108 protein-coding genes and 1 pseudogene (2 of these 109 only partly in view) are annotated in these 110692 nt (G+C 69.2%); 47 read left to right on the top strand and 62 right to left on the bottom strand.

Annotated elements, in window-relative coordinates:
- The 3 genes from AB0E69_RS02220 to AB0E69_RS02210 all read left to right on the top strand — a co-directional run.
- A protein-coding gene (locus AB0E69_RS02220) for a hypothetical protein (protein ID WP_360138150.1) crosses the window boundary here: on the top strand, positions 1–487 show its 3' portion. 203 nt of this gene lie to the left of the window's left edge; 487 of the gene's 690 nt are visible here — the last part of the coding sequence; the start codon falls outside the window, past its left edge; it ends in the stop codon at positions 485–487.
- A 154-nt stretch (positions 488–641) separates the two neighbouring features.
- A complete protein-coding gene (trpS, locus tag AB0E69_RS02215; protein ID WP_360138147.1) occupies positions 642–1610 on the top strand; it encodes a tryptophan--tRNA ligase in 969 nt (322 codons plus the stop codon).
- Positions 1607–2353 carry an endonuclease/exonuclease/phosphatase family protein gene (locus AB0E69_RS02210; protein WP_360138144.1) on the top strand — a complete coding sequence of 249 codons (747 nt, stop codon included), beginning with the start codon at positions 1607–1609 and terminating at the stop codon, positions 2351–2353. Before trpS ends, AB0E69_RS02210 begins: the two co-directional genes overlap by 4 nt.
- Positions 2354–2378: 25 nt before the next feature.
- On the opposite strand, the gene AB0E69_RS02205 is transcribed toward AB0E69_RS02210, so the two are convergent.
- The gene (locus AB0E69_RS02205) at positions 2379–2735 is read right to left on the bottom strand and encodes a helix-turn-helix domain-containing protein (RefSeq protein ID WP_360138142.1); all 357 of its coding nucleotides are present in this window, start codon (positions 2733–2735) and stop codon (positions 2379–2381) included.
- 50 nt (positions 2736–2785) lie between these two features.
- Here AB0E69_RS02205 and AB0E69_RS02200 point away from each other — a divergent pair, with 50 nt between their 5' ends.
- Positions 2786–3208, top strand: a complete 423-nt coding sequence (locus AB0E69_RS02200) for a PPOX class F420-dependent oxidoreductase (protein WP_360138139.1) — start codon at positions 2786–2788, stop codon at positions 3206–3208.
- On the opposite strand, the gene AB0E69_RS02195 is transcribed toward AB0E69_RS02200, so the two are convergent.
- From AB0E69_RS02195 to AB0E69_RS02185, 3 genes are all read right to left on the bottom strand, one after another.
- A complete protein-coding gene (locus AB0E69_RS02195; protein ID WP_360138136.1) occupies positions 3205–3771 on the bottom strand; it encodes a hypothetical protein in 567 nt (188 codons plus the stop codon). The two genes, AB0E69_RS02200 and AB0E69_RS02195, sit on opposite strands and share 4 nt — an antisense overlap.
- A gap of 234 nt (positions 3772–4005) precedes the next feature.
- The gene (gene proC / locus AB0E69_RS02190; RefSeq protein WP_360138133.1) at positions 4006–4809 is read right to left on the bottom strand and encodes a pyrroline-5-carboxylate reductase; all 804 of its coding nucleotides are present in this window, start codon (positions 4807–4809) and stop codon (positions 4006–4008) included.
- A gap of 29 nt (positions 4810–4838) precedes the next feature.
- Positions 4839–5768: a proline dehydrogenase family protein gene (locus AB0E69_RS02185; protein WP_360138130.1), complete on the bottom strand. Its 930-nt coding sequence runs from the start codon at positions 5766–5768 to the stop codon at positions 4839–4841.
- Positions 5769–5934: 166 nt separating this feature from the next.
- On the opposite strand from AB0E69_RS02185, the gene AB0E69_RS02180 reads away from it, so the two are divergent.
- The 3 genes from AB0E69_RS02180 (at position 5935) to AB0E69_RS02170 (ending at position 9376) form a co-directional block, all read left to right on the top strand.
- Positions 5935–6969 carry a DUF695 domain-containing protein gene (locus AB0E69_RS02180; RefSeq protein ID WP_360138127.1) on the top strand — a complete coding sequence of 345 codons (1035 nt, stop codon included), beginning with the start codon at positions 5935–5937 and terminating at the stop codon, positions 6967–6969.
- Between the two features lie 851 nt (positions 6970–7820).
- Entirely contained in the window at positions 7821–8321 is a 501-nt protein-coding gene (locus AB0E69_RS02175; protein ID WP_360138124.1) for a SigE family RNA polymerase sigma factor, read from the top strand.
- A gap of 11 nt (positions 8322–8332) precedes the next feature.
- Complete coding sequence (locus tag AB0E69_RS02170) at positions 8333–9376, top strand: hypothetical protein (RefSeq protein WP_360138121.1); 1044 nt, start codon at positions 8333–8335, stop codon at positions 9374–9376.
- Here the strand turns inward: AB0E69_RS02170 and AB0E69_RS02165 are convergent.
- Genes AB0E69_RS02165 through AB0E69_RS02140 form a run of 6 tightly spaced genes read right to left on the bottom strand, consistent with a single transcriptional unit; the run spans position 9373 to position 13817 of the window.
- Positions 9373–10110: an ABC transporter permease gene (locus tag AB0E69_RS02165; protein ID WP_360138118.1), complete on the bottom strand. Its 738-nt coding sequence runs from the start codon at positions 10108–10110 to the stop codon at positions 9373–9375. The two genes, AB0E69_RS02170 and AB0E69_RS02165, sit on opposite strands and share 4 nt — an antisense overlap.
- On the bottom strand, positions 10107–10829 hold the full coding sequence (locus AB0E69_RS02160; protein ID WP_360138115.1) for an ABC transporter ATP-binding protein: 723 nt from the start codon (positions 10827–10829) through the stop codon (positions 10107–10109). Before AB0E69_RS02160 ends, AB0E69_RS02165 begins: the two co-directional genes overlap by 4 nt.
- 40 nt (positions 10830–10869) lie before the next feature.
- Positions 10870–11439: an HDIG domain-containing metalloprotein gene (locus AB0E69_RS02155; protein ID WP_360138112.1), complete on the bottom strand. Its 570-nt coding sequence runs from the start codon at positions 11437–11439 to the stop codon at positions 10870–10872.
- Positions 11439–12029: a TetR family transcriptional regulator gene (locus AB0E69_RS02150; protein WP_360138109.1), complete on the bottom strand. Its 591-nt coding sequence runs from the start codon at positions 12027–12029 to the stop codon at positions 11439–11441. Before AB0E69_RS02150 ends, AB0E69_RS02155 begins: the two co-directional genes overlap by 1 nt.
- Positions 12026–12880 carry a sugar phosphate isomerase/epimerase gene (locus AB0E69_RS02145; RefSeq protein WP_360138106.1) on the bottom strand — a complete coding sequence of 285 codons (855 nt, stop codon included), beginning with the start codon at positions 12878–12880 and terminating at the stop codon, positions 12026–12028. The genes AB0E69_RS02150 and AB0E69_RS02145 overlap by 4 nt, the downstream gene beginning before the upstream one ends.
- Before the next feature lie 4 nt (positions 12881–12884).
- The gene (locus tag AB0E69_RS02140; protein ID WP_360138103.1) at positions 12885–13817 is read right to left on the bottom strand and encodes a Ppx/GppA phosphatase family protein; all 933 of its coding nucleotides are present in this window, start codon (positions 13815–13817) and stop codon (positions 12885–12887) included.
- An 86-nt stretch (positions 13818–13903) separates the two neighbouring features.
- Here AB0E69_RS02140 and AB0E69_RS02135 point away from each other — a divergent pair, with 86 nt between their 5' ends.
- Positions 13904–14644, top strand: a complete 741-nt coding sequence (locus AB0E69_RS02135; protein WP_360138100.1) for a hypothetical protein — start codon at positions 13904–13906, stop codon at positions 14642–14644.
- Here AB0E69_RS02135 and AB0E69_RS02130 read toward each other — a convergent pair.
- Positions 14637–15569 (bottom strand): NAD-dependent epimerase/dehydratase family protein, encoded by a 933-nt coding sequence (locus tag AB0E69_RS02130; protein WP_360138097.1) that lies wholly within the window; start codon positions 15567–15569, stop codon positions 14637–14639. The two genes, AB0E69_RS02135 and AB0E69_RS02130, sit on opposite strands and share 8 nt — an antisense overlap.
- A gap of 67 nt (positions 15570–15636) precedes the next feature.
- Between AB0E69_RS02130 and AB0E69_RS02125 the strand changes: the two genes are divergently transcribed.
- Positions 15637–16269: a VOC family protein gene (locus AB0E69_RS02125; RefSeq protein ID WP_360138094.1), complete on the top strand. Its 633-nt coding sequence runs from the start codon at positions 15637–15639 to the stop codon at positions 16267–16269.
- 859 nt (positions 16270–17128) lie between these two features.
- Here the strand turns inward: AB0E69_RS02125 and AB0E69_RS02120 are convergent.
- Positions 17129–18532 (bottom strand): wax ester/triacylglycerol synthase family O-acyltransferase, encoded by a 1404-nt coding sequence (locus AB0E69_RS02120; protein WP_360138091.1) that lies wholly within the window; start codon positions 18530–18532, stop codon positions 17129–17131.
- A gap of 131 nt (positions 18533–18663) precedes the next feature.
- Entirely contained in the window at positions 18664–20088 is a 1425-nt protein-coding gene (locus AB0E69_RS02115) for a family 20 glycosylhydrolase (protein ID WP_360138088.1), read from the bottom strand.
- A 140-nt stretch (positions 20089–20228) separates the two neighbouring features.
- On the opposite strand from AB0E69_RS02115, the gene AB0E69_RS02110 reads away from it, so the two are divergent.
- From AB0E69_RS02110 to AB0E69_RS02060, 11 genes are all read left to right on the top strand, one after another.
- Complete coding sequence (locus tag AB0E69_RS02110; RefSeq protein WP_360138085.1) at positions 20229–21428, top strand: MFS transporter; 1200 nt, start codon at positions 20229–20231, stop codon at positions 21426–21428.
- 29 nt (positions 21429–21457) lie between these two features.
- Complete coding sequence (locus AB0E69_RS02105) at positions 21458–22153, top strand: class I SAM-dependent methyltransferase (RefSeq protein WP_360138082.1); 696 nt, start codon at positions 21458–21460, stop codon at positions 22151–22153.
- A 113-nt stretch (positions 22154–22266) separates the two neighbouring features.
- Positions 22267–22833, top strand: a complete 567-nt coding sequence (locus AB0E69_RS02100; RefSeq protein ID WP_360138079.1) for a hypothetical protein — start codon at positions 22267–22269, stop codon at positions 22831–22833.
- Entirely contained in the window at positions 22823–24070 is a 1248-nt protein-coding gene (locus AB0E69_RS02095) for an ABC transporter substrate-binding protein (protein ID WP_360138076.1), read from the top strand. Before AB0E69_RS02100 ends, AB0E69_RS02095 begins: the two co-directional genes overlap by 11 nt.
- The gene (locus tag AB0E69_RS02090; RefSeq protein ID WP_360138073.1) at positions 24070–25836 is read left to right on the top strand and encodes a sugar ABC transporter permease; all 1767 of its coding nucleotides are present in this window, start codon (positions 24070–24072) and stop codon (positions 25834–25836) included. The genes AB0E69_RS02095 and AB0E69_RS02090 overlap by 1 nt, the downstream gene beginning before the upstream one ends.
- Positions 25833–27146, top strand: a complete 1314-nt coding sequence (locus tag AB0E69_RS02085) for a hypothetical protein (protein WP_360138070.1) — start codon at positions 25833–25835, stop codon at positions 27144–27146. The genes AB0E69_RS02090 and AB0E69_RS02085 overlap by 4 nt, the downstream gene beginning before the upstream one ends.
- Positions 27147–27180: 34 nt before the next feature.
- Positions 27181–28581, top strand: a complete 1401-nt coding sequence (radA, locus tag AB0E69_RS02080) for a DNA repair protein RadA (protein WP_360138067.1) — start codon at positions 27181–27183, stop codon at positions 28579–28581.
- A 193-nt stretch (positions 28582–28774) separates the two neighbouring features.
- Positions 28775–29713, top strand: a complete 939-nt coding sequence (locus tag AB0E69_RS02075; protein WP_360138065.1) for a beta-ketoacyl-ACP synthase III — start codon at positions 28775–28777, stop codon at positions 29711–29713.
- Positions 29714–29893: 180 nt separating this feature from the next.
- Entirely contained in the window at positions 29894–30988 is a 1095-nt protein-coding gene (disA, locus tag AB0E69_RS02070) for a DNA integrity scanning diadenylate cyclase DisA (protein WP_360138062.1), read from the top strand.
- A gap of 116 nt (positions 30989–31104) precedes the next feature.
- The gene (locus tag AB0E69_RS02065; protein ID WP_360138059.1) at positions 31105–31677 is read left to right on the top strand and encodes a PadR family transcriptional regulator; all 573 of its coding nucleotides are present in this window, start codon (positions 31105–31107) and stop codon (positions 31675–31677) included.
- Positions 31678–31688: 11 nt separating this feature from the next.
- Complete coding sequence (locus AB0E69_RS02060) at positions 31689–33170, top strand: DHA2 family efflux MFS transporter permease subunit (RefSeq protein WP_360138056.1); 1482 nt, start codon at positions 31689–31691, stop codon at positions 33168–33170.
- Between the two features lie 44 nt (positions 33171–33214).
- Here AB0E69_RS02060 and AB0E69_RS02055 read toward each other — a convergent pair whose 3' ends face one another.
- A complete protein-coding gene (locus AB0E69_RS02055) occupies positions 33215–33874 on the bottom strand; it encodes a hypothetical protein (protein WP_360138053.1) in 660 nt (219 codons plus the stop codon).
- A 27-nt stretch (positions 33875–33901) separates the two neighbouring features.
- Here AB0E69_RS02055 and AB0E69_RS02050 point away from each other — a divergent pair, with 27 nt between their 5' ends.
- The gene (locus AB0E69_RS02050) at positions 33902–34792 is read left to right on the top strand and encodes an A/G-specific adenine glycosylase (protein WP_360140363.1); all 891 of its coding nucleotides are present in this window, start codon (positions 33902–33904) and stop codon (positions 34790–34792) included.
- 68 nt (positions 34793–34860) lie between these two features.
- On the opposite strand, the gene AB0E69_RS02045 is transcribed toward AB0E69_RS02050, so the two are convergent.
- From AB0E69_RS02045 to AB0E69_RS02020, 6 genes are all read right to left on the bottom strand, one after another.
- Complete coding sequence (locus tag AB0E69_RS02045; protein ID WP_360138050.1) at positions 34861–35808, bottom strand: hypothetical protein; 948 nt, start codon at positions 35806–35808, stop codon at positions 34861–34863.
- Positions 35809–35880: 72 nt separating this feature from the next.
- Positions 35881–37863: a kinetoplast-associated-like protein gene (locus AB0E69_RS02040; protein WP_360138047.1), complete on the bottom strand. Its 1983-nt coding sequence runs from the start codon at positions 37861–37863 to the stop codon at positions 35881–35883.
- Positions 37864–38204: 341 nt separating this feature from the next.
- A complete protein-coding gene (locus AB0E69_RS02035) occupies positions 38205–40742 on the bottom strand; it encodes an ATP-dependent Clp protease ATP-binding subunit (RefSeq protein ID WP_360138044.1) in 2538 nt (845 codons plus the stop codon).
- Between the two features lie 349 nt (positions 40743–41091).
- Entirely contained in the window at positions 41092–41421 is a 330-nt protein-coding gene (locus AB0E69_RS02030; RefSeq protein WP_360138042.1) for an Lsr2 family protein, read from the bottom strand.
- Between the two features lie 283 nt (positions 41422–41704).
- Positions 41705–43225, bottom strand: a complete 1521-nt coding sequence (lysS, locus tag AB0E69_RS02025; protein WP_360138039.1) for a lysine--tRNA ligase — start codon at positions 43223–43225, stop codon at positions 41705–41707.
- 9 nt (positions 43226–43234) lie between these two features.
- Complete coding sequence (locus AB0E69_RS02020) at positions 43235–44446, bottom strand: MFS transporter (RefSeq protein WP_360138036.1); 1212 nt, start codon at positions 44444–44446, stop codon at positions 43235–43237.
- Positions 44447–44504: 58 nt separating this feature from the next.
- Between AB0E69_RS02020 and AB0E69_RS02015 the strand changes: the two genes are divergently transcribed.
- The 4 genes from AB0E69_RS02015 (at position 44505) to AB0E69_RS02000 (ending at position 47140) form a co-directional block, all read left to right on the top strand.
- Positions 44505–45071, top strand: a complete 567-nt coding sequence (locus AB0E69_RS02015; protein ID WP_360138033.1) for a helix-turn-helix domain-containing protein — start codon at positions 44505–44507, stop codon at positions 45069–45071.
- 74 nt (positions 45072–45145) lie between these two features.
- A complete protein-coding gene (locus AB0E69_RS02010; RefSeq protein ID WP_360138030.1) occupies positions 45146–45592 on the top strand; it encodes an NfeD family protein in 447 nt (148 codons plus the stop codon).
- Positions 45580–46434: an SPFH domain-containing protein gene (locus tag AB0E69_RS02005; RefSeq protein ID WP_360138027.1), complete on the top strand. Its 855-nt coding sequence runs from the start codon at positions 45580–45582 to the stop codon at positions 46432–46434. The genes AB0E69_RS02010 and AB0E69_RS02005 overlap by 13 nt, the downstream gene beginning before the upstream one ends.
- A gap of 46 nt (positions 46435–46480) precedes the next feature.
- Positions 46481–47140: a DedA family protein gene (locus AB0E69_RS02000; RefSeq protein WP_360138024.1), complete on the top strand. Its 660-nt coding sequence runs from the start codon at positions 46481–46483 to the stop codon at positions 47138–47140.
- Here AB0E69_RS02000 and AB0E69_RS01995 read toward each other — a convergent pair.
- Positions 47126–48436 carry a hypothetical protein gene (locus AB0E69_RS01995; RefSeq protein WP_360138021.1) on the bottom strand — a complete coding sequence of 437 codons (1311 nt, stop codon included), beginning with the start codon at positions 48434–48436 and terminating at the stop codon, positions 47126–47128. The genes AB0E69_RS02000 and AB0E69_RS01995 overlap by 15 nt on opposite strands.
- A 138-nt stretch (positions 48437–48574) precedes the next feature.
- Between AB0E69_RS01995 and AB0E69_RS01990 the strand changes: the two genes are divergently transcribed.
- On the top strand, positions 48575–49138 hold the full coding sequence (locus AB0E69_RS01990; protein WP_360138018.1) for a carboxymuconolactone decarboxylase family protein: 564 nt from the start codon (positions 48575–48577) through the stop codon (positions 49136–49138).
- On the opposite strand, the gene AB0E69_RS01985 is transcribed toward AB0E69_RS01990, so the two are convergent.
- The 7 genes from AB0E69_RS01985 to AB0E69_RS01955 form a co-directional block, all read right to left on the bottom strand.
- The gene (locus AB0E69_RS01985; RefSeq protein WP_360138015.1) at positions 49126–50565 is read right to left on the bottom strand and encodes a multicopper oxidase family protein; all 1440 of its coding nucleotides are present in this window, start codon (positions 50563–50565) and stop codon (positions 49126–49128) included. The two genes, AB0E69_RS01990 and AB0E69_RS01985, sit on opposite strands and share 13 nt — an antisense overlap.
- A 6-nt stretch (positions 50566–50571) precedes the next feature.
- Positions 50572–51003 (bottom strand): hypothetical protein, encoded by a 432-nt coding sequence (locus tag AB0E69_RS01980; protein WP_360138012.1) that lies wholly within the window; start codon positions 51001–51003, stop codon positions 50572–50574.
- A gap of 78 nt (positions 51004–51081) precedes the next feature.
- A complete protein-coding gene (locus tag AB0E69_RS01975) occupies positions 51082–51846 on the bottom strand; it encodes a type III pantothenate kinase (protein WP_360138009.1) in 765 nt (254 codons plus the stop codon).
- On the bottom strand, positions 51846–52700 hold the full coding sequence (nadC, locus tag AB0E69_RS01970; RefSeq protein WP_360138006.1) for a carboxylating nicotinate-nucleotide diphosphorylase: 855 nt from the start codon (positions 52698–52700) through the stop codon (positions 51846–51848). The genes AB0E69_RS01975 and nadC overlap by 1 nt, the downstream gene beginning before the upstream one ends.
- Positions 52693–54360, bottom strand: coding sequence for an L-aspartate oxidase (locus AB0E69_RS01965; RefSeq protein WP_360138003.1), 1668 nt, complete (start codon positions 54358–54360; stop codon positions 52693–52695). Before AB0E69_RS01965 ends, nadC begins: the two co-directional genes overlap by 8 nt.
- A gap of 22 nt (positions 54361–54382) precedes the next feature.
- The gene (gene panC / locus AB0E69_RS01960) at positions 54383–55210 is read right to left on the bottom strand and encodes a pantoate--beta-alanine ligase (protein WP_360138000.1); all 828 of its coding nucleotides are present in this window, start codon (positions 55208–55210) and stop codon (positions 54383–54385) included.
- Positions 55207–56073, bottom strand: coding sequence for a Rossmann-like and DUF2520 domain-containing protein (locus AB0E69_RS01955; protein ID WP_360137997.1), 867 nt, complete (start codon positions 56071–56073; stop codon positions 55207–55209). Before AB0E69_RS01955 ends, panC begins: the two co-directional genes overlap by 4 nt.
- 83 nt (positions 56074–56156) lie before the next feature.
- Between AB0E69_RS01955 and AB0E69_RS01950 the strand changes: the two genes are divergently transcribed.
- Entirely contained in the window at positions 56157–56717 is a 561-nt protein-coding gene (locus tag AB0E69_RS01950; protein ID WP_360137994.1) for a 2'-5' RNA ligase family protein, read from the top strand.
- Here AB0E69_RS01950 and AB0E69_RS01945 read toward each other — a convergent pair.
- Positions 56708–59548 carry an AAA family ATPase gene (locus AB0E69_RS01945; protein WP_360137991.1) on the bottom strand — a complete coding sequence of 947 codons (2841 nt, stop codon included), beginning with the start codon at positions 59546–59548 and terminating at the stop codon, positions 56708–56710. The two genes, AB0E69_RS01950 and AB0E69_RS01945, sit on opposite strands and share 10 nt — an antisense overlap.
- Positions 59549–59604: 56 nt before the next feature.
- Here AB0E69_RS01945 and AB0E69_RS01940 point away from each other — a divergent pair.
- Positions 59605–60246 (top strand): annotated as a pseudogene (locus tag AB0E69_RS01940) (SAM-dependent methyltransferase); the annotation flags it as partial.
- Positions 60247–60353: 107 nt separating this feature from the next.
- On the opposite strand, the gene AB0E69_RS01935 reads toward AB0E69_RS01940, so the two are convergent.
- Positions 60354–61778 carry a PH domain-containing protein gene (locus tag AB0E69_RS01935; RefSeq protein ID WP_360137988.1) on the bottom strand — a complete coding sequence of 475 codons (1425 nt, stop codon included), beginning with the start codon at positions 61776–61778 and terminating at the stop codon, positions 60354–60356.
- Entirely contained in the window at positions 61775–62263 is a 489-nt protein-coding gene (locus AB0E69_RS01930) for a PH domain-containing protein (RefSeq protein ID WP_360137985.1), read from the bottom strand. Before AB0E69_RS01930 ends, AB0E69_RS01935 begins: the two co-directional genes overlap by 4 nt.
- A 26-nt stretch (positions 62264–62289) precedes the next feature.
- On the opposite strand from AB0E69_RS01930, the gene AB0E69_RS01925 reads away from it, so the two are divergent.
- Positions 62290–63489 carry an NADH-quinone oxidoreductase subunit D gene (locus tag AB0E69_RS01925; protein WP_360137982.1) on the top strand — a complete coding sequence of 400 codons (1200 nt, stop codon included), beginning with the start codon at positions 62290–62292 and terminating at the stop codon, positions 63487–63489.
- 3 nt (positions 63490–63492) lie between these two features.
- On the opposite strand, the gene AB0E69_RS01920 is transcribed toward AB0E69_RS01925, so the two are convergent.
- The 17 genes from AB0E69_RS01920 to dacB all read right to left on the bottom strand — a co-directional run bounded on the left by AB0E69_RS01920 (position 63493) and on the right by dacB (position 77282).
- Positions 63493–64209 carry an NAD(P)-binding domain-containing protein gene (locus AB0E69_RS01920; RefSeq protein WP_360137979.1) on the bottom strand — a complete coding sequence of 239 codons (717 nt, stop codon included), beginning with the start codon at positions 64207–64209 and terminating at the stop codon, positions 63493–63495.
- A gap of 29 nt (positions 64210–64238) precedes the next feature.
- Entirely contained in the window at positions 64239–65021 is a 783-nt protein-coding gene (locus AB0E69_RS01915) for an inositol monophosphatase family protein (protein WP_360137976.1), read from the bottom strand.
- Positions 65022–65033: 12 nt separating this feature from the next.
- Positions 65034–65396: a hypothetical protein gene (locus AB0E69_RS01910; RefSeq protein WP_360137973.1), complete on the bottom strand. Its 363-nt coding sequence runs from the start codon at positions 65394–65396 to the stop codon at positions 65034–65036.
- A gap of 89 nt (positions 65397–65485) precedes the next feature.
- On the bottom strand, positions 65486–66019 hold the full coding sequence (locus tag AB0E69_RS01905) for a DUF3180 domain-containing protein (protein ID WP_360137970.1): 534 nt from the start codon (positions 66017–66019) through the stop codon (positions 65486–65488).
- Entirely contained in the window at positions 66019–66576 is a 558-nt protein-coding gene (gene folK / locus AB0E69_RS01900; protein WP_360137967.1) for a 2-amino-4-hydroxy-6-hydroxymethyldihydropteridine diphosphokinase, read from the bottom strand. Before folK ends, AB0E69_RS01905 begins: the two co-directional genes overlap by 1 nt.
- Positions 66573–66962, bottom strand: a complete 390-nt coding sequence (folB, locus tag AB0E69_RS01895) for a dihydroneopterin aldolase (RefSeq protein WP_360137964.1) — start codon at positions 66960–66962, stop codon at positions 66573–66575. The genes folK and folB overlap by 4 nt, the downstream gene beginning before the upstream one ends.
- On the bottom strand, positions 66959–67444 hold the full coding sequence (locus tag AB0E69_RS01890) for a nuclear transport factor 2 family protein (RefSeq protein WP_360137961.1): 486 nt from the start codon (positions 67442–67444) through the stop codon (positions 66959–66961). Before AB0E69_RS01890 ends, folB begins: the two co-directional genes overlap by 4 nt.
- On the bottom strand, positions 67441–68238 hold the full coding sequence (gene folP / locus AB0E69_RS01885) for a dihydropteroate synthase (protein ID WP_360140360.1): 798 nt from the start codon (positions 68236–68238) through the stop codon (positions 67441–67443). The genes AB0E69_RS01890 and folP overlap by 4 nt, the downstream gene beginning before the upstream one ends.
- Positions 68239–68441: 203 nt before the next feature.
- The gene (locus AB0E69_RS01880) at positions 68442–69593 is read right to left on the bottom strand and encodes a S1 family peptidase (RefSeq protein ID WP_360137958.1); all 1152 of its coding nucleotides are present in this window, start codon (positions 69591–69593) and stop codon (positions 68442–68444) included.
- Between the two features lie 169 nt (positions 69594–69762).
- Positions 69763–70023, bottom strand: a complete 261-nt coding sequence (locus AB0E69_RS01875) for a Txe/YoeB family addiction module toxin (RefSeq protein WP_360137955.1) — start codon at positions 70021–70023, stop codon at positions 69763–69765.
- The gene (locus tag AB0E69_RS01870; protein WP_360137952.1) at positions 70020–70262 is read right to left on the bottom strand and encodes a type II toxin-antitoxin system prevent-host-death family antitoxin; all 243 of its coding nucleotides are present in this window, start codon (positions 70260–70262) and stop codon (positions 70020–70022) included. The genes AB0E69_RS01875 and AB0E69_RS01870 overlap by 4 nt, the downstream gene beginning before the upstream one ends.
- A gap of 44 nt (positions 70263–70306) precedes the next feature.
- Entirely contained in the window at positions 70307–70870 is a 564-nt protein-coding gene (gene folE / locus AB0E69_RS01865) for a GTP cyclohydrolase I FolE (protein ID WP_360137949.1), read from the bottom strand.
- A gap of 70 nt (positions 70871–70940) precedes the next feature.
- Positions 70941–72989 carry an ATP-dependent zinc metalloprotease FtsH gene (gene ftsH, locus AB0E69_RS01860; RefSeq protein WP_360137946.1) on the bottom strand — a complete coding sequence of 683 codons (2049 nt, stop codon included), beginning with the start codon at positions 72987–72989 and terminating at the stop codon, positions 70941–70943.
- Between the two features lie 174 nt (positions 72990–73163).
- Positions 73164–73715, bottom strand: coding sequence for a hypoxanthine phosphoribosyltransferase (gene hpt, locus AB0E69_RS01855; protein ID WP_360137943.1), 552 nt, complete (start codon positions 73713–73715; stop codon positions 73164–73166).
- Positions 73716–73719: 4 nt separating this feature from the next.
- Complete coding sequence (tilS, locus tag AB0E69_RS01850; protein ID WP_360137940.1) at positions 73720–74787, bottom strand: tRNA lysidine(34) synthetase TilS; 1068 nt, start codon at positions 74785–74787, stop codon at positions 73720–73722.
- Entirely contained in the window at positions 74759–75856 is a 1098-nt protein-coding gene (locus AB0E69_RS01845) for a zinc-dependent metalloprotease (RefSeq protein ID WP_360137937.1), read from the bottom strand. The genes tilS and AB0E69_RS01845 overlap by 29 nt, the downstream gene beginning before the upstream one ends.
- An 82-nt stretch (positions 75857–75938) precedes the next feature.
- Positions 75939–77282, bottom strand: a complete 1344-nt coding sequence (gene dacB / locus AB0E69_RS01840) for a D-alanyl-D-alanine carboxypeptidase/D-alanyl-D-alanine-endopeptidase (RefSeq protein WP_360137934.1) — start codon at positions 77280–77282, stop codon at positions 75939–75941.
- Positions 77283–77332: 50 nt separating this feature from the next.
- Between dacB and AB0E69_RS01835 the strand changes: the two genes are divergently transcribed.
- A complete protein-coding gene (locus AB0E69_RS01835) occupies positions 77333–77821 on the top strand; it encodes an inorganic diphosphatase (RefSeq protein WP_360137931.1) in 489 nt (162 codons plus the stop codon).
- Between the two features lie 165 nt (positions 77822–77986).
- On the opposite strand, the gene AB0E69_RS01830 is transcribed toward AB0E69_RS01835, so the two are convergent.
- Positions 77987–78418, bottom strand: a complete 432-nt coding sequence (locus tag AB0E69_RS01830; protein ID WP_360137928.1) for a MarR family winged helix-turn-helix transcriptional regulator — start codon at positions 78416–78418, stop codon at positions 77987–77989.
- 85 nt (positions 78419–78503) lie between these two features.
- Here AB0E69_RS01830 and AB0E69_RS01825 point away from each other — a divergent pair, with 85 nt between their 5' ends.
- The 3 genes from AB0E69_RS01825 to AB0E69_RS01815 are packed head-to-tail and all read left to right on the top strand — an operon-like array spanning position 78504 to position 81117.
- Positions 78504–79469, top strand: a complete 966-nt coding sequence (locus AB0E69_RS01825) for a zinc-binding dehydrogenase (RefSeq protein WP_360137925.1) — start codon at positions 78504–78506, stop codon at positions 79467–79469.
- Positions 79470–79478: 9 nt separating this feature from the next.
- On the top strand, positions 79479–80369 hold the full coding sequence (locus AB0E69_RS01820; protein ID WP_360137922.1) for a LysR substrate-binding domain-containing protein: 891 nt from the start codon (positions 79479–79481) through the stop codon (positions 80367–80369).
- Between the two features lie 46 nt (positions 80370–80415).
- Entirely contained in the window at positions 80416–81117 is a 702-nt protein-coding gene (locus AB0E69_RS01815) for an SDR family oxidoreductase (RefSeq protein ID WP_360137919.1), read from the top strand.
- Positions 81118–81149: 32 nt separating this feature from the next.
- On the opposite strand, the gene AB0E69_RS01810 is transcribed toward AB0E69_RS01815, so the two are convergent.
- The 5 genes from AB0E69_RS01810 to AB0E69_RS01790 form a co-directional block, all read right to left on the bottom strand.
- Complete coding sequence (locus AB0E69_RS01810) at positions 81150–82562, bottom strand: NlpC/P60 family protein (RefSeq protein WP_360137916.1); 1413 nt, start codon at positions 82560–82562, stop codon at positions 81150–81152.
- A 244-nt stretch (positions 82563–82806) separates the two neighbouring features.
- Positions 82807–83619, bottom strand: coding sequence for an endonuclease/exonuclease/phosphatase family protein (locus tag AB0E69_RS01805; protein WP_360137913.1), 813 nt, complete (start codon positions 83617–83619; stop codon positions 82807–82809).
- A 64-nt stretch (positions 83620–83683) separates the two neighbouring features.
- A complete protein-coding gene (locus AB0E69_RS01800; protein WP_360137910.1) occupies positions 83684–84751 on the bottom strand; it encodes an oxidoreductase in 1068 nt (355 codons plus the stop codon).
- Between the two features lie 21 nt (positions 84752–84772).
- Positions 84773–86044 carry a ThuA domain-containing protein gene (locus tag AB0E69_RS01795; protein ID WP_360137907.1) on the bottom strand — a complete coding sequence of 424 codons (1272 nt, stop codon included), beginning with the start codon at positions 86042–86044 and terminating at the stop codon, positions 84773–84775.
- Between the two features lie 42 nt (positions 86045–86086).
- Complete coding sequence (locus AB0E69_RS01790; protein WP_360137904.1) at positions 86087–86953, bottom strand: helix-turn-helix transcriptional regulator; 867 nt, start codon at positions 86951–86953, stop codon at positions 86087–86089.
- Positions 86954–87053: 100 nt separating this feature from the next.
- On the opposite strand from AB0E69_RS01790, the gene AB0E69_RS01785 reads away from it, so the two are divergent.
- Positions 87054–87788 carry an SDR family oxidoreductase gene (locus AB0E69_RS01785; protein WP_360137901.1) on the top strand — a complete coding sequence of 245 codons (735 nt, stop codon included), beginning with the start codon at positions 87054–87056 and terminating at the stop codon, positions 87786–87788.
- On the opposite strand, the gene AB0E69_RS01780 is transcribed toward AB0E69_RS01785, so the two are convergent.
- Positions 87777–88076 carry a thiamine-binding protein gene (locus AB0E69_RS01780; RefSeq protein WP_360137898.1) on the bottom strand — a complete coding sequence of 100 codons (300 nt, stop codon included), beginning with the start codon at positions 88074–88076 and terminating at the stop codon, positions 87777–87779. The genes AB0E69_RS01785 and AB0E69_RS01780 overlap by 12 nt on opposite strands.
- 12 nt (positions 88077–88088) lie before the next feature.
- The gene (locus AB0E69_RS01775; protein WP_360137895.1) at positions 88089–88559 is read right to left on the bottom strand and encodes an isoprenylcysteine carboxylmethyltransferase family protein; all 471 of its coding nucleotides are present in this window, start codon (positions 88557–88559) and stop codon (positions 88089–88091) included.
- A gap of 61 nt (positions 88560–88620) precedes the next feature.
- On the opposite strand from AB0E69_RS01775, the gene AB0E69_RS01770 reads away from it, so the two are divergent.
- The 3 genes from AB0E69_RS01770 to AB0E69_RS01760 all read left to right on the top strand — a co-directional run bounded on the left by AB0E69_RS01770 (position 88621) and on the right by AB0E69_RS01760 (position 92768).
- Entirely contained in the window at positions 88621–89157 is a 537-nt protein-coding gene (locus AB0E69_RS01770) for a hypothetical protein (RefSeq protein ID WP_360137892.1), read from the top strand.
- Between the two features lie 84 nt (positions 89158–89241).
- Positions 89242–91461: a glycoside hydrolase domain-containing protein gene (locus tag AB0E69_RS01765; protein WP_360137889.1), complete on the top strand. Its 2220-nt coding sequence runs from the start codon at positions 89242–89244 to the stop codon at positions 91459–91461.
- Entirely contained in the window at positions 91458–92768 is a 1311-nt protein-coding gene (locus AB0E69_RS01760) for a glycosyltransferase family 4 protein (RefSeq protein WP_360137886.1), read from the top strand. The genes AB0E69_RS01765 and AB0E69_RS01760 overlap by 4 nt, the downstream gene beginning before the upstream one ends.
- A 49-nt stretch (positions 92769–92817) precedes the next feature.
- On the opposite strand, the gene AB0E69_RS01755 is transcribed toward AB0E69_RS01760, so the two are convergent.
- Positions 92818–93789: an alpha/beta hydrolase gene (locus tag AB0E69_RS01755; protein ID WP_360137883.1), complete on the bottom strand. Its 972-nt coding sequence runs from the start codon at positions 93787–93789 to the stop codon at positions 92818–92820.
- Between the two features lie 123 nt (positions 93790–93912).
- On the opposite strand from AB0E69_RS01755, the gene AB0E69_RS01750 reads away from it, so the two are divergent.
- From AB0E69_RS01750 to AB0E69_RS01730, 5 genes are all read left to right on the top strand, one after another.
- Positions 93913–94362: a MarR family transcriptional regulator gene (locus tag AB0E69_RS01750; protein WP_360137880.1), complete on the top strand. Its 450-nt coding sequence runs from the start codon at positions 93913–93915 to the stop codon at positions 94360–94362.
- Positions 94359–95576 carry an MFS transporter gene (locus AB0E69_RS01745; protein WP_360137877.1) on the top strand — a complete coding sequence of 406 codons (1218 nt, stop codon included), beginning with the start codon at positions 94359–94361 and terminating at the stop codon, positions 95574–95576. The genes AB0E69_RS01750 and AB0E69_RS01745 overlap by 4 nt, the downstream gene beginning before the upstream one ends.
- A gap of 61 nt (positions 95577–95637) precedes the next feature.
- Positions 95638–98046, top strand: a complete 2409-nt coding sequence (locus tag AB0E69_RS01740; RefSeq protein ID WP_360137874.1) for a GH116 family glycosyl-hydrolase — start codon at positions 95638–95640, stop codon at positions 98044–98046.
- Between the two features lie 30 nt (positions 98047–98076).
- Entirely contained in the window at positions 98077–98622 is a 546-nt protein-coding gene (locus AB0E69_RS01735; RefSeq protein WP_360137871.1) for a TetR/AcrR family transcriptional regulator, read from the top strand.
- A gap of 7 nt (positions 98623–98629) precedes the next feature.
- A complete protein-coding gene (locus AB0E69_RS01730) occupies positions 98630–99127 on the top strand; it encodes a DUF2867 domain-containing protein (RefSeq protein WP_360137868.1) in 498 nt (165 codons plus the stop codon).
- Here the strand turns inward: AB0E69_RS01730 and AB0E69_RS01725 are convergent.
- Entirely contained in the window at positions 99084–100895 is a 1812-nt protein-coding gene (locus AB0E69_RS01725) for an ABC transporter permease (RefSeq protein WP_360137865.1), read from the bottom strand. The genes AB0E69_RS01730 and AB0E69_RS01725 overlap by 44 nt on opposite strands.
- Before the next feature lie 84 nt (positions 100896–100979).
- A complete protein-coding gene (locus AB0E69_RS01720) occupies positions 100980–101534 on the bottom strand; it encodes a TetR family transcriptional regulator (protein ID WP_360137862.1) in 555 nt (184 codons plus the stop codon).
- A gap of 100 nt (positions 101535–101634) precedes the next feature.
- On the opposite strand from AB0E69_RS01720, the gene AB0E69_RS01715 reads away from it, so the two are divergent.
- On the top strand, positions 101635–104130 hold the full coding sequence (locus AB0E69_RS01715) for a bifunctional FO biosynthesis protein CofGH (RefSeq protein ID WP_360140357.1): 2496 nt from the start codon (positions 101635–101637) through the stop codon (positions 104128–104130).
- Here the strand turns inward: AB0E69_RS01715 and AB0E69_RS01710 are convergent.
- A complete protein-coding gene (locus AB0E69_RS01710) occupies positions 104127–104438 on the bottom strand; it encodes a hypothetical protein (RefSeq protein WP_360137859.1) in 312 nt (103 codons plus the stop codon). The genes AB0E69_RS01715 and AB0E69_RS01710 overlap by 4 nt on opposite strands.
- Positions 104439–104585: 147 nt before the next feature.
- Here AB0E69_RS01710 and AB0E69_RS01705 point away from each other — a divergent pair, with 147 nt between their 5' ends.
- The 3 genes from AB0E69_RS01705 (at position 104586) to AB0E69_RS01695 (ending at position 107933) form a co-directional block, all read left to right on the top strand.
- The gene (locus AB0E69_RS01705; protein ID WP_360137856.1) at positions 104586–106562 is read left to right on the top strand and encodes a histidine kinase; all 1977 of its coding nucleotides are present in this window, start codon (positions 104586–104588) and stop codon (positions 106560–106562) included.
- Positions 106550–107188: a response regulator transcription factor gene (locus AB0E69_RS01700; RefSeq protein ID WP_360137853.1), complete on the top strand. Its 639-nt coding sequence runs from the start codon at positions 106550–106552 to the stop codon at positions 107186–107188. The genes AB0E69_RS01705 and AB0E69_RS01700 overlap by 13 nt, the downstream gene beginning before the upstream one ends.
- A gap of 529 nt (positions 107189–107717) precedes the next feature.
- Positions 107718–107933 (top strand): hypothetical protein, encoded by a 216-nt coding sequence (locus AB0E69_RS01695; RefSeq protein WP_360137850.1) that lies wholly within the window; start codon positions 107718–107720, stop codon positions 107931–107933.
- Between the two features lie 73 nt (positions 107934–108006).
- On the opposite strand, the gene AB0E69_RS01690 is transcribed toward AB0E69_RS01695, so the two are convergent.
- Together AB0E69_RS01690 and AB0E69_RS01685 are read right to left on the bottom strand one after the other, a co-directional pair.
- Positions 108007–108645, bottom strand: coding sequence for a hypothetical protein (locus AB0E69_RS01690; protein WP_360137847.1), 639 nt, complete (start codon positions 108643–108645; stop codon positions 108007–108009).
- The gene (locus tag AB0E69_RS01685) at positions 108638–110560 is read right to left on the bottom strand and encodes an acyl-CoA dehydrogenase (RefSeq protein WP_360137844.1); all 1923 of its coding nucleotides are present in this window, start codon (positions 110558–110560) and stop codon (positions 108638–108640) included. Before AB0E69_RS01685 ends, AB0E69_RS01690 begins: the two co-directional genes overlap by 8 nt.
- Positions 110561–110647: 87 nt before the next feature.
- Here AB0E69_RS01685 and AB0E69_RS01680 point away from each other — a divergent pair, with 87 nt between their 5' ends.
- Positions 110648–110692, top strand: partial view of a TOBE domain-containing protein gene (locus tag AB0E69_RS01680; protein ID WP_360137841.1) — the 5' end (the start) only. Its footprint extends 363 nt past the window's final position; 45 of the gene's 408 nt are visible here — the first part of the coding sequence; its start codon is at positions 110648–110650; its stop codon lies off the right edge, out of view.

Raw genomic sequence — 110692 nt, 5'->3', positions numbered from 1 at the left:
GATCCGGCTGGCCGGACGGGACGGCAGCCAGCTGGCCGTCCACAACTGGTCCGGGCGGCCGACGGTCGGTGCGGTCGACGCGCTGGCCGCGTGGGCCGGCCGCTTCGGTCTGCCGCGCCGGATCCTGATGGCGACCGGGACCAACGACATCTTCGACCCGCCGAAGTTCGCCGCGCAGGTCGAGCGCGCGCTGAGCATCGTCGGCCCGAACCGGACGGTGTACTGGATCAATATCCAGGTCGCCCGGAAGGCCGTCACCGCGACGATGCAGCTCGCCGACCAGCGGAACAGCGCGTGGGTCAACCTGCAGCTGTCGGACGCGCAGAAGGGCCACGGCAACCTGCGGATCGTCCGCTGGGCCGAGTACCTGGCGGTCAAACCGAACCGGCTGGCCAGCTACCTGCGCGACGGCCTGCACACCTCGATCCCACTCGGCCAGGACGCCCGCAACGAGCTTGCCGTCCAGGCTCTGACCGGCCCCCGGTGAGCTACAGTGGACGCGTGAACACGAACTTGCAGCTGTGGTGGGCCGTCTGAGGGCGGTCCACCCCAGCGTGTTCGCACGCAGCCACCAAGGCCGCCTCGCCGAGGCGGCCTTTTTCTGTCCTCGGTGGGGCTCCACGCACCGAAAGGGCACGATCATGACCTCGCTTTCCGGCATCACCCCGTCCGGCCGGCTGACGCTCGGCAACCACCTCGGCGCGCTCCGCCGGTTCACCGACCCGGACGGCTTCTACTTCGTCGCGAACCTGCACGCGATGACGACCCGGCACGACCCTCGAAGACTCGCGGGCCTCACCCGCGAGTTCGCCACGCTGATGCTCGCGGCCGGTGTCCCCGAGGGCACGGTGTTCGTCCAGTCCGACGTCCCCGCGCACGCACAGCTCGCGTACCTCCTCGAGTGCACGTCGTACGTCGGTGAGTTGTTCCGGATGGTCCAGTACAAGGAGAAGGGCAAGGGTCGGCCGATGACGCGGGCCTCGCTGCTCACGTACCCGTGCCTGATGGCCGCGGACATCCTGCTGTACGGCGCGGAGCGGGTCCCGGTCGGCGGTGACCAGGACCAGCATGTCGAGCTGGCCCGGGACATCGCGATCCGGTTCAACCGCGAGTACGGCGAGACGTTCGTCGTACCGGAGCTGGCGAAGGCGGCGCTCGCGATGCGGGTCAAGGACCTGGCCGAGCCGACCGCGAAGATGAGCAAGTCCGCCGCCGACAACGCGGTCGGGACGATCCGGCTGCTCGACCCGCCGGACGTGATCCGCCGCCAGATCATGCGCGCGGTGACCGACTCGGAGAACGAGGTCCGCCACGACGAGGTGAACAAGCCCGGTGTCACCAACCTGCTGGAGATCCTGGCCGCCTGCACGGACGCCGACCCGTTCGAGCTGGCCGCTTCGTACACGTCGTACGGCGACCTGAAGCGGGACGTCGCGGATGCCGTGCTGGCCGTGATCGAGCCGCTGCAGAAGGAGTTCGCGCGGCTGGCCACGGACCCGGGGGCGATCGACGCGATGCTCGCCCAGGGGCGGGACCGCGCGATCGAAGCCAGCACGCCGCGACTCCAGGCGGCGACCCGGGCGATGGGTTTGGCAGGATCTGCCCCATGAAGCTCCGCGCCGCCACGTTCAACATCCGCAACTCCTCGGCACCGGACGGCGACAACGCCTGGCCGGTCCGGCGGGGCGCGACGGTGGCGGCGATCGAGCACCTCGACGCCGACGTGGTCGGGCTGCAGGAAGTGCTGCCCGACCAGTTGGAGTACCTGCGCTGGCGGTTCCCGAAGTACGAGATCGTCGGAGCGGGCCGGGAGGACGGGATGAGCGCGGGTGAGCACTCGGTCGTGCTGGTCCGGCCGGGCGACTGGCGGGTCGAGCGGCACGAGACGCGCTGGCTGTCCGACGACCCGGGGACGCCGGGATCGGTCGGCTGGGACGCGGACCTGACCCGGATCGCGACGCTGGTCTGGCTGCGGCACCGCAACGGTACGACGATCGGCGTCGCGAACACGCACTACGACCATGCGGGCGAGGTCGCGCAGCTGCAGTCGTCGCGGCTGATCGCGCGCTGGGTGGCGGGTTCGCTGCCGTGGATCGTGATGGGCGATCTGAACGCGACGCCGGACTCGCCGCCGGTGAAGACGCTGGTGGATGCCGGGCTGCGGCTCGCCGTACCGCTCGCGGTCGGTGGCAGCTGGCACGATTTCACCGGGTCGGAGGACGACGACCGCATCGACCACATCCTGGTGACATCCACCTGGACGGTGACCGACGCGGCCGTCGCGCACTACCGCCCGAACGGGCGGCTCCCGAGCGACCACTGGCCCGTGGTCGCGTCGCTAGAGCTTCAGTAGGAGGCCACAAAGAGAAGTCCGTGCCTCATCCTCCCTCCTGCGCAGTCAGCACCGCCTCGCCGTTCTCCTCCGCCCACTCGGTGAGCAGCCGGATCGGAACCATCAGGGTGCGGCCGAGGTCGGTCAGCGCGTACTCGACCCGGGGCGGCACGCCGCCGTAGTCGTGACGCTCCACCAGACCGTTCAGCTGCAGCCGGCGGAGGGTCTGGGTCAGCACCTTCTTCGAGATGCCGCCGATGAGCTCGATCAGCTCCGAGTGCCGGCGGGCGCGGTCGTTGAGGCCCCACAGGACGACCACGGCCCACTTGTCGGCGATCACCTCGACGGCGAGGCGCGCCGGGCAGTCCGCCAGGAACACGTCACCAGCTTCTACTCCGTCCACGGCGATCAGGGTACCCAGGGGTTCCCACGGCGCTGGCTAGCGTCGTGTGCATGATTCCGGAAAGCAGCTACCGGCTCTTCGAGGAGCCCAGGGACATCACGATGATCACGATCAACCCGGACGGGTCGCCGCACGCCGCGCTGGTGTGGGTGGAGCGGGACGGGGACGAGCTGTTGCTCGGCCTGGAGGAGAAGCACCGGAAGACGCGCAACCTGCGGCGCGATCCGCGGATCACGCTGCTCCTGCAGGACGATCGGACCAGCACACGGGGGCTCACGCAGTACCTGATCGCACGGGGTCGGGTCACGCTGACGGAGCCGGGCACAGCGGAGTACAAGCCGTTGATGGATCGGTTGACGAAGAAGTATCTCGGGCAGGACGAGTTCCCGTTCACCACCGAGGCTGTGCTCGCCAACGCTGTCGTCGCGCGGGTGACCGTCGACCGCGTGAGCGGTGAAGGGCCGTGGGCCTAGAGGACGATGTGCCAGCGGAGCAGGAAGGCGCCGATGGACAGGACGATGTAGAGCAGGACCAGGGCCGCACCGACGCCGGGGCGCGGGCGGTGGCGGCGGGTCGGCAGGGAGAACGCCTGCTGACGCAGGGCTTCCATCACCGCGCCGACCTCCTCGGTGCGGTCCGTGGGGATGCCGTTGATCTCGTTCTCGTCCGGGCCGCGGGTGAGCACGACGTTGTCGTCGCCGACCTCGATCTTGCCGATGTCCTGCCAGGCCAGGCTGCGGATCAGCATGCTGGTCCGCGCCTTCACGCCGGTCTCGAACAGCTCGACGCGGTACAGCACGACGCCGCCGGCGACCCGGACGACCGACGCGCCGATGATCGTCAGCAGCGCGACCGCGAGCATGTCGCGGGCGCCCATCCAGAGCCACGAGTTCAGCGCAGGCACGGCGATGAACGGCGTGACGAACAACGCCCACGCCCACCACGGCGCCGGGTCGAGCGGCACACGCCAGGGCAACTGCGGCACGTCCTGCAGCTCGGCAGGCGCGGTGGCCTTGTCGACCGAACCATTACCCATGGGCGGACTCATCCCTCGAACATGGCGGAAACCTCGGCGCATTACCTTAACGCCAGCTGAGGAAGTGTCCAGCGAGGGGTGGGGCTTGAGCGATAGCGGTGTCCAGGTGCGTGCATCGCGGTGCTTGGTCAGTGGCCTCGATGCGGAGCATCGTGGGCGCTGGCCAAGTGCCGTGAGGTGCGTGCCTGGGCGCCGGTAGCGCCAAGCCCCACCCCTCGCTGGACACTTAAGGTGTTATTCGGCCGCTAGGGCGCGGGATCTGTTGCGGGCGGCTTCGATCGCGGAGAGGAATGCTGCGCGGACCTTGTGGTCTTCGAGTTCGCGGATGGCGGCGGCCGTCGTACCGCCTGGGGACGTGACGCGTTCCCGCAGTACCGTCGGGTGTTCGCCGGTCTCGCGGAGCAGCTTCGCCGAGCCGACCACGGTCTGTACGACGAGGTCCGTCGCCGTGCTGCGCGGCAGGCCCATGTGGACGCCGGCCTCGATCATCGCCTCGACGACGAAGAACAGGTACGCCGGTCCCGAGCCGGAGATCGCGGTCACCGCATCCTGCTGCTTCTCCGGCACGCGGATGACCCGCCCGGTCGCGGCCAGCAGACCCTCGGCGAGCTCGAGGTGGCTCTCGTCGCAGTGCGCGCCGCGGGAGATCGCCGCCATCCCCTCGTCCACCAGGGCCGGCGTGTTCGGCATGACGCGGACGACGGCGACGCCCTCGGGCAGCCGGGACTCGACGAAGCTGGTCGTGATGCCCGCGGCCAGCGAGACCACGGTCTGCGTCGGCTGGATCACCGGGGCGATCTCGGCGAGCAGGTCCGGCATGTCCTGCGGCTTCACCACCAGGACGAGCGTGTCCGCCTTCGCCGCCGCGTCCACGTTGGAGACGACATCGACGCCGTACCGCTCGCGCAGCTCGGCGGCCCGCTCCTCACGCCGCTCGGTGATGAGGAGGTCCTCCGGTCGCCGCCCAGCCCGAATCAGGCCGGACAGCAACGTCTCCCCCATCACCCCGGCCCCGAGAATGGCCACCTGTGCACTCATGGTGCTCAGGTTACTGCTCGTGGGCCTGTCTACTTCTTGCTGATCAAGGAGCGGGCGAAGAACTGCAGGTTGGCGGGGCGCTCGGCGAGGCGGCGGACCAGGTAGCCGTACCAGTCCTCGCCGTACGGGATGTAGACCCGCACGGTGTGGCCGAGGCCGGCCAGGCGGAGCTGCTCCTCCGGGCGGATGCCGAAGAGCATCTGGTACTCGTAGCTGCCCGGCTGGCGGTTGGCGCGGTCCGCCAGCGCACCGGCGATCGAGATCAGCCGCGGGTCGTGCGAGGCGACCATGGGGTAGCCGGTGCCGTTCATGAGGATCTTGAGCGCGCGGACGTACGCCTTGTCGACCTGCCGCTTCTCCTGGAACGCGACCGACTCGGGCTCCTTGTACGCGCCCTTGCACAGGCGGACCCGGGAACCGGCGTGCGCTAGGTCGCGGCAGTCGCCTTCGGTACGCCGAAGGTACGCCTGCAGGACCGCGCCCGTCTCGGGGAAGTCCTGGCGCAGCTCGCGCAGGATGCCCAGCGTGGAGTCGGTGGTGGTGTGGTCCTCCATGTCGAGGGTCACCGTCGTACCCGCGTTGCGGGCGGCGTGGCAGATCGTCTGCGCGTTCTCGAGCGCGATCTTCTCCCCGTCGCCGGGGAGCGCCTGGCCGACCGCGGACAGCTTGACCGAGACCTCGGCGTTCGTGGTCAGGCCGGCCTCGGAGAGCTTCTTCAGCAGGTCGAGGTACGCATCGGCCGTGGCCTGCGCCGCGGCCAGGTCGGTGACATCCTCACCGAGGTGGTCGAGGGTGACGTTCAGGCCGTTGCTGACCAGCTTCTCGGTGGCCAGGACGACCTCCGGAGCGGTCTCACCGGCCACGAACCGCGCGACGATGCCACTGGACACCGGGAGCGACGACACGGCCTTCTTGATCTGGGGGCTGCGGGACAGGCCCAGCAGGACTCGCCGAAGCACTTACTTTTCCTCCCTCTGCCAGTGGTGTTTGCAGGCTACGCGCCTGAACCTGGCGCTCCCTAATCGTGTGGCCGGGACCACACCACCGGGCTCGGTGGTTCGGTGGTTCTGTGGGTGGTTTCGGTGACTTTCGGTGCACGCACCCTCCGTGGGGGAGGATTCGATCATGCCCATCTTCAAGCGTCGCAAGCGGAACGTCGTGGAGGCCGACCCGATCGGCGCGTTCTGGTCGTGGTGGTCCGCGGCGGGCGCTGACGAGGTGGCCGAGGCGATCGCGCGCCGGGAGCCGACGGGTGCCAACGCGGCGCTGACCGAGTGGATCGGACGGATCCACGCGGACCTTGAGTGGGAGCTCGGGCCGGGACTGCACGCGTCGCACGTGCTGATCGTGACGGCGGCCGGCAATCCGGAGCTGCGCGCGGTCGCGCGGCGCTGGTTGCGGGCCGCGCCGACGTCGGACCAGGTCTGGGAGTACGCCGACCTGCGGCGGCCGGGGCCCGCGATGACGATCACGTTCGAGGGGTTGCCGCCGGTCGCGATCGAGGAAGCGCTGGTGACGATCGAGCCGGACTCGGCATCGATCCACGTCGGCGTACACCACCCTGCTTTTGCGTCGCTGCCGGAAGACGTACAGCAGCGGGTGACGTTCCTGATCCTCGACCTGGTGCTCGGCGAGGAGATGGTGGAGACGTGGATCGGCGCGATCGAGACGCTGGCGTCCGCGCCGGTCGACGCCGTACCGATCACGTCCTTGCTCCCGGCGGTGGCTGGATTTGCCGCTGAGCACACGCTGGACGACGGCAGTCCGGCGTGGAAAATGCTCGAGGGTACGCGCGACGGTCAGCGGGTGATCGCGACCGCGGAGTACCCGTTGCGATCGATCCGGCGACCACACCTGGACACGCACGTCGCGGTCTCGATCGGGTACCCCGTCGTCCGCGACGACGGCCTCCCCGAGTCCGAGATGCTCGACGAGCTCCGCGCCTTCGAAGACCACCTCACCGACCGCCTCGGCGGCTCCGGCAACCTCCTCGCCCACGAAACCAGCGCCGGCACCCGCATCCTCCACTACTACACCGACAGCACCACCCCCGCCGAAGCCCAACTCCAAGCCGCCACCACCGGCTGGCCCCACGGCAAAGTAACCATCACCACCCACCAAGACCCCGCCTGGCAAAACGTCTCCCACCTCGCCGGCTGACAGCCCCACGCAGCGCTACGCGCGGCTCCTCCGTCGCCGTGCTACGCCCCGCTCCCACCCACCCTGTGCGCGCGGCTACCGCCGCTCAAGCGCGCGGCTGCCGCCGCTCATGTGACTACACCGTGGTCACGCCGGACTGCGTTCTCGAGGCGGCGACTGATCAGCCGTGGCTGGCGACCAGTCTGGCCTTGACTGCAGCGAGGGCCGCAGGAAGTGAACCCGGGAGCCAGCCGGACGACTGGTCGCCGGGTTTCGCGCTTCCTAGGACGCGTGCAGGTTGTCTTGAGGCTGAGTCGGCGGTGGATGCCTAGGGCAATTGCATCGGGGAGCGGCGGCCGTGGCTCTGTCGGCGTCTTCGACCTTCGGAGGTACCCGGGAGCGGCGAGTACCGCAGCAGCACCGCACTGGGACTATCACCGGCACCACTCACCAGCAGTACGACGAGGTAGCACGCCAGCCCGGGTAGTCGCCGCGAGCGCAGCGAGCGAACCCCCCGGCGGCAGCCGGGAACACCGGGGCGCCCGCCCCGAACATCAGGGTGGGTGGGGCGGCGCATAGCTCGGCGACGAAGGAGCCGTGCGTAGCACCGCGCTGGGATTACCACCAGCACCACGTACCAGCAGTACGACGAGTAGTGCGCCGGCCAGGGGTGGTCGCAGGCGGGCGGCAGCCCGCAACCCGCCAGCGGCAGCTGGCAGACAGCCGGCGCTAAGCCGGAGGGTGGGTGGGAGCGGGGCGTAGCACGGCGACGAAGGAGCCGCGCGTAGCACCGCGTGGGATGGACCTCGGTGGCGTGCAACCTGGGGTGGGTGGGGTTCCGTCTTGAGGGGGAGATGGAGAGTGAGGGGCGGATGGCTGAGCGGGACGAGGCTTTTGTTGCGTTCGTGCAGGCGGCTGAGGCTTCGCTGCGGCGGACCGCGTTCTTGGTGTGCGGGGACCGGCACAAGGCCGACGACGTCGTACAGGACGCGCTTTACAAGCTGTACCTGTCCTGGCCGAAGGTGCAACGCGTCGGGAACCCGTTCGCCTACGCCCGCCGGATCGTGGTCAATGCGGCGCATGACGGTGGCCGGCGGCCGTGGCGGCGGGAGGTGGCGATCTCCGACGTACCGGATCGGACCGATCTGCACGATTTCGCGGCGGGGTATGCCGAGCGCGACGAAGTACTGCTCGCGCTCCGGTCGCTCGGGCCGCGGCAGCGGGCGTGCGTGGTGCTCAGGTACTACGAGGATCTCAGCGTCGAGCAGACCGCGGAGATCCTCGGGTGCTCGACCGGCACCGTGAAGAGCCAGGCGTCCCGCGGCCTCGACACTCTCCGCCAAGCCATCAACCGGCGGACGAGCACGCTGTGAAGGAGAACGAGATGGAAGACGAGCAGCAGGTCAGCGCCGAGCTCCGCCGCCTGGCCGACAACGAGCACTTCGACCCCCTGGACACCAACGAACTACTGCACCGCGGCCACCGCGGCCGCCGGCGCCGGATGATCTTCACCGCGAGCGGTGCGGCCGTCGCGGTGGCTGCCGTGGCGGTCGCCGTCAGCGTGGTCCCCAACCTGGCCTCCGCGGACAAGACCCCCGAGGTCGCGACCACGACCACCACCCGCCCCCAGAACCCCGACTTCGAACCGGTTCCCGGCGTGGCACACGGTGAGGATTCAGCGGACCAGCGGATCTCGCAGAACGAGGCCGAGCGCCGCTGCGCCCTGCGGAATCCGAAGGAGAAGCGCCCGCTCCGCAAGCAGGGCAACTACCGCGTCGGCGACGGCGCCCAGTACGACGTCAAGATCGGCCAGAGGTACGGCGAGTGCAACGTGCCGGGTGGAGACAAGCCGAAGCCTGCCCTGGTCGCGGCCGCCGCCGCGGAACCGATGCCGACCAGCGTCAAGGGGCAACTGCGGAACTGCTCGGTGCTGTCTTGGATCGACCTGACCGACTGGCACGTGGTCGCGAGCGATCGTTCGAACATTCTGCATCGTTCGATCCTGCTGGCGATCTCTCCGTCGGGCCGCAAGCTGGTCGACTGCGGGTTGAGTACCCAGAAGGGCATGACAGGCGAGTTCACGAGCGGTACGCAGTTTTACTCGCTGGACAAGCTGGGCCCAAACGACCCGGTCTTCTTCCCGATTCCCAAGGGCAGCTATGCCGAGATGTTTGTCGGTGGCGGCGGAAGTCTCGGGCGCTGCAACAGCCACGTCTGCACGGGCTACAACTACGTCGGCTGGGGACGGGCGGCGGCCGGCGCCACCGAGGTCCGGCTGTCGATCGGCTCCAGCAAGGTGACCAAGCTGCCGGTTCACGACGGCTGGTTCGCCTTCACCTGGGCGGTCTACGCGAAGTATGACGTCAAGACCCAGCCCAAGGTGGTCGCCTACGACGCGCACGGCAAGGTGGTGCGCGACTTCTCCTAAGGGGTACGCCGTTTGAGGGTGGCGGCGCCGAGGCCGAGGGCGGCGAGGATGAAGGCGAGGACGATCAGGGCGTCGGTGCCGGCGCCGGAGAGGAAGCCGTTGCCTTGTGCAACGGAGATGACGGCGTCGACGGCGTACGACAACGGGAGTACGTCGCTGACGCCGTGCAGGACTCCGGGCAGGTGGTCGCGCGGGATCAGCAGGCCGCAGAGCAGGATCTGCGGGATCATCACCGCCGGCATCATCTGCACCGCCTGGAACTCGGTGCTCGCGAAGGCGCTGGCGAACAGGCCCAGCGCCGTACCGAGAACTCCGTCCAGGACCGCGACCACTCCGAGCTGCCACGCATCGCCCTGGATGTCGAGACCCAGCAGGTACAGGGCGATCGAGACGACGACCGCTGCCTGCACCACGGCGATCAGTGCGAACGCCAGCGCATAGCCGAGCAGGAAGTCCAGCTTGCCCATCGGCATCGTGAACAGCCGGGCCAGCGTCCCGGTCGAACGTTCACGCAACGTCGCAACGGACGTGACAACGAACATGATGATCGAAGGAAAGACGGCGAGCAGCGGTCCGCCGATCCGGTCGAATGTGGTCGGCGAGTCGTAGAACATCCACCACATCAGCGTGACCAGCAACGTCGGCAGCCCGATCAGCATCGCGACCGTCCGGTGGTCACGCCGCAGCTGGGCGAGCACCCGGGCCGCGATCGCAAACGTCACCCGCGGTGTCATCGCACACCAGCCTTTCGATCGATCAAGGTCAGGAACGCTTGTTCGATGTCGTCGGTACCCGCGGACTCGAGCAGAGCCTGCGGAGTGTCGTCGGCGAGCAGCTCGCCGTCCCGCATCAGCAGTAGCCGGTCGCACCGCGACGCTTCGTCCATCACGTGACTGGAGACGAGCAACGTCGCCCCGGCGTCGGCCAACTCGTGGAATAAGTTCCACAGATCGCGGCGCAGTACCGGATCCAGCCCGACCGTCGGCTCGTCCAGCACCAGCAGCTCGGGGCTCCCGAGCAGCGCCGCGGCGAGCGACGCGCGCGACCGTTGCCCTCCAGACAGCTGATCCACCCGAGCCTGAGCGTGCGACGTCAGGTCGACCGCCTCGATCACTCGATCAATATCGGTCGCGGGCACGCCGAGCACCCCGGCGAAGAAGCGCAGGTTCTCGGTCACGGTCAGGTCGCCGTACACGCTCGGCTCCTGCGTCACGTACCCGATCCGGCCCCGCAGCTTCGGCGCACCCGCCGGCAGGCCGAGCACCGACACGTCGCCGGTCACCCGCGCCTGCAGCCCGACGATCGCGCGGATCAGCGTGGTCTTGCCGCAGCCGGACGGCCCGAGCAACCCGGTCACCGTCCCGGCCCGGAGGTCGAACCCGACCCCGTGCAGGACTTCCCGGTCGCCACGCACCACCACGACGTCCCGGCAGCTCACCGCGTTTTTCATCATATGATGAATTTAGAACGCGCAGGACCGGTTTGGCAACCACTTAGATGACGTCGTACCCCTTCGCGGCGCTCAGCCCGTCCAGCCGCGGTTCGCCGTACCTCGTCCGCAGCGCACTGAACGCCGCCACCTTGTCCGGGCCGAATCGCCGCACCTCGGTCGTGAACGTGTCCGCGGTGACGAACACCGGCGGCGTGCGCTTGCTGTGGAACTTGTCCGCGTAGAGCACCAGCTCCTCCTCCGGCGACCGTGGCAGGTAGTCGTCGACGGGGATCGGCAGGTCCTGCCGGACGACGTCCTCACGGGTGATCCCGACCCCGGTATGGCAGGACGCGAACCGGCAGATCTCCTCCGGAAAGCCGAGCTCGGCCAGTAATTCGTGCCCGAGTACGCCGTGCCGGATGTAGGCGTCGCCGTCCAATCGGTAGACGCCGATGTCGTGCAGCAATGCACCGGCGCGGACCAGATCGGTGTCAACGTCCAGACCTATGAACAACTGCTCAACGAGCGAACAAACGATCCGGCAGTGATCAAACACCACCGCGAACGCCTCCCGCGTCGGCGCGGCGTCCCGGTGCAACGCCTCGATCTCGGCGTCGGTCGGAAGCTCCATCAGCCGGTCAGGTGCAGTTGGAGGACCGGAGCGAGCCGATCGATCAACGTCTGCAGGTCAACGGACGCCACCGGCTCCAGCCCGACCAGGTAACGCGCCATCGCGACGCCGATCAGCTGCGTCGCGACCATGCCCACCCGCAGCGTCGCATCGGGTACGTCGAGCGCTCGCGCGACTGGTTGGATGATCATCTCGCTGATCCCCTCGCGCATCAGTCGCGCCACCTCGTCGCTGCTGACCACGCTGCGGAAGATCGCCTTCATCCGCTGCTGCCCGTCGGCCGACTCCCACACGCCGAGGAACACCGACGCGATCCGCCGGCCGAGCTGGTCGCGCGGCCCGTCCAGGATCCGGAACGCGACCTGCCGCGGGTCGATCGGCAGCGCCATCGCCTCGACGAACAGGTCGTCCTTGCTGTCGAAGTAGTGGTGCACCAGCGCCGCGTCCACGCCGGCGTGCCGCGCGACGGCGCGGATCGAGGTGGCCGAGAAACCCTTCTCCGCAAAGGATTCCCGGGCCGCGGTGAGGATCTCGCCCCGCGTGTCCGGTCCGCCCGGGCGGCGTCCCGGCGTACGGCGGGGCGCCGTCACGGAGTCAGCTCCGAGATCTCCCCCTCCGGCGTCACCGCGAACGAGGTCCGGCGGGAGACCGTACGAACAAAGTGCTTTCGGGTGAACTCGAGCGACTCGATCAGATCGACCTCGCGCTCTGATCGGCTGGTGGCGCGCCTGGTGTTGATCTCGATGATGATGTGACCGCGGAAGTCCTGGGCGGCCAGGTTGTTCAGCAGGTCGGCTGCGCGCTGCGTACCCCGGCCGGGCACGAGGTGCTCGTCCTTGGCCGAGCCGGTGCCGTCGGTGAGGTGCACGTGCTTGAGGGTCCCGCCCATGGCGGCCGCGAGCGCGACGCAGTCCTGCTCGGCGGTCGACGCGTGCGACAGGTCGAGCGTGGTGTGTGCGTACTGCTGCTCGGTGGGGTCCCAGCTCGGCGCGTATGCCTGGAGGTCCCGGCCGGGCGCGCGCCACGGGTACATGTTCTCGACTGCGAGCACCACCCCGGTCCGCGCCTCCAGCTCGGCGATCCCCTCGACGAACCCGCGCGCGTAGTCCCGCTGCCAGCGGAACGGCGGGTGGACGACGACCACGTCGGCGCCGAGTTCCTTAGCGGCCTCGGCGCTGCGCTCGAGCTTGCTCCACGGGTCGGTCCCCCACACCCGCTGCATGATCAGCAGGGTCGGCGCGTGGATCGCGAGGACCGGGAGCTGGTGGTAGTCGATCAGCCGCTGGATCGCATCCATCTGCGTGCTCAGCGGGTCGATGCCGACCATCACCTCGACGCCGTCGTACCCGAGCCGGGCCGCCAGCTCGAACGCGCTGGCGGTGGACTCGGGGTAGACGGAGGCTGTGGACAGGCCGATCTTCGCGGTCGTACGGGAGTTCATCGATTCACCGGGGTTGGAGCTGGTCGAGCTGGGACAGGATCATGCCTTCGCGTAGGGCCCATGGGCAGACCTCGAGCGCGGGGAGGTCGAAGAGGTCCATCACCGCGTCCGCGACGAGCGCGCCGGAGACCAGCTGCGCTGCGCGACCGGCCGACACCCCGGGGAGGTCGGTGCGCTCGGCGGCGGTCATCTTCGTGAGCTTCGGCACCCACTCGGCCAGGTCGTCCCGGTTCAGGGCGCGCGGTACGTACGGGCCGTCGTCGGAGGGGGCTGCGCCCGCGATCCGGGCCAGCGAGCGGAAGGTCTTGCTCGTCGCCACGGAGCGCTGCGGCTTGCCAGCACGCAGTACCGGACCGGCGACGGCGGCCAGCTCCATGCGGATCCGTCGGCGCAGAGCGCGTACTTCGTCGCGGTCCGGCGGGTCGGTGGTGAGCATCTCGCGAGTCAGCCGGCCGGCACCGAGCGGTACCGATACCGCGACGGTCGGTTGCTCGTCGGACCCCGCAGCGATCTCCAGGGACCCACCGCCGATGTCGAAGACGGCCAGACGACCAGAGGACCAGCCGAACCAACGCCGTACGGCGAGGAACGTCAGCCGGGCCTCGTCGTCGCCGCTGAGCACCTGCAGGTCGACACCCGTTTCGGTCTGGACGCGCTCCAGCACCCGCTCGCCGTTCGGCGCCTCGCGCAGCGCGGAGGTCGCGAACGCGAGCACCGACTCACAGCCCTTGTCCTCGGCCAGCTCGACCGCTTCCTTGATGAACGAGACCAGCCCGTCCGCCCCGGACTGGGCGATCTTGCCGTCCTTGTCGAGGTGCTCGGCCAGCCGGAGTTCGGTCTTGTGCGAGTACGCCGGGAGCGGTGCGGCACCGCGGTGCGCGTCCACCACGAGCAGGTGGACGGTGTTTGATCCCACGTCGAGTACGCCGAGCCGCATACCCCTCACGCTACTCGACCCGGGGAGTACCGGCGGGTCGGCGGACGTTTTCACGCTTCTCCGTCGAGGGCGCGTAGGCTTTTCCGGTGCCCGAGGTTTCTCTTGACTTTCCGCGTGCGTGGGTCGAGTTCACCGACCCCGACGATCCGGACCAGGTGTTCCGCTGCGACCTGACCTGGCTGACATCCAACTGGACCTGCATCTTCGGCGGTGGTTGCCAGGGGATCTACAAGGGCCGTCCGAATGACGGCTGCTGCACGCTGGGGGCGCACTTCTCCGACGCGGACGACGAGAAGCGGGTGAAGAGGTACGCCAAGGAGCTCGGCAGCGACGAGTGGCAGTTCCGCAAGGAGGGCCGCAAGAACGGCTGGGTCGAGACCGACGACGACGGCGACCGGAAGACGCGGGTCTGGGAGGGCGCGTGCATCTTCCTCAACCGGCCCGGATTCCCGGGCGGCGCCGGGTGCGCCTTGCACGGGCTGGCGCTGAAGCGCGGGATCCACTTCGTCGAGACGAAGCCGGACGTGTGCTGGCAGCTGCCGATCCGGCGCACGTTCCGCGAGGTCGAGCGGCCGGACGGTACGTCGTACACCGAGGTCGGGATCGGGGAGTACGACCGGCGCGGGTGGGGGCCGGGCGGCCATGACCTCGACTGGTACTGCACCGGGAACACCGAGGCGCACATCGCGGTCGAGCCGGTGTTCGAGTCGAGCAAGGTCGAGCTGCAGACGCTGATGGGGTCGAAGGCGTACGACGTACTCGCGGATCTCTGCCGTCAGCGGTTGGAGGCGGCGCGGCCGTTGCTGCCGCACCCGGCGTCTAAGTGAGCGCCTTGATCCCGGCCAGGACCGACTCGAACGCGGAGTAGCGCGGACGGAAACCGAGCAGTCTTTCCGCCTTCTCCATCGAGCAGTTGGGGCTGTGCTGGATGTGGTCGTGGGTCGCAGCAGCGTCGCTCTCGGGACTTTTGGCGGCCCACTCGTCCCACGGCTGGTAGGTCAGGTTGGCTTCGTGGCCGAACCACTTCGAGATCTGCTCGGCGTACCCGCGGAGCGTGATCGCGTCGCCGGCGACGGCGTGGAAGCTCTCGCCGATCGCTGTCGCGCGGCTGGCGATGGCTTGGACGAAGATGCCGGCTACGTCGTCGGCGTGCACCGGGTTGAGGGTCTCGAGGCCGAAGTTGGGGAGCAGCAGTTCTTGGCCTTGGGCAAGCTTCTCGTAGACCTCGCGGTTGAAGTTGCCCTGTGGGTTCACCGGGATCCAGCCGGGGCCGCAGATGTGGCCGGGGTGGATGATCGTCACCGGGAGGCCGTCGCGGCGTGCCTTGCTGAGCAGGTAGGTCTCGATCGCTGCCTTCTGGACGCCGTAGTCGCCGAACGGACGGCGCGGCGCGTCTTCCTTGGTCGGGACCGTGACACTCGGGCCGTGCACCCAGATCGTGCCGCAGTGTAGGAGGTGCTGGATCTTGCCTTCGACGGCTTCTACGAGCTGCCTCGCGCTGTCCTCGGTGAAGCAGATCAGGTCGATGACGATGTCCGGGCGTAGGTCGGCAACCCGCTGGCCGAAGGTGCCCGCGGCATCTTCCTCGGCGCGGTCGATCTGGATGAGGCTGACCTGGTCCCACGCCGCGTCCGGCTGGTACGCCGTACGCTCGCCACGACTCAGCACGGTGACGTCGTGCCCTCTCTGGACGAGCTGCGGAACGAGGTAGGTGCCGATGTGCCCGGTACCGCCGATGACGACTGTGCGCATGAGTTGAGCCTAGTCCGACACACCCTCGGTACGGCGAGTGTCGGTGGGGGGCGTAAGAATGACAGGCATGCGTCTGGATCATCTGTCGTACGCGTGCGGACCTGATGGCTGTCAGGCCACGATCGAACGGCTGTCCGAGCTGCTCGGAGCGGAGTTCGTCGACGGCGGGGTGCACCCGCGGTTCGGCACGGTGAACCACATCCTGCCGCTGGAGAACGACCGGTACATCGAGGTGGTCGACGTACTCGACCACCCGGCGTCGGACAAGGCTCCGTTCGGCCAGGCTGTACGGGCTCGTAAGGAGCTCGGCGGCGGATGGCTCGGGTGGGTCGTGGCCGTCCGCGACATGGAGCGGATGGAGAAGCGGCTCGGGCGGTCCGCCGTACCGGGGAACCGGCACCGGCCGGACGGGGTGAACCTGACCTGGCGGCAGATCGGGGTGAAGGGGTTGATGGCCGACCCGCAGCTTCCGTTCTTCGTCCACTGGGACGACCTCACGCAGCACCCGTCCATCGGCGGCAAGGGCATCAAACTCACCGCGCTGGAAATCGCCGGCGACCCCCGCCGCGTCACCGAGTGGATCGGCCACCCTGCTGACCACCTCCTGGATGATTTGGACGTCGCCTGGGTGGGGCCGAACGGCCAACCCGGACTGGTGGCCGCCCAATTCACCACGCCCAACGGGATCGTCCGGCTGTAGCCGACCCACGCGCGCTCCCACCTCCCCCGGCTTAGGCGCCGGCTTTCTGCCAGCTGGCGCTGGCGGGTTGCTCGCAGCCGCTCGCGGGTGAGTACACCGGGCTGGCGTACTACTCGTCGTACTGCTGGTGAGGGGTGCAGGTGGTTAACCCAGCGCGGTGCTACGCACGGCTCCTTCGTCGCCGAGCTACGCGCCGCCCCACCCGCCCTGTTGTTCGGGGCTGGCGCCCCGGTGCATCCGGCTACCGCTGGGGGTTCGCTCGCTACGCGCGCGGAATTGCTCGCTGCGCTCGGGGCTGCGAGCTGGCGCTCGCTGGTTGCGAGCTGCCGCTCGCGGATTCGCGACTTGCCGCCGCGGAGCTGCTCGCTGCGCTCGCGGGTGAGTACCCCGGGCCGGCGCCCCTCGTCGAGGTCCTGTTGGTGAGTGGCGCTGGTGTAGTCCCAGTGCGGTGCTACGCACGGCTCCTCCGTCGCCGCACTACGCGCCGCCCACCCACCCCGTTGTTCGGGGCTGGCGCCCCGGTGCACCCGGCGACCGCCGGAGTTCGCTCGCTGCGCTCGCGGTGGGGCGAGCTGGCGCTCGCGGTTTCCGGCCGGCGCCGGGTTCGCTCGCTGCGCTCGCGTGTGCGAGCTGGCGCTCGTTGGTTCACGGCTGGCGCCGCGGGGTTGCTCGCTGCGCTCGCGGTGACAACTGCGGGCGGCCGTACTACTCGCCGTACTGCTGGTATCGGGTGCAAGTGGTGAGCCCAGCAGGTGTCCTGGCCGGCGTCCGTGAGGAATCGGAGCGGGGTTTGCATTCGATCTCCGGAAGAAAAGTGTCGCCACGTGGCACTTTTGTTCCGCATATATCCTCTGAGCGACTAGTGGATATTCTCCAACGCAGCCAGCGACGTCTCCAGATGCCCCAACAACCGCTGCAAATGCGGCACCGTACGCCGGCACCCCGTGAGACCGAAGTGCAGCGCATGGTCGTAGCTCGTGACGCTGATGTTCAAAGCCTGCCCGTTCAGCACAATGCTCGCCGGATACATCCCAAGCAGCCGCGAGCGATTCCAATACAGCGGGCTCTCGGTCGGACCCGGCACGTTGGAGATGACCAAGTTGTACGGCGGCGTCGTACGCCCGGCGACTCCTGGCAGGACCGCAGCCGGGCCAGCGGCGCCGAACCCAAGAGCGCCGATCATCAAGTTCTGTAGCGGGCTCAGGGAGGACAGGACGGCCTTGCCGTAAGCCGTTGATGTCATGATGCGGTGGAGGCGTGCCTCTGGGTCGGCGATGTCGGTGGCCAGGTCGGCGATGAGGGTTGTCAGGGAGTTGCCGCCGCCGGGGGCATCCGGCCGGCCGCGCAACGACACGGGGACCATTGCCGTCAGGGCCTTCTCCGGTAGGGCGTTCAGCTCCAGGAGATAGTCGCGTAGGGCGCCGGAGCACATGGCCAGCATTACGTCGTTCAGCGTCGCGCCGGTGATTGCGCGGACCTTTTCCAGGCGTTCGATCGGCCAGGACTGGGCGGCGAAGCGGCGGGCGCCGGTGATGGGTTGGTTGAAGATCGTGCGCGGCGCCTGGAACGCCGCGGACGAATGTTCCAGCGCCAGCGTTCGCACCAGGTTTCGCATTCCGACCGGCGTCAGGCCGGCCGCATCGGCGAGGAATCGCAGCGCCTGTCCGGGCACTCGAGCAACTGTGGGAAGCAGGCCGGGCGAGGCCGCAGCAGACTCAGCAGTCGGTAGGACAAATGTCGCGGGCATGCCGGACAGACCCGGGTCGGCGGTCAGCGTGTCCTGCATCCACCGGAGAGCTGAGACGCCGTCGACGAGCGAGTGGTGGATCTTGCTGTAGAGCGCGAACCGGCGCCCCTCCACGCCCTCGATCAGGTGCATCTCCCACAGTGGCCGGTGCCGGTCGAGGAGCGTGCCGTGCAGACGGCTGGTGAGCTCGAACAGCTCCCGGAACCGCCCCGGTCGCGGCAGCGCCGACATCCGGACGTGGTACTCCAGATCGACATCGTCCTCCTGCTGCCACGACCAGTAGCCGAGATCGAGCGCCCGGTGCCGCACCCGCCGCGCGAACAGCGGATTCACCGACGGTGACGCGACCATCTCGTGGTACAGCCGGGACACGAAGTCCCGCGAGCTCTCCGGGAACACGTTGTCGCGCCCGGCACCCTCCGGGAGCTCGAACAGCATCAACCCACCCACGTGCATGGGCTGCTCCCGGGTCTCCCCACCGAGGAACATCGCGTCCAGCGGCCCCACCACGGTCATGGTCCCTCCGCTCCCGACCTGGTTCCGGCACCCATCGTTGCCGCCGCGAGCCAGCGCGTCTACACCCCCACAACCCCCTTCACGCAGATTTGGTTACCCCCTCAGCTACTGCGGCAACAACTATCGGACGCTCAGTCGAGCGGCCGGTAGTTCACCCCGATGCGCTCGATCCGCTGCAGGTGCGGACGGAGGCGGCCCAGGAACTCGTCGTACGAGACCTTCGGCGATCCCCAGGCCCGCTCGGCGAACGCGGACAGGCGCGGTAGCAGCATGTAACCGACCTGCTCCGGACCCTCCATGTACTCGGTCCAGATCTGGCATTGGGTCCCGACGATCAGCGCCTGCTCCTCCGCCGTCAACGACGAAGGAACGACGTCGAAGTCGTACACCTTCTCCAGCGGAAGGAAGTTGCCGATGGCAAGCGGTTCGGTTGCGGGGTCGCCCTGGTAGTAGTCGAAGTACACCGACTCGCACGGTGCCATCACGACCTCGTGGCCGGCCTTCGCCGCGACCACGCCGCGCTCGGCGCTGCGCCACGCCATGATGACCGCATCCTTCGGGCAGTCCGTCTCGACCATCTCGTCCCAGCCGACCAGCCGGCGACCCTCCTCGGCCAGCACCTCCGCCACCTGCGCGGTGAACCAGCCCTGCAGCTGCCCCGGCTCGTCCAGCCCGAGCTCGGCCTGCCGCTTCTGCGCCGCCTCCGACTCGCCCCACTGCACCGACGGGCACTCGTCGCCACCGAGGTGGATGTACGGCGAGGGGAAGATGTCGAGCACCTCGCGCAGCACGGTCTTCACGAACTCGACCGTCGCGTCGTTGACGTTCAGCACGTCCTCACTGATCCCCCAGTACTGGCGGACGGTCAGCTGCCGGTCCGAGTTGTTGCCGAGCTCCGGGTACGCCGCGATCGCGGCCTGCATGTGCCCCGGCAGGTCGATCTCGGGTACGACGGTGATCCCGCGCTCGGCGGCGTACGCGACGATCTCGCGCAGCTCGTCCTTCGTGTAGAACCCGCCGTGCCGCGTCCCGTCGTACTCGAACTCCGTCTGGCCGCGGGACATCTTCCCGACCATGGTCTCGGCACGCCATGCCCCGACCTCGGTCAACCGCGGGTACGCCGCGATCTCGACCCGCCAGCCCTGGTCGTCGGAGAGGTGGAAGTGCAGCACGTTCAGCCGGTGCAGCGCGAGCACGTCGATGACCTTGAGCACGAAATCCTTGGGCATGAAGTGCCGGGCGACGTCGAGCATCATCCCGCGCCACCCGAACCGCGGCGCGTCCGCGATCCGGACGAGCGGCACGGCGACCTTGCCGTCCTCGACGGGTACGGCGGCCTCGACCAGCTGGGCGTACGTCGTCTCCGCGTTCCGGAGCGCGTCCTCGGAGCCGCCCACGAGCCGGGCCCCGTCCGCGCTCACGTCGATCCGGTACTCGGTCTCGCCGAGGTTCTCGACCACGTCCCGGACGGCCTCGCCGAGCGGGTCCGCGGTGACCCACCGGCCTTCGTCGAGGGTGAGTTCGCGCGGGGCAGGGACGATCGCGATGTCGGACATTCCGGACTCCCAGGGAGCAGCGTCGATTTATGTCAGGACGATCCTATAAGCGCGCGGTTGTGTCCGGAAGTGCGCACTAACGGACCGGACACTCATCAACACGCTACCTGCGATGTCAGGTTTCATGAGAGGGTTTGCCCGTGACCAGCGAGCGGCAGCGCACAACTCTCCGGGTCCTGGTCGCGAGCAACGCCCTGGGCGGCGTCGCCACCGCGAGCGGCTTCGCAGTGGCTGCCCTGCTGGCCGAGAACGTCTCCGGTTCGACCTCCCTGGCCGGCCTGGTTGCGACCTCTTCCACGATCGGCGCCGCGGTGCTGGCCGTACCGCTAGCAGGTCTGGCCCGTTCACAGGGTCGTCGGGTCTCGCTGACTCTGGGCTACCTGATCGCATTCGTAGGTGCAGCGGGCGTGATCGTCGCCGCGCAGGTGGGTTCGCTCGCTCTCCTGCTGCTAGCCGGCTGTATGTTCGGCAGCGGCTCCGCCTCCAACCTGCAGTCGAGGTACGCCGCCACCGACGCCGCTGAGCCCAGCCGCATCGCCCGCTCCCTCGGTCTGGTCGTCTGGGCCACCACCATCGGCGTCATCGTCGGCCCGAACCTCACTGGTGTCGGCGGCTCGATCGGTACGTCGCTGGGCCTCCTGGCGCTGGCCGGTCCGTACGTGTTCTCCGTGGTCGCCTTCGGCCTGAGCGCCGCCACGGTGTGGGTTGGCATGCGCAGCCAGGTGCGTCCAGAACGCGTGGAGCGCCAGCCGCTCGGTGCGACCTTCCGACTGATCCTCGGTATCCCGCACGCCCGTCTCGGCCTGCTCGCCATCGCCACTGCGCACGCGGTGATGGTCGGGGTGATGTCGATGACGTCAGTGCACCTCCGGCACCACGGTGCCTCGCTGACCATCGTCGGCTTCGTCATCAGCGGTCACGTCGCCGGCATGTATGCCCTGTCGCCGCTGACCGGCTGGCTGGCCGACCGTCTCGGCCGCATACCCACCATCGGCATCGGCCTCGCCATCCTGGCCATGTCGATGACGCTGGCGGCCGTGGCGCCCGATGACGCGCACCTGCTGACCGGGATCTCCCTCTTCGGCCTTGGCCTCGGCTGGTCGGCCTGCCTGGTCGCCGGTTCGACCCTGCTGTCCCGCTCGGTCCCAGCCGGCGTCCGCACCTCCGCCCAGGGCCTGTCCGACCTCACCATGGGCGCTCTCGCCTCGGTGTCCGGCACAGCCGCCGGTCCAGTCCTCGCCGCCCTCGGCTTCCACTGGCTGGCCATCTTCTGCGGCCTGTTGCTGATCCCAGTCGCCCTCACCGCCGCACTAACCAAGCAACAACTGCAGAGCGCGTGACCCCAGCGCTCGCAGTAGGCTCGACCGTTGTGAGTATTGCGGACGGTGGGATTCCTAGTCCCAACATCTGGCACCACCCGAAGGTGTACGAGACCGAGAACCGGGCGGTCGATCCGAACGGCGTGATCGAGCCGGCGATGCGGGCGATCCGGGACTGGGCCGGCGCGACCGTGCTCGACATCGGCTGCGGGACCGGGTTCCACCTGCCGAGGTTCGCGGCGACCGCCGCCCAGGTGATCGGGGTCGAACCCCACGGCGCGCTGGCCGAGGCCGCGCGACGCCGGACGCGCAACCTCCCGAACGTCGAGATCCGGCAGGGTACGGCGCAGCGGTTGCCGGTGCCGGACTCGTCGATCGACGTGATGCACGCGCGCTGGGCCTACTTCTTCGGACCGGGCTGCGAGCCGGGGCTGGCCGAGCTGGACCGGGTGATGCGGCGCGGCGGGACCGCGTTCGTGATCGACAACGACGGCAGCCGGTCGACGTTCGGCCGCTGGTTCAGTACGGCGTACCCGATGATCAAGGCGCCTGAGGTCGAGCGGTTCTGGACCGACCGCGGCTGGCACCGCACCGCGTTGGACATGGGCTGGCGGTTTGAGACCCGCGCCGACTTCGAGGCGGTGGTCCGGATCGAGTTCACCCCGAAGGACGCGCAACGCATCATCGACGAGCACCGCGGCGTCGAGGTCGACTACGCGATCAACCTGTGGAGCCGGACCTTCTGAACCTCCGCTGAATCTCTTCTGGAACGACACCCTGGCCGTCGTGCGGAGAGACCGGTCGTCCTCATAGGGTTGACGGACCACTCACGGGCCTGCTGGGGAGGCGCCACCCGCAGATGGACGGACTGCTGCTCGAACGGCTACCCGGCCTGCCCGCGCGGGTCCGGATCGACGTCGGCGAGCAGCGAGCGTTGGTGCTGCCTACGGCCGCCTCCGCACGCCGGCTGGTCGACCTGCTGACCGGTGTGGAGGACCCACCGGCCAGTGCCGAGGTGAAGATCGGCAATCCGGTCCGGCTGGTCCCTGCGGAAGGCGGGCTGCTGCCACACCTGACGGTCCTCGGCAACATCGTGCACGGCCACACCGCGACCCAGCGCGTCACCCGCAAGGCCGCGGAGCAGCAGAGCGTCGTCACCGCGGCCGACTGCGGCCTGGACGACGTACTCGATCGGTACCCGTACGAGATCACCCCAGGCCGTCGCCGACTGGCCGGTGTGGCCCGCGCACTCGGCGCCCACCCCCGGCTGATCGTGCTGGAGGACGCGGCCGGCCTACCGACCTGGGGATCGCTACTGCGTCTCCACCACAAGCCCGAGGAGCCACCGCCCGAGCTGTCCGGCGCCGCAGTACTGCTGGTCACCACTGACCCAGCACGCACGACAGGCTTCCGAGATGCCCAGTAGCCGCCGAGCGTTCCTGGGCGCCGCAGCGACCCTGCTGGTCGCGGGGTGTTCGAGCGACGTGCTCGGCCTGCGGCGCAGCGTGCGGGTCGCAGTCAGCTGGAGCGGACAGGAGCTGCACGCGTTCCACGACGTACTGAACGGCCTGGGCTCGCTGGACTACCCCGTCGAGGTCGTCCCGCTCGGCGACGACATCTCCACAGCCTTTGGCGCACAGTCCGCGCGGCGACCGGACATCGTCATGCTGCCGCAGCCTGGGCTGGTCCCCCGGGCACGCAACGACCTACAGCCCATCCCGGACGAGCTGGCGGCCCCTGGTCGCGCACGCCTCTGGAAAGACCTGCTGGTGTACGACGGCAGCACGTACGGCGTCCCGTTCAAGACCGCCCACAAGTCAGCCGTCTGGTACCGGCCCTCAATCTTCCGCGCCGCCGGAGTCGAGCCGCCAAGGCTCTGGTCCGATTGGCTCAAGCTGAACAAGACACTGGCGGACGCAGGCACCCGCCCGCTCTCACTGGCCGCAGGTGACGGCTGGGTCCTCACCGACTTCCTGGAGAACATCCTGCTGGGCATAGCGCCCGCTGTGTACGCCAGCCTGGCCACGGCTACCCAGCCGCGTCCGTCCCGGCGGCCCGAGTTCGCCGCCGCCCTACGTCTCCTCGGGTCCATGTGGTCCGCCGAACAGGCTCTGGCCGGCGGTGTGCAGCGCTCGCTCGTACAGCAGTTCCCCGACGCGATCATCGAGGTCTTCGGCCACCGTCGCGCCGCGATGGTGCTCGCGTCCGACTTCGCCGAGCCGGTCGTGCGGTCGTTCGCCGCCGATCCGAACGACATCGGGGTCTTCACCTTTCCAGCCATGACGAGCGGCGCCGCAGCGCCAGTGGTGGTGGGTGGTGACGTCATGGTGCTACCGAAGCCGGCTAGCGACCACGCGGTCGACCTGGTCCGCCGGCTGTCCGCGCCGGCCGCCGTAGACCCGTGGATCAAGCAGGGCGGCTTCCTCGTCGACGGCAGGGTGTCCGGCTACTCCCCCGAGCTGACCAGGCTGGCCGAACAGCTCGCAGCACCGGACGGTCTGCTGCAGTTCGACCTGTCCGACCGCATGGGTCCGGTCGGTGGCATCAACGGGCTGTGGCGGGTCCTGACCGACTTTCTGATCAAGGTCGGCGGTCGCGGCAGTTCCGTCGTACCTGAGGCTGTTGATGCGGCGCTGGGCGAGCTCCGGGAAGTGGAGGGCTGATGCAGACGAACGGCCTGTCGCTGGAGATCGTCGGCCGCGAGGTGAGCGGCAGGCCGGTCGCCGGTAAGCCGCGACGCCCGGCCGGACCGTACCTGCTCGGGCTCCCGGCGCTGCTGCTGAGCTGCCTGCTGCTGATCCCGATCGGCGTGACCGTCGTGGCGGCGTTCCGGACCGGCCACCGCCTCGGCTTCGGGAACTTCGCGGTGATGGGTGATCCTGGCGCATTGCGTGCCGTGGGCAACAGTCTGCTCTGGGTGCTGGTCGCGTTCGCCCTGGTCGTGGTCGGCTTCTTCCTTGCTCTGCTGAGCTATCGGCTGCCCGCGCTGACGTCGTTCCTCCAGCCCGCGCTGGTGATTCCGTTCGCGGTGTCGGTGCTGGTGTCCGGTGCGACGTTCCGCCTGATCTTCGATCCAGCGCCGGAACGCGGCACTGTGACGGCGGTGTGGACCAAGTTGTTCGGTAGCAGTCCGGTCTGGCTGGGACCGGGTCTGTTCTGGCTGGTGCTGGTGTCCGCGTTCGGCTGGACCTGGCTCGGGTACGTCGTCTCGCTGTTCCGCGCCGGCCTGGACGCGATCCCCGACGACGTGACCCGCACGATCACCGCCGAAGGCGTCACCGGCTGGCGACGCCTGCTCGCGCTGGAGATCCCGCTGCTCCGCCCGATCACCGGTGTGGTCACGCTGACGCTGATCATCGCGGCAGTCCGCGTCTTCGACCTGATCCTGATCGCCGTACCTGGTTCCATGCAGAGCTCCGCGGACGTGCTCGGCCTCAACTGGTGGCGAGCGAACGCCAACGGCGAAGACCCGGGACGTACAGCGGCACTGGGCGTGGTCTTGTTCGCGATCGTGGCCGTGGTCGGCGTCATCGGCTTCCGTGGCCTACGGCGACGCCGCTGGGCGCTGCCGGTCGCTGTGGTCGCACCAGACCCGTCGCTGGACCGTCCGCGGCCTAGCAAGCGAGTACGGCGTACCGGATGGATCGTCGGCTTCGCGGTGAGCCTGGTGTGGATCTTCCCAGCCGTGGTGCTGGTCGCCACTGCGTTCCACTCGCCACGCGAGGCCGGTCTGCACGGTTGGTGGTCCCTGTCGGGCTTGGGGTTCTCGTCGTTCCGCGCGGCCGCCAACATCGGGCTGCTGCGGGCCTTGCTGTCCACGGTCCTCATCGCCGGCGCCGCTACCGCAGTACTGCTCGTCATCGCCGTACCGACGGCGTACTTGGTCGCCTGGGGTGGACTGCCGCAGTGGCTGGGTCGTGTGGTGATGTCGGTGTTCGTGGTGCTCGCCGTGACTCCGGTGCAGATGTACGCGCCGCCCCTGCGGGACGCGGTCGGAGCTGCGGGGTTGGCGGGCTCGCGGATCGCGTTGGCTCTGGTGCATGCGGCCGCCGGTCTGCCGTTCGCCGTACTGCTCCTGCGGTCCGCGTTCGCTTCTGCACCACCTGCGCTGGTGTCCGAGGCGTTGCTGGGTCCGGCGCGGCAGAGCGACGTACTGGCGACCGTGCAGCGGACCTACCGGCCCGCGCTGGTGGCTGTGGCGGTGCTGGAGTTTGCCCTGGTGTGGAACGACTTCATCGTCGGCTTCCTGATCAGCGGTCCAGGGACGACGCCGTTGTCGCTGGTGCTGTGGGGCGAGGCTCGGCAGTTCTCCGCATCGAGCGGAACCGTGGCCGCTGCCGCCGTGGTCGCGTCCATAGTGCCCGCGGTGCTCATGCTGACGTTCTGGCAAAAGGTTGTCCGTGGGCTGACGGCGGGGAGTCGACCGTGACCGAGGAGGAGCCGAAGCCAGAGACCAAGCCACGCCCCACCCGCCGCAGAGGCGACTTCTTCGGTATCAGCGCGCTCGCCTCCGCCCTGCTGTCCGGGCTGGCCGGCGAGCGCCTCTCGGAAAGCCTCAACAGCGGCGGCTGGGTTCGCGTGGTCGGTCTGTGTCTCACCTTCGTGTTCCTCCTCATTTGGGCGATGTACTACGCACCCGCTGTCGTCGCGGCGTACCGGCGACGCCGGCAGACGGCTGCAGTAGTCGTCGCAGCCCCCGCACTACGGGCAGCTGCGGAAGAGGCCGAGCAGTGGATGATCGCGCTCGGCAGTGACGCGGGCGGGATGGCCGCGGCCGAGTGGTACTCGCTGAACGAGTCAGGACTGCGTGAGCTGCTGCAGTCCGAGAAGCCGCGCGAGGGCATCGCGGACGACTTCGCTCGGATCTGCGACGCCCTGGAGGTCTGGTACCTGCGCCGGTCCGCTCCGCTCGCGCTGCTGGAGCTGAGCGAACTCCTGCAGGCGGTTGCCGATGCCTCCGGACGTCGTGACCTGGTTGAGCTCGCTGCGGCGCGTGCAGCAACGGCGTACCGGTTGATGGGCGACCTGGAGAGTGCGACCAACCGGCTAGGTGTCTCCGACAACGTGGCGACGCACAGCAGGACCGCAGCCGCGCTGACAACGCGCCGACACGTCGAGCGCGCCCTGCTCCATCTCGCACGCGCAGAGCAGTCGCCGTCGGGCAACGACCGCGACGAAGCGGTGCTGAACGCCCGCGACCGGTTGGACGACGCACGGTTGCACCGACCGGGCCCCGACCTGGCTGCTGAGGTGGCGATCTTCATCAATCGCGCGATCGTGCAGCTGTACCAGCAAGAGCCGGAGGAGGCGCTCGACCAGCTCCGCTCGGCCGTCGCACGAGCCAGGGCGGCCGGCGACGTCAGCGGGCAGGCACACGCCTTCGAGCTGATGGGAGTGGCGGCCTGGATGCAGGGCAGTCCGCACGAGGCCAAACGCTGGTGGCGGCACGCGGAACACCTCTACTCGGAGATCGACGAGAACGAAGGACGCGCTCGCTGCCTGCAACACCTCGGATCCGCGGAGGTCGTGGCCAACCGGCGCGAGGCGGCCCGCGCCCTGCTCGAGCAGAGCGCGCGACTGCGGACGTCGGAGAGCGAGCTGCTGACCAAGTACCTCGCGGCTGCGCAGGACGACGGCGAACCGCCGGTGGTAGCCGACGATCACCGCACGCGCGTCGCGGTCAGCTGGATCCGGCGGCTGCTCGGCGACTGGAAAGCTCACTTCACGGGCCGCCGCTGAGGTTTTGTCGGCGGGTTCGCCTAGGTTGGTCTGCATGGCGAAGGCGACCGGGACGACGAAGGCGAAGCCGCAGTTCGCCTGCACCGAGTGTGGCTGGACGTCGGCCCGCTGGATCGGGCGCTGCGGTGAGTGCCAGGCCTGGGGCACGGTCGCCGAGGTCGGTGCGCCGAAGGCCGCCCGGATCACTGCTGGTCCGGTGTCGTCGCCGGCGATGCCGATCGCCAAGGTGTCCGCGATCGAGGCCGAGTCGCGCCCGACGGGGATCGGCGAGCTCGACCGCGTGCTCGGCGGTGGCGTGGTGCCAGGCGCGGTGATCCTGCTCGCCGGCGAGCCCGGCGTGGGCAAGTCGACGCTCCTCCTGGAGGTCGCCGCCCAGTCTGCGCGCCGCGGGCAGCGCACCCTGTACGTCTCGGGTGAGGAGTCGGCTGCGCAGGTCCGGCTGCGAGCCGGGCGGACGGACGCGCTCGTCGACGAGCTGTACCTCGCCGCCGAGACCGACCTGTCCGCGGTGGTCGGCCAGGTCGACGCGGTCGAGCCGGTGTTCCTGGTGATCGACTCCGTGCAGACGATGGCGCACCCGGAGGTTGACGGCGCCCCCGGCGGCGTGACCCAGGTGCGCGAGGTGACGGGTGCACTGGTCCGGCTGGCCAAGGAGCGGCATATCGCGGTCGTCCTGGTCGGGCATGTGACCAAGGAAGGTGCGATCGCCGGTCCGCGGATGCTCGAGCACCTCGTGGACGTCGTGCTCGCGTTCGACGGCGACCGACACTCCGGGTTCCGGATGGTGCGGGCGACCAAGAACCGGTTCGGCCCGTCGGACGAGGTCGGGTGCTTCGACATGGTCGACACCGGCATCGTCGAGGTGACCGACCCGACAGGGCTGTTCGTCTCCGAGCACGCCGAGCCGGTCGCGGGCACGTGCGTCACCGTGATGATGGAGGGCCGGAGGCCGCTGCTCGCCGAAGTACAGGCACTGGTCGGCCCGTCGGCCGCGCCACAACCACGGCGTACGACGTCCGGGCTGGAGTCGTCGCGGGTCGCGATGGTGCTCGCCGTCCTCGGCAACCGGGTCGGGCTCAAGCTGACCGACCAGGAGGTGTACGTCGCGACCGTCGGCGGCGTGAAGATCACCGAACCGGTCGCTGACCTGTCCGTCGCGATCGCGGTCGCGTCCTCGGTGATGGACAAACCGATCCACCCGGGCCTGATCGCGATCGGCGAGGTCGGCCTCGCCGGCGAGGTCCGGCGGGTCGGTGGCCTGGAGAAGCGGCTCGCCGAGGCCGCGCGGCTCGGGTTCACCAAGGCGATCGTCCCGGCCGACATCCCGAACCGGGGCAAGGACCTGAAGCCGATGGACATCCAGAAGAAGTACGGGCTGCGCACCTTCGCCGCGCCGGACCTGCCGTCCGCGCTGATGGCCGCCGGCCTGGCCTGACCCGAAACCTGCCACGGAGCCTGACACTGGGCCTGACCCGAAGCCGAAGCCGTGTGTCTCTGACCACATGGTCAGACGGCGATCGCCCGGCCGCAGGCTCCGGAACGTACGCTGGGTGCGCCCCCTCGCCGGGTTCGACGCCGAACCCGGAATCCCCGCCCGGCCTGCCGCCGGTTCACCCCAGGAGCTCCGGATGACCGGATCAAGAGTTGTCGCGCTCGGCCACTACCAGCCGGAACGGGTGCTCACCAACGACGAACTGGCCACCATGGTCGAGACCAACGACGAGTGGATCCAGAGCCGGGTCGGCATCCGCGAGCGCCGGATCGCCGCGCCCGACGAGCAGGTCGACGAGATGGCCTGGCGGGCCGCCGACAAGGCGATCGCGAACGCCGGCCTGGACAAGACCGAGATCGACTACGTGATCGTCGCCACCTGCACCGCGCAGGACCGCTCGCCGAACATGGCCGCCCGGGTCGCCGCCCGGCTCGGCCTCGGCAACCCGGCCGCGATCGACCTCAACACCGCCTGCTCCGGCTTCGCACACGCGCTCGCGACCGCCGACCACGCAATCCGCGCCGGTGCCGCCTCGAAGGCGCTCGTCATCGGCGTCGAGAAGCTCAGCGATTTCACCGACTGGACGGACCGCACGACCTGCGTGCTGATCGGCGACGGCGCCGGCGCCGCCGTGGTGGTTGCGTCCGAGGAGCCGGAGATCGGCCCGGTGGTCTGGGGTTCGGTGCCGGAGATGTCCGACGCGGTCCGGATCGAGGCCCCGACGAACACCTTCGCCCAGGCCGGGCAGAGCGTCTTCCGCTGGACCACGACCCAGCTCCCGGTGATCGCCCGGGAGGTGTGTGAGAAGAGCGGGGTCGCGCCCGAGGACCTCGGCGGCGTGGTGCTGCACCAGGCCAACCTGCGGATCATCGAGCCGCTGGCGAAGAAGCTCGGCGCGGTCAACGCGGTGGTCGCCAAGGACGTCGTCGAGTCCGGCAACACCTCCGCGGCGAGCATCCCGATCGCGCTCTCGAAACTGATCGAGAAGCGCGAGATCCCGTCCGGCGCGCCGGTGCTGCTGTTCGGATTCGGCGGCGGCCTGTCGTACGCCGGTCAGGTCATCCGCTGCCCCTGACGCAACAGACGCCAGGCCCCGGAACGTCCGTTTTACGCGGGAAACCGGTACTGCACGGTCCAGATGCACGGGCGCTTGCACGCGCACGTGCAAGGACCGGCGGTACGGCGCCCCGCGACCAGTGGCCGCAGCGGGACAAGGCGTCCACGCTGTCGGCTGGACCGCATAGACTCCTGTTCCGTGGCACCGAACACCGACAAGAACAGCACCGGCGCCCGGCTGCGCGCGACGCTCGCCGCGGTGGCGCCCGGCACCGAGCTCCGTGAAGGCCTGGAGCGGATCCTGCGCGGGCGCACCGGCGCCCTGATCGTGCTCGGCCACGACAAGGCCGTCGACGCGATCTCCACCGGCGGCTTCGAGATCGACGTCGACTTCACCGCGACCGGACTGCGCGAGCTCAGCAAGATGGACGGCGCAATCATCCTCGACCGCGACGCCACCCGGCTGATCCGCGCCGCCGTGCACCTGATGCCGGACCCGACCATCGTCACCCAGGAGACCGGCACCCGGCACCGGACCGCCGACCGGGTGCACCGGCAGACCGGGTTCCCGGTCATCTCGGTCTCGCAGTCGATGCACATCATCGCGTTGTACGTCGACGACCAGCGCTACGTGCTGGAGGACTCCGGCGCGATCCTGTCTCGCGCCAACCAGGCCCTGGCCACCCTCGAGCGGTACAAGCTGCGCCTGGACGAGGTGTCGGGCACGCTGTCCGCGCTCGAGATCGAGGACCTGGTCACCGTTCGCGACGTGGCCGCGGTCGCTCAGCGGCTGGAGATGGTCCGCCGGATCGCCACCGAGATCGACGGGTACGTCGTCGAGCTCGGCACCGACGGCCGGCTGCTCACGCTGCAGCTCAACGAACTGGTCGCCGGCGTAGCGGGTGAGCGCGAGCTCGTCGTCCGCGACTACCTGCCGCCGGCGACGGGCAAGAAGTCGAAGACCGCCGACGACGTGCTCGACGAGCTCGACGCGGTCAGCCCCACCGACCTGCTCGACATCGGCCAGGTCGCGCGGGCCCTGCAGCTCGGTGGCGCTGAGCAGCTGGACGCCGCGGTCACCCCGCGCGGGTACCGGCTGCTCGCCAAGGTGCCGCGACTGCCGGGTGCCGTCATCGACCGCCTGATCGACCACTTCGGCCACCTCCAGAAGTTGCTCGCGGCAAGCATCGACGACCTGCAGACGGTCGAGGGCGTCGGCGAGAACCGCGCCCGCACGGTCCGCGAAGGCCTGTCCCGGCTGGCCGAGTCGAGCATCCTCGAGCGGTACGTCTAGCAACCGTCACCGAGCACCCCGGATCGTGACGATCCGGGGTGCTCTTGCGTTCACGGCCAGGCCCGAGTAATACTCCACGTGGAACATTTCGTGTGGAACAATCCAGCTGGAGGATCATGGCCGAGCTCACCCCGTTGGCGATCGCGGTGCTGGCTCTGCTGCACGAGAACCCGATGCACGCCTACGAGATGTACCAGCTGCTGATCAACCGCCAGGGCGACCGGATCGTGAAGCTCCGCCCGGGCTCGCTTTACCACACGGTGGAGCGGCTGGCCGGGCAGGAGTACATCCGCGCGACCGGTACCGAACGGGCCGGCAACCGCCCCGAGCGCACGACGTACGAGCTCACCCCGGCCGGCGCCGCGGCGTTCCGGCAGCGGGTGGAGACCGGGATCGAGAAGTACGTCTACGAATACCCGCTGTTCCCGGTGGTACTGAGTGAGGCGCACAACCTCGAGGCCGAGGACGCCGTACTCCGGTTCCGCCGCCGGATCGCGGACCTGGACAACTGGCTGGCAGACGTCGACCAGGCGATCGAGCGAGTGCGGGCCGAGGGCGTGCACGAGCCGTACTGGATGAGTGTCACGTACCTCCGGGGCCAGCTCACCGCCGAGCGCGAATGGCTCACCACGACCATCGAACGAATCGAGAGCAAGGACCTGTCATGGCATCCCCGCAAGCATCAGTGAGGCCGTCGGAGGTGAGGCCGTGGCCGGCGCTCTGGGCGCTGGTCGTCGGCTTCTTCATGATCCTGGTCGACTCGACCATCGTGTCGGTCGCCACCCCGGCGATCCTGTCCGACCTGAAGACCGACGTCGGCAACGTCATCTGGGTGACCAGCGCCTATCTGCTGGCGTACGCCGTACCGCTGCTCGTCACCGGCCGCCTCGGCGACCGGATCGGTCCGAAGAAGGTGTACCTGACCGGGCTGGCGCTGTTCACGCTCGCGTCGGTCTGGTGCGGGTTCACCACCTCGATCACGCTGCTGATCATCGCCCGGGTGTTCCAGGGGCTCGGCGCGTCGATGATGACGCCGCAGACGATGGCCGTGATCACCCGGATCTTCCCGCCGGACCAGCGCGGCCGGGCGATGAGCCTGTGGGGCGCGACCGCCGGCGTCGCCACCCTGGTCGGCCCGATCCTCGGCGGCGTCCTGGTCGACGCCCTGAGCTGGCAGTGGATCTTCTTCATCAACGCACCGATCGGCGTGATCGGCTTCGTACTCGCGCTCCGGCTGGTCCCGGACCTGCCGACGCACGAGCACAAGTTCGACATCGTCGGCGTCGTGCTCAGCTCGATCGGCCTGTTCCTGCTCGTGTTCGGCATCCAGGAAGGACAGAAGTACGACTGGAGCACGATCAGCGGGCCGATCTCGGTCTGGTCGCTGATCATCGCCGGCCTGGTCGTACTGGCGGTCTTCGTGGTCTGGCAGTCCCGCAACCGCGGCGAACCGCTGCTGCCGCTCCGCCTGTTCAAGGACCGCAACTTCTCGCTGGCGAACATCGCGATCACCACGGTCGGTTTCGCGATCACCGCGATGACGTTCCCGCTGATGCTGTACGCACAGACCGTCCGCGAGCTCAGCCCGACGAAGTCCGCGCTGCTGCTGGTCCCGATGGCGGTCATCAGCGGTGCGCTGGCGCCGTTCGTCGGCCGGCTCACCGACAAGATGCATCCGCGGTACCTCGCCGGGTTCGGCCTGCTGTGCTGCTCGGCCTCGTTCTTCTGGCTGAGCCAGGTGATCGAGCCGACCGTGGCGATCTGGAAGCTACTGCTGCCGATCGCTCTGCTGGGCGTGGCGAACGGCTTCATGTGGGCACCGATCGGCAGCACCGCGACCCGGAACCTGCCGATGCACCAGGCCGGCGCCGGCGCGGGTGTCTACAACACCACCCGCCAGATCGGCGCCGTGCTCGGCAGCGCGAGCATCGCCGTCCTGATGGAGTCCCGGCTGGCGCACAACCTGCCGGCCGCCGCGGGCGCCGCAGCAGGCGGGGAAGGTGCCTTCGGCACCAAACTGCCACCGATGCTGAAGCAGGGCTTCAGCGACGCGATGGCGCAGTCGGTGATCCTGCCGGCCGCCGTGCTGCTGATCGGTGTCGTCGCGGCACTGCTGTTCGCGAGGCCCTCACACATGCAGTCCCGACCGCAGGATGTCGCGCAGCCGGTCGAGGCCGGCTGATCAGACGCTGATCAGACGCTGATCAGACGCTGATCAGACGCCGATCAGACGATCTGGAAGGCCTGCGGGCCGGAAAGGCGGCCGGCGTAGTTGGCCTTGACAACGTACGTTCCGGGCTTGGCGACCGGTTGACCGGGAAGACAGCCAGGCCCGGAACGGTGCCCGTTCCAGGGCACGGTCACCGCAGCTTGCTTGCCCTTGGCAACCACTATGGTGGCGGTCTGGATCGCCTTCGTGCAATGCGTGGTGGTCCAGATCAGGTCGGTGCCCGAGGTGATCGACACGGTCAGCCGGTCGGCGTCGACCGTGGCCTTGCAGCCGTCGCCGGTGGGCGACAGCTGGACGACGAAGTTCAGCACCGAGCCGGAGACGATCTTGCGGTTCCCCGGCAGGGCCACCACCTGGAGGTCCGAGCCGTCGCACTTCCTGTCGGCCGGCGGCGCGCTCTTGGTCGGCGTCTCCGTGCTCTTCTTCGTGGTGACAGTAGCTGTCGGCGTCGTGGTCGGCGTACCGGTCGCGATCGGCGCGCTGGACGACGGGTTCGGGCCGGAGTTGGACGCGGCGGTGTTCTTCGCGTCCGCGCCACTGCCGAAGAGCCGGGAGAGCAGGAAAACCAGCAGCAGCACGACCGCGAGCACCAGTCCCCGGCGGAACCAGTACACGCTGGCGGGCAGGTGCCCGACCGGACGGAGCAGGCTGCTCATGGAGCGCACTCTAATATCGGCTCTGTGCTGGACCAGTCAGGCTCGCCGCTCACCGCCCTCCACGACTCCGTGCTCGGCTGGTACGACGCCAATCAGCGGGTACTGCCGTGGCGCGAGCCGGACGCCGGGGCCTGGGCGGTGATGGTCAGCGAGTTCATGCTGCAGCAGACACCGGTCAACCGGGTGCTCCCGGCGTACCACCGCTGGCTGGAGCGCTGGCCGAAGCCGGTGGACCTGGCCGTAGAGGCGCCAGGAGAGGCTGTGCGGGCCTGGGACCGGCTTGGGTACCCACGGCGTGCGCTACGGCTCCACGCGGCCGCTCAGGCGATTGTGGAGCGTCACGGCGGCGAAGTACCGGACGACCACGCCGCACTGCTCGCCCTGCCGGGCGTAGGGACGTACACGGCGGCCGCGATCGCGTCCTTCGCGTTCGGTCAACGCCATGCGGTCGTGGACACCAACGTGCGCCGCGTGCTGGCCCGGGCCCTCACTGGTGTCGCGCAGCCGACCATCTCCCCCACCGCCGCCGACCTGCGGCTGGCAGTCGCCGCGCTGCCCGCCGACGCGCCCACCGCAGCCCGCTGGGCCGTCGCCTCGATGGAGCTGGGCGCACTGATCTGCACCGCCCGTACGCCGCGCTGCGCCGACTGCCCGATCCGCACCCAGTGCGCATGGGTCGAGGCCGGCAGCCCGCCGTACGACGGTCCTCCGCGCCGCGGGCAGACCTACGAAGGCACCGACCGCCAGGTCCGCGGCCGACTTCTCGCCGTACTGCGTGCCGCGACAGCGCCGGTCAGCAAACCAGAGCTGGACGCGTGCTGGCCAGACCACCCGCAACGCGAGCGAGCCCTCGACGGCCTGGTCTCCGACGGCCTCGTCGAACCCCTGGCCGACAACCACTACCGCCTCCCCGCCTGACCGCACGAAGGCCGGCTCATGAGCGAGCCGGCCTTGTGGGTGGTGCTGCGGGTGATGCGGTGCTGCGTTCAGTTCTTCTTGCTGGCGGCGGGGGTTTCCTCGTCGTCGGCGAGCAGGTCGAGCGGCATCGCCGGGCTGCCGGACAGCGTCGCCAGCATCTGGCGGACGTTGGTCAGCTGCGCGTTGATGCTGTCCCGGCGCTGCGTGGCCGCGGCCAGCTCGCGCTCGGACTCGGCCCGGATCCGCTCCGCCTTGTCCTTGGCGGCGGCAACGATCTCCTGGGCCTGACGGTTCGCGTCGGCCAGCTGCTGCTGGGCCAGCCGCTCGGCCTCGGACCGCGCGCGGTCGGCCTCACGCTGCACCTGAGCAGCGCGGTCGGTGACGGCGGCCAGCTGCTGCTCGGCCAGTGCGGTCCGGGCGGCGAACTCCTGCTCGACCTTGCCCCGGCGCTCGGCCAGGGTGGTCTCGAAGGCGGCGGCGGCCTGAGCGGACTTGGCCCGCTCCTGCTCGTACAGCGCCTGGGCCTCGCTGCGGCGCGCGGTCGCGTCGCGCTCGGCCTCGTCGCGCATGTCGTCGGCCTGGGTGCGCGCTTCCTCGAGGATGCGAGCAGCCTCGGCGTCGACCTCGCTCTTCCAGTCCAGGGAGTACTGCTCGGCCTCCTTGCGGACCTTCTTCGCGTGCGCCTCGGCGTCGGCGACGATCGCCTCGGCGTCGGTGCGGGCACGGGTCACCAGATCGCGGGCCTCGTCGTCGGCCAGCGACAGGATCTTGGCCACCCGCTCACCGAACTCGGTGAACGTCGGGGCGCGGTCCTTGCTGTCCTCCTGGGCGGAGATGACGGCCGCCTCGGCCGCGTCAGTACGAGTCTGCAGCTCCTGCACGTGGCGCTGCAGCTGCTCGGACTGCTGCTGAAGCGCAGTCAGCGAGGTGGTCAGCTCACGGATGTGCTGGTCCACCTGGGCAGGCTCGTAGCCACGCAGAACGGTGCGGAACGGAGTTGGGCTTTCACTGCTCATGTCTTCTGATGCTCACTTCGATGGGTGGGTGGATCACACATTGTCACTGACAAGGATCTGACTGTCACGTCCTCATCCTGTTTCCCCCGTGGAACCCTCACTGGAGGACATTCCACCACCTGGGCGGAACCCTGGTACAGCGAGTGCCTCGATCACACCCGAAAGCTGGGTGAGCTCCTTGGTGATCTCATCACGGCGCTGGTTCAGCGCAGCGACCCTCGCCTCGGCGTCGGCGAGAAGTTTCCGGGCCTGCATCCGCAGGTCGTCGGCGTGCTCGCGGGCCTGCGCCTCGATCTGCTGCGCCTCGGCGCGGGACTTGCGGATCAGGTCGTGCGACTGGCGCTGCGCCTCGGCCAGATCGTTGGCGGCGCGCTCGCGCAGTACCTGGGTGGCGGACTCGGCCTCGGCCTCGCGGCGGTTCGCCCGCTCGATGATCTCGCGGGCCTCGGTGGCCGCGCTGCCCTTCAGCCGATCGACGCGGGCCTGCGCCTGGGCGGTGATCTTCTCGGCCTCGGCCTTGGCCGAGGACAGCGTCGACTCAGCCTGCTCGGTGGCCGAGGCCAGCGTCTTCTCGGCGAGCGCGGTCAGCTCCGCGTTCTCCTTGGCGATCGCGTCCTGGGTCAGCTTCAGCCGGCTGGTCGACCGGCTGACGACGCGGCGCAGGTGCGCCCGCTTCTGCCGGAGCAGCTGGTTTGCCTCGGCGGTGGCCTGGTCGCGGATCGACTGCGCCTCGGACTCGGCCGCGGCGATCAGTTCGTCGACGGTCTTCTTGCTCCAGAGCGTCTGCTTCTCGGCCTCGGCCAACGCCGTCTCGGCGGCCCGGTTGGCGTCCTCCACGATCCGCTGCGCCTCGCCGGTCGCGGTCCGGCGGTCGGCCTCGATCGAGTCCACGACCAGCTTGGCCTGGGCCCGGGCGTCGGCCATCAGCCGCTCGTTGGACAGCTCGGCCTCGGCCTTGCGTTCGGCGATCTCGGCGACCGCCTCGGCCCGCAGCTTGTCGATCTCCAGCGAGATCGCGGCCAGCTTCGCCCGCTCGGTCTCCTCGAGCTCCGCGGTACGGCGCTCGAGCTCCGCCCGGTTCTCGCCGCGCAGCCGCTCGATCTCGGCGTGCGCCTCGGCGATCTGGGCCCGAGACTTCTCCCGGGCGAGCTCGACCTCGCGCTCGACCGCGGCCCGCAGCTCGCTCGCCTCGGCCTCGGCCCGCGCGATCATGTCGGCCTCGTTGCGGGCGGCGGCCTGCGACACCAGCGCCGCCTGCTCGCCGGCGTCCGCGACCAGCTGCTGCGCCTCGCGGCCGGCGCGGTCGACGGTGGCCTGCGCGGCCTCGCGGACCATCCGGGCCTCTTCGAGCAGCTCGTCGGCCTCGTCCTTGAGCCGGGCCGCCTCGGCTTCCGCGGCGGCGATCCGGCGATCGGCGGCAGCCTGCGACTCGGCCCGCAGGCGGTCGGCGGTGGCCTGGCTCTCGGTGTGCAGCTTCTCGGCCGCGGCTTCGGAGTCGGCCCGACGCTGGGCCACCTCGTCGGCGACCGTGGCACGGAGCTGCTCGGCGGCAGACTCCGAGTCGGCCTTCAGCCGCTCCGCGATCGCGGTCGCCTCGGACCGGACCCGCTCGGCCTCCGCGGTCGACTCGGCCTTCAGCTTCGCAGCCGCGTTGGCGGCATCCCGCCGCACCCGCTCGGCCTCGCTGGTGGACTCGGCGCGCAGCCGCTCCGCGGTCTGCTCGGCCTCGGCGGTGACCCGCGCGGCCTCGCGCTCCGACTCGGTCCGGAGCTGCTCGGCGGCGCGCTCGGCGTCGTTCAGCAGCCGCTGGGCGGCGGACATCGCGTCGGTCCGGAGCTTCTGCGCGGCGGCCTCGGCCTCGGCCTTCAGCCGCTGGTTCTCCGCCTGGATCCGCTCGGCTTCCTCGCGGGCGACGTCGTTCTCGTGCTCGGCCTGCTCGCGCAGGGTGTCGGCGATCCGTTGCGCCCGCTCGAGCACCCCGCCCGCCTGCCGCACGCCAAAGGAACCGGCGTCGACGACCGGTTCCTTGGTCAGGGGCAGACGCGGAGCGTCCATGCGACGAGATGATTCCATCCCCGGCCCCCTTTCCGACAGTCCGGGTCCGATCAGCGTGATCACAGGGTTACAACGCGGTAGACAGGCGGTAAGTAACTGCCTCATCAGCTGCTCGCGCGATCCTCCCACCGATCGGACCGGGGTGCGACCCTGCTCCGTATCGAACTGATCACGCTCCGCAGGACAATACGACCCCTCAGTAGCATCCGCGAAAATCGGGCGTGTCCCGCAGTACGCCGAGACGCTCCGCAGTACAGCTTCCTGGACCGGAGCCGGACAGGCAGAGGGCCCCACGCCGAAGCGTGGGGCCCTCTGGTGACCAGCTCGGGATCAGCTCGGGATCATGTGTCCTGCAGGCCCGAGGTGCCGCCGGCCGTCAGGTCGGTCAGCTCCAGGTCGGACGTCGTGGACTTCGGGCTGCCGGTGAAGGTGAAGTACTCGGTCAGGCCGTCGGCGTTGACCGTACCTTCCGGAGCCGCGTCGACCAGGACGATCTGGCCGGAGCGTAGCTCCCCGAACAGGATCTTCTCGGCCAGGATGTCCTCGATGTCACGCTGCAGTGCGCGGCGCAACGGGCGAGCACCCAGGACCGGGTCGAAGCCACGCTGCGCGGCCAGTTCCTTGGCCGCGGCCGTGAGCTCGATGCCCATGTCCTTGTCCTTCAGCCGCTGCTCGATCTGGGCCACCATCAGGTCCACGATCTGGACGATGTCCGCCATCGTGTGCTGGTGGAAGACCACGATCTCGTCGACCCGGTTCAGGAACTCCGGCCGGAAGTGCTGCTTGAGCTCCTCGGTGACCTTGGCCTTCATCTTCTCGTACGACGAGGTGGTGTCGTTCGCCTGCGAGAAGCCCAGGGAGACCGCCTTGGCGATGTCCTTGGTGCCGAGGTTCGTGGTCATGATGATCACGGTGTTCTTGAAGTCGACCACGCGGCCCTGGGCGTCGGTCAGGCGACCCTCGTCCAGGATCTGCAGCAGCGAGTTGAAGATGTCCGGGTGGGCCTTCTCCACCTCGTCGAACAGCACCACGCTGAACGGCTTGCGGCGCACCTTCTCAGTCAGCTGGCCACCCTCTTCGTAGCCGACGTAACCCGGAGGCGAACCGAACAGCCGGGACGCGGTGTGCTTCTCCGAGTACTCCGACATGTCGAGGCTGATCAGCGCGTTCTCGTCGCCGAACAGGAACTCGGTCAGCGCCTTCGACAGCTCCGTCTTACCGACACCGGACGGGCCGGCGAAGATGAACGAGCCGCTCGGGCGGCGCGGGTCCTTCAGGCCGGCGCGGGTCCGCCGGATCGAGCGGGACAGCGCCTTGACCGCGTCGGTCTGGCCGATGTACCGCTTGGCCAGCTCCTTCTCCATGTCGAGCAGCCGCGAGGACTCCTCCTCGGTCAGCTTGAAGACGGGGATACCGGTCGCGGTGCTCAGCACCTCGGCGATCAGCTCCTCGTCCACCTCGGCGACGACGTCCATGTCGCCGGCCTTCCACTGCTTCTCGCGCTCCGACTTCGCGTTGATCAGCTTCTTCTCGTCGTCGCGCAGCCGCGCGGCGCGCTCGAAGTCCTGCGCGTCGATCGCCGACTCCTTCTCCCGGCGAACGGTCGCGATCTTCTCGTCGAACTCGCGCAGATCCGGCGGCGCCGTCATCCGGCGGATCCGCAGCCGGGCCCCGGCCTCGTCGATCAGGTCGATCGCCTTGTCCGGCAGGAACCGGTCCGAGATGTACCGGTCGGCCATCTGCGCAGCGTTCACCAGCGCGGCGTCGGTGATGGTCACCCGGTGGTGCGCCTCGTACCGGTCGCGGAGGCCCTTGAGGATCTCGATCGTGTGCGCGATCGAGGGCTCGGCCACCTGGATCGGCTGGAACCGGCGCTCCAGGGCGGCGTCCTTCTCGACGTACTTGCGGTACTCGTCGAGGGTGGTGGCGCCGATCGTCTGCAGCTCACCGCGGGCCAGCATCGGCTTCAGGATGCTCGCCGCGTCGATCGCGCCCTCGGCCGCGCCGGCCCCGACGAGGGTGTGGATCTCGTCGATGAACAGCACGATGTCGCCGCGGGTGCGGATCTCCTTGAGCACCTTCTTCAGGCGCTCCTCGAAGTCACCGCGGTAGCGCGAACCGGCTACCAGGGCGCCCAGGTCGAGGGAGTAGATCTGCTTGTCCTTCAGCGTCTCCGGGACGTCACCACGGACGATCTGCTGGGCCAGACCCTCCACGATGGCGGTCTTGCCGACGCCCGGCTCACCGATCAGGACAGGGTTGTTCTTGGTCCGGCGGGACAACACCTGCATGACCCGCTCGATCTCGGTCTCGCGACCGATCACCGGGTCGAGCTTCGCCTCGCGGGCGGACTGGGTGTAGTTCCGGCCGAACTGGTCGAGCACCAGAGAGCTGCTCGGGGCACCCTCGGTGGGCGCACCGGCTGTCGTCGTCTCCTTGCCCTGGTACCCGCTCAGCAGCTGGATGACCTGCTGCCGGACCTTGTTCAGGTCCGCACCGAGCTTGACCAGGACCTGCGCGGCGACACCCTCACCCTCGCGGATGAGACCGAGCAGGATGTGCTCGGTGCCGATGTAGTTGTGGCCCAGCTGCAGGGCCTCGCGCAGGGAGAGCTCCAGCACCTTCTTGGCGCGGGGGGTGAACGGGATGTGCCCGCTCGGTGCCTGCTGCCCCTGGCCGATGATCTCCTCGACCTGGGAACGAACGGCCTCGAGCGAGATACCCAGGCTCTCGAGAGCCTTGGCGGCGACACCCTCACCCTCGTGGATCAGGCCGAGCAGGATGTGCTCGGTCCCGATGTAGTTGTGGCTGAGCATCCTGGCCTCTTCCTGAGCCAGGACGACTACCCGACGGGCGCGGTCCGTAAATCGTTCAAACATCGCCAAAGCGCTCCTTGCCTCAGAGGAGTCGGACGTGCCGTGGTGGCCGACCCCCGTACATGCATGCTAGTCCCCGGTACCGACACGCTCGCTCTGGGCGAACACACCGTCACCGCTTCCTCCGGTCACCCGGGAGCATCACAAGGGAACAACCCCGCGGATCTCCAGGGTGTTCCCGCGTGCTCCCGATCGGACAGCGTGTTCGCCACCAGCGAATTCCCCGAACTACCTGCGCGGTCAGCCACTGGATCCAACACGCCCGGGCGCTCTTGTGTCCCACGGAGTGGAACAACCGGAATGCGGACGGTCCCGGCACCCCGAAAGGGGCCGGGACCGGCGGTCCGTGGAATTACTTGGCTTCGTTGTACGCCGCGCGCACCTCGGCCGAGATCCGGCCGCGCTCGCTGACCTCGTAGCCGTTCTCCTTGGCCCAGGCCCGGATGTCGGCGGAGTCCGACGCCGACCGGCCCCGGCCCCGCGCCCGGCCCGCGGCACCCCGGCGGCCGGAGACCCGGCGGCCGACGCCGACATAGGCGGCCAGTGCGTCGCGCAGTTTCGCGGCGTTCTTCTTGGACAGGTCGATCTCGTACGTCGTGCCGTCCAGCCCGAAGGTCACGGTCTCGTCGGCCTTACCGCCGTCGAGATCGTCCTCGAGAACCACCTGCACCCTTTGTGCCATCGATGACAACCTTTCCGCGCCCGCCATCGGGCACAATCCCCTGCTGAATTGTTAGCTCCTGATTTGTACCTCATAAACCCGGTCCATGTCATTCTCCTCCGACAATGAGCCGGAAAGATGTGACCAAAATCCTCGGGTTCGGCGACGGCCGGTCATCGCGGTGCGGCGTTGGTGACCTTGAGTATTCATCCGGCCGGTAACCGGCTGGACCAGAATAAACGACCCCGGCATTTGCCGGGGTCGTCTGTTGTGCTACGCAACTACCGCGGAGCCGGTTTCGGAGTCACTCCGGGCGGAGCAGCGGGAAGAGAATCGTCTCCCGGATACCGGTCCCGGTGAGCAGCATGAGCAGCCGGTCGAGACCCATCCCCATACCACCGGCCGGCGGCATCCCGAATTCCATCGCGCGCAGGAAGTCCTCGTCCAGCTCCATCGCTTCCGGATCGCCGGCGGCGGCCTGCAACGACTGCGCCACCAGGCGTTCACGCTGGATCACCGGGTCGTTCAGCTCCGAGTACGCGGTGCCGAGCTCGACCCCGTTGACGATCAGGTCCCAGGCCTCGACGAGTCCGGGGATTTCCCGGTGCGGCTTCGCGAGCGGTCGCGCCGACTCCGGATAGTCGCGGACAAAGGTGGGCTGGATCAGCGTGTGCTCGCAGAGCTTCTCGAACAAGTCGACGGCGATCTCACCGGCATTCCGGCCCGGCTGCAGCTCGACGTCGTGCTGCTCGGCCAGCTTGGTGAGAGTGGCCACGTCGGTGGTCACGTCAACGGTCTCGCCGACCGCTTCCGAGACCAGCCCGAAAAGCGTCGCGTGCCGGAACGGCTGCTCCAGGTCGAGGTCCGAACCGTCGCGCGCCGTGATCACCGTGCGACCGATCGCGCGGGCCGAGTTCCGCATCAGTTCGGCGATCAGTTCGGCCATCGTGTCGTAATCGCCGTACGCCTGGTAGGCCTCGATCATCGAGAATTCCGCCGAGTGGGTGGAGTCCAGGCCCTCGTTACGGAACGTGCGGCCGATCTCGTAGACCCGGTCGACGCCGCCGATCATCGCCCGCTTCAGGTCGAGCTCGAGCGCGATCCGCAGCTTCATCTCCTGGTCGAACGCGTTCAGGTGGGTGCTGAACGGCCGGGCCGCGGCGCCACCGTTGGTGAGCTGCAGCACCGGCGTCTCCACCTCGATGAAGCCGTGGTCGTCGTACGTCGTCCGCAGCGCCTTCAGCACGGCCGCCTTCGCGCGGACCATGTCGCGGGCCTCCGGCCGGACGATCAGGTCGACGTACCGCATCCGGACCCGCGCCTCTTCGCTGAGCGGGTTGTGCTCGTTCGGCAGCGGGCGCAGCGTCTTGGCCGCGATCTCCCAGCTGGTCGCCTGCACGGACAGCTCGCCGCGGCGGCTGGTGATGACCTCGCCCCGGACGGACAGCAGGTCGCCGATGTCGACGAGCTGCTTGAACCTGGCCAGCTCCTCCTCGCCGAGGTCGGCGAGCGACAGCATCACCTGCAGCTCGGTCCCGTCGCCCTCGCGGAGCCGGACGAAGCAGAGCTTGCCGGTATTGCGCAGGAAGATCACCCGGCCGGCCACCGCGACCTGCTCACCGGTCCGGGTGTCCGGCTCCAGCTGCTGCCCGTCGTACTTCGCCCGCAGGTCCTTCAGCAGGTGCGTCCGCCCCACCGAGATCGGGTACGGCGGCACTCCTTCCGCCAGCAGCCGCGCACGCTTCTCCAGGCGAACCCGCATCTGCTCGGGCAGGTCGTCCTGCCCGTTGTCGGGGTTCACCGGGTCCACGTGCGTATCAGTCATACCCAAAGGCTAGTGACAGAGGGCCTCCAGCTCCGAATCCTTTACCCGGACGACGAGCACGCAGGCCAGCGCCGCGGCCACCACGCACGCCACACCGCAGGTCACAAAGGTCCCCCGCGGACCGAGCAGCGCACCGGCCGCACCTCCCAGCAGCAGGGCGAGGATGCTGAACGACCGGACTGTTCCGTTCAGGGCCGCGATCACGCGGCCCCGGACGGCCTCGACAGACCTGGTCACGACCAGCGAGCTGGACCCGGCGTTCACCATCCCGCTCCCCCCGCCGACCATGGTCGCGCCGATCATCAGGGTCACGAAGCTTCCGGCGACGCCCATCAGGACACACGATCCGCCGATCGCGGCCATACCGGCGACGACTCCCCAGGCCTGGCCACGGTCACCGCGCAGCCGCCCGCAGAGCCAGGAACCGAGGATCGCGCCGGCACCTGTCGCCGCTCCGGCCGCGCCGTACAGCTCGGGCCCGAGGCCGAGCTCCTTGGTGATCAGGTAGACCTCGACCACGTTGACCGCCTCGCCGACCACCACGAACAGCCAGAGCGCCGGCACCAGGATCCGCAGCAGCTGGTCACCGAAGATGGCCCGCAGACCGGCCGACACACCGCCCCGCTCCTGCACTGCCCCGGGCTCCGGGCGGCGGCGGGTCCGCACCATCCGGGCGACGACGATCAGCACCAGGAACGTGGCCGCGTCGACGAGCAGCGCTCCACGAGCACCCGCCCACCCGACGAGCACACCGCCGACGGCAGAGCCCGACAGCATGGCGACGCCGATCAGGGCCTGACTCGTCCCGGTGGCCTTGCCCACGTGCTCCTCACCGACGATCCGAGGGATCAACGCCCCCCAGGCGGGACCGGCCACCGCTTGGCCGAGCTGCAACACGCAGACCAGCACGAGCGTGTGCACGAGGTCGTGGACGAACGCGAGCCCCACGCCTGCGGCCGCCTGCAGCAAACCCGACCAGACCAGGACCGTGCGGGAGTCGTACCCGTCCACGATCCGCCCGGCGAACGGAATCATCAGCACGGTCGGTACGGCGAAGGCGAGCAGCAGCGCGGTGACGGCGGCCGGGCCGTGGCCGTCGGCCACTCGCAGCATCAGCACGATCATCGCGATCGAGTCGCCGGCGAAGGACAGCGCCCGGGCCGGCAGGACCAGCCGGACGTCACGGTGCGACCAGATCGAAGTCTGAAGGATTTGCTTCATAGTTGTGAAGTAAATACTTCATATTCCCATCCGTCAAGGGTTTCGCTACGCTGATCTCGTGGCGGTCAAGAAACAGCTGGTGATCAAGGACCCGCGGGCGATCCGGGCCCTGGCGCACCCGGCGCGGCAGGTGGTCATCGACGAGCTCTACAACGGCAAGGTGCTGACCGCGACCGAGTGCGCCGAGCTGGCCGGCCTGACCCCGTCGGCGATGAGCTACCACCTGCGCGCCTTGGAGCGCTGGGGGATCCTGGAACGCGCCGACGCGTCCGCGGACGGCCGCGAGCGGCCCTGGCGAGCCCCCGCACGGTCGCTGAAGGTCGAATCGCACTCCGACGCCACCGGGCGGGTCGCCGGCCAGGCGATGATCCGTACGGCGATGGACCGGATCCTGCAGCAGTTCGTCGACCTGGACGGTGACGACCCGTGGGACGGCGCCAGCTCGCTGAGCACCTCCCGGTTGTGGCTCACGCAGGACGAGGCGCTGCGGTTCGGCAAGGAGCTGATCGAGCTGGTCGACCGGTACAAGAAGGGCCGGTCCGCGGCCTCGCACCCGGCCGGTGCCCGGCAGATCAGTTCGCTGATCGCCGTCGTCCCGAGCGGAGAACGGCCACAAGGCAGCTGAACCGTTAGGTCCCGGACGGCGTATCCAGGAGTACCTTCGAACGAAGAGGTACTTTCCGCCGTCGGGTGGTCGCCATGCACTCCTGGATCCTGTGGTTGATCGTCGCCGCTGTCCTCGGCACGGCCGAGTTGATGACAGCGACCTTGGACCTGCTCCTGCTCGCCGTCGCGGCGCTGGCCGCGGCCGCGGTCGGCGGGATCGGCCTCGGCATCGGCTTCCAGGTCGTGGCCTTCGCGGTCACCGCCGCCGCGATGGTGACGCTGGTCCGGCCGGTCGCGCGCCGGCACCTGACCGGCCACCCCACGCTGCGCACCGGCGTCGCTGCGCTGGTCGGGCGCGAGGCCGTGGTGCTGAAGGACTGCGGCCGCGACGACGGCCGGGTCCGGATCGGCGGCGAGGAGTGGAGCGCCCGCTCGTACGACCCACACCTGCAGATCCCGGCCGGCACCCGGGTCGACGTCTTCGCGATCGAAGGGGCTACCGCCCTCGTGCACCCCCAGGAGGAACCATGGCCGAACTGATCATCGGACTCGTCGTCGCCCTGCTCGCGGTCATGCTGGTGCTACGGACCGTGCGGATCGTGCCGCAGGCCCGGGCCAGCAACGTCGAGCGCCTCGGCCGGTACCTGCGCACCCTCGAGCCCGGCCTGAACGTCGTCATCCCGTTCATCGACCGTCCGCGGGCACTGATCGACCTGCGCGAGCAGGTGGTGTCCTTCCAGCCGAACTCCGTGATCACCGAGGACAACCTGGTCGTCCACATCGACACGGTGCTGTACTTCCAGGTCACCGACCCGCGCGCGGCGGCGTACGAGATCGCGAACTACATCCAGGCGATCGAGCAGCTCACCGTCACCACCCTGCGGAACGTGATCGGCGCGCTCGACCTGGAGAAGACGCTGACGTCGCGCGAGCACATCAACTCGATCCTGCGCGGGGTCCTGGACGAGGCCTCCGGCAAGTGGGGCATCCGGGTGAACCGGGTCGAGCTGAAGGCGATCGAGCCGCCGCCGTCGATCAAGGAGTCGATGGAGAAGCAGATGCGGGCCGAGCGGGAGAAGCGGGCCGCGATCCTGAACGCCGAGGGCGCCCGGCAGTCCCGGATCCTGACCGCGGAGGGCGACCGGCAGGCGGCGATCCTGCGGGCCGAGGGTCAGGCGAAGGCGATCGACACCGTCTTCGAGGCGATCCACCGCAACGACCCGGACCCGAAGCTGCTCGCCTACCAGTACCTCCAGATGCTGCCCGAGCTCGCCAAGGGCCCCGGCAACACGTTCTGGGTGATCCCCTCCGAGGTCACCGCAGCGCTGCAGAACGTGACCAAGGCCTTCAACGGTCACAACCCTGAAATTCCCCCCGAATAGTTGCCCCGTCACCAAAGCGGTTGCCTGCCGATGTCACCATGGGTGCATGGGGGAACTCTTGGTCGCGCAGGCCATCGCCATTCCGACGAGTGTCGCGATCCTGGCGTATCTGGTGGTCGGGCTCGTCATCGGCGTCGAGAGCATGGGCGTGCCGCTGCCCGGTGAGACGACGCTGATCGCGGCGGCGCTGCTCGCTTCGCAGGGTCACCTGCGGATCGAGTTCGTGATCGCGGCGGCGGCCATCGGCGCGATCGTCGGCGACTCGATCGGGTACTTCATCGGCCGCAAGGCGGGCCGCCGCCTGTTCGAGCGGCTCGGCCGGCGGTTCCACCACTTCTCCGAGGACCGGATCGTGCGGGCCGAGAAGTACTTCCACCGGTACGGCGTCTGGACGGTGTTCTTCGGCCGGTTCGTCGCGCTGCTCCGGATCTTTGCCGGCCCGATGGCGGGCATGCTGCGGATGCCCTACCCGCGGTTCCTGGCGGCCAACGCGGCCGGCGGGATCGCCTGGTCGGCCACGATCGGGATCGTCGCCTGGAAGGTCGGGGACAACGCGGACAAGATCTTCGGCCGGGTCTCGGTCTGGGCGCTGGTCGGTATCGCGGTTCTTGCGCTCGCGGCGTACGTCGTGCACCGGATCCGGAAGCGCCGGCAGGCCGCCGCCCCCACGGCAGCGCGGCCGGAGTCGGCGTCAGCGGATGTGTAGCGCCAGCTGCGGCGTTATCGTCCCGTCCATCGGCCGGCCGAACATCACCGCCGCCGGGATCACGAACCGGTAGGAGAAGTCCCCGGCCTGCGCGGCCTTGAACGCCAGCGCGGTCTGCCCCTGACGCATCGCGGTCGCCTTCACGTTGACCCACCGGCGGGTCTGCCGGTTCCACGCCTGCAGCATCGTGGTCGTGTTCAACGCCGGCTTGACCGTTGCGAACACGGTGACCATCGAGCCGGCCTTCTTCGCGGTCTCGCCGCCGATGAAGCCGGCCGAGGCGACCCGGACAACGGACTTCGTGTACAGCGGACGGCTGTTCGAGGTCCCGGCGATCATCCCGGGCCGCGTGTAGACGGGGACGGTGACCTTGTACGGGCGGCTGGCGCCGGCGGTCACGCCGATGTCGTAGTACCCGCCCGCTGTCGTCGTGCCGTTGGCCACCGGCGTCCATCGGGCACCGGGAATGGCCTGGGTCAGCACCTGCACCGGCACGCCGGCCGGGGTGGCTCGCTGCGTCCCACACGGTGCGTCGGGCTCACAGCCGACCTGTTGCAGGACGACCCGCCCACGCACCCGGATCACGACGCTGAACTGAGCCAGCGCAGGCATGGCCGCGTTGACCGAACTGGTCAGCCCGAGCACCTGTCCGCCCAGCCGGGTGCTCCACTCGTTGGACGTCCGCAGCTGGAAGACGTACGGCGGCTTGATGCTCTTGATCACCTGCCGGGTCGAGGTCGTCGCCGGGCCGATCACCTTCAACTGCTGCCCAGGCCGGCCGATCAGCGGCACGTACTTCTGGGTCTTCTTGCCCTTCACGTCGAGCGGGTCGTTCGGCGTGAAGTCCTGGCCCGCCGCGGGCACCGACCAGTTGATCAGCACCCCGCGGCCCTGCGGCGCGGCGGCCGCCGCACTCGGCCGGACCGGACCGTCGGTGTCGAACACGGGCGAGCGGGTCAGCTCGCTGGTGACACCACCCTGCGACGTCCCGGTGCCGACGGCGACCTTGTAGTTCCCGTCCGGCGGGAACTCGGAGGTCGGGATCTGCCAGCTGTTCGGCGCGTCCGCCGGGAGGTACTTGACGTACGACGGGCTCTCGCTGAGCACGCCCTCGATCGTGATCCGGTTCGGCTCGCCGTTGTCCTTCCAGGTCACCAGCACCGCCTGGCCCTTCGGTGCCCATGCGACGCCGACGTCCCGCGGCGCCGGATCCCTCGAGCACCCGGTAAGCACCGTCGCACCGACCGCCACCGACAGCGCTACGGCTAGGGCGCGCGACCGCCGCAATCGGATCACCTCGTCTCAGCTACCTCACCACCGACCGGGTGAACCATACCCAGTGCCCGGTATCGCTCCCCCAGCACCGTTGCCGGATCGGTATCACGCTCTACCGGTTCTGTCCTACTGTGAAAGAAGCGACAAGGGGGGAACGAGATGGCTTTCATCGAGACACCAAGTAACCCGGAGTTCTGCGACCAAAACCGCGCCGCGGCCGGCCACATCCCGAACTTCGTCACCACCTTCGCGGCCCGGCCCGCGGTCTACGAGGCCTGGAAGCAGCTGAACGGCGCGATCAAGCAGTCCATGGACCTGCGCCGGTACGAGCTGGCCACGCTGGCGGCCGCCAGTGCACTCAAGTCGAGCTACTGCTGTCTCGCGCACGGCCAGGTGCTGGCCGACAAGTTCTACACCGCCGAGGAAGTCGAGTCGCTGGTCGGCGGACCGGCCAACGATCCCGTCGACCGAGCGGTGATGGACTTCGCCCGCAAGGTCGCGCTCTCGGCCGACGCGGTCACCCAGCAGGACGTCGACGACCTGAAGGCGCTCGGCCTGACCGATGCCGACGTACTCGACGTAGTGCTCGCTGCGGCAGCCCGGGCGTTCTTCTCGAAGACGCTCGACGCAACCGGCACCCAGCCGGACTCTGCGTTCAACGGCCTGCTGCCGGAGTCGCTCCGCAAGAACCTGACCGTTGGCAGAGCCATTCACTCGGGCTGATTGGCCGGTCCGCCGCCCAGGTGGAACTTCGTACTCACTCCCGTGTACATCAGGTGCGTCATGAGCCCCTGAGCCGCGTGCGGGAGGTTGTGGCAGTGGTCCATCCAGACCCCGGGGTTGTCCGCCACGAAGGCGACCTCGTAGGTCTCCTTGTCCTCCACGTTGAGCGAGTCCGTCCACCAGGGGCTCCCGGTCGCCTTCACCCCGTTCCGGCTGAGTACGACGACATGGTGGCCGTGCAGGTGCATCGGATGGACCTGGCCGGAGGTGTTCTTGATGGTCATCCGGACCACGTCGCCCTCGGAGACCACGAACATCGGCACGTCCGGGTACTGGTGCCCGTTGATCGTCCACCACAGCCCGGGCTTGCCGTCGAAGAACCCGACCTGCCGGCCGATGTCGTAGCGGAACACCCGCGTCGCCTTCGCCGGGTCGAAGGCCAGCGCCTTCGGGGCGCCGTAGGTCAGAAGATCCACCCGGTCCCGCGGCTCGGTCCCTGTCGGTGCGTCCCCGTCCCCGATCACCAGCGTGGTCGGTCCGCCACCCAGACCGATCCGCACGGCCTTCGCCGTCGGTACCTCCAGGTCGATCCGTCCACCCGCAGTGACCAGCACAGCCTTCCCGGTCACCTCGGTCGGTGCGTTCACGTCGGTCCCGTCCACCGCGAGCACCTTGTACGGCGCTCCGTCGACCCAGATCGCCATCGGGCCGTTGTCCGTGTTGATCAGCCGCACACGAGCCGTCGGCCCCGGCGCCCGCACGCGGCGTTCGCCGTACCCGCCGTTGACCGTGCGGACCTTGTCGTATGTGTGCACGGCCGCGATCACGTCGTTCGGTGCGGGCTGGACGATCAGTACGCCGTACAGCCCCTTCTGCACCTGCTCGTGCGAGACCTGGTGCGAGTGGTACCAGTACGTGCCCGCGTCCTTGGCGACGAAGCGGTAGACGAAGGACTGCCCGGGCGGTACGGCGTCCTGCGTGACCCCGGCGACCCCGTCCTCGGCGTTCGGTACGTCGACGCCGTGCCAGTGCAGCGTGATGCCGTCGGAGATGTTCTCGTTGTGCAGCGTGACCTGGATCAGCTGACCTTGCTGCGCGACGATCTTCGGCCCGGGCGAGGTGTGATTGAGCGTGAACCCCTCGACCGCGCCACGGCCGGGCAGGTCGAACCGCTCCTTCCGGGCGACCAGATCCACCACGACGTCGGCCTTCTGGTCAGCCGGCGGCGTCAGCTCGCTCACATCGACGCCATGGTGGACGTGTCCCGTCGACGGGCCGCCACCGTAGTCGGCGTACCCCATCGTCATCGCCGAGAGGTCGTTCGGGACCAGGCTGCGCGCCCAGAAGAACGCGATCGGGGCGAGCACGACGAACGTTGCCGCGAGCGCGACCAGCGGCCTGGTCCGTGCGGTCAATGTGGTTGCCAACAGCAATTACACCGTGCTGGTGGTCGCGGTGGCCACCGCGGGCGCGCCGGCCGCGCGGCGGGACGCCATACTCGCCACGGCTGCCAGCGCGAAGGCGTTCAGGCCGTGCAGCAGCCCGACCACGGGTGCGGCGAACGACAGGAACGCGAGCGCGATCTGCAGCACGACCAGGCCGAACACGTACAGCGCCCACTTGATCCCGCCCGGCACCTTCGCGAAGAACGACGAGATCAGCAGCAGCAGCGCGAGGATCGGGATCACCATCATCCCGAACTGCCCGTGCAGCGTGTGGCCGATGTTGCCGTCGTAGTTCTTGTCGATCACCAGCCCACCGTCTACGTCCTTGAGCGCGATGAACCAGCCGAGCGCGATGAACATGGCCTGCAGGACGACGCTGACGGCGATGAGTATGCCCAGCACCCGATAAGCAGCTCTCATGGCTTCCCCCCAAAGTGGCTGCTCTCATGGTGATCCAGATCACCTCGAGTGCACAAGAGCTTTTGCCCTTCCGGGCAGTCAGCCGTGATTGCGGGTGAAGGCTTGATACAGACCGTGCAGCGTGAGCAACGGTTCGTCGCGGACCGGGGTGGTCAGCTGACCGGCGAGGAGCGGTGCGAGGGCGCCGGTCAGGACGACCGGGGTGTCCGGATCGATCGCCTGTTCGGTCCGGATTCGGGCAACGAGACCGTCGATCAGCGCGGCGAAGCCGTGGATCGCACCGGACTGGAGGGCCTCGACGGTGTTCTTGGCAACGACCGAGCGCGGCCGGACGAGCTCGACCCGGCGGAGCTGGGCGGCCGCGACCCCGAGCGCGTCGGTCGCGGTTTCGATGCCCGGGGCAATCACGCCGCCGACGAACGCGCCCGCCGGGTTGACCACGTCGATCGTGATCGCCGTACCGACGTCGACGACCAGGCACGGAGCGCCGTACCGGTGCACGGCCGCGAGCGCGTTGGCGATCCGGTCGGTGCCGACCTCGCGCGGGTTGTCGACCAGCACCGGCAGCCCGGTCTTCACACCGGGCTCGACCACGACGCTCGACACGTCCTGGTAGTACCGCGACACCACGTCCCGCAGCTCGTGCAGCACATGCGGTACGGCGGAACACACCGCGATCCCGGACACCGGCGACTCACCGGCGAGCAGGCCCTGCAGCAGCACGCCCCACTCGTCCGCCGTACGGCGTGGGTCGGTGCCGACCCACCAGTGCCGTTTGACCGTGCCCTCGAACACCAGCCCGACCAGGGTCCTGGTGTTCTCGACGGCGACGGTCAGCAGCATTACTGCTCCTTGAGGTCCAGGGCGATGTCGAGCACTGGCGCGGAGTGGGTCAGCGCCCCGACCGCGAGGTAGTCCACCCCGGTCTCGGCCACCTCGCGGGCCCGGTCCAGGGTCAGCCCGCCGGACGCTTCGAGTCGCGCCCGGCCGGCCACCTTCTCGACCGCCTCGCGCAGCAGCGGGACGTCCATGTTGTCGAGCAGGATCAGCTCGGCACCGGACTCGACCGCGATCAGCGCGTCGTCGACCGAGTCCACCTCGACCTCGATCGCGAGCTCCGGGTACGCCTTCCGGACCAGCCGGAACGCCTCGGCGACGCCACCGGCCGCGATCACGTGGTTGTCCTTGATCAGCGCCGCGTCGGAAAGCCCCATCCGGTGGTTCTTCCCGCCACCGCAGCGGACGGCGTACTTCTCCAGCGACCGCATCAGCGGCATCGTCTTGCGGGTGTCGCGGATCACCGTGCCGGTGCCCTCGACGGCGTCCACCCAGCGCCGGGTCAGCGTGGCGACACCGGACAGGTGGCAGAGCAGGTTCAGCGTGGTGCGCTCGGCGGTGAGCAGCTGCCGCGTCTTGCCGCGGACCGTCATCAGGACGTCGCCCTTGTGCACGGACGCTCCGTCACGGACCGAGTACTCGAGCTCGATCTCGTCCGGCTGCGCGACCAGCCGGAGCACCAGCTCGGCGATCTCCAGGCCGGCCACCACACCGTCGGCCCGCGCGACCAGCTCGGCCACGGAGACCTGGTCCGGGTCGACCGTGGCCGTGGTGGTCACGTCGACGCCTCCGGCCAGGTCTTCCTCGATGGTCGCCCGCACGAGGTCACCGACCCACTGCCGGTCGACTGTCTCATCCATGACGGTGATTCTCCTCGGATTCGTGCGGCACAAACGTGGCCTCGGGCACAGCGAGCGCGCCGGAGGCGGACAATGTCAGGTCCAGGTTGCCCGACCAGTGCAGATCATCACGGTCCGGGTGGTCTTCGCGCCAGTGCGAGCCGCGGCTTTCCTCGCGAACGGTCGCGGCGGCGATCAGCGCAGACGCCACCGTGACCAGGTTCGTCGCCTCCCAGCCCGGCGTACCGGGCTCGCCGGCCGGCTGCTCGACCAACTTGCCGATGGTCGCACCCGCCTCCGTCAAACCGTTGGCCGACCGGATGACTCCGGCACCGACAGTCATCGCCCGTTGCAGTTCGGGTACGGCGTCCGCGTCAACCAGGCCGGGGTGCCGCCGGTCACTCGCGGGCTCCCGCAGTACCGGCAGACCCGCGGCCAAGTGGGCGGCGATCCGGCGGGCGAACACGAGCCCCTCGAGCAACGAGTTGGACGCGAGCCGGTTGGCGCCGTGGACGCCGGTGCACGCGACCTCGCCGCAGGCGTAGAGACCCGGGACGGACGTCTGTCCGTTCAGGTCGGTCCAGACACCGCCTGACGAGTAGTGGCAGGCCGGTGCGACCGGGATCAACTCGCGGACCGGGTCGATCCCGTGCGAGCGGCAGGACGCCAGGATGGTCGGGAACCTGACCCGCCACTTCTCGTCGCCGAAGTGCCGGGCGTCCAGATAGACATGATCCTTGCCCGTGGCAAGCATCTGGCGCATGATCGCCTTCGCCACAATGTCCCGCGGGGCGAGGTCGGCGAGCTCGTGCTGGCCCTGCATGAACCGGTTGCCCAGGTGGTCGACCAGGAACGCGCCCTCGCCGCGGACTGCCTCGGACACCAGCGGCTGCTGGCCGCGGGCGCCCTTGCCCAACCACAGCACGGTCGGGTGGAACTGGACGAACTCCAGGTCCCGCACCTTCGCGCCGGCGCGCAGGGCGAGCGCCATCCCGTCGCCGGTGGACACGCTCGGGTTGGTGGTCGCGGCGTACAGCTGGCCGAGACCGCCGGAGGCGAGGATCACCACGCGGCTGCGGATCGCGCCGACGCCGTCCAACTGGCCCTCGCCCATCACGTGCAGCGTGACGCCCGCGACGGCGCCGTCGTCGGCCGTCAGGAGGTCGAGGACGAGCGCGTGCTCGATGATCCGGATGTCCGGGGATCGCCTCACCGCGGCGACCAGAGCGCGCTCGATCTCCGCGCCGGTCGCGTCGCCGCCGGCGTGCGCGATCCGGTTGCGGTGGTGGCCGCCTTCGCGGCCGAGCGAGATCTCGCCGTCGGCCAGGGTGTCGAAGCGGGCGCCGAGCTCGATCAGGTCGCGGACCGCGTCGGGGCCTTCGGTGACCAGCACGTGGACGGCCTCCGGGTCGCTGAGGCCGGCGCCGGCGACCAGGGTGTCCTGCAGGTGCTCCTCGGGCGAATCCTCTGGGTCCAGGGCCGCGGCGACACCGCCCTGGGCCCACTGGGTCGAGCCGGAGGCGACGACGTCCTTCGTCACCACCAGGACAGATCCCAGCTCACGAGCCTTCAGCGCGGCGGTCAGCCCAGCGACGCCGGAGCCGATCACCACGACGTCAACCGTGTCGGTCCAGCCCGGCGCAGGAGCCGCCAGCCGTTGCGGGACAGCAGGAGCACTCATCCCGCGACGGTATCAATCGATTTCATCGCAAGGTGATGGAAATGTTGTCAATGAGACGGGTCAGACCCACCCGGGCGGCGATCAGCATCCGGGCCTCGCCGGGGCCGATCACCGGGCCCAGATCGGGGGCCCGGAGCGCGAGGTAGTCGATCTTGACCGACGGAACCGCCTCCAGCTCCGCCTGCGCAGCGGCCATCACAGCGTCCGGGCCGTTCATCCCGGCCTTCGCCCCGGCGCTCAGCGCGCGGTACAGCACCAGCGCCTCGTCACGCTCGGTCTCGTCGAGGTACCGGTTGCGTGAGGACATCGCGAGCCCGTCCGGCTCCCGAACGGTCGGGACCGGCACGATGTCGACGTCCATGTCGAGGTCGCACACCATCTCGCGGATCAGCGTCAGCTGCTGGTAGTCCTTCTCGCCGAACAAGGCGAGGTCGGGCGCGGTCAGGTGCAGCAGCTTCGACACCACGGTCAGTACCCCGGAGAAGTGACCGGGCCGGAACACGCCTTCCAGCTCGTCGGCCAGCGGGCCTGGGTGCACGGTGATCGACGGCTCGTTCGGATACAGCTCGTCGCGGGACGGGTTGAAGACCAGGTCGACACCCTCGTTCTTCGCGATCGCCAGGTCGCTCGCGAGCGTCCGCGGGTACCGGTCGAAGTCCTCGGTGGGCCCGAACTGCAACGGGTTCACGAAGATCGTCAGCAGCACGCTGCCGTCCGGTCCGACCCGCTCGCGGGCCTCGGCCAGCAGCGCGGCGTGCCCCTCGTGCAGCGCGCCCATCGTCATCACGACCGCGCGGGGCCGGATCGCCGCCGCTGCTCGCAGTTCGGCCTTGGTCTGGGTGAGTCTCATCGCGGTGCCTCCCCTGTCCGATCCCGCTCCCGGCTCACTGCCTGGTGCCCGTCCAGCACCTTGGTGAATCGACTGGCCGTCGCCGGGTCCAGCCGTCCGTCCGCCACCACCAGTTCCACCGTCGCGCGGGCCAGCTCGGCGTACGTCGTCGCCGTCCGGGCCCGCAGTACCTCCAGATGGGCTGCCACCGTGTCGACATCGCCCCGGGCGATCGGCCCGGTGAGCGCATGATGACCGGATCGCAGCGTGTTGTCGAGGGTTGTGGCCAGCAACGGCCCGAGAGTCGCCACCGGATCGCTCACGCCGGCGTCCCGCAGTACGGCGAGGGCCTGGGATACCAACGTTGTCAGGTGATTCGCGCCATGCACTAAACCTGCGTGGTACTGCGCGCGCTGCTCGTCGGCGACCCATTGCACCTGCCCACCGACTGCCTTCACCAGCCGCTCGACGACGGGCCTGGCCGCGTCCGGAGCGGTCGCGGTGAACATGACCCCGTCCAGCTCGACCAGGCCTCCGGTGAACGTCATCGGCGGGTGCAGCGCGACCGGTGTCGCGGCCAGCCCGGCCAGCGGCGCCAGTCCGTGCGCACCGGACAGATGGACGACGTACTGCGCCTCGGTCAGCGGCAGCGTGTCGGCGACCTCACGGATGAGGTGGTCCGGTACTGCGACGATCACGACGTCGGCGCGGGCGGTGACCTCGTCCGAGGTCAGCACCGGCACGTGCGGAAGAAGGCGGGCGGCGCGCTCTCGCGACGCGTCCGACCGCGCGGTGACTCCGGCCAGGGGATGTCCGGCGGCCGCCAAGGCTGCTCCCAGGGCGGTCCCGGCCCGGCCGGCTCCGATCAAGCCGATCCGTTCCATCACTCAACTCTCTACTCGTTCCAGTCCCGCAGCGGGGTACCAGACGATCTTCTTGTCAGAGTAGGTGATGAGAGCATGGGCTGGTGAGCGATGTTTGGGCAGCCAGGACGGGATTGACCGCGATTCTGATCACAGTGCCGGAGCTGGCGGCGTTCACCGACCGCTGGCGCTCGGTGTCCCGGTCCAGTGCTCGGCCACACGTCCCACTCAGCGAGCTCATCCCACCGCACGTGACCGTGCTGGTCCCGTGGGTCGCCGAGCCAGGACCTGCCGACGTCGACCGGCTGAAGGATGCGGTCAGCGGCGTGCAGCCCTTCGAGCTGAGCTTTCCTTCGGCGGGTCAGTTCCCGAACGGCACCGCGTGGCTCAGACCGGAGCCCTTCGACACGGTCCGTTCCCTGCTCCAGGCCGTCTTCAAGGCGTTCCCCGAGTGCCCGCCGTACGGCGGTGAGTTCGCGGAAGTGCACCCGCACCTGACCATCTCGTCCTCGAACCAAGGCGGCCCCGAGGTCGTCGCCGAGGCCCGAGCCGCCTTGGCGCTCGACCCACCTCCACCGGTCGAGCTCACCGAGCTCGGCCTGTGGCGAGAAGGCGACGACGGCGGGTGGCGCCAGTTCGGTACGGTTCCGCTCGATCAGAGGTAGTTGGCGTCCGGCGCCTCGGACCGGCCGCTCAGCCGACTCGGCAGGTCTGCCTTCACCAGGGACCGCACCTGCTCCGGTGTCGGGTCGCTCAGCCCGGTGATCCGCGTGGCCTGCCGGAGGATCGTCTGCTCGAACGCGGTCCGAGCCAACCGTCCGTTGCCGAAGCCTTCGTGGTTGCGGAAGGGTTCGATCAGCGCGCTGACCCGTGGCAGCATCCCGTCCTCCAGCGTGTACCCGGCCGCGGTCGCCAGCCCCGAATAGATCTGCTGCAGCTCGGTACGGGAGTAGTCCGGAAAGGTCAGCGTCGTCGGGAACCGCGACCGCAGCCCTGCGTTGGCGTTCAGCAACGACTGCATCTCGCGCTCGTAGCCGGCCATCACGACGACCAGCTCGCCGCGGTGCTCCTCCATCGCCTGGACGAGCGTCGCGATCGCCTCGGCGCCGTACGAGTGCACGTCGTTGAGGGCATAGGCCTCGTCGATGAACAACACGCCGCCCAGCGCACGCTCGACCACCTTGCGCACCTTCGGCGCAGTCTGGCCGAGGTACTGCGCGATCAGGTCGGTCCGGGTGACCTCGATCAGCTGGCCGCCGCCGAGCAGGCCGAGATCGCGGTAGACGCCGGCCAGGATCCGGGCGACCGTCGTCTTGCCGGTCCCGGGGTTGCCGAGGAAGACCATGTGCCGGGTCAGGTCGGTCGGTGGCATGCCGGCCCTCCCTCGCAGCACCTCGGCCTTGGCCTCGGCGGCGAGGTCGCGGGCGATCTTCTTCACCTCGGTCAGGCCGACCAGCCGCTCCAGCTGGGCCTCCGGCTCCAGCACCGGCACGGCACCGCCACCGGCGAGGGCAGAGCCGGACACCGGCGGCAGGTCCTCCACCAGCAGCCGGCGGACCTGCTCTGGGGTCGGGTCGGTCAGCCCGGCCACCCGCACTGCCTGCCGAGCCGACATCTGCTCGAGCAGCGACCGGACGGCGCGGCCGTTGCCGAAACCAGGTGCCCTAGGCAACCGGTGCAGCGTGGTCGTGACCCGCTCCGCGGTCTCGTCGGCCACGTCGAACCCGCTGTCCGCGGCCAGCGCCCGGAAGATCTCCAGCAGCTCCGCGTCCGTGTAGTCCGGGAACTCGAGCGTCCGGGCGAACCGCGACCGCAGACCGGGGTTGCTGTCGAGCAGGTTCGCCATCTCGTCGGGGTAGCCGGCCATCAGCACGATCAGGTCGTCGCGATGGTTCTCCATCTCCGCCATCAGGGTGGCCAGCGCTTCCTGACCGAGGTCGGTCTTCAGCGTGTACGCCTCGTCGACGAACAGCACGCCGCCCAGCGCCTCCTCGACGACGCGCTCGACCTTCGGCGCGGTCTTGCCGGTGAACTCGCCGACCAGGTCAGCGCGGCCCACCTCGACCAGGTGCCCGGACGAGAGCACGCCGTACTTCTTGTAGAGACCTCCGAGCAGCCGGGCGACGGTCGTCTTGCCGGTGCCCGGGTGACCGACGCAGATCAGGTGGCGGCTCGGCGCCGGCGGCCGAACTCCGGCGGAGGCTCGCAGGCCGGCGACCTTGGCCTCGGCGGCGAGTTCGGCGATCTGCTGCTTGACCTGCCGAAGACCGATCAACTGCTCGAGATCGCGTTCCGGATCGCTCGGCGCCTCGGCTTTCACCACGGGCTTGGCGGGAGCTGTCGCCGGGGTCTCCTCGTCCTCGGGCGGCGGCGCCTCGGCGTCACCGGCGGACGACACCGCGGGTGCCGGCGCGCGCCGCGGCGCCGGACGCACGTCGTACGCGTTCTTCAGGTCGCGGAGGAACTGGGACACCATGTTCAGCTCACCGGACTCCTGCGCCCGGCCCGGCAGTCCCTTGAGGCAGGCGCCGACCTCGTAGGTGGCTGCGAGCCACGCGAAGGCCGGCTGCACCGCACCGAACTCGACCGCTCGCGCGAGCCAGTCCCGCCGCTTCCGTCGGTAGCCGGCCCGGTCGACCGGGCCCGCGGTCGCGTCGAAGTGCTGCTGGACCTCGGCGGATCCTTCAGTGCCGAGCTCGGTGAAGCTGAGCCCGGCCGGGACCTCGTCGCGCCCGACCTGATGCAGCAGCGCGGCCAGCTCGGCCGCCAGCGAGTGCTCGGACTCGGCCGTCGCCTCGGCGATCTGCTCGTACGCCGTCGCCAGCCGACCGACCGCCGGGACCATCATCCGCAGCGGGTTCGAGGACAGCTCCGGGAAGAGGTCCCGGTCCTCGTCGCCGGCCAGGATCTCGTCCCGCCAGAGTTGGGTCAGCGCCTTCGGCGCCAGCTCGCGATGCGCGGCCAGCAGCCGCGGCTCGGCGAGGATGCGTTCGTACGCCGTGGTCAGGACGCGGTACCGAGGCTGGAGCGGTGTCACGCCGTCGGCGATCCGCAGCATCTTCGGCAGCAGCGTGACCAGCTTCTCCCGCTGCTCCGGATCCAGCGACAGCTGCTTGAAGTAGTAGAGCAGGTCGGCCGCCGGGATCCGGGTCAGCCAGCTGTCGTACGCGAGCTCGAGCGAGACCGGCTCCGCGCGGTACTCGCGGACGACCAGTTCCGCGAACGCCCGCCCGTTGCCGGCCACGATCGACAGCGGCGGGAAGAGGTCGTACAGCGCGTTGTAGGCGATCTGGACCAGGACCGACGTGCCGGGCACGTAGTTCTTCTCCCCGCTCCCCCACAGCGGGACGTCGGCGAAGCCGGGTTCCCGGGCAATCTCGGCCACCTGGGCCTGCGCGCCGGCGAGCCAGTCCGCGCTGATCGGCCACGGATCGCGGCCGAACACGTGCAGCACCGGCTCGCCGGTGAACAGGACCTTCAGCTCGTCGGGCAGCATGGTCCACGATCCTAGGATCGGAACGGTTCACAGACTTCGACGTACAGGCGGGAACGATGACGAGGGCAACATTCCGGCAGGCGTGGGAGACGGCGCTGTACGGGCCCGGCGGTTTCTACCGCCGCGAGCAGCCGGCCGCGCACTTCCGTACGTCGGTGCACGCCTCACCGCTGTTCGGCCAGGCCGTCGCCCGGCTGGCCCGCGAGCTCGAGGTCGACGAGGTCGTCGACATCGGCGCCGGCTCGGGCGAGCTCGGCAAGGTCCTCCGTGAGGACGGGCTGCGGGTGGTGGAGATCGAGCTCGACGACCCGCTGCCGGACGAGCTCACCGGGCTGGTGATCGCGAACGAATGGCTCGACAACATCCCGTGCGAGATCGCCGAGTGGGACCGCGACGGCGTACCGCGCTATCTCCTGCCGGACTGGTCTCTCGGTGAGGTTGTCAAGGGCAACGACCTCGACTGGCTGCAGACCTGGTGGGCGGGCGAGCCCGGCGACCAGGCCGATATCGGCACGACCCGCGACGCCGCCTGGCAGGACGTCGTCAGCCGGCTGGACGATCGTGCGGTGGCGATCGCCATCGACTACGGACATCTCCGGGACGAGCGTCCACAGTGGGCCACAGTGACCGGTTTCCGGCACGGCCACGAGTGCGAGCCCGTCACCGACGGCTCGTGCGACGTGACCGCCCATGTGGCTCTGGACTCGCTAGGCGGGACGCTGGTGTGGCAACGGGATGCCCTGCGCGCCCTGGGCGTCAGCGGGGCCCGTCCAAGCCTTGACCTGGCCCAAACGGACCCGCAGCGCTACCTCTCCGACCTGTCATCAGCCACCGAAGCAGCCGAGCTACTGGACCCGTCCGGACTAGGCGGCTTCGGCTGGGTGTGGACCGCGACCGGTGCAGACACGGAACGCCGGGCCGCGCGGGCTCTGTCGGCCTGAGCCTGGACGAGGGCCGCTGCGTCCGCCTCGTCGCGGTGGAGGGCTATTGCGTCTGCTGGGCCTTGCGGGGTGTCCACGTGGACGTCGGCGAGGCGTAGCCGGCGCTGGAGCGGGCCCTGCTTCAGCCGGATGGACTGGGTCTTGTGGTGCAGGACGATCGACGTACGGCGGTTCACCCAGCCGCGGGTGGTGACCATGACCTGGTCGTCGGAGCCGTAGGTCAGATAGCGCCAGCCGATCGGGCGGAGCCACTTGGCGCGCGTCGGCGCCACACGCAGCTCGATGCGGTCGAGGTCGAAGCCGGGGAGGATGCGGGCCAGGACGCCGGCCACCTCGGCACGGTCGCCGACTGGCAGCAGCTGAGCGCCCGAGCGGTCCTCCTCGTTGTCCTCCTTCTTGCCGGCCATACCTGCGATGTCCAGCTCGACCCGGGCCCAGCCCAGCAGCCGCCAGATCAAGGGCTCGTCGATGAGCAGACCCTGCACCCGGCCGGGTGGGATGGTCTGCCGCTGCACGTCGAACAGCCCGCGCTTGGTCCGCAGCCCGTGGCTGGTCTCGGACAGCGTGAACCCGTGGTTGCCGACCACCTGCTGCCAAATGGGCCGCAGTACACCGAGCGCCGGCACGATGCCTGCGACCAGGCCGATATGGAAGTCGAACACCACAGTGCCGACGATCAGCCAGAACAGGGCGCCCGCACTACCGACAACGGTCGACGACAGCAGCGTCGCACCGAGCAGCCGGTCCGTCGGGACGACCAGCAGCGGCGGCGTCTCGGCCTCGGCCTGCTGCTCGTGCTCCTGCTGGGCGACGCCCTGCTCCCCCTTGGCCCGGAGCAGCAGGAGTGCGCGCAGCTTGTCGGCTTCGGCGTACGTGAAGAAGCTCAGCTTGCCGTCGCTCTTGCCCCCGCCGGCCACGTCCATCCGCAGCTCGGCCATGCCCAGCAACCGGGCCAGGAACGGCTGGGCCACGTCGATGGCCTGGATGCGGTCGAAGCGGATGATCCGGGTCCGGCGGAACAGGAAGCCGCTGTCCACCCGGATCGCGTCAGCGGTCAGCTGCCACTTGGTGAACCACCAGGACAGGGTCCCGAGCAGAATGCCGCCGACGAGTACGCCGGCCAGCGCGAGACCGACCAGTTTCAGGTTGTTGCGCAGGCCTTCGTCGCCGATCAACTGGTTCCCGAGGCCCAGGGCGGCGGCGATGAACCATGCCCACCCCTTCACGAACGGAGTCAGCGGGTGCAGCCGCGCACCGGTCTGCTCCATCACGGCGGTCGGCTCGGTCACAGGCCCCACGCCTGCGCCTGGCCGAGGGCGGACAGCCGGTCACGCAGCCGACCGGCTTCGTCCGGGTGCAGCCCCGGGATGCGGGCGTCGGTCTCCGGCGTGGCCGTGTGCAGCTCGACCGAGGCGATCCCGAACGCCCGGTGCAGCGGGCCGGCGGTGACATCGACGAACTGCATCCGGCCGTACGGTACGACGACCAGCTCGCGGAACATCACCCCGTGGCTGACCAGCAGCTCGTCCTCGCGCTCGGCGTACTTCCAGGAGCGCTGGTTGCGGCCGATCAGGATCCAGGCCCAGCCGAACAGCAGCGCGATCACGATCACCGCGAGTACGCCGTACAGCCAGCTCAGCATCAGCCCGAGCACGAGCAGCGCCACGATGCCCAGCACGCCGGCGGCGATCGCCGCGTTCAGCCGGCGGACCGAGGCCAGCTTCGGCGAGACCGGCGTCCAGCTGACATCCGAGGGTGCGAAGAGGTCGTCCACGCCCCAAGCCTGTCACGATAGGGGGCATGAGCGTGGAACGAGTGGTCGGAGTCGGCGCGGGGGCGCAGGGATTCGACCCCGCGTACGAGCGGGGTGGGACCGGGTCCGGCTCGCAGTTGCCGACCACCGACATGGTGCTCAACATCGGGCCGCAGCACCCGGCGACCCACGGCGTACTGCGGCTCCGGCTGACCCTGGACGGCGAGCGGATCGTCGGCTGCGAGCCGATCATCGGCTACATGCACCGCGGCGCGGAGAAGCTGTTCGAGGTCCGCGACTACCGGCAGATCATCGTGCTGGCGAACCGGCACGACTGGCTGTCGGCGTTCGCCAACGAGCTCGGCGTGGTGATCGCCGTCGAGCGGATGATGGGCCTCGAGGTCCCGGAACGCGCGATCTGGCTGCGCACCCTGCTCGCCGAGCTCAACCGGGTCCTGAACCACCTGATGTTCCTCGGTTCGTACCCGCTCGAGCTCGGCGCGATCACGCCGGTCTTCTACGCGTTCCGCGAGCGCGAGACGATCCAGGCGGTGATGGAGGAGCTCTCCGGCGGCCGGATGCACTACATGTTCAACCGGGTCGGCGGCCTCAAGGAGGACCTGCCGATCGGCTGGCTCGGCCGCGCGTCGGCCGCCGCGGCCGCGGTCCGCAAGCGGCTGCCCGACATCGAGGAGATCGTTCTCGGCAACGAGATCTTCCGCGCCCGCACGGTCGGCGTCGGCAAGCTCTCCCCCGAGCTCGTCGCGCAGTACGGCGTCTCCGGCCCGATCGCCCGCGCCTCCGGCGTCGACGCGGACCTCCGCCGCGACGAGCCCTACCTGGCGTACGGCGAGCTGCAGGACGTACTGCGGGTCGTCACCCGGCCCGAGGGAGACTGCTTCGCCCGGTTCACGGTGCTGCTCGAACAGGTGAAGGTCTCCCTCGACCTCGTGGACGCCTGCCTGGACAAGCTGTCCACGCTGCCCGCCGGGCCGATCAACGTGCGGCTGCCGAAGATCCTCAAGGTCCCCGAGGGCCAGACGTACGCCTGGACCGAGAGCCCGTTGGGCATCAACGGCTACTACCTCGTGTCCCGCGGCGACAAGACCCCGTGGCGGCTCAAGCTGCGCTCGGCGAGCTTCAACAACATCTCCGCCTTGCCCGCGCTGCTCCCCGGCACGATGATCCCGGACATGATCGCCATCCTCGGCAGCATGTTCTTCGTCGTCGGGGACATCGACAAGTAGCGTTCAGAACCGGCGGTCGCCGACCGGCGGGCGATGCGACTTCGCCAGCAGCTCGGTCAGCTCGGCGGCCGAGAGCGACTTCGGCTGGTCCACCTGACCGCCCGCGCGCTGCTCCGGCGTACTCGTCGAGGCCAGGTACGGCGTCACGTACACGTCCGTCTCCGGCTCGTACCGCCAGCTGTCGGCGAGGGTGCCGACATCGACGACGTCGAAGCCCAGCGCGTCCATCAGCTTCGTCACCGACGTCTTCGCGTCCGCGTCGTCGCCGGAGATCGGCAGTGCGGTCCGGTCGGCGGCACCGGCCGGGCGCGCCAGCGGGACGATGCCGCGGAAGCTGATGTTGTTGAACACCTTGACGGTGTGCGCCGCGGAGAAACGCTCCTGGACCAGCTGGGCGGTCGTCAGCTCCTCGCGGTCCAGCTGCTCGATCCGGCCGTCGCGGGACGGGTAGTAGTTCATCGTGTCCAGCACGACCTTGCCCGCGAACGGTTCCACCGGCAGATCGACGTACCGGCCGAGTGGGATGGTGACCATCACCCAGTCGCCCGCCTGGATCGCCTCCTCGACGGTGCCGGCGCGGACGCCGAGCTCGCGGACCTTGTCCGCCAGGCTTTCCGGGCCGCGTGAGTTCGCCATCACGACCTCGATTCCCGCCTCGACCGCGAGCCGGGCCACTGCCGATCCGATGTTCCCGCTGCCGATCACGCCGAGCGTTGCCATGAATCCTCCTGTGGATAGCCTCTCGGGGACTAACCCATGGATTCAGCGATCAATTCCAGCAGGGGCTCGCGAATACCCTCCGCGACCGCGAACGTGGCCTTCGACTCGGGCGCGTGCTGGGTCCCGTCCGTGTCCAGGACGGTGACACCGGCCTCGCGGCAGATCGCGACGCCGGCCATCGTGTCCCAGGGCTTGTTGGAGAACATGATCATCGCGTCGAAGTACCCGGCCGCGGTCCAGGTCAACGCGGTCGCCGCCGTACCGATCATCCGCAGCCGCTGCACGCGCGGATGCAGCCGGCCGAGGAGGTCGAGCCGCCGCGCGTTCTGCTCCCCGGCGTCCGGGCCGACCGCGAAGTCGCCGACGGCAACCAACGCCTCGTCCAGCCGCTCGCAGCTGCTGCCCCGGATCGGCTTGCCGTTGTTCGTCGCGCCGAACCCCTCGGCCGCGGCGAAGCGGCTGGCGATCGCCGGGTGGTCGATCACGCCGGCCACCGCGCGGCCTTCGTGGATCAGGCCGAGCGAGATCGCCCACAGCGGTACGCCGTGCACGAAGTTCACCGTGCCGTCGACCGGGTCGAGCACCCAGCGCGTCCCGTCGGTGGCGCCGCCCTCCTCCTCGCCGAGGACGCCGATCTCCGGCGTCTCCCGCTCGAGGAACGCCCGTACCTCACGCTCGACGGCGAAATCGACCTCGGACGCCATGTCCCGGTCGCCCTTGAACGTCAGCTCCCCTACCGCCCGCGACGCGGTCACCACCCGCCCACGATCGACAGCAGCCTCGGCAACCTTCAGCAGCTCAGCAAAGTCCACACCGAGAACCTACTAGGAGGCGGCGAGGCCCCGGAGTTTGAGGTCGACGACGGTGGGGGCCTCGGCCTGGGAGTGTTTGTCGCCGGCGGCAACGACCGTGGCGACCTCCTCGTCGATCTTGTCGAGGCGTTCGTCGATCTTGTCCAGCCGGCGCTGCATCAGGTCGACGAACTCCGCGTTCTCGACCACGCGCGCGCTGGTGATCCGCGAGTACTCCTGCGCCACCTGCGCGCGCTCGTCGGAGTGGGCCAGCCGCTCCACCAGCAACTGGTGGCGGAACAGGACAGCGCCGGCGATCGCCACCAGCGCGGCGCCGGCCGCAGCAGCCCGGAGAATCCAGGCATTCTGCGAGAACAGCGCGATACTCACACCCACGCAGACAACGATCAGCGATGCGTTGGCGACGGTGAGAACTGTGGTCCTGGTTCGACGGCGGCTACCCCTTGACCCCATGGACCGCCATGTTAGGGGGTCTCGTCCGGGTCCTCGGGAATACGACACGCGCGTTCGAGCAACAATCCGGCCGTGACGACCAGCACTGAGACCACCGCCGCGGCACCGGCCATGATCACCCGGTTGCGAGGGCCGGAAGAGCCCATCGCCTCCAGGAAGGATAACGCGAACCCTGCGTAAACCCCGGCGCACAACGCGCCGACGAACGCACTCGCCTTCCCGATCATCAGCAGGAAGACGGCACGGGACGCCTCGATGCGTTCGCGCCGTACCTGGATCCGCTGGTGCGTGTTGCGGGCTGCGGCGAACAGCAGCGCGGCCAGGAAGGCCCAGGCGACCAGCGTCAGCCAGGACACCGCCGGCGCGACGCCACCGCCGGACTCGATCGCCTTCACCGTCGTCAGGCCCACCGCGACGCCGAGGACGGCGATCGCGACGAGCAGCCAACGGGAGGTCGGCCGGACCGAGCCCGGACGCGGCGGCTCTTTGCCGGGACCCTGATCGTCCCGCGGCGCCCGCCCGGGCTCGGTACTGCCGGGTGCCACTACTGCAGCTCGATGTCGAGCTTGGTCACGCCGTCCGAGCCCACCTTGGCGAGCAGTTCCGCGACCGGGCCATGGCCCGGCAGGACGGCGTCCGGCTCGATGTCGAGCCACGGCGCCAGCACGAACGCCCGCTCATGCGCCCGCGGGTGCGGGATCGTCAGCTCGTCGGTCTCGACCGTCTTCTGGCCGTAGGTGATCAGGTCGACGTCGAGGGTCCGGGGCGCGCCGGGCACGCTGCGCTCGCGGCCGAACGCCTGCTCGATCGCGTGCGCGCGCTCCAGCAGCAGGTCGACCGGGAGCGTGCTGTCGGCGAGCAGCACGATGTTCAGGTACGGACCGGACTCGCCCGGGCCGCCGACCGGATCGGTCTCGTAGACCGGCGAGACGTCGACCACGACGACGTCCGGGGTGTCCCGCAGTGCGTCGACCGCGCCCTGCAGGTTCGCCTCACGGTCGCCGAGGTTGCTGCCGAGCGACAGGATGACCTGACGGATCGGCTTGAGGCCACCGCTCAGGGTGTCCGCGTCGATGACGTGGGGACTAGGGGTCTCAGTCACGAGGATTCTCCGGCTCTGCGCTGCACGGTCAGGACAACGTCGTCGAACGGCACCGAGATCGGCGCCGAGGGCTTGTGGATGGTCACCGCCGTCGCTGTCACGCGCTTGTCGGCGAGGCAGAGATCGGCGATGCGCTGGGCAAGGGTCTCGATCAGGTCCACCGGGTCGGTCTCGATCGCTCGGTGCACCTGCTCGGCCACCACCCCGTAGTTCACGGTGTCGGCCAGGTCGTCGGACGCCGCCGCGGGCCGGGTGTCCAGCTCCAGCCGGACGTCCACGACGAACTCCTGCCCGTCGGTCCGCTCGTGCTCGAAGACTCCGTGGCGGCCGAAGCCCCGAATGCCACGAATCTCGATCACGTCAGCAGAAGGGGTGAACGCGCTCACTCCACCTCCTCCGATTGACCCCCCGACGACAGTACCGGTGATGCATGGTGGATCCACAACCGCCAGCCGGCAGAAGTTCGCCGGAAAACATTCGTGGCCAGTGCCTTGCCCCCCGCGAACCCCTCTTCGGGAGCCCCTTCGCCGGACGACAGGACATTTTCCGTACACGTGACGTATGCCACGTCTTCATCCACCCGCACCTGCACGTCGGTCAGGAAGAACTGGATGTACGGCGTGTTCGCGAAGATCATCGCCCAGGCCCGCATCATCTCCGGGTAGCCGTAGATCGCCGCGTTGCCGGGATGGATGCAGACCGGGTCGGGCTCCGGCAGCCAGACCGCCGCCATCAGGTCCAGGTCGCCGGCCTCGAACGCGTTGTAGAACGCGGTGTTCGCGTTCAGGACGACGTTCTCGACGGTGGCACCGGACGGTCCCTTGGCGGCGGCATCGCCTCCGGTGCCCTGCCGTGGTGCATCCGTCATACCGTTCCCCATCTCTTCGCCACCCGGACCGCGTCCGCGCTCGGCGCCACCGCGTGCGCCCGGACACACCAGGCACCCGCCGCGGCGGCCAAGGCGGAAACAGCCGCGCTCGCATCGTCTCGTCGTACGGCCGGTCTGGGTTCGCCGGTCTGCTCGTCGGCGAGCAGCCTACCGAGGAACGCCTTCCGGGACGCACCGATCAGCAACGGCCGGCGCAGTACGGCGAATTCCCGCAGCCGCCGGAGAATCTCCCAGTTGTGGTCCGCGTTCTTCGCGAAACCGAGCCCGGGGTCGAGGATCACCCGGTTCAGGTCGACGCCCGCCGCCGCGATCGCGTCCAGCCGGGCGGCCAGCTCGGCGATCACTTCCGCGACGACATCGCCGTACTCCGCGCGGTTCTGCATGTCGATCGAGTGGCCACGCCAGTGCATACAGATGTACGGCGTCCCGCGCTCGGCCACCAGCGGGAGCATCTCGGGATCCGCCTGACCACCGGACACGTCGTTGATCATCGTCGCGCCGGCGTCGAGCGCGAGCCGGGCGACGGCCGCGCGCATGGTGTCGACCGAGATGATCGCGCCCTCGGCCGCCAGCGTCTCGATCACCGGGAGCACCCGGCGGATCTCCTCCTCCGGCGCCGGCCGCTCGGCACCTGGTCGGGTCGACTCGCCGCCGACGTCCAGCAGGTCGGCGCCCTCGGCCATCAGTTCCCGGCCGTGCTTGATCGCCGCGGAGGGCTCGAACCACTCGCCGCCGTCGGAGAACGAGTCCGGCGTCACGTTCACCACGCCCATGACGAGGCATCGGTCCAGCACCGGCAGACCGTCGACGTGACCCCACGACCCATCACTCACCACACCACCGTAGTGGCCACCACCCCCAACCCACCGCTCGGGGCGCTCCCCTTCTCACCCGAGGGGACAACCCCTCGTGATGAGCCTTCTCCCCTCGTGTACCAAGGGTGAACCCACAGGTGGAGGGGTTAACCCCTCGTGTGTCAGTTGGCGAGGACGAGGCGGGCGCCGACGGCTCGGAGTGCTTCGCCGACGGGCTGCGAGTACGACTCGTTGGTCTGACCGACCTTTTCCAGGCACTGGCCGTTGATCAGGGCCGCACCGCTGGTGATCCCCTGGGCGTAGTTGCCGGTCATGTTCGCGCCGCCCGAGTCACCGGCCTCGACACACGCCGTGTGCTCGAACAGGCCGCGGACCACGCGGTTGTTGCCGTAGTTGACCGTCACGTTGCGCGCGACGATCCGGCCGCAGGTCCAGCCGGTGCTCTTGCCGGACTTGCACAGCGTCGACCCGACGGTCGCGTCCGCGATGCCCCTGACCGCGACGTTGCCGGCGCCCCAGCCCTCGACGTACCCCTGCTGGTCCCAGCCCTCGATCACGCCGACCGAGCCGAAGTCGTTGCCCGGGAAGCTCGACGTGTAGGTGTTGCCGAGGATGTAACCGTTGCGCGAGAAGGACGGCTTGCCGGCCGTGCAGTGGCCGGCGGTCAGGAAGATCCGGTTGCCCTTGGTGGTCCGGGCGTTGAAGCCGAGCGAGCAGACGTACCCGGTGTTCTTGTCCACCTGGACGCCGCCACGCAGGCTGAAGTCGTCCGCGGTCGTGGTCAGCTTGCCGGGCACCCGGCGGATCGTGACGCGGTCGCCGTTCCGCTCGGCGCGGGCCAGGAACCGCTGGGTGACGAAGTCGTGCGCGCCCTTCGGCACCGAGACGACGACGGTCCCCGTGATCGGGTCGACGTACCAGGACCGGACCTTGCCGGCGCTGGAGCCGGTCGCGATCCGGTTGAGCTCGTTCTGTACGGCGTTCAGCTGGCCGGCGGTGAACCGGACCAGCCGCGGGACCGCCCCGACCTGCCGCACCAGCTCAGCGGTGGCGAGGTCCGAGACCGCGACGACCAGCTTCCCGGTCTCGTCGTAGTAGCTCCCGACCACCCCGGAGTCCGACCCGAGGTGCTGCTCGAGCGCCTCGGCGACGAGCGGCGACCGGTCCTTGGTCACGGCCGGCTGCAGTGGGACCGACTTCTGCCCGGCCTTGGGCCGCGTGTCCGCGGTGGCCCAGTTGGCTGCGGCAAGCCCTGCGGCCGTCAGTACGACGACCCCGGCAACTGCGGCGCCGACCCGGAAACGCCCCGACATCCTGTCCTCCTCACACCAGCACCTGGTCCCCGTTGGCCAAGCGCCATAACGGAACGTAAACGCTCAGCGACAGAATGTCCACAGACCCGTGCTCCCAAACTCCAACGAGACATCCCGCGCAGGGCTACGGGCGGGCGCCGGAAACCTCCGGGCGCCCCGTGCAGCGGAGCTATTTCCCGTAGTGGTACCGCGCCTGCAGAATCACCAAATCCTCGCCGTCGACCAGATACACCAGCCGATGCTCTGAGTCGATTCGCCGGGACCAAGCGCCCTGCAGCATGTGCTTCAAGGGCTCCGGTTTACCAATACCCGACTGCGGGTCACGAAGGGCGTCCTCGATCAGTCGATTGATACGTTTGACTTGCTGCCGATCAGCTTGCTGCCAGTAGGTGTAGTCCTCCCAGCCGTTCGGCGTGAAGACGAGCCTCACGTCAGCTCGTGCTCCTCACGATCGCCCCGCTGAGCCTGTAGCAGACTCTCGAGCAGGCGCCGCGCATTGGCCGGCACCCGAAGGAGGTGTGCAGTCTCCTCCAGCGCACGGTAGTCGTCGAGCGACAGCAGCACCGCGCCCCCGGACTTCGAGGTGATCTCGACCGGCGTGTGATCCTCGTTGACCTGCTCGATCAACGGAAACAGGTCCTTGCGCGCGGTCGAAGCCGTGATCGCCATCAGGCACCTTCCTCCACCCTTAGTAGTACAAGATATCGTACCACTCAGCCGACGATCAGGCTCATGGCTTCGGCGCGGGTTACTGGGTTGCGGAGTTGGCCGCGGACGGCGGAGGTGATGGTCTTGGCGCCCGGTTTCCGGACGCCGCGCATGGTCATGCAGAGGTGTTCGCACTCGATCACCACGATCACGCCGCGCGGCTGGAGGATCTCGACCAGGGACTCGGCGACCTGGGTGGTCAGCCGTTCCTGGACCTGCGGCCTTTTCGCGTACACGTCGACCAACCGGGCGAGCTTCGACAGGCCCGTCACGCGCCCGTCGCGGCTCGGGATGTACCCGACGTGCGCAACCCCGGTGAACGGCACCAGGTGGTGCTCGCAGAGGCTCCAGACCTCGATGTCCTTCACCAGGATCAGTTCGTCGTGCTCGAGCGCGAACGTCGTCCTCAGCACGTCCTCGGCCCGCTGACCGATCCCCGCGGTCATCTCGGCGTACGAGCGGGCCACCCGGGCCGGGGTGTCCTGCAGCCCCTCGCGGTCTGGGTCCTCTCCGATCGCGAACAGCAGCTCGCGCACAGCCGCCTCCGCCCGGGCGTGGTCGAATTCCATGAGGCGCACGGTACCCACCCCCTACAGCGAAACGCCGCCACCCGGTCGCGGGTGGCGGCGTTTCGTCAACTCACTGCTTGTTCGGCGGCGTCGGGCCGCTGCCGTAGTCCGGCGGCCGGATCGCCTCGTCCGGGCCGACATTCCCGCCCGGCAGTACGTCGGACAGCGAGCCGTGCTGGACGTTCCCGTTCTGCTGGGCCCGCGACGGGGTCGGCATCACCGGCGGCTGGTCCGACGGCACCCGGCTGGACGAACCGGTCCAGGCCGGCCGCCGCTCCCGCATGATCACCGGCTCGAAGATCCGGGCGATCTGGTGCTTGTCGAGCGTCTCCTTCTCCAGCAGCTCCTCGACCAGGTGGTCGAGCACCGCGCGGTTCTCGACCAGGATGTCGAAGGCCTCCTGGTGCGCGTTCAGGATCAGCTTGCCGACCTCCTCGTCGACCGCAGCGGCGACCTCCTCGGAGTAGTTCCGCTGGCTGCCGAAGTCGCGGCCCAGGAACGGCTCGCTGCCGTCCTGGCCGAACTTGATCGCGCCCAGCCGCTCGGTCATGCCGTACTGCGTGACCATCGCCCGGGCCAGCGCCGACGCCTTCTCGATGTCGTTGCTCGCGCCCGTGGTCGGGTCGTGGAAGACCATCTCCTCGGCGGCGCGGCCACCGAGCATGTACGCCAGCTTGTCCAGCATCTCGGACCGGGTGGTCGAGTACTTGTCCTCGTCCGGCATCACCATCGTGTAGCCGAGGGCACGGCCGCGCGGCAGGATCGTCACCTTCTGCACCGGGTCGGAGTGCGGCAGCGCGGCGGCGACCAGGGCGTGGCCACCCTCGTGGTACGCCGTAAGCACCTTCTCCTTGTCCGACATCAGGCGGGTCCGGCGCTGCGGGCCGGCGATGACCCGGTCGATCGCCTCGTCCAGCGCGCGGTTGTCGATGATCTGCGCGTTCGAGCGGGCGGTCAGCAGGGCCGCCTCGTTCAGCACGTTGGCCAGGTCGGCCCCGGTCATCCCCGGCGTCCGGCGGGCGACGGCGACCAGGTCGACGTCCGGCGCCATCGGCTTGCCGCGGGAGTGCACCTTCAGGATCTTCTCCCGGCCCGGCAGGTCCGGCGCGTCGACGGCGATCTGCCGGTCGAAGCGGCCCGGCCGCAGCAGCGCGGGGTCGAGCACGTCCGGCCGGTTGGTGGCCGCGATCAGGATCACGCCGCCGCGGACGTCGAAGCCGTCCATCTCGACCAGCAGCTGGTTCAGCGTCTGCTCGCGCTCGTCGTGGCCACCGCCGAGGCCCGCACCACGGTGCCGGCCGACGGCGTCGATCTCGTCGATGAACACGATCGCCGGCGCGTTCGTCTTGGCCTGCTCGAACAGGTCCCGGACCCGGGAGGCACCGACACCGACGAACATCTCGACGAAGTCCGAACCGGAGATCGAGTAGAACGGCACACCGGCCTCACCGGCGACCGCACGGGCCAGCAGCGTCTTACCGGTACCGGGCGGGCCGTAGAGCAGCACGCCCTTCGGGATCTTCGCGCCGACCGCCTGGAACTTGCCCGGCTCCTGCAGGAACTCCTTGATCTCGCCGAGCTCCTCGACCGCCTCGTCCACGCCGGCGACATCTGCGAACGTCGTCTTCGGGGTGTCCTTGGTGATCAGCTTGGCCTTGGACTTGGCGAAGCTCATCACCCGCGAGCCGCCGCCCTGCATGGAGTTCATCAGGAAGATGAACACGACCGCGATCAGCAGGAACGGGATCAGCGTGGAGAACACCTGGCCGATGAAGCTCGGCTTCGGGTTCTCGACGTCGTACCGCTCGATCTTGCCGTCCTGGAACAGCGTCTGCAGGTCGTTGCCGAGGTTGCTGCCCTGGCCGTCCACCCAGTGCGCCCGGACCTTGGTGCCGTCCGTCTTCTCGACCCGGATCTCCTGGTCGGGATCGATCAGGGTGACCGTCTTGATCGTCTTGTCCGTCGACGACTTCGCCTGCTGGATCAGCTGCACGACCTGGCCGGTCGGCTCGGTCTTGAACCCGGTCGAGCCGGTCAGGAGCTGCCCGATCACCAGGACGCCCAGGAAGGCGACGACGATCCAGAACAGGGGTCCGCGGAAGATGCGCTTCACGTCCATGATCGAGGCCTACGCCCCGTCCCTCCTAGCTCGGCAGGCCCGGGTATGGCGGGCTTGTGACGGTAACACCAGTCCAAGTGTCTCGTGTCGCACAAGACAACACAGCACGAGGGTCACCAAAGAACGGTACGACCTGTTGTACAGGCCGTCACCAAGTCTGCCCTGAACCGAGCGTCAGGAGTAAACGTGCGGCGCGAGCGTGGCCACGCAGCGCAGGTTCCGGTACTTCTCCGCATAGTCGAGCCCGTAGCCGACCACGAACTCGTCCGGCAGCTCCAGCCCGACGTACTTCACCGGGACCCGCATCTTGGCCGCACCCGGCTTCACGAACGCCGTGCAGAGCTCCAGCGAGGCGGGCTTGCGTGACTCCAGGTTGCTGACCAGCCAGCTGAGCGTGAGGCCGGTGTCGATGATGTCCTCGACGATCAGCACGTGCCGGTTGGTGATGTCGGTGTCCAGGTCCTTCTGGATCCGCACCACCCCCGACGACTTGGTCCCCGAGCCGTACGACGAGATGGCCATCCAGTCCATCTCCACGTGCCGGCTGAAGGACCGAGCCAGGTCGGCCATCACCATCACCGCGCCCCGCAGCACGCCGACCAGCAGGAGGTCCTTGCCCTCGTAGTCCGCCTCGATCCGCTCGGCGAGCTCGCGGAGCTTCGCCAGGATCTGGTCCTCGGTGTAGTGGACCTGGGTGAGGTCCTTCTCGATGTCCGCCGCATCCACGGCGTCAGCCTGTCACATCCGGCCCCAGAAGGATGTACCCGCCCTTGCGGATCGCTCGAATGCCCTGTGGTAGGTCGATCCAGCGCTGGCCGCGCCAGTCCGTTACCAGCGCGTCTACCGACGCCACGTGGCCGGCGGTGAGGTCGGTGGCGCGGCAACCGGCTTCCAGTGCGGCCTGGCGCAGGACCCGGGTGCGGATCGCGGTGGGCTCGTCGGCGAGCATGCCGATGTCGCAGTGCACCTCGCCCTCGGCGCGGCTCAGTGTGGTTTCCGCCACGTCGGCAGCGATCAGGTCGAGTGCGTCGGCGTCCGCTCGGAGCAGGCCCGCCGTGCGGGCGAGTGCCTCGACCACACCCGGTCCCAGCGCCTCTTCGAGCACGGGCAGTACCTCGTGGCGCACCCGGACCCTGGTGTACGCCGGGTCGTCGTTGTGCGGGTCGTGCCACGGCCGCAGGCCCTCCGCGATGCAGGCAGCGGCCGTAGTAGCTCGCGGTACCTCCAGAAACGGCCTACGCAGCAGTCCGACTGCTCCGGCCATCCCAGCCAATGACCGAGCACCCGACCCGCGTCCCAGACCCAGCAGAACAGTCTCCGCCTGATCATCACGAGTGTGGGCCAGCAGGACGACATCGGCTCCCAGCTCGTTCGCCGCCTCACGAAGAGCGTCGTACCGCGCGGACCGAGCCGCCGCCTCCGGACCGCCGTCGGTACCGACCTCCACCGGCCGCACCTGGACCGGGTCGAGGCCGAGCCCCCGGCACTGCCCGGCCGCGGCCTCGGCGACATGAGCCGAGTCGGACTGCAGACCGTGGTCGACGACGACCGCACCAGCGCGCAGGCCGAGCTTGGGCGCCTCGAAGGCCGTGGCAGCTGCCAGCGCCAGCGAGTCCGTCCCGCCCGAGCAGGCGACGAGGACCGTCGTACCCGACGGCAGCTCACTGAGCGTCGCGCGGACGGCCTCACGGGTCCGGGCGATGGCAGGGTGCAGTTTCCCGCGCCGCTGCTCGACCAGCTGTTCCGCCTCGGTTGGCCCGGCGACCGGCTCAGCCGTGGAGTCGGGCGACCCAGGCATCCGGATTCGCGATCTCGTTCTTGGTCGGGAGAGTGTTCGGGCCGGTCCAGACCCGGTTGAAGCCCTCCATGCCGACGCGGTCGACCACGCGGCGTACGAACGCGGCACCGTCCTTGTACTGCCGCAGCTTGGCGTCCAGCCCGAGCAGCCGCTTCAGCAACTGGTCCAGTGGGTTGCCGCTCTGTCGCCGCGACGTGAACTTGGACCGGATGGTCTCCACGGTCGGGATCACCGACGGCCCGACCCCGTCCATCACGAAGTCCGCATGGCCCTCCAGCAACGACATGACCGCGGTCAGCCGGTCCAGCACGGCCCGCTGCTCCGGGGACTGCATCAGGTCGACCAGGCTCAGCTCGGCCTCGCCCCGCAGCGACCGTCCCAGCCGCTGCACGGCCTCCCGGAACATCGCGGCGTACGCCGATGCGTCCAGCTCGGCCTGGTCGAGGAAGAGCGAGATCTCCGACCGCAGGTGGTCCCGCAGCCACGGAACGGCCGTGAACTGCACCCGGTGCGTCTCCTCGTGCAGACACACCCACAGCCGGAAGTCCCGCGGTACGACGCCCAGCTCGGACTCGACCTGCATGACGTTGGGCGCGACCAGCAGCAGCCGACCGGTCAGGTCAGGCTGGTCCGGGTCAGGCTGCGACGGGTAGAAGGGGTCGAACTGGCCGAGCACCTTGGAGGAGAGGAACGCCAGCAGTGCGCCCGCCTCGATACCGGTCACCCGCGAGCCCACCGACACGGACAGGCCGCCGCCGGTGCGCTCTGCCTTCTCGCGCAGCTTGTCCGCCAGCGGCTGCAGCACGGTCCGGAAGCCGTCCGCGTTCGCCTGCACCCAGCCGGGCCGGTCCACGATCACCACCGGCGCCGTCGCCGACGTCGCCTGCAGACCGGTGAAGTCCCGGACGTGCCCCTCGGACTCGGCGGCGAACTGGCGCAGCTCCGCCACCACCTGGTTCGCCTCCGCACGGCTGACCGCCGGGCCAGGGCGCAGCAGCTTCCGCGCCACGCCGGTCGCCAGCTGCCAGTCGACCATCTCGGTCGCGGTCCTGCCTTCCGCCGTCGTCATATAAAGACCCTAGTCGGATGTCACAACATATGGAGGGTCAAAGCCGGTCCCCAGCCGGTCCGGACCCGGTCAGAGCAGCCGGTCAGCAGCCGCAGTTGGCCAGGGCCGCGGCGGCTCGGTCGAGGGCTGCGCGGGCGTCGAGGGTCTTGGGGACCGGGACGCTGTCACTGGCGATGGCGAAGACCAGGAGGGTGCCCGAGCGGTCCCGGGCCATGCCGGCCAGGCTGTGGACGCCGGTGAGCGTGCCGGTCTTCGCGCGAACCAGTCCGAGCCCAGTGCTGGTGCCTGCGGTGGTGAAACGCTCCGCGAGGCTTCCGTCGAAGCCGGCGATCGGCAGACCGGTCAGCAGGTGCCGCAGCTCCGGGTGGTCCTTCGACGCGGCCACCCGGACTGCACCGGCCAGCGCCTCGAGCGGGACCTTGTTGGCGCGCGTCAGACCGCTGCCGTCGTAGATCCTGGCCTGGCTGATGTCGATACCCAGTTTGGTGAGCGTCGCCCGCACTCCCTTGACCCCGCCGACGTACGAGCCGCCGTTGCCGGTCGCGATGCCGACGTGGCGGAGCATGACCTCGGCACCGTCGTTGTCGCTGTGCAGGTTGATGTACTCGACGATCTGCCCCAGCGTCGGCGACTTCACCACCGCCAGCGGCTGCGCTGTGCTCGGTGCGACTGCAGGCTTCGGTACGGCGGCGTTGATCCCGTACTGCACCAGCAGCTTCTGGAACGCGACAGCCGCGACCTGCGACGGCGAGTCGGCCCGCTTGGCCATGTGCGGCGACAAACGGCCTTCGTTGACCCACAGCGCGGACGTGCGTGCGGCGATGCCTTCGGGCAGGTAGTTGGCCTCCCAGTTCGCGTTCGCGGCTGGGCCGGTGAACAGCGAGGCGTCGTACCCGAGGGTGACGCTGGTGACGCCCTGCGCCTTCAGCGCCTTCGCCGTACTCACGGCCAGAGCCTGCAGGGTGGCGCGGGTCGGGAAGCCGTCGCTCGCGGACGGCTTGACGGTCAGGAGCGGGTCGCCGCCGCCGACCAGGACGATGGAGCCCTTGGCGGCGCTGACGACCTTGGTACTGAAGGTGTGGTCCGGCCCGAGCGTGGCCAGCGCCGAGACCGTGGTCAGGAGCTTCAGCGTCGAGGCCGGGGTGTACGGCGTGGACGCTCCGACCGAGAAGACCGCCTTGCCGCGCGAGGCGTCGTACACGTAGATCCCGTGGTGCGGCCCGAGCGACGGGTCCTTGAGGATGGCCGCGAGCGCCGCCCCGACACCGGCCGCGGTTGGCGCGACGCCCTCGGTCTGCGCCGGTGCAAGAACAGCAGGTGCCTGCTGGGTGACCTGCACGGGTGCGGCGCCGGCGCCGCTGACGGTGGAGCCGATCAGCGCCGTGGCGAGCAGGGTGACGAACGCCGCACGGGGAGGTCGGTGCACCTGGCTGCTCCTGTCATTCGGTCGGTCGGAACCGTGACAGTATCTGCCGTATGGAGTTCGACGTCTTCATCGAGATCCCCAAGGGCACCCGCAACAAGTACGAGCTGGACCACAAGACCGGTCGGCTCCGGCTGGACCGGACGCTGTTCACGGCCACCCAGTATCCGTCCGACTACGGGTTCATCGAGGACACCCTCGGCCAGGACGGCGACCCGCTGGACGCGCTCGTCCTGCTCACCGAGCCGACCTTCCCCGGCTGCCTGATCCGCGCCCGCGCGATCGGCATGTTCCGGATGACCGACGAGAAGGGCCCGGACGACAAGGTCCTCTGCGTCCCGGCCGGCGACCCGCGCCAGGAGCACCTGCGCGACATCCACCACGTGCCCGAGTTCGACCGCCTCGAGATCCAGCACTTCTTCGAGGTCTACAAGGACCTCGAGCCCGGCAAGTCCGTCGAGGGCGCCACCTGGGTCGGCCGCGCCGACGCCGAGGCCGAGATCACCGCCTCCTTCGAACGCCTCAAGACCGAAGGCCACTAACCCCCTCCCCGCCGCGGCTCCACCGCCGGCCCGCCCGCCCCCACTGCATTCGAGGGGATAACCCCGCGACTTGAGCCTTCTCCCCTCGCACACCAAGGGAGAACCCTCAACACCACCGGATATCCCCTCTAGCGGGAGCGAGCGGGGCGGGGGGACCGGGAGGGGTCAGTTGGGGGTCAGGCGACCGAGGAGCTGCACGAGGGTTTTCCGCTCGGCCGCTGTCAGCGGCTCCAGCAGGTCGTCCTCGGCTGCGTAGATCAGCTTGTCCATGGCCGTCAGCTGCTTCTCACCCTCGGGGGTCAGGGCGATGATCTTCCGCCTGCGGTCCGCCGGGTCGACCCGGCGGACGACGTACTTCAGGTCCTCGAGCTCGTCCAGCAGCGTGACCAGGTCGCTGCGGTCCAGCCCGATCCGGTCGGCCAGCGTCGCCTGAGCGCCCTCGCCGTCGTCGGCCAGGCTCGCCATCACGTGATAGTGCAGCGTGCGGACGCCCGCCTCCGTCATGTGCTGCCGGACCAGCCGCTGGGCCTGCTGGCTCGCCCGGCCCAGGGCGAACAGCGCCCGGTCGGACAAGCGGTGCGACGGCGACTTCTTCACACGGCCAACTCTATTGGCAATGACCCTGCTCGCCATTATCGTGGGAATCTCCCATTATTTATACATCCCACGATAGGGAGTACCCATGCGCGCAGTGCGCTTCCACCGTCACGGCGGCCCCGACGTCCTGCAGGTCGACGAGGTCGCCGTCCCCGAGCCGGCCGCCGGCCAGGTCCTGATCGAGGCCGAGGCGATCGGCGCGAACGCCATCGACACCGTGCTCCGCCGCGGCGGATCCCCCTGGGACCGTCCGCTGCCCGGCGCGCTGACCGGTGACGTGGTCGGCCGGATCGTGCGGCTCGGCCCCGCCGTGGAGCTCGAGCTCGGCCAACGGGTCTCGGCGCTCGCCGAGGACGCGTTCGCCGACTTCGCCGTCGCCGATGCCGCCTTCCTCGCGCCGGTTCCGGACGACGCCGACGCGGGCGAGGCCTCGATGATGTCCCTCACCGCACCCCTCGCCTACCGACTGCTGGAGACCGGTCGCGTCGCCGCCGGCGGCACGGTCCTGATCCAGTCCGCCGCCGGAACGGTCGGCCACCTCGCCGTCCAGCTGGCCCGCAGTTACGACCCGAAGACGATCATCGGTACGGCGTCCTCCCCGAAGCGCCTCGACTTCATCAAGTCGCTCGGCGCCGAGCCCGTCGACCTGACCGACCCGGACTGGCCGGCCCGCGTCCGCGAGCTCGCCCCCGACGGCGTCGACGCCGTCCTCGACTCGGTCGGCGGCACCGTCTTCGACCAGGGCCTCGACTTACTCGCACCACTGGGCCGAATGGTCACTTACGGCGCGATCAGCACCGAGCTCCCGGTCGTACCCGCGTTCAAGCTGTTCGCCCTCAAATCCGTGACCGGTATCTCGATCAGAGGCTGGCAGCAGGCCCGTCCGGACGAGGCCCGCGCCGACATCGCCGAGGTCACCCGACGCTGGCAGGCCGGCGAGCTCCGGCCGGTGGTCGATGCCACCTACCCGCTCGCCGAGGTCGCGCGGATCCACGAAGCCCTCGACGCGCGGTCGAATCTCGGCCGGTTGATCGCGACCGTTCGCAGCTAACATCATCCGGTGGAGCTCAGGCAGATGCGGTACTTCGTCGGCGTCGCCGAGGAGCTCCATTTCGGGAAGGCGGCCGAGCGGCTGTACATCTCCACGCCGACACTCAGCCAGCAGATCAAGCAACTCGAACGTGAGGTCGGCACCACGCTGCTGATCCGGCACAGCCGTGGTGTCGAGCTCACGCCGGCGGGTCAGGTCTTCCTGGCCCGCGCCCGGGAGACGATCCAGGCGGCCGGCCTGGCGCTGAAGGACACCCGCCGGGCGGCCGGCCTCGACGAACCGGTGCTCCGGCTCGGCCTGCTGAACGGTATCCCCGGGTGGCTGCCGGCCGCGCTCGAGCAGCTCGCCACCGAACGGCTCCCGAACAGCACCGTCACGCTCGAGGCCGGCACCACCACCGACCAGCTCCGGATGCTGACCGCCGGCGAGATCGACCTCGGTCTGGTGCGTACGCCGCTGACGTTGCCTCCGGCAATTACTTCCGAACACCTGGCGACCGAGGAGCTCGGCGTACTGCTGACCGCCGACCACCCGCTGGCCGAGAACGTCGAGCTCGGCCTCGACGACCTGACCGACCTAGAGCTGATCTGGATCCCGCGCGCCGCGGCGCCCGAGTTCCACGACGACACACTCCGCCGGCTGGGCACCGGCGTACGGCTCAGCGACATCACCATGAGCCACTCTCAGCTTCGCTCGGCGTTGCTCGTCCGGCGGGCCGCGATCAGCCTCGGTTCGCGCCGCGCCGCCACCCCGGACGTCGTCTGGCGACCACTCAAAGGCCGTCCGCTGACCGCGCGGTACGCCGCTGTCTGGCGACCCGACTCCAGCAACCAGGTGCTCCGCGCCATGACCGTTAGCCCTGGCCTAACGGTGATTAGGCAACAAGACCTGGAGAACTGACCTCCGCCCTGGTTGGCTCGAAACGCCAGCCACAGAAGGAGATTCGGTGCACGTAGTCATCGTCGGCGGCAGCTCCGGCATGGGCCGGGCGCTCGCCGCGGAGCTCGTCGCTCAAGGCAGTGAGGTGACCGTCGCGGGCCGCTCGGAAACCAAGCTCGATGCCGTTCGCAACGAGCTCGGCGTCCGGACCGTTGCCATGGACATCGGTTCCGAGCAGGACATCGAGCGGCTGTTCGAGACCACCGGCACGGTCAGCCACATCGTCACCACGGCAGCCGACGTCGGCGGCGCCTACCAGCCGATCAGCGAGTACGACGTGGAGGCCGCGCGACCCGCGGTCGAGTCCAAGTTGTTCGGCCCGTTGCTGCTCGCCAAGCACGGCGCGCCGAGGCTCGAGTCCGGAGGCTCGATCGTGTTCACGTCCGGGATCGCGGCGTACCGGCCGGGGCCGAGGGCTTCGTTGCTCGCGGCACTCAACGGCGCGCTCGCCTCGCTGGCCGCGGCGCTCGCCGTGGAGCTGGCACCGGTCCGGGTCAACGTGGTGTCGCCCGGCTGGGTCGACACGCCGATCTGGCAGGACGTCGCCGGCGACGACGCACCGGCCGCCCTGGCCGCGATGGCGGCTCGCCTCCCGGCCGGCCGGATCGGCCGGACCAAGGACATCGCCGACGCGATCATCGCCCTGCTGCGCAACGGATTCATCACAGGCACCGTCCTGCACGCCGACGGCGGACACCGGCTGGTCTAGGAGTTGTTGTTGCCAAAGACAACTACGGACAACTACGGACGGCCGAAGAAGTTCGGCGGGATCCAGTAGTACACGCTGTCGATCTGCACCGGCTTGCCGGTCCGCGGGGCGTGCACCATCCGTCCGTTGCCGAGGTACATCGCGACGTGGTGGATGGTGCCCGGGTCGTCGGGGTTCGTCGCCCAGAAGATCAGGTCACCGGGCCGCAGGTCGTCCTCGCTGATGTGCTGGATCTGCTCGTACTGCGCGACGCTGTAGTGCGGAAGCTGTACGCCGGCGCGCTCCCACGCACCCTGCGTCAGCCCCGAGCAGTCCCACCGGTTCGGACCCGTGGCGCCCCAGAGGTACATGTCACCCAGCTGACTGAGCGCGAAGTCGATCGCCGACGAGGCGCCGCGCCGCGACCCGTGACTGCTGCCGCCGTTGTCGCCGTTGTCCCCGTCCTCGTCGCGGCGTGGCGTGGAGGGCTTGTGGTGCTTCGGCCGCTTGCCGTGGTTCTTCTTCGCCTCCTCCCGCGCTTCCTGCTCCTCGCGGGCCCGCTCGCGCGCTTCCTCGCGCTTGCGCTCGGCTTCGCGGGCGGCGATCCGGCGCTGCAGCTCGGCGGCCTTCCGGGCGGCGAGTTCGGCGGCTCGCTGGCGCGCAAGCTCCTCGAGCCCCTTCTGCCGCTGGGCGGCCACCTGCACCGAGATGTTCTGCAGCACGGCGAGCTGGGAGATCGCCTGCTTGCGCTGGACGCCGATCGCGGTCACGGCCGCGGCCTGCGCCGCCTCCGCGTCCTCAGCCGCCTTCTTCGCCTTCGCCGCCTCGTCGGTGGCCTTCTTCACCTTCACGACCGCCTGGTCGGCCTGCACCTTGAACAAGTTGGTGACGACCTGCGTCGCGGAGTACCGGAGGTAGGAGCCCTGCATCGCCGTCGACACCGATCGGGCGGCACCGGCGGAGTCGAGCAGCTGTTGCGGGCCGTCCGCGGTGAACAGCGGTGCGATCTTCGCCACGTCGCCACCACCCTGGTACGACGCCGCAGCGAAGCGGCCGATCTGCTGCCGCTGGATGGCGAGCGTCTTCTGCGCCTCCGCGGCCCGGGCAGCCGCCGCGGCGGCGTCGGCCTTGGCCTGCTCGAGGCGGTAAACGGCGCCGTTGTACGCCTCGTCCGCGATCCCGGACTGGATGCCGAGCTGCTCGAGCCGCGCGTTCGCGTCGGCGAGCTGCTTCTCGATGGCGGCGACCTGGGCGGCCTTCGAGCCGGCGGCCTGCTTGGCCCGCGCGACCGCGGCCTTGGAGGGGATCACCGGCGGCTTCGGCTTGGTCGCGTCAGCCGGCAGCGCGTGGATGGCCATCGAGCCGGCCAGGCAGATCGCGAGCACCCCGGACAGCAGCGCCTTCCCCGCCCTGCTGCCCCTACCGGTACTCCCGACCCGCGTGCCGGCCCTCGAGGGGGTCCGCATCGGGATGGTTCCTTCCGCCGGTCACGAACCCCTTCCCCAGGGTTCGTGAGCTTTTGGTCCTCCTGGACCACATGAGTGACACTAGTTGCCTCCAGCCCCATTGGGAACAGTTTTCACACAAGTAACTTTGTTGCACCCGTGTGTCGACTTGACAAACTACAAGCTTGTAATTCCGCGGATCCGCTGGTGGGCGCACGAAAACACCCCTCCGACCAGGGCCGGAGGGGCGTTCGAGGCGCAGGAGTCAGCGCAGTTCGAAGGAGGCGACGACCGGGAGGTGGTCGGAGGCCGGGGTCACTGGGACGTTTGCTTGCAAGGGCTTCAGGCCCGCGCTGTGCAACTGGAAGTCGATCCGCTTGGTCGGGTCGGCCGCCCCGCTCGTGTAGCCGGGGCCGACGCCGACCTCGGTCCAGGTGTCGTGCAGGACGGCGGTCAGGGTCTTGATCTCCGGCGCGGTCGGGATCGCGTTCAGGTCGCCGACGAGCAGGGTCGGCGTCTTCGACGTACCGAGGAGCTCGACCACCTTCTGCGCCTGCTCGAGCCGCTCTGCATGGTTGTTGCTGGTCAGGTGCGTGTTCGCGAATCGTAGGCTGGCCCCACGAACCTTGACCCGAGCGACCGCGAGACCGCGCTGCTCCCCGGTCGGGTAGAGCGGCAGCAGCGTGTTGGTGAAGTGCTTGATCGGGTACTTCGACAGCATCAGCGTCCCGTACTGGCGCCGCGGCTCGCCCGGGTTGACCGGCGGCAGATCGAGGTTCGCGGCGAACGCGACGTGCAGCTTCAGCCGATTCCCGAACCAGGCCGCCTGATCCTCCCAGTTGCTCCGCGCGGCCCAGTGCCGGTCGACCTCCTGCAGCCCGATCACGTCCGCCCCGGACTGCTCGATCAGCTGCGCGATCCGCTCGAGGTCGAGAACGCCATCGATCCCGACGCCGTGATGGATGTTGTACGTCATCACCGTCACCGGCCGCACCGGCCGCGAGGCGTCGGGCTGCGCCGCGGCAACGGTCGGCACCACGGTCAGAACCACCACGAGGGCGGTCAGCAACTTACGCATGCACCCATCCTTCCGGACAACCGGCGACACCCGCAGGGCAAGCGGGTGTCGCCGGTTTGGACGGTCAGTGCACGAGGCGGGCGACCGCGCCCTTCGCGCCGGAGGCCCAGCAGCCGGCCTGGGCGCCGTGGCCGGCGCACTCGACGCTGTCGAAGCTACCGTCGTAGAACTGCTTCCAGCTCCGGCCGCCGTCGAAGCTCACGTCGCTCCCGGACGGGCCGACCGCGACCACAGTCGCCGGCGACCACGGGACGAAGTGGGATCCGCTGCGGTACCCCTTCGGCGCCTTGTCCGCCGGGACGAGCTTCCAGGTGCGGCCGCCGTCGTACGTGACCGAGGCCGCGTTCACCGCCTCGGTCGGCTTCTCGAAGTCACCACCGACCGCGACGCCGAACAGCGGGTTGCGGAACGCGAGGCTGAAGATGCCCGCCGCCGGACCGCTCGCCATCGGCGAGTCCGCGACCTTCCAGTGCCGGCCGCCGTCGAAGGTACGGAACACCCGCGGCCGGTCGCCCCCACCCGAAGCGAACCACGCCGTACGACCAGGCCCGGCCACCAGGCAGGTCCCGCTCGCCGCGAACGCGAACTCGCCGGCGAGCGCAGCCGGCATGCCGTCGGTCGGCTGCACCTGCCATGACCGGCCACCGTCCGACGTCGCCGCGATCCGGAACTTCCCGTCGACCGGGTCACTCAGCGCGAGCCCGTGCCGGTCGTCGTTGAAGGCGAAGCAGTCGTAGAACGCGTTCTCGTCGGTGTTCCGGAACGTCTCGGTCCAGTGCGTGCCGCCGTCGACGGTCCGGTACACCCGCGAGTCCTCGCCGACGCCGATCGCCAGCACCACCGCGCGCTTCGCGTCGAACGCCTCGACGTCGCGGAACTGCAGCTTCTCCGCGCCCGGCGGGCTGACGTTCTGCCAGTGCCGCCCGCCGTCGAGGGTCCGCAGTACCGTCCCGGCGGTCCCGCCCACCCAGGCCACGTCCTTGCTGACCGCCGCCAGCCCGCGGAACTGCGCCGTACTCCCAGTCGGCGTCAGCTCCCACCGGTACGACGACCCGTGCGCCTGGGCGGGCACACCCTGACCCATCACCAACAGTCCTCCTACCGCGATCGCGGCCACACGCAGGAATCTCATGGGCCGCAATCTAGTGCGCGGTCAGGCGATCGTCAGCTTGAAGGACTGGGAGGTGCCGCCGTTGCAGGTGGATTGGACCAGTTGGGTGCTGTCTGCGGTGGAGGCGTTCGGGACGGTCAGGCACTTGCTGGTGTGGCGGACGACCAGGTGGAAGTAGCCGCTGCCTTCGGAGACTGGCTGCCACTGCTGGTTGTTGCCGCCGCTGTACGTCCACAGCTGCAGGCCGGCGTTGTCGGCCGTGGACACATCGGTCACGTCGATCACCTTGGTCGCGTCATTGCGGTTGTTGACCCGGGTGAACCCGCCGGACGTCGGCTGGAACTGGTACTGCTGCGCCGTCGTCCCGTTGCAGGTGTACTGCTGCACGACGGTCCCGTTCGCAACCCCGGCAGCGCGGGCGTCGACGCACTTGCCGTTGGCCTTGTTGGCGATCGTGTACCACGCGGTCGGCGACGGCTGGTCGACCGGCGGCGTCGTACCGCCTCCGCCCAGCCACTTCAGCGCGTCCATCATGAACTGGTTCTGCGCCGGGCTGTCGAACGTCGACGAGAGCCTGGTGTTGGTCTCGTAGTTCATCGCATTGTGGCCGAAGTTCGCGTAGATCAGCTTGTAGTTCTTGTTGGTCCAGATGATCGGGTAGTAGCCGGAGTACCAGGTCTGGTTCGGGTCGGTGCCGACCGGGAAGCTGGACGGGTCGATCGACGCCAGGATCTGGATGTCGGGGTTGGTCCGCAGGTCGTTCTGCCAGCTGTACCACTCGCTCACCGACGAGCGGAACGTCGCACCTGTGTTCACCAGCGACGGATGCGAACGGTTCTCGGTCTTCAGCGTGACCGCGGTCGGTCCCCAGGTGTTGGACTGGAACCGTCCGGTGCCGAGCAGCGTGTTGTTGAACCACGGCCAGCTACCGCTCGCGTCGTTGTACGCCGACACGTGGAAGCCGAAGAACGCGCCGCCGTTGTTCATGTACCGCTGGAACCCGGTGCGCTGCGCGTCGGTGTGCGGCGAGTCGTCAAGAAACATGACGACCTGGTACTGCGCGGCAGTCAGGTTGTTCAGCTGGTCCCAGTTGTTCGTCGCGGTGTACGTGAATCCGTTCTGCGCGCCGAACTGCGGGAACCGCTGATTGGCCTCTTTCTCGAAGTCGATGTGGGCGGCGTCCCAGGTACCGCTGTAGAACGCCAGCACGCTGAAGGTTGCTTGAACTTGAGCGGCGGCCGTGGAGGTCAGGCCGCTGATCACCAGCAGCACGGCGAGCAGGAACGCGGGCAGGCGAAAGCGATCGGAAAGCATGGGGGCGGTCCTTTCCGGAGAGACCTTCTGAAATTTCAGAACTTAAATTAACTCTCGATCAAAGCCCTGTCCAGAGGTCACCGCCTGGCTGCCGAGAACGCTCAGCAGGCTGAGTCGCTCGGCGCTCTCGCTGCCCGGTTCCGCGGTGAAGACGACGAGGGTCTGCTGCTGGTCGCGGTTGTCGATCACCTCGCAGTACAGGTCGAGCTCGCCGACGACCGGGTGGTGGAAGTGCTTGGTCCGGCTGTGCGCCGGCGCCACCTCGTGGGCGTCCCAGATCCGGCAGAACTCGGGGCTGAGCTTCTGCAGCGCCTGGACGATCGAGGCGGCGTACGACTTCGAGCCGTCGATGGTCACGACCGTTCGGAGCATCGAGACGAGCATGCCGCTGTGCGTGCTGAGCTCCGGCTCGCGGAACAGGATGCGATCCTCCGGATGAGCGAACCAGCGGTAGACCTCGCTCTTCTCCATCCCCTGGAAGTTGGTCAGCTCGCCCGCGAGCGCGACGTGCGCCGGCGTCTGGGCGAGCACCTCACCGCAGCGGTTGAGCAGCAGCGCCGGGGTGTCGTGCAGGCGGTCCATGATCCGGAGCATGCCGGGGTCGACGTGGCAGGCCCGCGTCGCGCGCGGCGGCGTACCGTGGCCGGCCAGCAGGAACAGGTGGTCGCGCTCCTCCAGCGTCAGCCGGAGCGCGCGGGCGATCGCCCCGAGCATCTCGACCGACGGCTGCGGTCCCCGGCCGCCCTCGAGCCGGCTGTAGTAGTCGGTCGACATGGACGCCAGCGCGGCGACCTCCTCGCGGCGGAGTCCCGGCGTACGGCGGCGCCGGCCGCGCGGCATCCCGACGTCCTCGGGCTGCAGGGCCTCGCGGCGTTTGCGGAGGAAATCGGACAGCTCGGCGTACTCCATGTTCTCCAGTGTCCACGCCGGCCGCGCGTTATCCACTGCTTGCCGGGCAGGGGCTGAGCGCAGCCTGGTTGCCGTCAGCATCCAGTCACAGGCTGGGGACATGCGAAGCACCGGAAACACCATCTTCATGACCGGCGGTACGTCGGGTATAGGCCTCGAGCTCGCCCGCCGCCTCCGCGACCTCGGCAACACCGTCATCGTCAGCGGCCGCCGCCAGGACCTCCTCGACCGGATCGCCCGCGAGGACGGCATCGAGGGCATCCCGCTCGACGTCGCCGATCCCAGGTCGATCGCCGCCGCCTACCGGACCGTGACCACCGAACACCCCGAGCTCAACGTGCTGATCACGATGGCCGGCATCATGCGCGCCGAGAACCTCGGCGAGCCCGACCTGGCGACGATCGAGCAGACCATCGACATCAACCTGCTCGGCACCATCCGCACGATCACGGCCTTCACCCCGCACCTGCTGAAGCAGTCCGGGGTGATCATGACGGTCTCGTCGGGTCTCGCGTTCGTGCCGCTCGCGATGACCCCGACGTACAACGCCACCAAAGCTGCCGTCCACAGCTACACCCAGAGCCTCCGCCACCAGCTGGCCGGCAAGGTCCAGGTCATCGAGCTGGTCCCGCCGGCGGTCCAGACCGGCCTCTTCGGCGACACCCCGGACCCGCACTGGATGCCGTTGGACGACTTCGCCGACGAGTCCGTCAAGCTGCTCCAGGACAACCCCGACGCCGACGAGATCCTGGTCGACCGCGTCCACTTCCTCCGCAAGGCGGAGCAGGAGAACCGTTTCGACCAGGTCTTCGGCGTCCTCAACTCAGTCGGTTAACGCCTGCTCGATCCGCTCGACCTTGGCCGCCAGCTGGCCGGTGTACCCGGGCCGGATGTCCGCCTTCAACACCAAACTCACCCGCGGCGAGACGGCCGCGACGGCGTCCACCGCCTGCTTCACGACGGCCATCACCTCGTCCCACTCGCCCTCGAGGTTCGTGAACATGGCGTTGGTCTCATTGGGAAGACCGGAGGCGCGAACGACCCGAACGGCCTCGGCCACCGCCTCGCTCACGCCTCCGGTCTCGTCACCCGCTGACGGGCTGATGCTGAATGCGACGATCATGCATCCAGCATCTCAGGGTCGGCGCAGCCGTACACGGGGGATCCACGCGGGCACTTTCCTGCGGTAGTCCTCGTACTGCGTGCCGTACGTCTCGAGCAGTACCGGCTCCTCGTAGCCCTTCACGAACGCGGCCATCACGGCCCACGCGATCACGCCGTACACGAGAACGGCCAGGCTGAGGAAGAGCAGTGCCTGGCCGAGGATTGCGGTCACGACGCCGACGTACATCGGGTTGCGGACGAAGCGGTAGTCGCCGCCGATGACCAGTTCTTCCGTGGGCGCGATCGGCGCCGGTGTCCCCCGACCTTCGCGGACGAAGCGGATGAAGGCTCGCAGTACGACGAACGCGCCGGCGGCCACGATCAGGAAGGCCGGCCAGAAGTGGGGGGACGACCAGCCGGAGAGCCACCAGGGGATCAGGCCGCCGACCACGCACGGCGCCGCGAAGAAGAAGAGCGTGCTGCCGAGGACCGACTTGACCATGGTTGTGCCTTAGAATGTATGCAGAGCCTCTGACCGCAGTGCGGGTCGGAGGCTTTTGTGTATGACGTTCCTCTACAAGGCCGCCGGTGTCATCCGCGGCGACGAGATCCTGCCTCTCAACGAGCTGCGAGTGCGGTACCCCGACATCTACCAGCACGAGGTCGCGAAGTACTCCGCGCGTCCGGAAACTGTGGACAACCCGGTGCACAGGCTCGGCTGCCGGTGGGGCGATGTCGTGTTCCTGTCGACTGTGCACCCGGCACCGATCTTCGCCGCGCTGCGGGAGTCCGGCCGGATCGGCTCCGCCACCATCGACTACTGGACGCTCGACGCCGACCTGCTCGACCCCGCCAGGACCTGCATCCTGCTCAAACGCCACGACCCCGAGCACCGCCCGCAGCCTCCGGAAGACTTCATCCCCTACTCCCCCGAAGCCGTGGCCGCGTTGAGCACCCCGTCGGAGCGGGCGTTGCAACGACTGCGGAGCCTCAACGCCACCGAGCCGCTCTTCCCGTGGGCCGACATTCCCCACGTCCTGCACCGCGGCCCGATCCCGGTCGCTCTCTTTCGCAGCGCGTCGGTGAACAATCGGTCGTAACCTGCGTGTCTTCGGTGGTTACGTGGCTGAAACATGCGCTTCTTACGTTGAGGGTCCATGACAGCCGGGTGAGGCGGTGAGCCGATGTACGAGCACGTCGACCCGTTCATCGGGACCGGTGCCACCGACCTGCCGATGCCCAAGGGCCTGGCGGCGACGTGGTGGTGGCCCAAGCCGCAGGCCGGCAACACCCACCCGGGCGCCATGCACCCGTTCGGGATGGTGTCGGCCTGCCCGTACTCCGGCGCCTACCCGACCGGCTACGGGCTGTACGACTTCAACACCGAGGGCGTGCCCGGCCAGTTGTACGACCGCCCGGTCGCCTCCGGCTTCACCCACTTCCAGCAGTCCGGCACCGGCGCGATCCGCAAGTACTACAACTACTTCCGGGTCACACCGATGCTCGGCCCGCTCGATGACCTGGGCACCACGTGGGACCTGCTGGACGAGGTCGCCGAGCCTGGCTACTACGCGGCAACGCTGAGCTCAGGGGTGCACTGCGAGCTGACGGTCGGTCCCAAGTCGGCCGTCCACCGGTACACCTTCCCGGCGCATGACGCCGCCCGGATCGTCATCGACGCCTCGACCGGCGGCCTGGCCATCCCGCACAGTCGGACCGTGCCGCTGAAGGCGCACCTGGCGATCCTGGAGCCTGGGGTGGCTCAAGGGGAGATCCACGTCGAGGGGGTGCCGCTGGCCGTGCACCTGGAGGTCGACGCCCCCGGCTGGCGGCAGCTGCTGTGGTACGACCGGCGCCTGATGCCTGGCGGCACCCGCCTCGACTTCGACTACATCCGGCCGACCACGCTGCGGCCGTTCGGGCTGATGTTCATGGGCCCCTCGCGGGCCGAGCAGACCGTCGAGGTGCGACTCGGGTTCTCCCTGCGTGGATGCGAGAAGGCCCGCGACAACCTGCACCAGGACGTCGGCCGCACCCAGGCCACCTTCGCCGGGCGGCGCGACCGCACGGCGGACGGCTGGCGCGACCACCTCGGCAAGGTCGAGATCGAGACCGAGTCCGAGGACCAGGCAACCGTCTTCGGCACCGCGCTCTACCACTCGCTGGTCAAGCCGTGCTTCGCCCCGGACGAGAGCCCGTCGTGGACGACCGAGGGCCCGTACGCGTTCGACATCTGCACCATGTGGGACATCTACCGCACCCAGCTGCCGCTGATGACCACACTGTTCCCGGAGCGTTCCGTGGCGCTGGCCGGCGCACTGCTGTCGATCTGCGAGCAGGAGGGCAACCTGCCGATCGGCTACCGGATGGCTAAGGGCGCGGACCGGTTCTCCCGGCAAGGCAGCGCCCTCGCGCACACGTTCTTCGCCGACCTGTGCCAGCTGGACCTGCCGGGTGTCGACTGGGACTGGGCCATGGTGCACCTGGAGATGGACCTGCGCCGGACGTACGGGGAGGACTACCTCGTGAACGGCATAGCGCACCCGATCAGCCACACCCTCGACCTGGCGTACGCCTACCACTGCACCGCCGCGATCGCCCACAAGGTACGCGACCGGCCGCTGGCCCAGCAGATGCGCGACCTCGCCCAAGGCTGGCAGGCGGCGTACGACCCGAGCACCGGCCTGCTGCGCGACTCGACGTTCTACGAGGGCGGCCGATGGAACTACTCGTTCCGGCTGCTGCACGACATGCGGGCCAGGATCGCCCTCGCCGGTGGCGATCAGGCGTTCGTCGGTCTGCTCGACCGCTTCTTCGGGTACGACGCCGCGCCGGTCACCCAGCCGGGAGTGGCACCGAGCGTGGCGGAGATGAACGCCGGGTACGGCCTGTGCCGGTTCGAGGGACTGAACAACGAACCCGACTACGAGGCGCCGTGGTCCTATCACTACGCGGGGCGGCCGGACCGAACCGCCGAGGTGGTGCATGCCGCGGTCACCAACCAGTTCGGGACCGGACGCGGCGGCCTGCCGGGCAACGACGACTCCGGCGGGCTGTCCGCGTGGTACGTGTGGGCGACGCTCGGGCTGTTCCCGGTGGCCGGGCAGAACCTGTTCCTGGTGAACGCGCCGGCCGTGGCTGCGTCCACGACCCAGCTGCCGCAGGGCGAGCTGTCGATCACCACCACCGGATTCGAGCCGGCCGAGGCCGGCGGACCGGTCTCCTACGTCCAATCTGTCGCGGTCGACGGCAAGAGACTCGAACGCCCCTGGATCTCCGGCCGGGAGCTGCGGCACATCCGCAACCTGCACATCGAGCTCGGCCGGCAACCCTCCGCCTGGGGCACCCGGATCAGGCCACCATCTACATCCGACCCGCTGCACGCCGCTGGAGGTGAAGCATGACCATCGCCGACGACATGCTCGTCCCGTCCGCACCCACCCGCCGCCTGGTCATCGTCGTCCGCGCCGACCCGGTGATCTGCGGGCATTCCGGCGAGGCACGATGCCTCGCGGAAGTGGCGCTCACCCGCGGGTTCGACGACGTACGGATCGTCACCTGGCCGCTGAACGCACTGGAGGCGGCGGGGCTCCCGTTGAAACCCCTCGACGGCGTGCTCCCCTACAGCCCCGGCATCACCGTGGAGCGGCCCGATCCGGTCGGCGACTATCGCGTCCCGGACGGGCGCTACCTGTCCGGGCTCATCGGGCGGCTGATCGAGCTGTTCAGCGACGGCGTACCGACGGTGGCGATGTCGCTGTACCTGAGCCCGCACGCGATCGCCGTACAGGAGGCCGTCCAGGTGGCGCGCCGGATCGGGCCCGCACGGGTCGTCACGATCGCCGAAGCGGTCGGCTCCGACATCACCAACGTCGTCCGCGAATGCGTCAACACCGGCCGGTTCGGGGCGGCCGCGCACATCCTGTCGGTCTACCTGGCGGCCGACCACTGCGTGGCGGTATCGGAGTACACCCGGGAGCTGATCGTGGCCTCGGCGGCGACCCTCGACGGTATGCACGGCACGACGTTCGCGCAGCAGTGCCGTGACCGGATCGCCATCTCCTACCCGGCGGTTGACTCGCGGTCCTACCTGACTCTCACCGACGACACGATCGCCGAAACCCTCACCCGCCGCGGCCTCTCCCGCGACGGCTACGTCCTCTTCCTCTCCCGCATCGCCTCGGCTAAAGGCATCGACGACCTCATCGACGCGTACGCCGGCTCCCGCTCGGCCGAACGCGTACAGCTCGTCCTGGCCGGTCGCGGACCGCAGGAAGCCGAAGTCATAGCGCGCGTGGCGGCAGCAGGTCTGGGGAGCCGCGTGCACGTGCTGACCGACGTCGACGACGCCGAAAAGCCGGCCCTGATGGCGGGCAGCGCCGCCTTCGTCCTGCCAACTCGCGAGCAGCCGGAGTTCGTCGAGACCTTCGGCATCGCCCTGGTCGAGAAGGCCCTGGCCGGCGGCGGCCCGATCATCACCTGCGCAACCGGCGGCGTCCCCGAAGCGGTCGGTGACACCGCCCAGCTGGTCCCCCAGCACGACCCAGCCACCCTGCGGAGGGTCCTCGACGAGGTCGTCTGCGACTGGACCCCGGAGCAGCGCGCTACCGCCGAACAACGCGCCCGGGCCTACGCCCTCCAGTTCGACCGAGCGCAGGTCTTCGACCGCCTCTTCGCTCGTACCGAACCCACCGCCGTCCCCGTCGCCTGACCCCGCCGGACCCCGCCCGGGAGCTCCGGGCGGGGTCTCGATCGTGGTGCTAGCCCAGGAAGGCTGTCAGCTCCGAGATCACTGCCTGGGGGTTCTCCTCCGCGAGGAAGTGGCCCGTGCCGGGGACCTTGTGGACCCGCACATCGGTGCCCTGGCCGGCCCACACGGTCTTCATGAAGTCGTAGCTGAACTCCGAGGCGAGGCCGAGGAACGGTGCGGTGATGCGGTCGTACGTCGTGAAGTCGACCACGTCCTGGTGGAACGCCTGGTACCACGCGTTGCCGGCCCGGATCGCCTCCGGACGGGAGTACGCGTGGGCGTAGATCCGCCGGGACAACTCGTCGATGGTCGAGGGGTCGGGCGGGAACGCATCCATGAAGTAGTCGACCAGGTACCGTGAGCGTCCCGTGATCAACTGCTCCGGCAAGCCCTGCACCTGGTTGAACGCGAACCACCAGAGGCTGAACCCCTGCCCTGGCTTGACCAGCAGCCGCTGCTCGTAGAGCGACGGGTCCGGGTGGCCGACATCCATCAGGACGAGCTTCCGCGTCGCTGCCCGGTGGTTGACCGCGAAGCTGTGCGCGACCATCGCGCCGATGTCGTGGCCGGCGATGTTCACCGAGTCGTACCCCAAGTGCCGAACGAGGTTGTGGACGTCACCCGCCATCGTCTTCTTGTCGTACCCGTCGGCCGGTTTGTCCGAGCCCCCCATCCCGCGCAGATCGACCGCGATCACCGTGTACCGCTTCGCCAGCGCCGGCAGAATCTTGTGAAACTCCCACCACGTCTGCGGCCACCCCGGCAGCAACACCAGCGGCTCCCCGCGCCCACCGATCACATAGTGCTGCCCCTGCGCGTACTGGCTCCGCAGCCCCAACGACCGCGCCAGAGCCGCATCCGACGGCACCCCGGCACCCGCCGTACTCTCGCTCGCCGAGGCCGGCGTCCCCACAGCCCCCGTCGTCGCCACAGCAGCCGCCCCGGCGCCCAGCGCCAGCAGCCGCCTCCGATTCAAATCCATCGCCCAGCCCCTTTCCGGCCGCACCGCGGTTCAGCACGGCCCCCACCGGGCCGACGCTAGCTCCCACTCGGCTCATCGACCGCTCGCCTGGATATGCATAGCATTCCTATGTATATTGGTGACGTGACAACAGCTACTGACCTGACCCGGCTCGGCGAGGACGTGGTGGTCGCTTCGACGCGGCTGTCGCGGCTCGCGACCCGGAACGTGAACGCCCTCCCGCACGCCGCGATGCGCGTGCTCGGGCGCGTCGACGAGCTCGGCCAGGCGCGGATCAGCGAGCTGGCCAAGGCCGACCGGTGCTCGCAGCCGACCATGTCCAACCTGGTGCAGCGCCTGCAGGACCAGGGCCTGGTGATCCGGTCCCAAGACCCGGCCGACTCCCGCGCGAGCCTGATCAGCCTCAGCGACGCCGGTCTGGCGGAGCTGCGCAGCGCCCGGCGGCAGGCCGGCCAGGCGCTGGCCGCCCACCTGAGCCAGCTGTCGACCGCCGAGGTCAGCACCCTCGAGTCCGCGGTCACCGTCATCCGGAAACTTCTCACCCTCGAACCTTTGGAGGCCACACCCCGGTGAGCAGCACGTCCTCGTTCCTGAAGCAACCCAAGTCCGTCTGGGCGGTCGCATTCGCCTGCGTGATCGCGTTCATGGGCATCGGCCTGGTGGACCCGATCCTCAAGCCGATCGCCGAGCAGCTGCACGCGAGCCCGTCCCAGGTCTCGCTGCTGTTCACCAGCTACATGGCGGTCATCGGTGTGGCGATGCTGATCACCGGCGCGGTCTCCAGCCGGATCGGCGCCAAGCGCACGCTGCTGATCGGCCTCGCGGTCATCGTCGTGTTCAGCGCGCTGGCGGGGTTGTCGAACAGCATCGGCATGATCGTCGCGTTCCGGGCCGGCTGGGGTCTGGGCAACGCGCTCTTCATCGCGACCGCGCTGGCCACGATCGTGAACTCCGCCTCGGGATCGGTGGCCGAGGCGATCATCCTCTACGAGGCCGCCCTGGGTGTCGGGATCGCGGCCGGCCCGCTGGTCGGCGGAGAGCTCGGCACGATCTCGTGGCGCGGCCCGTTCTTCGGCGTCGCCGTACTGATGACGATCGCGCTCGGTGCGACCGCGTTCCTGCTCCCGGCGTCGCCGCCGGAGAACCGCCGTACGTCGATCGTCGAGCCGTTGAAGGCGCTGCGGCACCGGTCGCTGGCGACGGTCGCGGTGACCGCGCTGCTCTACAACTTCGGGTTCTTCACGCTGCTCGCGTTCACGCCGTTCCCGCTGGCCATGACCGCGCGGCAGATCGGGCTGATCTTCTTCGGCTGGGGTCTCGCGCTGGCGATCACCTCGGTGTTCGTCGCGCCGCGGCTGCAGAAGTGGTTCGGCACGCTGCCGGTCGTGATGACGTCGCTGCTGCTGTTCGGCATCGACCTCGCGGTGATGGGCGTGTACGCCGACCACAAGGCGGTGCTCGCGATCGGTGTCGTCGTGGCCGGGTTGTTCCTCGGTATCAACAACACGCTGATCACCGAGGCCGTGATGGGCGCGGCGCCGGTCGAGCGCAGTACGGCGTCGGCGGCGTACTCCTTCGTCCGCTTCTCCGGCGGTGCGGTCGCGCCGTGGCTGGCCGGCAAGCTGGGCGAGGAGATCAACGTGCACGTCCCGTTCTACGTCGGGGCCGGGGCTGTGCTGCTGGCGGTCGGCGTACTCGCCACTGGCTGGAAGCCGTTGGCGCACCTCCGCGTCCCCGCGAACCACTCCGAGATCGAGGCCGAGGCCGTCACGGTCGGCGACGCCTGATCCCAGTGGTCTAGCGGAATTCAGTTCTACGGACGGGTCAGCGCGCTTAGGGTCGGTCGGTATGACGATCTCGCCCTGGCCCGTCCTGCGCACGTACACCGGTCGCAACCTCCGCCGCCTGGCCCTCCCGCTCGGCGGTATCGGCACCGGGACGGTCAGTCTCGGTGGGCGCGGGAATCTCCGCGACTGGGAGATCGTCAACCGCCCGGCCAAGGGCTTCCATCCTGGTACGGCGTTCTTCGCGATCCGTACCGAGTCCGCGTCCGGGGAGGTGGTCGCCCGGGCCGTCGAGGGCCCACTGGACCTCGTCGACTACGAAGGCGCTCACGGCAGCCCCGCCCAGAATCACGGACTCCCCCGCTTCCGAGAAGCCTCCTTCGCGACCGCTTACCCGTTCGGGCGCCTCTCGCTCGCCGACCCCGACGTACCGGTCAGCGTCGCGCTGGAAGCTTTCAATCCCTTCGTTCCCACTGATGTCGAGGCCAGCTCCTGGCCGGTCGCGGTCCTTCGGTTTGCGGTCACGAACACCACGTCTGAGCCGCTGACTGTCTCCCTGGCGGGCGCCCTGCAGAACTTCATCGGCCGGGACGGAACGACAGACGTTGCTGCGGGCAACTACAACGAGGAGCGGGAGGGCGGGGTCTTCCTGCACACCCGCGGCGTGGACCCCGCGGTTGAAACGTTTGGATCCATCGCCCTCGCCGTACTCGACGGCCAGGACGTCAGCCTTCGGACCGGGTGGGCGGAACGGACCTGGGGTGACAGCCTGCTCGACTTCTGGGACGACTTCACCGCGGACGGTCGGCTCGACGAGCGGTCCAGCGAGTCGGCGACCCCGGTCGCCTCGGTGGCGGATCGCCGTACTGTCGCCGCCGGCGCGACCGAGCAGTTCACCTTCCTGCTCGGCTGGCACTTCCCGAACCGTCGCGCCTGGGAGAAGCCGGACGTCGTCGGCAACCACTACACGACGCTGTTCACCGACGCGTGGGACGTGGTCACCCGCTTTGCCCCACGGCTCGACGAGCTGGAACGCCGTACCGTTGCCTTTGTCAACGACTTCCTCTCCGGCGACTTGCCGGAGGTTGTGAAGGAGGCGGCCCTCTTCAACCTCAGCACGCTCCGGACGCAGACGTTCTTCCGCACGCCGGACGGGCGGTTCTTCGGCTGGGAGGGATGTTCGGACCGCGTCGGCAGCTGCTTCGGGAGCTGCACGCATGTGTGGAACTACGAGCAGGCGACGCCGTTCCTGTTCGGGGAGATCGCGCGGTCGTTGCGGGAAGTCGAGTTCGCGCACGCGACCGACGAGCAGGGGCTGATGAGCTTCCGGGTCGGGTTGCCGTTGGAGACGAGCGCGCAGGACTGGCGCGTCGCGGCGGCGGATGGGCAGCTCGGGTCGCTGGTGAAGCTGTACCGGGAGTGGCGCTTGAGTGGGGACGACGAGTTCCTGCGGTCGCTGTGGCCGGCGGCTCGGCGGGCCCTCGAGTTCTGCTGGATCCCCGGCGGGTGGGACGCGGACCGCGACGGCGTGATGGAGGGCTGCCAGCACAACACGATGGACGTCGAGTACTACGGTCCGAACCCGCAGATGCAGTCGTGGTATCTGGCCGCGCTGCGCGCCTGCGCAGAGATGGCGTCGTACGTCGGTGACTCGGACCTGGCGGACGACTGCCGGAAGCTGTTCGAGCACGGCAGCGCGTGGATGGACGCGGAGCTGTTCAACGGCTCGTACTACCGCCACGAGATCCGCCCGCCGGTCTCGGCCGATGACGTCGCTCCCGGCCTGCGCGAGACGATGGGCGCGGCCGACCCGACGCACCCGGTGCTGCAGCTCGGTGACGGCTGTTTGATCGACCAACTGGTCGGCCAGCACCTCGCCCGCGTGACCCACCTCGGCCCGCTGCTGGCTCAGGAACACGTGGTGACGACCCTCCGCAGCATCCTGAGGCACAACGGTCTGTCCGGCTTCTCCGGTCACTTCAACCACATGCGCAGCTACGTGCTCGGCGACGAGTCGGCCGTACTCATGTGCAGCTATCCCCGCGGCAACCGCCCCGAACGCCCGTTCCCGTACTTCACCGAGGTCATGACCGGCTTCGAACACATCCTCGCCATCGGCCTCATCGCCGAAGGACTTGTGGACGAGGGCCTCCAGGTCATCACCAACATCCGCGCCCGGTACGACGGCGAGCGCCGGAATCCGTACGACGAAGCCGAATGCGGCCACCACTACGCCCGCGCCATGGCCAGCTGGGGCGCCGTCACGACGCTCACCGGCTTCCACTACGAGGCCCACAAGGCGACCATGCACTTCGCTCCGCTCCAGCCCACGCCCAACCCGATCTTCTGGTCGACGGGCAACGCCTTCGGCACCTACGACCCCAGCACCCAAACCCTCACCGTCCGCGAAGGCACCGTTTCCTTGACCACTCTCACTTTCAACGGCGAGGAAGTCCCCTTCCACGTTGCTTGACCATACCAAACGGTATGGTATGTTTTCGGCATGGTGACGCGGGTGGAGTGGCTCGAGGCGGGGATGGAGTTGCTGACGCACGAGGGCGCGCCGGCGATCACCATCGAGCGGTTGACGGACCAGCTGGGGGTGACGAAGGGGTCGTACTACCACCACTTCGGGAGTGCCGCCGGATTCAAGACCGCGATGCTCGAGTACTTCGAGGCGCAGTTCACCGGGAGCTTGATCGAGGCGGTGGAGCGTAAGCCCGAGGTCGAGCCGGGGAAGAAGCTGGCGCATCTCCTCCGGCTCGTGATGTCGGATCCGGACAACGCCGCGCTGGAGCGGGCGGTCCGGGCCTGGGCGCTGCAGGACCCCGAGGTGCGCGCGACGCAGGAGCGGGTGGACAAGGCACGAACGGCGTACCTGACCGAGCTCTGCCGGGGGATCAAACCCGACGTGGACCCGGACCGGTTCGCCCAGCTGCTGTACCTGATCTTGATCGGCGCGGAGCAGATCCTGCCGCCGATCGCCCGGACCGACGTGCAGGAGATCTACACGATGACCCTGCAGCTCATTGGTCGCACCATCGACTAGGAGGATCATGCCGACGAATCTGCATGAGCTCGACGACCTGGTGCCGGTCGTCGACGAGATCGATGTCAAGACGGCGCACGGCGCCGTCAGCCTCAGGGAGTTCGCGGCGGGAGCGCTCGGCCACAGCCCGCTCTGGATGAAAGGCCTCTTCGCCGTCCGGATGGCCCTTGCAGTCGCGCTCCGGCTCGACACCGCGAAGGTGCCGGACCTCCGCCGGATCACCCCCGAGACGCTCAGCTTCACCCCGGGCGATCGCGCCAGCTTCTTCACCGTCGTCCGCGGCGAGGAGGACCGGTACCTGCTCCTCAAGATCGCCGACAACCATCTGATGGCCTACCTCGCGATCATCACCGACAACGAACGCCCGGCCACCTTCAAGGTCGCGACCCTGGTCCAGTACCTCCGCCCGGCCGGCCGGCTCTACTTCAACCTGATCCGCCCGTTCCACCACGTCGTACTGCTCAGCATGTGCCGAGCCGGCGTGACGTCGCGCGACGAGCAGTGAGCGCGGCTGCGGCCCCGACCACCACCAACGCGGCCGCGAAGATCAACCCGAGCAACCGCCACGGCACCGCCAGCGCAGCTATCCCGTAAGGACCAGCCGCTACCCCAGCCAACGCGGCCGCCGCGACCACCGCACCCAGCAGTACGCCGACCACGACCACGGTCGCGGACTCCACCAGAGCGACCACCACCACCTGCCCGCGGGTCAGCCCAGCCATCCGCGCCAACGTGAACTCCTGCCGTCGGTCCGCCGTCGACATCACGACCGCGTTGACGACAGCCACTGCCGTGAAGATGCCCGCCAGACCCATCAAGGCGGCGAACAAACCAGAGTTCGAACGCTGCTGCGCGGCACCCCGAGCCTCCGCCCAGTCCGCAACCGGCATCCCCGCGACCGAAGCTCCCGGCGCGACCTTCACCAACGTCTCGGTCCGGCCACCGGCCGGCAGCAGACTCCGCGGAATGAAGAAGTCCTCGCTCACGTCCAGCGTCTCCGGCATGATCGCCACCACTTTCACCACGACCGATCGATTGCCAAGGGCAATCTTCACCGACGACCCCAACCGGTAGCCCTCCGCCGCCATCCCCGGACCGATCACGATCGATCGACCAACCAGCCGATCGAGTGATCCCTTCCGCGGCCGCAACCGGTGCGTCGCCTGGTAAGCGACAGGATCGATCCCGATCGCTTCCGAGTACACCGTGCTCTTCCCCCGCGTCACCGCGATCGGTACGGCGGTCTGCACCGAGGCCACCCGCAGTCCGCCACCCGGCGCGACCGCATGATCGATCACCACGTCCGCCGTGATCAATCGCTCCTGTTCGACCCCGACCGCTTTCGCCAGCGACCCGAACGTCCCCCACAACCCGACCACGAGCCCCACCAGAACGATCAACGGCGCCGCCGTCGCCGCGCTCCGCCGTACAGCGTGCAACACGCCCGCTCGCGCCAGGTCCGCGATCAGGTTGCCGCGGACAACCATCGCCGGCAGCCGGCCCACGAGCGGTACGACGACCGGCGACAGCTGGCTCAATGCCACTGATCCACTGGTCATCACGACCAGCCCGATCATCAAGCCCGCGACCAGATCACGCGCCGCCTGCGCCGCCACCACCAGGACCAACGTCCCGCCGGCCGCCGACAGGCCCCAGCACCATCGCCACCCGGTCATCACCTGCCGCGCGGCGCGTCCCTCGACCACTGCCTCCAACGCATTCACCCGCGACACCCGCCAAGCGGCCGCGAGCACCCCGGTCAGCGCGGTCCCCACCCCAACACCCATGGCGACCCACAGGGCTCCCTGCTCCCATGGCGCCTCGAACCAGGCCGGCAGCATCCCCAGCCGCTGCAACAACCACGACTGAGCCCAGGTAGCAACCACACCCAGCGGTATCCCGACCACACTGCCGAGCAAACCGAGCAGGCCGGCCTCAGTGATCACCATCAAGCACAGGTAGCCCCGCTGCGCCCCCACCAGCCGCAGCAGCCCAAACTCCCGACGCCGCTGCACCACCATGAACCCGAACGTCGTACTGACGATGAAGACGCTCAGGAACATCGCCAGCATCACCGACATCCCCAGCAGCGTGGCGGCACCGACGTACCCCTCCCGCACTTGCGCCCGCTGGTACGCCGACAACCCGGCCGGCAGCACCGGCCGGTCCGTAGCCGCCAGCAACTGCAGCCCGGACTGCACGAGGCCCACTCCGAGCGCCACGGCGACCACGGTCCCCGCGAACAACTGCCAACGAGTCCGTAGCGCACCCACCGATAACCTCAGCACCCCACCAGCCAACAGGCCTTGACGGCAGACGGCCGTGGCCTGCGCACCCGACCCGAGGTAGAGCAGGCGCTACCTGAGCACCTCGAGCAGCGCCGCCAGGTCGGCCCGGTCCACCTCGCGCGCACCGATCAGTGCCTGCATCAACAGACCGTCCAACGCCGCCACCAGCAGTCGCGCCTTGCGCGGGTCCGCGGTGAACGCCCGAGCGATCTCGGTTAGCGGCTCCAGCCAAGCCCGCGCCACCTCGCGCAGTTCTGGTCGGCGAGCGGCGTACAGGTAGAGCTCGTAGAGCGCCAACGTCCGGCCGCGCCGCCGTACGACGCTGTGCTCGACCAGCCGCGCCAGCTCGTCAGCCGGCTGCGCACCCAGCTCGCTCGCCCAGCCGTCCAGTTCGGCCGCGAGGTCTTCGGCCACCCAGGTCAGCGCCGCGACCAGCAGGTCGTCGAGTGTCGGGAAGTGATAGGTGATCGACGCCACGGAGACATCGGCCGCCGCAGCCACCGCGCGATGGCTCACACCTGCGACTCCGTCGCGTTCGATCACGGCCAGCGTGGCGTGCAGCAGCTGGTCCCGGCGCTGCTCACCGCGCTGACGGCGCCCGTCCACTACCCTCCTGACCTGCACGAACGGCAAACTATCAGGACGTCTGTACGGATTGTTTTTGGTCCCCGGAATCGCGGGATCGGCCCGCCGGAGCGACTTAGGCTCGGATCCCGTGGCAGACATGAGTACGGCGATGCGCCGGGCACTGAAGCGGGCCGACGACGGCAAGACTCTCGACCCGGTCGAGGCGGAGGTGCTGCTCAGCGCGAGCGGCGACGCACTAACCGCCCTGATGGCGACTGCGGCCCGCGTGCGCGATCAGGGCCTGGCCGACGCCGGCCGCGATGGCATCGTGACGTACTCGAAGAAGGTCTTCATCCCGCTCACCCGGCTCTGCCGCGACCGGTGCCACTACTGCACGTTCGCCACCACGCCGGGCCGGGTGCACGCGCCGTACCTCTCGCCCGACGAGGTGCTGGAGATCGCGCGGCAGGGCGCGGCGCTCGGCTGCAAGGAGGCGCTGTTCACGCTCGGCGACGCACCGGAGGATCGGTGGGAGGCGGCGCGGACGTGGCTGGAGGAGGCCGGCTACGACAGCACGCTCGACTATGTGCGAGCGATGGCGATCCGGGTGCTCGAGGAGACGGGTCTGCTGCCGCACCTGAACCCCGGCGTGATGTCGTGGCAGGACCTGCAGCGGCTGAAGCCGGTCGCGCCGAGCATGGGGATGATGCTCGAGACCACCTCGCGGCGGCTGTTCGAGGAGAAGGGACAGCCGCACTTCGGGTCGCCGGACAAGGACCCGGCGGTCCGGCTGCGGGTGCTGGAGGACGCGGGCCGGTCGAACGTGCCGTTCACGACCGGGCTGCTGATCGGGATCGGCGAGACGCTCGAGGAGCGGGCCGACTCGATCTTCGCGCTGCGGCGGGTAGCCCGGCAGTACAACGGGATCCAGGAAGTGATCATCCAGGGGTTCCGGGTGAAGCCCGACACTGCGATGCGCAACGACGCCGACGTACCGCTGGACGAGTGGCTGGCCGCGATCGCGGTGACGCGAGTCGTGCTCGGTCCGCGGGTCCGGGTGCAGGCGCCGCCGAACCTGGTCGACCTGGCCGAGTGCCGGATGCTGCTCGACGCGGGCGTGGACGACTTCGGCGGGGTGTCGCCGCTGACACCGGACCACGTGAACCCGGAGCGGCCGTGGCCACAGATCGACGACCTGGCGAAGGTCACCGCCGACGCGGGGTTCGTCCTGCGCGAGCGGCTGACGGCGCATCCGGAGTACCTGCGTGAGCCTTGGCTCGACCCGCGGCTGATCTCGCACGTCGAAGCTCTTGTCGATCCGGCCACTGGGTTGGCCAACGAGAGCGCGCTGCCGGCCGGTCTGCCGTGGCAGGAGCCCGACGGCGGTTGGGACAGCGTCGGCCGTACCGACCTGCACACCGCGATCGACACCGAGGGCCGACGTACCGAAACCCGCTCCGACTTCGACGCCGCCTACGGCGACTGGGACGTACTGCGGGAACAGGTCGCCGGCCGGACCGCACCAGAACGCATCGAAGGTGATGTGAAGGCTGCCTTGGCGGCCGCGGAGCGTGATCCGGCGGGGCTGTCGGACGCCGAGGCGCTCACGCTGATGACGGTGACCGGCCCGGCGCTGGACGAACTCGCCCGGATCGCCGATGAGTTGCGGAAGGCAACAGTTGGCGACGACGTCACGTACGTGGTGAACCGGAACATCAACTTCACCAACGTCTGCTACACCGGCTGCCGGTTCTGCGCGTTTGCCCAGCGCCGGACCGACGCCGACGCATACTCGCTCTCGATGGACGAGGTCGGCCAGCGCGCCGAGGAGGCCTGGGTCATCGGCGCGACCGAGGTCTGCATGCAGGGCGGCATCCACCCCGACCTGCCGGGTACGGCGTACGCCGATCTCGTCCGCGCGGTGAAGGACCGGGTTCCGGAGATGCACGTGCACGCGTACTCGCCGATGGAGATCGTGAACGGCTCGGTCCGCACCGGGCTGTCGATCGAGGAGTTCCTGATCTCGGTGAAGGAGGCCGGGCTGGACAGCATCCCGGGCACCGCGGCCGAGATCCTCGACGACGACGTGCGCTGGATCCTCACCAAGGGCAAGTTGCCGACGGCAAGCTGGATCGAGGTGATCTCGACCGCGCACAAGGTCGGGCTGCCGTCGAGCTCGACGATGATGTACGGCCACGTCGACGCGCCGCACCACTGGGTGCAGCACCTGCGGACGATCGCGGCGGTCCAGGACCGGACCGGCGGCTTCACCGAGTTCGTGCTGCTGCCGTTCATCCACCAGAACTCGCCGATCTACCTCGCGGGCGTGGCCCGGCCGGGTCCGACGTACGACGAGAACCGCGCGGTGCACGCGATGGCGCGGATCATGCTGCACGGGCGGATCGACAACATCCAGTGCTCGTGGGTGAAGCTCGGTGTCGACGGCTGCGTTGCGGTCCTGAACGGCGGCGTCAACGACATCGGCGGCACGCTGATGGAGGAGACCATCAGCCGGATGGCCGGGTCGAAGCACGGCTCGCGCAAGTCGATCGGCGAGCTGACGGCGATGGCCACGGCGGCCGGACGGCCGGCCCGGCAGCGCACCACGACGTACGGCGAGGTGCCGGTCCGGCCGTCGCTCGAGCTGGCCTAACGGGCCGGGTCAAGGTCGACCGCTTTCGCGTTGCTGCGGCGCTTGGTGGCCAGCCGGTGGCCGAGCGCCACCAGGAGGTTCCCGACCACGTAGATGCCGGCGGTGACGGCGAAGTAGCCGAACGGAAGCTTGTCCGGATCGGCCGGGAACGCCTGGTGGCTGTCGCCGACCCAGGCGCGGATCAGGTACAGCGTCTGGAACGTGAAGCAGTAGGCGTAGATCGCGATGTAGGCGACATGCGCGGCGAGCCGGTTCCGCAGGAAGAATCCGAGCGGAAACGCGAACAGGACGGTGGCGATGGCGATCATGGGAACCCCCCCCCCTGAAGGTTGGTCCTCTCACCATCGGCCCGACCAGGCCGCGACCACATCGTGGCTGCCCCCGGACCCGATCGTTGCCGGCCACTACGTGCTGCCACGCGTGCACTTCCAGCCCCGGCGGCCCATCATGAGTTTGTGTCCCGGCCTGGGCGTTTGGTTGCGGCTGCGACGGTGGTGTTCGTCGCGGCGTCGGTGGTGCGCGCCGTGCTTGCCTACGGGTCGGCGTCGGTCGGGACATCCCTCGACTGGCCGGTCACGACCGCGGCACTTCTGCCTGCTCTGCTGCTGAGCTGGCTGGTGGCTCGACGGGCGCCGGGCAGCCCGATCGGGCCCGCACTGAGCCTGACCGCGACCATGCCCGCGATCGTGTTCACCGTGGAGGACTGGGGCACGTCGGACCGGTCGACTCACCCCTGGCCGGCCGCACACGCTCTAGCGTTGGTGACGGATGCCGTTTGGCCGTGGCTCTTCCTCGGCTTCGTCACCCTGGTCCTCCTGTTTCCCGACGGCCTACTGCCAGGCGGTCGCTGGCGCTGGACCTGGGCCGGCATGCCGGTGGCCGCAGCATTGGTCACCTTCGCCATCGCACTGGAGGACGCCGCCCAGCGACGGCGCGATTCGCTTCAAGCGGATCCGAGCGGGTCTGCCCGCGGACAACTGGGCCAGGCTGCGGATCCGCTGGGATGGCCGGAGTCCGTCCGTACCGTGCTGGTCGTGGTTGCGTTTGCTGTGTTCATGGGCGTGCTGGTGACCGCGGCCTCCAGCCTGGTCGTCCGGTATCGGCGTGGCGGGCAGGTGGTCCGGCTGCAGCTGCGCTGGCTGATGGCGGCGGCTCTCGCCGTACCGGTCCTGCTGGCCGCCAGCTGGCTCGCGACCGCGCTCGGTGCGCCAGGCGAGCTGGCCTACACCTGGTTCCTGGTCGCCATGTTGTTCCTGGTGCCTGGGGCCATCGCGGTGGCGATCCTCCGGCACGACCTCTTCGACATCGACCGCCTGCTCGGCACCACGCTCAGCTGGGTCGTGACGACGCTGATCTCCGCCGGCGTCTTCGCCGCCGTAGTCGTCGTCATCGGCAACTTCCTCCCTGATCGGGTCGGCGTCACCACCGCCGCCTTCGTCACTGCCCTCGCGCTCCTCCCGCTCTACCACTGGATCCACCGCGCCGTCGCCCGAGTGATCGATCGCGACCGCACAGTCGCACTTGCCCGAATCCGCGCGTTCGTTCGCGAGGTCCGCGACGGCGAGGCCGAGCCCGAGCAGATCGAGGCGGTCCTCCGCGACGCGCTCGACGACCCCGCTCTGCGGGTCCTGCTCCGCCGCCCGGGCACGGAGCTCGCAGTTCCGGAACGCGCAATCCCCTTGCACAGCGGCGATTCCGTCGCCGGAGCCCTGATTCTGGGTACGACGTCCGCCCGCCGGCTGCGACGGGCCCGGGAGGCCGTCGTCGAGGCCCGGCTTCCGATCGAGGTCAGCCGCCTGCGCCTCGAGCTGCGCGAGGCTCTCGACGAGGTCCGGGCCAGCCGCGCCCGCTTGATGGACGAGGTGAACGCCGAACGCCAGCGACTCGAACGTGATCTGCATGACGGCGCGCAACAGCAGCTGATCGCGATCGGCATGCGATTGCGGTCGGTCCAGTACCAGCTCGCGCCGGGCGTCCCGGCGTACGAGGAGATCGAGGAGCTGATCGAGACCCTCGCGAACACGGTCGGCGAACTGCGGCGGATCGCGCACGGCGTACGGCCCAGCCGGCTCGACGACGGCCTGGCTGTCGCGCTGCGGCGCCTGGTCGCGGACAGCACGCTTCCGGTCGATCTCGTCGTACCCGAGCTCGAGGTCGGCGAGAGTGCGGCAACGGCGATCTACTTCACTGTCGGCGAGGCGATCGCGAACGCGTTGAAGCACGCGGGTGCGTCCCGGATCTCCATCTCGGTCGAGGTGGTCGACGGCGTCTTGCGCGCGGTCGTGCGCGACGACGGCGTGGGCGGCGCGCGCGAAGGCTTCGGACTGACCTCGTTGCGGGACCGGGTCGCGTCGGTGGGTGGCGACTTCCGGCTGGAGAGTCCGCCGGGGATGGGGACCGCGATCAGGGTGGAGATCCCGTGCGCGTCGTGATCGGTGAGGACTCTGCCTTGTTCCGCGAAGGTCTCAGCCGGCTGCTGACCGAGAACGGTCACGACGTCGTCGGGTCGGCCGGCGACGCGGAGGAACTGGTCCGGGCGGTCCGAGCGCTCGACCCGGACCTGACGATCATCGACGCCCGGATGCCGCCGACCATGACCGACGACGGAGCGCAGGCCGCTGTCCTGCTCCGTGCCGAGGCGCCCGACCGGCCGATCCTGATGCTGTCGCAACACGTCGAGACGCGGCACGTGGTCGGTCTGGTCGGAACCGGTGCCTTCGGCTACCTCCTGAAGGACCGCGTACTGCGCGTCGACGACTTCCTCGACGCCATGGGCCGAGTCGCGGGCGGTGGGTCGGCGCTGGATCCGGCGATCGTGGCGGCACTCGTCACGCCGACGCGGGCGGATCAGCCGCTGGCTGCCTTGTCGGCCCGTGAACGCGAGGTGCTGGCGCTGGTCGCCGAAGGACTGTCGAACAGTGCGATCGCCGGACGGCTGGTGCTCGCCGAGCGGACGGTCGAGACGCACATGCGCAACATCTTCCAGAAACTGCGGATCGACGACACCCCGGACAGCCACCGGCGGGTGCTCGCGGTCCTCACGCAGTTGACCGGGTGAGTCCAAGGCTGGTTCCCGGTTGAGTCCCAGTTGGTGTCCGGTCCCCAGCAGCACCGGACACCAACCAGGGAAAGAAACGCCGGCCGTACCGGGCGTCGGTCGCCACCTCACTGGCGACCGGCTGCCCTTGCGGTACGGCCGGCGTCCTGCTGTTGCCCCGAGAGGGCAGTGGCCCGAAGGAGGGCGGGCCCGAGTCTCATTCCGAGACCGGCAGGGGAGGTACAGTCCGGTCGCGGACGGGAGCCTGCGGGAACCACCTGGACCCGATGCCGGCGACCCGTCCGTCGCCGACAACTGAACGTTGTCACGCGGCCACGAACCCCGGGAATCCCCCGGATCAAACATTTGCATTGCCTTTGAACAAGCTAACGCTGAGTACATCTCATCTTACTCTGAGTACATTTGTTGCCTGACACAACAACCAGTCAGGTGCTGGGGAACCACCTATGACCCGCTCCCGTCACACCTGATCGATTGACCCCGACCGATGCTTCAGTTGGTCAGCCAGCTACTACGGACAGGAGTGACCATGGCCGACAAGAGCCTCCGGCCCCACGAGGTCGAGCACGGCGCCACCACGCACAAGAGCGGCAGCAAAGCATTCCTGAGCAAGGAGCAGCTCAAGGCCGAGCAGGCCGCTCTCGACGGCCTGACCACGTTGGTCCCGGCGCCTCCGACGGACACTCCGCAGGCCACCAAGGCAGAGGTGTCGAAGTCGATCGAGGAACGCCTGCAGGGCCTGTGATCCCGGCAGGCGCCAGGTCGGCAGGCGCCGGGTCGGCCGGCGTGCCTGCCGGGTGAGCGGGTACGACGGTGAGTCAGTACGGGAAAGTGTCGTCGCGGCGGGTGGGGTCGAGGTCCCAGAGGGAGAACTCGACGACCTTGTGGGACTCTTCGCCGCCGGCCGGGAGCAGGCCGTTGGGGTCGTACTCCTTGGAGCCGAGGCCGTCCAGGTAGCAGAGCAGTTCGAAGGCCGACTGGGCGTCCTCGATGTCGTCGATGACGTCGTCGTTCTGCGCCTCGTCCGCGCGGCTGCGGACGTACTGCACGAACGCGTCGGGGTCCGTCACCACGTAGTCGTACCGCGCCTGGTAGCTGAGCCGGATCCCGTCCTCGGGCAGGAGCGGCTCCTCGAACTCGTCCAGGTCCTCGAGCGCGGCGCCCTCGACCATCTCCCGGTAGTCCGCGGGGTCCTCGAAGTCGTCCGGGCCGAGCGGGAGGTCGTCGAGCTCGTCGGGGTCGTACGAATCGATCCCGAGGAAGATGTCACCCCAGCCCCGTTCGTGCACGGCGTCGGCGAGCGCCCGGGCCTGGACCCGGACGTTCTCGATCGCGGCGGTGGCCCGCAGGTCGTGCAGATCCAGCGAGTCGGCCTGCTCCAGCAGCACCCGGGCGAGTTCGCGCGCGGCCTCGGCGGCCGACGCAGGTTCGATCGGCTCAGAGGCCTTCTTACTCATGCTGTGACGGTACAACCATCGGCACCTCCACTGCCTCGCCCGGTACTCCGAACGCGTCCACCAGCTGCACGGCCGCCGGCCGGACCGCGGCACACAACTCGTTGACGAGTGCGGTAATCGCCTTCGACCGCCCCGCCGACAACCGCCCGTGCTCGAGGTACCACGCCCGCTCCGCCTCGATCGTCGCGAGCGCGTGCAGGTCGTAGACGTCTCGCAGTACGGACCGCACCTCGTCCGGCGCCGCAACCACCGCGGCCTGGAACGCCTCGAGCACGACCCGGTCCACATGCGCCCGCCCGGCCGCGATCACGTGGTCCTGGCACCGGTTGAACACGTCGAACGGATCGTCGCCCGCGTCGATCCCCGCCTTCAACCGCCGCGCCACCCCCGACAGGATGTGCTGCTCCCGGAACCGCAGCAGCCCCGAGTGGTACGCATCGTCCCGCAGGCCCGCATCCGGATCCGCCGCATCGCTCCGGTTCGGTACGACGTCCCGCAGCCGCTCGATCAACGGCCGGAGCGCGGCCTTCTCGACCGCGATCTCCACCGCCTGCGCGGCGACGAACCGAGCCGTCCCGAGCGGGTCGAGCTTGCCGAACGACTCCCGGTAGTCGGTCAGCAGACCCTTCGCCACCAGCTGCAGCAGGACGGTGTTGTCACCCTCGAAGGTGGTGAACACGTCGGTGTCCGCCTTGAGCGTCGCCAACCGGTTCTCCGCGAGGTACCCGGCGCCACCGCACGCCTCGCGGCACATCTGGATCGTCTCGGTCGCGTGCCACGTCCCGAGCGCCTTCGTGCCGGCCGCCTGCGCCTCCAGCGCCCGTCGGTCGTGCTCGTCGCGGTCGTCGTTGAAGACCCGGGCGAACTCGTCCACCAGCTCGGCCTGCGCAAAGTGCAGCGCGTAGGTCCGGGCGAGCAACGGCAACAGCCGCCGCTGATGCATCCGGTAGTCCAGCAGCAACGCCTCCTCAGCACTCCCCGGCGCCCCGAATTGCCGACGCTGGGCGGCGTACCTGATGGCGATCGTGAGCGCAACCTTGCTCGCGTTGATCGCCGCTCCGCCGACCGACACCCGACCCTGCACGAGCGTCCCGAGCATGGTGAAGAACCGCCGGTCCGGATTCTCGATCTCGCTCTGGTAGTTGCCATCGGCATCCACCTGGGCATAGCGGTCCAGCAGCGCCTCTCGCGGCACCCGCACGTGGTCGAACGCGATCCGCCCGTTGTCGACACCGTTCAGCCCGAGCTTCGGCCCGCAGTCCGTCAGCGTCACCCCGGGCAGCGGCGCACCGTCCGCGTCCCGGATCGGCACCAGCAGGCAGTGCACGCCATGGGTCTCACCACCGACCACGAGCTGCGCGAAGACGGCCGCCATCCGTCCATGGCGCGCCGCGTTGCCGATGTAGTCCTTCCGCGCCGCCGCCGTCGGGGTGTGGATGACGAACTCCTCGGTCGCGTCGTCGTACGTCGCCGTCGTGCCGAGGGCCTGGACGTTCGACCCGTGGCCGGTCTCCGTCATCGCGAAGCACCCGAGCAGCCGACCGCTCACCGCGTCCGCGAGGTAACGCTTGTGGTGCTGCTCCGTCCCGAGGTGCAGGATCGCGCCCGCGAACAGCCCGAACTGGACGCCCGCCTTCACCATCAGCGAGAGATCGCCGAACGCCAGCGTCTCGAACCCGGCGATGAAACCGCCGAGGTCGCCCTCGCCGCCGTACTCCTTGGGGAAACCGCGCGCGGGCAGGCCTTCGGCGGCCGCCTCGCGTAACAGCTCGAGCACCTTGTCCCGGTACTCGTCCAGCGGCAGGCGCACGGCCACGTCCGCCAGCTCGGCGTGCGCGGCCAACTCGGCACGCACGCGGTCGCGGGCCGCTTTGTGCGGTCCGTCCAGGTAGGTCTGCAGCCCCGATCCACTCATGCCTTCAACATATGCGGATCGGCCGGTGCCGGACGTCATCGGTTCGTAATTGTGGATAACCTGGTATCGATCCGCAGGTGCGGCGGTATGCTGCCTACCGTGCCGAACTTGCGGATCAGTGAGGCGGCGGCG

Source organism: Kribbella sp. NPDC026611 (assembly GCF_040638345.1).
Taxonomy (GTDB): Bacteria; Actinomycetota; Actinomycetes; order Propionibacteriales; family Kribbellaceae; genus Kribbella.
This window is presented reverse-complemented; position numbering and strand designations above follow the sequence as displayed.

What these genes read in the sequence shown, in the direction of transcription:
- AB0E69_RS01810 (WP_360137916.1), bottom strand. Translation starts at nt 82,562, where the DNA reads ATGCGGACCCCCTCGAGGGCCGGCACGCGGGTCGGGAGTACCGGTAGG.
- AB0E69_RS01715 (WP_360140357.1), top strand. Translation starts at nt 101,635, where the DNA reads ATGAGTACGGCGATGCGCCGGGCACTGAAGCGGGCCGACGACGGCAAG.
- AB0E69_RS01880 (WP_360137958.1), bottom strand. Translation starts at nt 69,593, where the DNA reads ATGTCGGGGCGTTTCCGGGTCGGCGCCGCAGTTGCCGGGGTCGTCGTA.
- AB0E69_RS02170 (WP_360138121.1), top strand. Translation starts at nt 8,333, where the DNA reads ATGGAAGACGAGCAGCAGGTCAGCGCCGAGCTCCGCCGCCTGGCCGAC.
- AB0E69_RS01835 (WP_360137931.1), top strand. Translation starts at nt 77,333, where the DNA reads ATGGAGTTCGACGTCTTCATCGAGATCCCCAAGGGCACCCGCAACAAG.
- nadC (WP_360138006.1), bottom strand. Translation starts at nt 52,700, where the DNA reads ATGGATGAGACAGTCGACCGGCAGTGGGTCGGTGACCTCGTGCGGGCG.
- AB0E69_RS02095 (WP_360138076.1), top strand. Translation starts at nt 22,823, where the DNA reads ATGCCCAGTAGCCGCCGAGCGTTCCTGGGCGCCGCAGCGACCCTGCTG.
- AB0E69_RS01800 (WP_360137910.1), bottom strand. Translation starts at nt 84,751, where the DNA reads ATGAGATTCCTGCGTGTGGCCGCGATCGCGGTAGGAGGACTGTTGGTG.
- AB0E69_RS01780 (WP_360137898.1), bottom strand. Translation starts at nt 88,076, where the DNA reads ATGATCGTCGCATTCAGCATCAGCCCGTCAGCGGGTGACGAGACCGGA.
- panC (WP_360138000.1), bottom strand. Translation starts at nt 55,210, where the DNA reads ATGAGACTCACCCAGACCAAGGCCGAACTGCGAGCAGCGGCGGCGATC.
- AB0E69_RS02035 (WP_360138044.1), bottom strand. Translation starts at nt 40,742, where the DNA reads ATGTTTGAACGATTTACGGACCGCGCCCGTCGGGTAGTCGTCCTGGCT.
- AB0E69_RS02075 (WP_360138065.1), top strand. Translation starts at nt 28,775, where the DNA reads ATGACCGGATCAAGAGTTGTCGCGCTCGGCCACTACCAGCCGGAACGG.
- AB0E69_RS01695 (WP_360137850.1), top strand. Translation starts at nt 107,718, where the DNA reads ATGGCCGACAAGAGCCTCCGGCCCCACGAGGTCGAGCACGGCGCCACC.
- AB0E69_RS01685 (WP_360137844.1), bottom strand. Translation starts at nt 110,560, where the DNA reads ATGAGTGGATCGGGGCTGCAGACCTACCTGGACGGACCGCACAAAGCG.
- AB0E69_RS02210 (WP_360138144.1), top strand. Translation starts at nt 1,607, where the DNA reads ATGAAGCTCCGCGCCGCCACGTTCAACATCCGCAACTCCTCGGCACCG.
- AB0E69_RS02140 (WP_360138103.1), bottom strand. Translation starts at nt 13,817, where the DNA reads ATGCGGCTCGGCGTACTCGACGTGGGATCAAACACCGTCCACCTGCTC.
- AB0E69_RS01805 (WP_360137913.1), bottom strand. Translation starts at nt 83,619, where the DNA reads ATGCGTAAGTTGCTGACCGCCCTCGTGGTGGTTCTGACCGTGGTGCCG.
- AB0E69_RS02020 (WP_360138036.1), bottom strand. Translation starts at nt 44,446, where the DNA reads ATGAAGCAAATCCTTCAGACTTCGATCTGGTCGCACCGTGACGTCCGG.
- AB0E69_RS01920 (WP_360137979.1), bottom strand. Translation starts at nt 64,209, where the DNA reads ATGGCAACGCTCGGCGTGATCGGCAGCGGGAACATCGGATCGGCAGTG.
- AB0E69_RS02120 (WP_360138091.1), bottom strand. Translation starts at nt 18,532, where the DNA reads ATGACCGTGGTGGGGCCGCTGGACGCGATGTTCCTCGGTGGGGAGACC.
- AB0E69_RS01790 (WP_360137904.1), bottom strand. Translation starts at nt 86,953, where the DNA reads ATGGAGTACGCCGAGCTGTCCGATTTCCTCCGCAAACGCCGCGAGGCC.
- AB0E69_RS02030 (WP_360138042.1), bottom strand. Translation starts at nt 41,421, where the DNA reads ATGGCACAAAGGGTGCAGGTGGTTCTCGAGGACGATCTCGACGGCGGT.
- AB0E69_RS02000 (WP_360138024.1), top strand. Translation starts at nt 46,481, where the DNA reads ATGGGGGAACTCTTGGTCGCGCAGGCCATCGCCATTCCGACGAGTGTC.
- AB0E69_RS02130 (WP_360138097.1), bottom strand. Translation starts at nt 15,569, where the DNA reads ATGCGCACAGTCGTCATCGGCGGTACCGGGCACATCGGCACCTACCTC.
- lysS (WP_360138039.1), bottom strand. Translation starts at nt 43,225, where the DNA reads ATGACTGATACGCACGTGGACCCGGTGAACCCCGACAACGGGCAGGAC.
- AB0E69_RS01765 (WP_360137889.1), top strand. Translation starts at nt 89,242, where the DNA reads ATGTACGAGCACGTCGACCCGTTCATCGGGACCGGTGCCACCGACCTG.
- AB0E69_RS01980 (WP_360138012.1), bottom strand. Translation starts at nt 51,003, where the DNA reads ATGAGAGCTGCTTATCGGGTGCTGGGCATACTCATCGCCGTCAGCGTC.
- AB0E69_RS02155 (WP_360138112.1), bottom strand. Translation starts at nt 11,439, where the DNA reads ATGGAGCTTCCGACCGACGCCGAGATCGAGGCGTTGCACCGGGACGCC.
- AB0E69_RS02100 (WP_360138079.1), top strand. Translation starts at nt 22,267, where the DNA reads ATGGACGGACTGCTGCTCGAACGGCTACCCGGCCTGCCCGCGCGGGTC.
- AB0E69_RS01690 (WP_360137847.1), bottom strand. Translation starts at nt 108,645, where the DNA reads ATGAGTAAGAAGGCCTCTGAGCCGATCGAACCTGCGTCGGCCGCCGAG.
- AB0E69_RS02055 (WP_360138053.1), bottom strand. Translation starts at nt 33,874, where the DNA reads ATGAGCAGCCTGCTCCGTCCGGTCGGGCACCTGCCCGCCAGCGTGTAC.
- AB0E69_RS02160 (WP_360138115.1), bottom strand. Translation starts at nt 10,829, where the DNA reads ATGATGAAAAACGCGGTGAGCTGCCGGGACGTCGTGGTGGTGCGTGGC.
- AB0E69_RS01740 (WP_360137874.1), top strand. Translation starts at nt 95,638, where the DNA reads ATGACGATCTCGCCCTGGCCCGTCCTGCGCACGTACACCGGTCGCAAC.
- AB0E69_RS02180 (WP_360138127.1), top strand. Translation starts at nt 5,935, where the DNA reads ATGCCCATCTTCAAGCGTCGCAAGCGGAACGTCGTGGAGGCCGACCCG.
- AB0E69_RS02115 (WP_360138088.1), bottom strand. Translation starts at nt 20,088, where the DNA reads ATGTCCGACATCGCGATCGTCCCTGCCCCGCGCGAACTCACCCTCGAC.
- ftsH (WP_360137946.1), bottom strand. Translation starts at nt 72,989, where the DNA reads ATGGACGTGAAGCGCATCTTCCGCGGACCCCTGTTCTGGATCGTCGTC.
- AB0E69_RS02045 (WP_360138050.1), bottom strand. Translation starts at nt 35,808, where the DNA reads ATGAGCAGTGAAAGCCCAACTCCGTTCCGCACCGTTCTGCGTGGCTAC.
- trpS (WP_360138147.1), top strand. Translation starts at nt 642, where the DNA reads ATGACCTCGCTTTCCGGCATCACCCCGTCCGGCCGGCTGACGCTCGGC.
- AB0E69_RS01845 (WP_360137937.1), bottom strand. Translation starts at nt 75,856, where the DNA reads ATGACGACGGCGGAAGGCAGGACCGCGACCGAGATGGTCGACTGGCAG.
- AB0E69_RS01775 (WP_360137895.1), bottom strand. Translation starts at nt 88,559, where the DNA reads ATGGTCAAGTCGGTCCTCGGCAGCACGCTCTTCTTCTTCGCGGCGCCG.
- AB0E69_RS02145 (WP_360138106.1), bottom strand. Translation starts at nt 12,880, where the DNA reads ATGAACTCCCGTACGACCGCGAAGATCGGCCTGTCCACAGCCTCCGTC.
- AB0E69_RS01735 (WP_360137871.1), top strand. Translation starts at nt 98,077, where the DNA reads ATGGTGACGCGGGTGGAGTGGCTCGAGGCGGGGATGGAGTTGCTGACG.
- AB0E69_RS02005 (WP_360138027.1), top strand. Translation starts at nt 45,580, where the DNA reads ATGGCCGAACTGATCATCGGACTCGTCGTCGCCCTGCTCGCGGTCATG.
- AB0E69_RS02165 (WP_360138118.1), bottom strand. Translation starts at nt 10,110, where the DNA reads ATGACACCGCGGGTGACGTTTGCGATCGCGGCCCGGGTGCTCGCCCAG.
- AB0E69_RS01870 (WP_360137952.1), bottom strand. Translation starts at nt 70,262, where the DNA reads ATGGCGATCACGGCTTCGACCGCGCGCAAGGACCTGTTTCCGTTGATC.
- folP (WP_360140360.1), bottom strand. Translation starts at nt 68,238, where the DNA reads ATGGGCGTGGTGAACGTGACGCCGGACTCGTTCTCCGACGGCGGCGAG.
- AB0E69_RS02065 (WP_360138059.1), top strand. Translation starts at nt 31,105, where the DNA reads ATGGCCGAGCTCACCCCGTTGGCGATCGCGGTGCTGGCTCTGCTGCAC.
- AB0E69_RS01785 (WP_360137901.1), top strand. Translation starts at nt 87,054, where the DNA reads ATGCGAAGCACCGGAAACACCATCTTCATGACCGGCGGTACGTCGGGT.
- AB0E69_RS01990 (WP_360138018.1), top strand. Translation starts at nt 48,575, where the DNA reads ATGGCTTTCATCGAGACACCAAGTAACCCGGAGTTCTGCGACCAAAAC.
- AB0E69_RS02040 (WP_360138047.1), bottom strand. Translation starts at nt 37,863, where the DNA reads ATGGACGCTCCGCGTCTGCCCCTGACCAAGGAACCGGTCGTCGACGCC.
- AB0E69_RS01890 (WP_360137961.1), bottom strand. Translation starts at nt 67,444, where the DNA reads ATGACGGATGCACCACGGCAGGGCACCGGAGGCGATGCCGCCGCCAAG.
- AB0E69_RS02125 (WP_360138094.1), top strand. Translation starts at nt 15,637, where the DNA reads ATGCGTCTGGATCATCTGTCGTACGCGTGCGGACCTGATGGCTGTCAG.
- AB0E69_RS01755 (WP_360137883.1), bottom strand. Translation starts at nt 93,789, where the DNA reads ATGGATTTGAATCGGAGGCGGCTGCTGGCGCTGGGCGCCGGGGCGGCT.
- AB0E69_RS01925 (WP_360137982.1), top strand. Translation starts at nt 62,290, where the DNA reads ATGAGCGTGGAACGAGTGGTCGGAGTCGGCGCGGGGGCGCAGGGATTC.
- AB0E69_RS01975 (WP_360138009.1), bottom strand. Translation starts at nt 51,846, where the DNA reads ATGCTGCTGACCGTCGCCGTCGAGAACACCAGGACCCTGGTCGGGCTG.
- radA (WP_360138067.1), top strand. Translation starts at nt 27,181, where the DNA reads ATGGCGAAGGCGACCGGGACGACGAAGGCGAAGCCGCAGTTCGCCTGC.
- AB0E69_RS01760 (WP_360137886.1), top strand. Translation starts at nt 91,458, where the DNA reads ATGACCATCGCCGACGACATGCTCGTCCCGTCCGCACCCACCCGCCGC.
- AB0E69_RS01825 (WP_360137925.1), top strand. Translation starts at nt 78,504, where the DNA reads ATGCGCGCAGTGCGCTTCCACCGTCACGGCGGCCCCGACGTCCTGCAG.
- tilS (WP_360137940.1), bottom strand. Translation starts at nt 74,787, where the DNA reads ATGCCTGGGTCGCCCGACTCCACGGCTGAGCCGGTCGCCGGGCCAACC.
- AB0E69_RS01965 (WP_360138003.1), bottom strand. Translation starts at nt 54,360, where the DNA reads ATGAGTGCTCCTGCTGTCCCGCAACGGCTGGCGGCTCCTGCGCCGGGC.
- AB0E69_RS01770 (WP_360137892.1), top strand. Translation starts at nt 88,621, where the DNA reads ATGACGTTCCTCTACAAGGCCGCCGGTGTCATCCGCGGCGACGAGATC.
- folE (WP_360137949.1), bottom strand. Translation starts at nt 70,870, where the DNA reads ATGGAATTCGACCACGCCCGGGCGGAGGCGGCTGTGCGCGAGCTGCTG.
- AB0E69_RS02090 (WP_360138073.1), top strand. Translation starts at nt 24,070, where the DNA reads ATGCAGACGAACGGCCTGTCGCTGGAGATCGTCGGCCGCGAGGTGAGC.
- AB0E69_RS02195 (WP_360138136.1), bottom strand. Translation starts at nt 3,771, where the DNA reads ATGGGTAATGGTTCGGTCGACAAGGCCACCGCGCCTGCCGAGCTGCAG.
- AB0E69_RS01955 (WP_360137997.1), bottom strand. Translation starts at nt 56,073, where the DNA reads ATGGAACGGATCGGCTTGATCGGAGCCGGCCGGGCCGGGACCGCCCTG.
- AB0E69_RS01730 (WP_360137868.1), top strand. Translation starts at nt 98,630, where the DNA reads ATGCCGACGAATCTGCATGAGCTCGACGACCTGGTGCCGGTCGTCGAC.
- AB0E69_RS01945 (WP_360137991.1), bottom strand. Translation starts at nt 59,548, where the DNA reads ATGCTGCCCGACGAGCTGAAGGTCCTGTTCACCGGCGAGCCGGTGCTG.
- AB0E69_RS02200 (WP_360138139.1), top strand. Translation starts at nt 2,786, where the DNA reads ATGATTCCGGAAAGCAGCTACCGGCTCTTCGAGGAGCCCAGGGACATC.
- AB0E69_RS02010 (WP_360138030.1), top strand. Translation starts at nt 45,146, where the DNA reads ATGCACTCCTGGATCCTGTGGTTGATCGTCGCCGCTGTCCTCGGCACG.
- AB0E69_RS01710 (WP_360137859.1), bottom strand. Translation starts at nt 104,438, where the DNA reads ATGATCGCCATCGCCACCGTCCTGTTCGCGTTTCCGCTCGGATTCTTC.
- AB0E69_RS02175 (WP_360138124.1), top strand. Translation starts at nt 7,821, where the DNA reads ATGGCTGAGCGGGACGAGGCTTTTGTTGCGTTCGTGCAGGCGGCTGAG.
- AB0E69_RS01795 (WP_360137907.1), bottom strand. Translation starts at nt 86,044, where the DNA reads ATGCTTTCCGATCGCTTTCGCCTGCCCGCGTTCCTGCTCGCCGTGCTG.
- proC (WP_360138133.1), bottom strand. Translation starts at nt 4,809, where the DNA reads ATGAGTGCACAGGTGGCCATTCTCGGGGCCGGGGTGATGGGGGAGACG.